This window comes from Bacillus sp. MYb56 (genome assembly GCF_002976445.1).
Taxonomy (GTDB): domain Bacteria; phylum Bacillota; class Bacilli; order Bacillales; family Bacillaceae_G; genus Bacillus_A; species Bacillus_A mycoides.
The window spans coordinates 346,029-429,643 of record NZ_PCOH01000002.1; the positions used below are offsets into that span (position 1 = coordinate 346,029).

Genomic DNA, 83,615 nt, shown 5'->3' on the forward strand with positions numbered 1-83,615 from the left:
AAATGGATATTCGCCATGATGCTTCAAACGTTCTAGTACTAGCCCTTCTCCAACTGGTTCACAAAACTGCACATGAACATCACCAAACGATACACTTTGACACTCAGCATTCCATTCTTCATTTTGTATGATTGAATTTGCAGTTAGCTCCATTACTTCTTTCCATTTCCGCACTGTTTCTCGAACATTTTTCACTGTATAATGAATCGTTTCAATTTCTTGTACTTTATTTTTATGTTCAGTGATCGTCCCTATTTTACGTAAATCGTTTCTTCTTTCTTCATCCGTTTCATTCCACTGTATAAAGAATGGTAATTTCGGTCCATTCTCTTCTTGCTTTACAAATAACATTTTCCATTCTAAAAGCCGGCCATCTTTTCTCATCCGTTTCCCTTCAAATGGTCCTATCGTATGTAAGCCGTGCTTACTAAATTTAACTGCTAGTTCTTCAATTGCATCTGTTCGAATTGCGATTTGTAGCATCCCTTCTCCATTTTTTAATTTCACCACTGTTTCTTGTACTAATGGATTTTCTGCTTCTTTCGCTTTTTCTTCATGCTGAACTGCTAAAAATTCTATATATGATAAATCAAAATAACATAAACTATTCCAAGTACCCCAAGTCGTATGCTCACCGCCTAATGCAGTATGAAATCCATGCTCCTGCATTTGTTTTGCCGCTTCCTCCGGTGTACAATGCACTGCGTGAACGAGATGATCAAATGCTAACATAGTCTTTCTCCCCTTTCTCTCCATCCTTTTATTGTATATTTTATTTTTCTTTCGTTCAATTCAAAAAACTTTAAAACCCAGTTGATTTATACGATTAATGTGTATTATAATAAAACAAATTTAATTATTGCTGATTGGAAAAACCAAAGGCACTTTTCTCATACGGGAAAAGTGTCTTTTTCATTTATTATTACAGGGGGATTATTTATGCAGAAATTAATTGTCTTTGCTATTATTGGATTTTTCGCTCAATTGATTGATGGCGCACTTGGTATGGCGTACGGGGTAACGTCTACCTCACTATTATTAATGTTTGGTATCGCACCAGCTGTAGCTTCCGCATCAGTTCATTTAGCTGAAGTCGTTACAACCGCCGCTTCTGGTGCATCTCATATCAAATTTGGAAACGTTGATAAATATACAGTTTCCAGACTTACATTACCAGGAGCAATTGGCGCATTTATTGGGGCATGTTTTTTAAGCAATTTACCTGGTGATGTAATTAAACCGTACATTTCCATATTTTTATTTACTTTAGGGGTTTATATTTTATTACGATTCATCATTCAAAAACAAATTGTTTCTTCAAATAAGCGTATGTCTGCTAAACAACTTGTACCACTTGGCTTATTCGCTGGATTCGTCGATTCAACTGGCGGCGGTGGTTGGGGGCCGATTACGACACCTGTTCTTCTTGCAAGAGGAAATGAAGCTAGAAAAGTTATTGGATCTGTAGATACGAGTGAATTTCCTGTTTCACTCGCTGCAACGATTGGCTTTTTCATTTCACTTGGCTGGGAACAAGTAAGCTGGGTTTGGGTATTTGCCCTCATGCTTGGTGGTATTGTTGCCGCACCAATCGCCGCATGGTTAGTACGCATCGTTCCTTCTCATTTACTTGGCGTACTCGTTGGCGGACTTATTATCTTTACGAATATACGTACACTGCTTACTACATTTAAAGTAGATCCAACTATTATTTCACTTTCTTACGTTGCAGTTGGTCTTGTCGTTATTATATCTATTTTTATTGCTGTTCGTAATCATTCCAATCGTTCTAACGTATCGACAGCCGGCTATCCGAAAGATCAAAAACAAATGCTACCATAATTAATAATAATACCGCCCGATTTACTTCGAGCGGTATTTTTTATTTTTCTATTTTCCAATTGACCATCGTTTCAGTACTATTTACTCTTTTCATATGTAATTTCTCTAAGACACGAATAGAGCTATAATTATCAAGGAGTGTCTCCGCTATAATCGTTTCCACTTCCCCTGTTTGAAAAGCCCATTTCATTAATTCACTAACTGCTTCTGTTGCATACCCTTTATTCCAATATTTCTCAATAAATCCGTAACCAATTTCTACCGTATGTTGCTCATTCGGTTTCCCTTTAAATCCTATATCACCTAGAACCACATCATCCTCTTTCCGAATAACATACCACGGTCCCCACGGTAATGAAGCCACATCTCGTTTCACATTTTCTATATGCCCTACAATATGTGGGCCACTATTGTATCCTTGATTATTCGCAATTTGAATCCATTCTTCTGTACACGGTACTATATATAATCTTTCCGTTTCTAATTTCATAATGATATCCCCTTTTCAATTAAACAATACCTCAATTTTATCAGAAATAAAAAGAATATTCATTCTATTTATCGGATTTATACTTATTTCTTTGAAACGAATTTAAGGAATAATCCCCTTTTAATAGTTATGTCGAATTATATTTTCTGAATTTTCTTTTAATTTTAAAGGGTTTTTCAATATTTTTTGCGAAACATTTGTATAACAATTTTTTCTTTGCTTATTGTTACATAAAAGTAGGTTCGGGTGGAGTTTTGCAAGCGTTTCCTATACAATAACCGATATTTTTTGACTTTTCCTAACAAAATCCCTTGCAATATATTCAGAAAATCATTACAATTGCCATATATTAAAAATCATAGCAATTTATAAATCCTCATCAATCCGATGAGGTAGAGGTTGCGACTTTTAAAAGTAAAATGGACGAGACACAGCGAATGTCACTGACTCCGTTTGAAAGGAAAAGTTGCCGAAGTTTATATTTCTTCTCTGGAAATATGAGCTGGGGCTGTCTCCGAAAGGAACAGAACTGTCACGTTTACAAAATTACCGTGTAAACGTGGTGTGCTATCTTAACGGAAGGGTATGATGGGGTGGTTATTTGTGAAACGTTCCGCCTAATTCCTTTGGCGGTTTTTTGTATTTTTCTCCCCCGCTCCTTCCTAACCTACAAGAAAAGGAGTGTTGAACATGAATAGCGCAACAAATCAATCTACCTCTAAAACGCAAACTACACAAGGACAAGGTGAATTAAAACGCGGATTAAAATCTCGTCACCTTACGATGATTTCTCTCGGTGGTACAATCGGTACCGGATTATTTCTTGCCAGTGGTGGTGTTATCCATTCAGCTGGTCCTGGCGGTGCATTAGTCGCATATGCCGCAATTGGAATTATGGTTTATTTTTTAATGACAAGCTTAGCAGAACTCGCGGCTTACATGCCTGTTACTGGATCTTTTAGCACTTATGCAACAAAATTTGTTGATCCATCACTTGGTTTTGCACTTGGATGGAACTATTGGTATAACTGGGCGATTACGATTGCAGCTGAACTAGCGGCCGTAACATTAATTATGAAATTTTGGTTCCCAGATACCCCTTCTCTTATTTGGAGTGGACTTTGTTTAGCTATTATTTTTCTCTTAAACTATTTATCTGTTAAAGGTTTTGGTGAATCTGAATATTGGTTCGCACTTATTAAAGTAGTTACTATTATTATCTTTTTAATTGTCGGTTTTATGATGATTTTTGGAATTATGGGCGGCGAATCTGTCGGCTTTAAAAACTTCACTGTTGCAGATGCACCATTTAATGGCGGCATCATGGCAATTATCGGTGTATTTATGGCTGCTGGTTTCTCATTCCAAGGAACTGAATTATTAGGAGTAGCTGCTGGTGAAACTGCTGATCCAGAACGCAATATTCCGAAAGCAATTCGTTCTATCTTTTGGCGCATTTTATTATTCTATATTTTAGCAATTCTCGTTATCGGTTTATTAATTCCTTATACGACTGAAAGCCTTGCAGCAAGTGATGTTACAGTAAGTCCATTTACACTTGTATTTGAAAAAGCGGGCGTTGCCTTCGCTGCTTCTGTTATGAACGCTGTTATTTTAACTGCAGTACTTTCTGCTGGTAACTCTGGAATGTATGCATCAACTCGTATGCTTTGGGATTTAGCTCGCCAAGGAAAAGCACCAAAGTTCTTAGGGAAATTAGATAGCCGCGGTGTACCTGTTAACGCATTAATCGCAACATCAGTAGTTGGTAGCGTCGCTTTCATCGCTTCTTTATTCGGTGACGGTGTTGTATACATTTGGTTATTAAATGCTTCTGGGATGTCAGGATTTATTGCTTGGGTAGGGATTGCTATTAGTCATTACCGTTTCCGTAAAGCTTATATTGCACAAGGGAAAGATTTGAAAGATTTACCATATCAAGCGAAATGGTTCCCGTTCGGTCCAATCTTTGCATTTACACTTTGTGTTATCGTTATTTTAGGTCAAAACTACGGAGCATTTACAGGAGCATCTATCGACTGGAACGGTGTACTCGTTTCTTACATCGGTTTACCACTCTTCTTAGTACTATGGTTAGGTTATAAATTTACTAAGAAAACGAAAGTCATTCCACTTGATAAATGTGAACTGAAATAGAGTATAGCAAAACGAGCAAACAAAATTGTTTGCTCGTTTTTTTATTACAATTCCATTTACTTCCCTATTTCTTATCTTTTTGCAATAATAAAGTAAATACACTTAAAGGTTGGGATCACATGAACATTCGTATTACTGATGAAGCAAAAGCTGCTATACATAGACTAGAACGTGAAGACAAAAAGATTATTCGCATTAGAGGGACAATGACAAACTCTTGCAGCATTTTTGTTGATGTTGATTTAATTTGGGATACATATAATGCGGATGATGTTGTATATGAAGATGAACAGCTTATTATACAAATGGACTCATTCACGAAAGACTACACTGGTGATACGTTAAAAGTTGATTATAAAACAACTGGTTTTAGTATTACGACTCCAAGTGAGACGTTGGTGTATGGGTTGTCGATTAAAAAATAACAATTGTTTTTAACTGACCACTGAGGTGAAAAAATGGGTAAATATGTTCCGTTAAAATTTTTATTTAACGAAGAATTAGCAGAAAAAATGGCTGATTCTATTTCTAAACACGTTCCTAATTTCTCTAAAAAAAATTTTGTAGATTCCGTAACATATAAAGTTGAAAATTTAGAGTTAAAGCAACGTATAGAAGTAATAGCAGATGAATTACACAATGCATTACAAAAAGACTTTAATGAAGCAATACATATATTACTGAAAACATTAGGACCAGAAAATACAACAGAAGTCGGCACATTTACAAAGGGTTATATGTATATGCCTATCGCAAAATACGTTGAAAAATATGGACTTAACGATTTTGAATCCTCATTCAATGCAATGTATGAAATAACAAAAAGAAATACTGCTGAATATGCCATTCGTCCTTATCTTGAAAAATACCATGAAGAAACCTTAGACATATTGCAGCAATGGTTACGTGATGAAAACAGCCACATCAGGAGATTAGTTTCAGAAGGTACTAGACCAAGACTTCCTTGGGCAAAAAAAATAGGAGCTTTGAAAGGTGACTTCAGAAATAATTTAAAGCTTCTTGAGCCATTAATGAATGACCCTTCTAAGTATGTTCAAAAATCTGTAGCCAATCACATTAATGATATTACGAAAGAAGATAACGAACTCGTTTTTCAATGGTTGCGAGAATTACTCGATAAAAACCATCCTGTTAATCCTTGGATTATGAAACATGGATTAAGAACGGTAATAAAAAGTGGGACTTTGCCAAAAGATTTTTGTTTTTAAGTATTTGTAAAGAAAGCAACAATCTATATGAAAACAGCTAATAATAAAAACGTTTATACTTCATTTGGAAGTATAAACGTTTTTTCTTTTTTAAACATTAACCCTGCCTTAAAATCTTATGAAACATTTCCGGTTTATGTTGATCAAAAGCATCTATTAATTCTTTTCCAAATATCGTTATACTCTTCTCCCAAGGATGGCCTAAATACCCCCACTTAAAGTCCTTCTGAATAAAGAAATAATAATCTCCATTTGGAAAAATCGGGATTGTCCACTCATCAAATTCATTTCTATCAAACTTTAAATGTGGATTTACCCAGTAACATTCATGTTGCCAATCAAGTGCCATTATATATTCATTCGATACCGTATTCTCTTTAAAAACTAGTAATGCTTTTTCTTCCAGGTCGTCATATACATCTAAATCTACCGACTCTCTGAAGTAATGAGAAATATCATATGTTATAAAGGGACTTGGCACCTTAAATGATGGGAATGTAGAATCACTTGGCGAAAACTCAAAATCACTATATACCCTATCCCATATTTGGTCGTACTCTTTGTCTGTAAACTCCATCCAATTTTTCATTAAACAACTGCCTTCCCCTATAATTTCAAAGGATTTTCACTCAATACTCCCGAATATATAAATAACCATTCTCGCAAGGAGCTAATTTATATGAATCTATTCGAATACGAAACATAAAACCGTTCCACTTTAATAAGAGGTCCTCCCTTTTTCTTTTCTTACTATATCATTTATTAACGAAATAGGAGGACAACAATATGAAACGTGATCCATTATTTTCAGCACTATTAGAAAGTGCAAAGACTAACTTTAGCGGCTGGGATTTCTCTTTCATTTCAGAAACTGGCCGTATGAATAGCGAGCCCCTATCATGGTCATACGGTAGCACTGCTTTCCAGCTTATGCAACGTGCAAAATCAATGCTAGATATGGGGACTGGTGGCGGAGAGTTTTTATCTATGTTACAACCGTTCCCGTCAACTATTTATGCGACTGAGGGCTATGCTCCGAATGTCCCAATTGCACGAAAGAAATTAGAACCTTTAGGAGTTATAGTCGTAGAAGTGACTGATGATACTGCTTTACCATTTCAAGATGGTCAGTTTGATTTAATTGTGAATCAACATGAATCCTATTCTACTTCTGAAGTGAAAAGAAGTCTTTCCATCAATGGAACATTTCTTACACAACAAGTCGGTGGTCTTGATTGTGCGGAACTGAATGAGCAGTTTGGCACACCGCTGAATAGCGAATTTTCAAGTTGGTCACTCGAAACGGCATGTAGTGAATTGAGGAAAAGCGGATTTACTATTTTAGAAGCGAAAGAAGAATTCCCTCTTCAGCGTTTTTATGATGTCGGTGCTGTTGTCTATTACTTGCAAGCAATTCCGTGGCAAATCCCTGATTTTATAGTAGATAGCTATACCGAGGAATTGTATCGCATACATGAAATTATCTTACAAAAGGGATATTTCAATGTGAAGCAACACCGCTTTATTATTAAAGCAAATTATGAAGAGTAAACTTAGAATTAGCATTCCTTGTAAAAAGCCAAATTCCCATAAAGAATTTGGCTTTCTCTTCGTATTTTAACGTTTCTTCTCTTATTGAGAAACGAGATATTTTTCATATCGTTTTTTCGTATTATCTTCTATCAAAAGTGTAGTTTTGTAATCAATAATATTCCGATTATCATATATGAATATATGCTCTAAATTGTTGTCCTCACTTAATAATGTCGGTAAATATCTTTGCAAATTGCTAACTACACCTCTATTATCACCATCTAATATCCAATCAATTGACTTCCATTCTAATATACCTTCATGAGTGCTTACTGGCGTATCAATATGTACTCCATCTGGTAAATCAGCTAGGAATACATACATTCCCTCACTACCCAAAGGTTCGTCTTTAACTTTAAAAATAACATTCCCTTTATACGTTACACTTGGAAGCTCTATTCCTGTTTCCTCAAAGGTTTCTCTAATGACTCCTTCATATGGCGTTTCATACTCTTCTATTTTCCCTCCGACACCATTCCACATTCCCATTGTCGGCTTCTTGTTTCTATTTAGTAAAAGTATTCTATCTCCTTTTCTAATGAAGCAAATTGTGTACTTATACATACGATCATTTCCTTTCATTTACATCTTCTTTTGCAAGCAATTCATTTTCCACATGTGTTATTTGGCTTATTTTCACGTGAAAACACTCGCCTTATAATCCCTTACCACATAATATATAGTACAACTTTCATACGTAAACTCTTTACGTATGAAAGAATCCTTTTTAGAAAGGAGAATTCAAAATCGATAACATTAGTAGCGAATTTCTAAAACAATATTACGACAGCAACGTTTGGTTACATGGTACACACTGGTTCGGGGTTCCAATCTGCAAACTTCCTTCTGATCTCTTTTTGTATCAAGAAATATTATACGAATTAAAGCCTGATTTAATTATTGAATGCGGAACTTTTTACGGTGGTAGAGCACTGTTTTTAGCTTCTATGTTAGATTTAATTGGAAAAGGTCACGTACTTACTATCGATATAACTCCGCAACCAAATCGGCCATCCCATAATCGAATTACGTATTTAACAGCTTCATCTGTTTCTGTACAGGCCGTCCAATCAATATTAAGTATGCGCAAACCTGATGATGTGATTTTAGTTATTTTAGATTCTGATCATAGTAAAGAACATGTATCGAAAGAACTCTTACTTTATAAATCTATTGTAACCACTGGCAGTTACATTATTGTAGAAGATACAAGTATTAACGGAAATCCTCTCCTTCCTGATTGGGGACCTGGCCCAATGGAAGCTGTGGAAGAGTTTTTAACTAAAAATAGCAATTTCATAATCGATGAATCTAAACATAAGTTTTTCATATCATTTAATCCAAAAGGTTTTTTAAAGAAGATAAAGTGAAACTTTAATAAGTGGGGTTTTGTGAATCCCCACTTATTTTATGATTTTCATTTTCGAAAAAGGATAGTACACAAATTCCACTTTTCCTATTATATTATCTTCTTCAATATATCCTAAACCATTTCGACTATCCTTACTTTGTTCACGATTGTCTCCCATTACAAATAACTTATTTGGCGGAATCTTTGTCTTTTGAAAATTATAAAACACTTGTGTATTGTTATATAAATCTTTATTTATATAAGGTTCATCTTGCTTTTTGTCATTTACGTATACAGTTCCATTCGTTATGTTAATTACGTCACCAGGAAGCCCTATTACACGTTTCACATAATATTTCGACTCATCCTCTTCCTTAATAATGACGATTTCTCCGTGCTGTAAGCTAGAAAAATGTACCGCAGCTTTATTTACAAATACGTAGTCTTCTTCATGTAAAGTTGGCTGCATTGATTTTCCTTCCACTTTACATAAAGTGAAAGACTGGTACGTTACTACTAGGACAAATATAAATAGTATGTACTTTCCCCAACCTCTCTTATTCTCCTCTTTCATATCCATTCCCACCTTATCAAAACACTTTTTAACTCAAAAATATATCACTGCACCTGTTCATTTGCGCAGTGATATACTACAATTTGAATTTTTTACTGTGCCTTACTCGGCTATTGTGTTACTGGGACTGGACTTACACCCGATCTCTGCGTTTTTAAATCAAAATATGCATCCAAAACCTCTTTACCAATTGCAGAATTAATACCTGATTTATCATTATTTACCCATGGCACAACAACAGAAAAAGCAACTTCCGGATCAGCATCATATGGAGCATACCCGGCGAGAGTTAAATTATAACATTTTTTTCGATAGTTGTTTTCATCTCTTCCAATATCACTTTCTCCACCGTACACTGTTTCTGCTGTTCCTGTTTTCCCAGCCGGTTTATACGGTAAACCTTTAAAAGTTCCAGCACCGGTCCCATCTACCTCTTGGAAAACTCTTCTAAACCCTTCTTTCACATGATTTATATATGAAAGATCCATATCCACTCGATTTAACACGACTGGTTCCATCGATTGCATAACTTTCCCGACTTCCTCTGGTCTATTCGGTTGCTCTCTAATTTCTTGTACAATTTGTGGTTTCATTCGGTAACCACCATTTGCAATCGTTGACATATATTGCGCAAGCTGAAGCGGCGTATATGTATCATATTGTCCAATGGCATAGTCAAGTAAAAAACCAGGTATATTATCTGTTCTACCCATTTGACCAATCGATTCATTTGGAAGGTCAATACCGGTTGGTACACCTAAACCAAATTGTCTAAAGTAATAGCGCATTTTATTGAATGTTTCTTGCCTAATATCTAACGGATTGTTTGGTACATAATCAATCCCCGCAATCTTTAACGCCGTATTAAACATGTAGACATTGGATGAAACTTGCAATGCTCTTAAATCATCAATATCTCCAAAGTCTTTCCACGATTTCTTCGGCTTCGAACTTCCTTTAAAGTACATTGGTGCATCAAAGAAATGCGTATATGGCTTAATCGCTTCTGTTTGATATCCCGCTAATACCGTAGCTCCTTTCACCGTTGATCCTAACTCGTAAGAACTTATCATCGTTCCTAAAGCGTAGTCTTCTATTTGCATCCCGCCATCTTTATTTACAATTTTCTTTCCTGCTAATGATAGAATTTGACCATTTTTCGGATTCATCATAACGACGAATGCACGATCCATCATCGGTTCAGAAGAATGAAATGCCCTTAAATTCCTTTCAAGACTTTCCTCCACCTTTTTCTGTAAATCCATATCAACTGTTAACATTAAATTATTTCCACTTTTTCCTTTTGTCACTTTTTCAGTCCGAATAATATTTCCAGCTTTATCCGTAATATTTTTAGACTGTTCTTTCGTTCCATGTAACACATCTTCGTATTGTTTTTCGATGTAACTCTTACCAATACGATCATTTCGGTTATAATCTCGCACTAAATAATAGTCTAATTGCTCCCTTGGTAATCCCTCATTCTCAGTAGAAACACTACCAAGTACAGAACGTAGTATTATGTCATTTGGATATTCGCGCTCCCAATCCACAGTCGTATCTACGCCTGGCAAGCTCGATAATCCTTCACTCACTACTGCATATTCATTTTGACTTACATCTTTTTTGACGATTTGTGGCGTCATTTTATATCCCGCATTCATTTTGCTTTTAATTGCTAGTACTTCTATATCCTCTTTCGAAAGCTCGTTTAATTCTTCTTGTGTAATTCTTTCTCGTCTCAACTCTTCTACTTTCTTATCTAAGTCTTTCCCTTCTATTTCCTGTTTCCTAAATTTACTCTCATCTTCTTTCGTTACTTTTGTTGCTGCACGTTTTTCATTTAACTGCATCCAAAAGTCTTTTTTATCTGTCTCTGTTAACTTGTCCATATCTTCTTGCGGCATTTCAATTAGCTTTGCTAAATTTCTTGCCACTATTAAAACCTCTTTTGAGTCCACTCCTTTCATCTTCGTATATGTAACAGTTCGTAACGGTTTATTATTTACAATAACTTTCCCTTCCCGGTCAAACATCTTCCCTCTCGGAACTGGAGTACTCACCGTTACATCTTCCTTTTTATTCACTTCATTTCGATACGTTTCTCCGTCGATGATTTGTACTTTACCTAATTGAATAATAATAGCTGAAAATAAAAGAAAAACGATAAAAAATAGTACATTTAACCGAAATGGAATATGAGTCTTTTTCTTTTTCGACTGTTTCTGTTTCTCCTTTTTCTGTCTCATTTTGCTCCCTCGCTTCATTCTATTAACATTTCTCTACATAAAACATACGTTCACTACAGTGCAATCAAATACATCATTATGTATCAAATTTAATTTTATGATATATATAGAATTTTATATTAATTACAAAAGAAATAAAAGATTTAATTTTCAGTTTTTGTATTTTATATCCTATTTATTACCATTCCCCTTAATACGCAATAACATGAATATAATTCATACAAAAAAACTGAGGTGGACATCATCCACCTCAGTTTCTTTACGAAAACAAAAACTTATTTAATCGAAGATAACCCTTTGGCAAATTCACCAATCTTATTTTGAAAAATAAAATCAAAATTGTATTCTTGTCCCGTTAATTCTTCATTTACTAAAATTGTTGTTGCGCCTACTTCCCTCTTTGCGATTTCTGGGAATGACGCGACAGGCTGTACTTTGAGTGACGTCCCCATTACAAGAAGTACATCTGTTTCATATAAACGTTTGATCGCATTTTGATACTGAGGTAACGTATCTCCGTATAAAACAACATCTGGATTTAGTATGAAATTACACTTCTCACAACGCGGCACTTCATGATCAATCATATATTGTAAATCATACCCCGTTTTACACTTTGGACAATGCGCTGTTTGCAGTGTTCCATGTAAATCAATTACATGTTTACTACCACCTACTTGATGTAAACCATCAATATTTTGCGTTAAAATCGTTATGTCTTTTCCTTGTTCTTCTATCTCTGCTAAAAAGCGATGCCCAAGATTTGGTTTATATTGATGAAACGTATTAATTTGAAAGATTTCTTTATAATGCTTCCAAAACTCTTTCGGATTTCTATTATAATAGCCTCTCGACAAATACATCTCTATATTCGCATCAGCATATAATCCATTTGCTGAACGAAAATCAGGGATTCCACTTTCCGTACTTGCACCAGCCCCTGTTAACACTGTAATTTTCTTTGCTTTTTCTAATATCGAACGTACTTCCTCATATTGCTGCACAAAAATCACCTCTATGTATTTTCCTATACTTATTATACCAGTTGTTTACAGTAGGTGTTGTACAATTCGGTTTACTTACTACGTTGCATTATCTAAACCCAAACCAATTTAATGGTGTAAGAAAGTTATCTTGGGATCAACCATCCTACACTATCACTTCTCATATTGCAAAGGATGGTAGAGAGTTTATTCATCCACAAGAAAATAGAAGGTTAACCGTTCGAGAATGCTTAAGATTAATGAGTGTTCCAGATACATACGTTATTCCGCCTCATATACCATTAAATCAACAATATACACTTATTTTAGTAATGGCGTAGCATTCTTAATAGCTAAAGCACTCTCACAATCAATTCTGGATTGTTTAGAGGTAGATTCAGTGAAAGGTGTGTCTAATGAGTAAATGACGATTTTTCAATTCATTTAGAAAGCAGCCAGAAGGCTGCTTTTCTTCATCGACGGGCTTAGATAGTTATGGACTACTGGGAGCCTCTTAAGTTATACTTGTATAATATAAAAAATTAATAAGGGGTAATATTAACATTATGAAAGAAAAAAACGAACTTGTTCAAAGTATTCCTCAAACAGGATTTTTTGGGCATCCAAAAGGATTATTCTCTTTATTCTTCACTGAGTTTTGGGAAAGGTTTTCTCATTACGGGATGAGAGCTATTTTACTGTATTATATGTACTATTCGGTCTCAAAAGGTGGATTAGGAATTGATCAATCTACCGCAACCTCGATAATGGCAATTTACGGTTCCTTACTGTTCATGTCTAGTATTATCGGTGGATGGATATCGGATCGTTTATTTGGTCCAAGTAAAACCGTATTCTTTGGTGGCGTTTTAATTATGATTGGCCATCTTATTTTAGCTTTACCGGGTAGTAAAAGTGCGTTATTTATCTCTATGGTCTTCTTAGTTCTAGGAACAGGGTTGTTAAAGCCTAACATATCGAACATCGTAGGAAGTTTATACAGTGAAACAGATGCGCGTCGTGACTCAGGGTTCAGTATATTCTACATGGGTATTAACTTAGGTGCCTTACTTGCACCTTTAGTTGTCGGAACATTAGGTCAGCAATATAATTTCCACCTTGGTTTTGGAGTTGCGGCAATTGGTATGGCAATTGGGTTAGGGGTATTTGTTGGAACAAAAAAGAAAAACCTTGGTCTAATCGGTACACAAGTACCTAATCCATTATCAGATTCGGAAAGAAAAAAGACTATTAAGTATTTCAGTGTTGGTCTGGTTGTATTAATATTGCTAGGTGTGGTTACAATTCCAACTGGGTTGTTAACTATAAATCGTTTTACATTCCTGATTAGTATCTTAGGGATTGTTATTCCAGCCTATTATTTCATTTATATGTATCGTAGTCCTAAAACAACAAAAATAGAGCAATCTCGTCTTCTTGCGTATATACCACTCTTTATTGCAGCTACAATATTTTGGTCTATACAAGAACAAGGTGCTATTATCTTAGCGACATACGCGGATCAACGAACTCAATTACAGTTCAATGGAATTACATTGCATTCCGCTTGGTTCCAATCATTAAGTCCAATCTTTATCGTAACGCTTGCACCGATTTTTGCATGGATTTGGATAAAGTTAGGCAAGAAGCAGCCTTCAACGGCAAAAAAATTCGCTATTGGATTGCTATTTGCAGGTTTATCATTCTTAGTTATGATTATTCCGGCTTTAATCAACGGTACTCACTCTTTAGTGAACCCTATGTGGTTAGTCCTTAGCTTCTTTTTAATTGTAATTGGAGAAGTTTGTTTATCTCCTTCAGGGTTATCAATAACGACGAAGCTGGCTCCAGCTGCTTTCTCTTCGCAAACCATGAGCTTATGGTTCTTATCAACTGCGTCTGCGCAAGCAATAAATGCCCAAGTTGTTAAACTGTATAATCCTGCAACAGAATCAATTTACTTTGGTGTTATTGGTGCTATCTCCATTTTAGTTAGCATCCTGCTGTTTGCATTATCATCAAAAATCCAAAGTTTCATGAAGGGACTTCAATAACGGTCTCTTATTGAAATAAACAAATACAAGTTTCTATGTGAAGAGTAGCCAAACGGGTTACTCTTTTTTGTATAATCATAGCAATCTCCACACAAACGCAATATAATGTGATATTTCTAGGAAAACAAAACATAATGCAACTTGGTAAGAGAGCTGACAAATAGGTAAATTGCTCTCCAATTCTTACATAAGTAATATCCATTACGTATTTTTGATTTTGTTTTTCTGCTTGAAACTCTCGGTTCAAATGGTTTTTAAATACCACAGATGTTTTTCTTCCATAAAACGGACGTTTTTTTCTGATGATAGATTGAACGCCCAGCTCTCTCATCAGACGGCAAACACGTTTATGATTCATTATCATTCCTTCCCGCGTAGATTTGGATTGCGCTTTTTTAAATACTCAACCTGCGCCTTCAAATAAGTATTTTCTTCTTCAAGACTATTAAAATTCTTTCAATTCCAAACACCACGTTGATCCTCAAATGACTCCCCTTGTTGAGCTCGTTTTACCCACTCTACAATTTGAGCATCACTCTTCACACCAAGTTGTTCACGAATTTCTCGTAATGATTTTCCTTCTTCTAATCGAAGACGAACTACTTCTCGCTTTAGTTCTTCTGTATATTTTTGAAATGATTGTCCTTTTTTTGCCATAAAAAATCCCCTCCAGATAAACCAGTATTGAGTCCATCATGCCAGATGGACTCTTTTTTTACTGTCTACCTATAGGGGATAATACCAATGCCTCTCTTTTATATTTGGAATTCTGCTTGTTGTTCTTCCGTAATAGTCTCATATCCGTCAGGGTTAACTGTATGACTAAAGATTAACTTAGCTGATGTAATCTCCTCAGGCTTCCCTTTAATAATAAGACCTACACTTCCCTCTTTTTTTACTTTACCATAAAATTTACTATCATTATCTTCTCTTTCCCAAATGAAATCATTTCCAATTGCATCCAGCTGTTCACCATTGTTCAGAACAACTTTTTGAAGACCATAGAAATCTACATTTTGATCACTAGTGTTTTCTACACTGTACTGAATTTGTATGTAATTTAGATCCTCAGGCAACTTGTTCCCGCCTGTATATTGAAGTAAAAATTCTGTCATAGACTTATTAACTTTATTAAGCTTAATAATCTTCATATCTTTTACAGTATATTTAATAGGTGCAATATCTACAGTTTGGTTAACTTCTTTAATTTTCATTAATTCGGCTTCATTACCATCTGATTTGGCTTTCTGTCCTACTTTAGATAAGTTTACAGTACCTTTCTCCTCTTTTTCGGACTTGTTAGAAACATCTTTTTGCTCAGCAGAAGTTGCTTTTTCCTTATCCTCTGTGGATGCTTTTTCATTTCCACAACCTGTAAGAATGCTTCCAGTCAGCATGATGCTGCCTAATAAAATTGAAATTTGTTTTTTCATAATGTACCCTCCATGGTGTTTCTCATACTTAATTTTCCCTTGAAAACTTTACCATGGAATATTATATTATGTAAATAGTTACATCAAATTAAAAAGAAATCCAATTTTCGGATTTCTTTTCCTTTATTACCAGTTATTCTATTATTTTTGCAAACATTTTTTAAACTTGCTATTTAGCTACTTTATCATCTTAAAGTTGCTTTTTTATTTCATTTTATATTTCTAATAAATCCTTATCGAATAACAAAATATTAAAATTAGATTTAACCTTCTATACGCGTGACACATAATATTACTCCGAAGAATAGAATTTTACCCATTGCCCTCACCTTAACTATCTCTCCAAAACTTTGTGAAATCATCTATGGAATATGATTGTATCCCAATTTATTCTTCTATTTAATGCGTCGCACCGCCGCACGCTACAATATCTACTTCCACTTCCGTCGTTACCTCAATTGCTAATTCTATCCCTTTACTAATAGTAGAAAGTGACATACTCGGTTGACCTGGATAGTTAGTAGCTTGTTCTGGTAAGAACGGAATATGAACAAATCCACCTTTTATTTTCTTATCATGTTTCTCTAGTTCGTGCATAAGACCATAAAATAAATGATTACAAACGAATGTACCTGCCGTTTGTGAAACAGATGACGGTATACCTTCTTCGCGAAGTTTTTTCACGATTGCTTTCATCGGAAGTGTGGACCAATATGCAGCAGGTCCTTCTTCTACAACCGGTACATCTACTGGCTTGTTCCCTTCATTATCAGCAATTCTTGCATCATCAACATTAATTGCTATTCGCTCTATCGTAACATCTGGTCTGCCCCCAGCTTGTCCAATACATATAATCATTTCAGGAGTCAGTTCTTCTATATACGCTTTTAATAATTGTATCGATTTATGAAATACGGTTGGAACTTGTTTACTAATAATCTTGTACTCTCCGATTGTTTTTTCATGCAAACTTTTTGCGACTTCCCAAGCTGGATTGATACTTTCTCCCCCGAACGGATCAAATCCTGTTAATAATACTGTTTTCATAGTTTCACTCTCCTAATTAGAAACGATATACAAGGCCGTACATTATAAACATATTTATGATAAAAATTGAAAGAGCAATTGGTACTTGTGCTTTAATGACTGCATTTTTATCTTTCAATTCTAAAAGCATCGCAGGTATGATATTAAAGTTTGCCGCCATTGGAGTAATCAGTGTTCCGCAATATCCAGCAAACATACCGAGTGCTGCCATAATTGCTGGGTTCCCGCCGTGCATTTGAACAATTAAAGGCAAGCCAATTCCGCCAGTAATAACCGCAAACGCAGCGAAAGCATTTCCCATTACAACTGTGAATAGCATCATTCCTAAACAGTACGCCATAACAGCAACGAATGGATACTCTGTTGGTAACACTTGTCCGACTAAATCAGAAACAACTTGCCCAACGCCAGATTTTGCGAAAATACCGCCAAGCGCTGCTAACATTTGTGGTAAAATAACAGCCCAGCCGACAGCCTGTAGTAATCTGCTTCCTTCTTGAACAGGCGTTGTTATTTTCGCTTTTGTAATACGCATCGCTGCAACGAATGCGAGTAATGCACCTAACGCTAATGCAACTAACGTTACTTTATCAGGATCAACAAGAGAGACATTTCCCCATTTGATTTTCCCTAATGTCAGTGTACCGATAATTGTAAAAATAGGTATTAACAGTGCAGGCATAAAAATTTTATTCTTTAATTTCTCAGCATGTTTCACACGTTCTTGCACTGGTACTTCTTTCTCCTCGGATTTTGTTACTTTATTTAATGAAGCTAACACGACCATAGCGAGTACGATACAGCCAACGTAAAACGAAGGTATTACATTTCCAAATAAAAATGTAACTGCAAACAATGCCCAAAATAAGCTAGAACCGAATCGGTTTGGATGTTCACGATCAAATGCAATACGAACAGCGATAAATGCAACGATTATTCCTAATACATAATAAATTGTATCCATTGTTATGATGTTCATCTTATATAGCCTCCTTCTCTTGTTTTTCTTCTGCCTTCATTGTTTTCTCTATATACTTATCAAACCTTCTAAACCTAATCCAGCTCACAATAAGGGCAGATATCGCAGTTGGAATACCCCAAAGCGCCATATCCCATACACCGACATGCATACCTACTGAATCGAAGAACCCTTTCATTAATAAAATGGCACCAGTTGCGATGAAAATATCCTCTCCGAAAAACCAAGCTGTATTTTCCGCAGCTGCTGCGTTTGCTTTAATCTTTTCTCTCAATTTTTCAGGGAGTTTACCATATTTACCTTGTGCAGCTCCTTCTGCCATTGGCGCAACTAGCGGTCTCACTGTTTGCGCATGACCACCGATATTAAGTCCAAGTGCTGCTGATGATTCTCTTATCGTAAAATATGACATTAATACTCTTCCAGTTGTTGCTCCTTTTGATTTCGTTATAAGTGCTTCTGCTCTTTCTTTTAAACCGTAACGCTCTAAAATTCCGATTACCGGTAAAGTTAATATGATTGGCATAGACATATATCTGTTTTCTATGAAAAATTTACCGAACATGCTAATCACATCATAAAAGCTTAAGCCTGAAACCATACCAGTAACAATACCCGCAACCATTACTACTAACAGTGTATTTAATCTAAATAAAAACCCAACTGCAACAAGTAGTATCCCAATTAATTTAATCATTTCCAGCACTTCCCCCCATTTATTATTTCGGTGCACTTATAGAAACACCGTTAAGTTCGAATGTTCTGTATATTTTTTCCGCAAATTGTACTGCTTTCTCTCCGTCCCCGTGTAAACATATCGTTTGCGCCTGAACTGCTACTTTCTCCCCATTAACCGATTCTACATACCCTTCCTTCACCATTTGAAGTACTTGTTTTATTGCTTCATCTTCATTTTTTATAAGAGCATTTTCTTCTGTACGGCTCGTTAAAGTTCCATCCTGCTTATACGTACGATCAGCAAAAGCTTCTTGTACGAGAGTTATATTATATTTTTCTGTTGCCTTTATAAATGCCTCACTATTCGCTAATCCGTAAAGTAATAATCCAGGGTTAATATGATAAATTGCTTTTGCGATTGCATCCGCAATTTCCGAATCAGTTGCCGCCATATTATATAAGGCACCGTGCGGTTTTACATGTTGCATTTTCCCTCCGGCAGCTCTAACAAATCCTTCTAATGCGCCAATTTGATATAAAACATAATCGTACACTTCACTTGCTGAAACGTGCATATTCCTTCTTCCAAATCCAATTAAATCAGGAAATCCAGGATGCGCTCCTATTGCTACGTTATGCTGCAGAGCTTTTTCAACCGTTTGCCTCATAACGGCCGGATCACCCGCATGAAAACCACAAGCAACGTTTATAGAGGAAACGAACGGAAGAATTTCATCATCATTCCCCATTTTATAAGCTCCAAAACTTTCTCCTAAATCACAGTTCAAATCGATTTTAGTCACGATGTTTTCCTCCTAATCTCAGCTTCGTAAAGCGATGAATTTCTTTAATAGACTCATACTTGTTTCCTGTTCTATATATAAGTGTGCAGCTTCTTCCATAGTTATTTTTTCAAAAGTTACATAGTCTCCTGGTTTCAGCTGCGCTAGAAGAGGTAAATCTACTGAAACTACATTTCCAATTCTCGGATAACCACCTGTCGTTTGTCTATCCGCCATTAATATAATAGGCTGTCCACCATTCGGTACTTGAATTGTTCCGAATGTAACTGGGCTCGATAAAATTTCTATCTCTTCAACTCTATTTAAAACATCTCCGTCAAGCCTATATCCCATGCGATCAGCATAATTGGATACTTTATACTCTTTCGAAAAAAACGACTTTATACTTTCTTCTGTAAATTGATCATATTCAAAGTCTGTTATGACGCGAAGAATAGGCTGCTTCTTATATTTTGGTAAAGTATTGTTACAAATTGCCCACTTCGTTTTTATACGCTCTTCTTCTTGTAAATTCCGAATGAAACGACTCCCAACTTCTGCCCCTGTACCAATTTGAAAATAATCTCCTTTTTTCAGCATTCTCCCTTCAATACCGCCAAGAGCAGCACGTATGTAAGTACTTTTACTTCCCATCGTACGATCAATATTTATACCACCCGCAAAAGTCACATACGCCCTGCAACCGCTTTTCGCTTTTCCGAGACAAAGCATGCTTCCTTCTTCAGCTAATATGGGACGCCATAATGGAATGCGTTCTCCATTTAACAACGGTTCCATATCTGCTCCACCAATCGCGAGCAAAGTCGTTTTCTTGATTAACAATTTAGGTCCCATTATTGTAATTTCGAGTCCAGCCTCATTCTCCTCATTACCTACTAACATATTAATCATCCTGAGCGCATTTTTATCCATAGCCCCGCCAACAGGTACACCGTATTGTTGATAATGAGATCGTCCTAAATCTTGGACTGTTGTAAACATTCCTGCATGCAAAACCTCTACATCCATTCTTTAGCCCCCTCAAGCGATACGTACTCTTCCTTTGTTATTGGTATAAATCGTAAATACATACCACTTTGAATATATGTTGGTGTTTCTTCTTTTGGATTAAATAGAGAAATAGGTGTTCGGCCGATAATATTCCAGCCTCCTGGTGTTTCAAGCGGATAAATACCTGTTTGATTTCCGCCAATACCTACTGAACCAGGAGCAATTTGTAACCGCGGCGTTTCTTTTCTAGGTGTTTCTAGTTCTTTCGGTAATCCGCCTAAATATGGGAACCCAGGTGTAAAACCTAACATATACACGAAATATGTTGTTTCACTATGTATTCGAATAACATCCTCTACTTGTAATCCTTGATAATATGCAACCTCTTCTAAATCAGGTCCATATTCTCCCCCGTAACACACCGGTATAGAAATATGTTTCACATCTCGGTTCACTTCTTCTTTATAAGAATCACACAGCTCCTGTATATACTGGCAAACGTGATCATATGGCCTTTCACTTCTCTCGTTTTGCTTCCATACTTCGTACAAATTGTAGTACACCGCTAATGAAGTAAACGACGGAACGCATTCAACCATTCCTGCAAATGGATGCCGCCTTAGCGCTTGAAATAACCGCTGCACTTTTTCGTATATATCCATCCCAATTTCTTCACCAAATGTAACAATAATTGCTTGATCCCCTAACGCAGAAAATTTCATCCCACTCCCTCTTTCTATGCCAAAAAGCCGAGTTCTTTCGAAATGCGGTATGCTGTTTCTTTCACTTTCGCAGTAAAATATAAAATGTTACTTTCGCTATACTCAATTGCTAAACCTGAAATACTAATACCTGCTACAACCGTTCCATCATTCGTAAAAATCGGAGCTGCTATAGCCGCTGTATGATTTTCTAATTCAGAATAGCTAATTGTGTATCCAGCTTGTTTTGCCATATGTAACACTTCTAGTAAATGCTCCTTATTCACAATCGTTCCATCTGCAAACTGCTTTAAATCAGTTTCCTCTACGTACTTTCTTTTCTCTTCCTCAGAAAAATACGATAGTAAAATTCTCGGACATGCACCCGCATAAAGCGGTGCTCTTCTTCCAACCGCCGTATAAACACGTACTGGCTGAACTCCTTCCATCTTTTCAACGTAAATTGCATCATTACCATCTTGAATAATTAAATTAACTGCCTGCCCTAAACTATCTCTAAGCTCTTTCATATATGGAATCGCAATATTTCTTACGGATAACCTTTGTGAAACAAGTTGACCAAATCGTAAAAAAACGACTCCGAGACGATACTTGCCCTTTTCTGTTTTTTGTAAAAAGTCCATTTCTTCTAACGAGCCAATTAAACGATAAACAGATGTTTTCGGCATGCTCGTAAGCTGAACCATCTCTGTTAAACTTAGCTCCTCATGCTCATAAAACAACTCTAAAATATCCATTGTCTTAACTGCCGTTTTATTTATACTCATCCTATCTCCTTCTTGTTCCGAATTTCGGAACTTCAATTCCGTTTTTCGAAACAAACATATAATTTAAAATTATAAAATATTCTTTCAATTCTATCAATATATTTTTCGCAAACAAAAAAAGTATGGAAGAATATTTCTCCCATACTTTTGCTTTACTTTATAACGCTCTCACTTGTTTCAATGGCCAGAAAACAGCTTGTCCTTTTCCGACAATTTCATCTTCTGAAATAAATCCAAACATACGACCGTCTTTAGAAACTTCACGATTATCTCCTAAAACAAACACTTGGCCTTCTGGCACTTTCGTTTTCCCTGTGATTTGTTCTAACGTAAAATCAGGAGTTAATACACGACCAGACGCCTTTTCTTTAAATTCTTTTAAATACGGTTCTTCCATCGCTTTTCCGTTTACATATAAAACATCATCTTTATACTCAACTGTATCACCCGGTAAACCAATTACTCGTTTTACTAAATCGTACCCTTCTTTTCCGTGGAAGACGATAACGTCAAAACGGTCTAATCCACTTATACTATAACCAATCTTATTCACGAGAACTCGTTCGTTATTTTCTAAAGTGGGCATCATCGATTCCCCTTGTACTAATGAAGGTGTAAATAAAACACCGCGAATAATAGCGATTAATACAAGGGTAAATCCTATCGTTTTAGCCCATGAGAATAATTCTTTCTTCGTATTTTCCTTCATCGTTTCTCCTCTTTCTTAAGTGTTTATTTTATTATTTGAACTAATTCTTGTACTAAATTAGGATCAATTTCAGAAAAACATGATTTCCCTTCTCTTACCGCTGTACCGACATGAGCTTGAGAAATTCCAGTTTCATCTAGCAATTGCTTTACATTCTCTTTCGTTACTCCACTTCCGACAACAAGCTGTATATTCCCTTCACTTTCCTTCTGCATCTCTCGAAGCACCGGAATATTATCTACTACATTTCCTTGTCCGCCTGAAGTTAACACGTGAGTAACTTTATTGAATTTTTTCAAAGCTTTCATCGCTTCTACTGGATTTTCTGTATCATCTATCGCACGGTGATACGTTACATTTATTCCATCTACAACAGATAATAAATCTACTAATTTCTCTTCATCAACTTCATTTTGTACGTTTAATACACCTAATACAACACCAGCAGCTCCAAGATTTTGAGCAACTACAATATCTTCTTTCATCATTTCAATTTCTTCTTCCGTATATGTAAAAGACTTCGCATGCGGACGAATCATAACATGAACTGGTATTTGCACTGCATCTACTACTTTTTTTATAAAAGCATAGCTCGGTGTTAAACCACCTTCCGTATATGATGAAATGAGTTCAATTCGATTTCCACCAGCCTTTTCAATTCGCTTCACATCTTCTAAACAAGTTGCAATAACCTCTAGCATGAGATAACCTCTTTTCGTACTTTTTTCTTATTATACAGTAGGTGAAATAAGAAACATAGCATTCCACTATAAAACTATAAAAAGAAGAATGAAAAGAAAGATTTATTGAATTGATAATAAATATCATATATGTTATGTTTTTCTTAAAATTATACATTCTTATATCCTTATGAAAGGAGATAAATATATGCTTCTTACAAAAAAAACGGTTCGTTATCTCTAGTTCATTTATTGTAATTGCATCACTTTTCGCAATTACTTTATTAACAAAACCAAATACAAAACTAGATTTCTCAACTTCAAGTATAGAAACAGAAACGATTACCCTTTCATCAATCAATAAAGAAGAAACTCAAACCTTTCGTTCATCTTCATTTAATAACTCAACTGTATTCAGAGGCGATACTGGTACAGGCTTTGACTTTAGCGGCCAAAGTGACTTACATATTACGATTAAAAATACTGGTACAAACAGTTTTACCTATTCAATTAAATTCAAAGAAGATCGTTTAGTAAAACACACGTTACAGCCAAATGAAAGTAAATCCTTTCCTTTACGTTCACTCATCGCCAATCCTTTACCAGGTGAGTATTCATTATTTGCACATAATCAAGACGGTTCTGAAAGTAGTATGAATCTTGAAGTGCAGCCACAATAGAACAAAATAAAAAAGCTATCCTCTTATCAAAAGGATAGCCTTTTTATTTTGTAAAACGAGAATTCCCTCTTCTTTGAACAATGACATAATACATGGAATTATATCAACGATTCACCGACAACGAAAAGCCTGTTCCTGAACGGAACAGACTTTATATTTCTTCATTACGACCGAAACGCCGCATCCGCCAGCATAGACAGTGTTACATCATCCATCGGCGGATTGTGTAGTCCTGCTCTGACGTTTAAATAATAGTGATGAAGCGGATTTTTTTCTGATAAACTTTTCGCTCCTACGATGCGCATTGCTTTATCTACAATAGATATCGCCGCATTTGTTACCGCGTATTTCACTGCCGCAAGTTCTGCTTGCAATGATAATTTATCTTCTGCCTCATCGTATTTTTTCGCAATTTGATATAAAAAGACACGAGCTTGCATAAGCTCAAGTTCTAATTCTCCAACTAACCTTCTAACATTCGGTAATAAACTTATAGAATGATTTAAACTGTTTGGCTTGTATGATACCGCAAACTGAACTGCATAATTTCTTGCTGATTGTGCAATTCCTAAATAACATGCTGGTATATGTAGCAACCAGCCAATACCCTTAGCTTTAACTTTTGAACCCTTTATATCAGTGAAAAAGCGATCTGGTATCTCTACATTTTGTAAAACGAGATCATGGCTCGCAGTTCCTCGCATTGCGATGCTATCCCACGTTTCTTCAATTGTCACGCCTTGCGTATTCTTTGGAATGACAAACTCTCCGATATCTTCCTGGCCTTCAATACTTGCTGAAATGATAAAATAATCAAGTACTGGTGCCATTGTCGTAAACGTTTTTCTTCCATTTATAATCCACTTCTCACCTTTTTTGACAGCTAACGTCTCTGGTTTCCCGCCGCGCGTAGGACTACCTGTATTCGGCTCTGTCGCTGCTCGATTAAAAAGCGCACCATTACGTACTTCTTCACAAAACCAAGTGAACATTTCCTCATTCCAAGAACGATTTTCAGCTAATTCCTTTACAATGCCAAGGTGCCATCCAATCGATAATGCGGTAGCACCGCAGCCTTCTGCTATTTTCTCTTGAAATAAAACGAAGTCATATAAAGAAATCGCATTGCCTCCCAATTCTTTTGGCAACGTTAATTTCGTATATCCGATATCTTTCAAATTATTAATATTTTCATACGGAAATGATCCTAATTCACTTAGTTGATGCTCCCTTTCCATGAACTTCGGAATCAATTTATTTATTTTCTCAATAACTAAAGATTGTTCTTCTGTTTCAACAAATGAGAGTGCCATACATAATCTCCTTTATGTTCGATTCATAAACCGTTCATTTTGTCATTATGATTATATGAAGTTACTTCTCTATTGTTTCACTATTCCGATAAAAATACAATGCTTTTGAACAATAAGAAAAGTTCCTATAAAAAGGATAGGTTCTTTTCTTATATTAATCCCCTTTCAATGCCTTTAATGGCAAAGAGGTTACATATCCAATATACGAGCATAATTCTTTAAAAAAGAAAGGGATTTCTGTATCTAACGTTTTATACGCTGACGTTGGAGTTGGTGATGCATACGCTTCAATTTTAATATGTTTTGCAATTTTCATTGCACGTTTCATATGAAGTGGATCACTCACAATCGTATATGTGCGTATTCCGTTCTCTATTCCAACTTGCTTTGCATTCTTTAAATTGTCCTCTGTGAAAAGGGATTTTGTTTCAATTAGAATATCCTCTTCTTTCACACCATGTTTCAGTGCATACACTCTAGCAGTACGCGCTTCCTCAAGCTCTGCCTCAAACTTTGTACCACCTGTGAAAATAATCTTTTTAATATTACCGTTCTTATATAAGGAAATTGCATGATTAATTCTTTCTTTAAATACAGGAGATGGTTTTCCGTTCCATGAAGCTGCTCCCAGCACGATACCAGCATCTGTCTTCACACCATCATCTGTTTTAAAGCGATAACTCCAAATATCGTAAGCTGCATAACTTACATATAAAATAATAGAACAAATCATAAGCAAGAATACTTGCAAGATTTTTCTTTTCTTACTTTTCTTATTTTCTTTCATTTATAACTGCCTCCGTACATCATCCATACTTCTATATAAAAACGTATATATCAAATCATTTTGTTTGAATTTGTTTAAAAGAAGGAATTTTTCTTATCATATATATGCATTAAAGGGTTTTCATTTAAAATTGAGGATTATCAATTCATTTTTCGTTTGCGGTTTTCATTACATTTGTGTAATTTATAAGTTTATTACCATACAACTACATTGTAACGAATTTTTTATCATAATGGAATGATGAAACAAAAGAAGTAACTGTTTTGTAAGAAAAAAGGTATATTTTTCATCTTGACGATCAATACACCTTTAATAATATGAATTATCGTTTTTCTTTATATGACTCTAATTTTTCTAATAACCTTTCCTTTACAGCTGGCCATTCATTTGCAATAACACTATATACAACTGCATCTCTAACATGCCCACTCGGTAATTTTCTTTCGTTTCTAAGTACACCCTCTTTTACTGCGCCGAGTCTTTCAATTGCTCTTTGTGCTTTTTCATTTCGTGCATCCGTCTTAATTTGTACCCTCCGCATATGCAACTTTTCAAAAGCATATTGTAATAACATATACTTACATTCTGTATTCATACTCGTACGTTGCACACTTGGGTCATACCACGTTTTCCCTAATTCCACCGTCTTATCTTCAACTGAAATGTTATATAAGCGTGTACTTCCTACTATTTCATTTGTCTTTTGATCAACAACAACAAATGGCAAATCCTTCCCTGCCCCATAAGCTTTTATCGCCTTTTGAACATATTGCTGCATATCTTGAACAGTATCCATTTTAGAGATTAAATACGCCCAAATATCTCGATTTCCTTCCACGATTGAAAACATTTTTTCGACATCATTGCTATCCATTAACCGTAACTTTGCTCTTTCGTGAATAATTTCCATTTGTAAGCCCCCTTTGTTGTAACTATATCACACTCCATTACCGTTATATCGTTATATAAGAACATAAAATTATTTTTATATCAAGGAATAAAATATATCTTTAAAATAAAAAGTGCGATGCCTTTTATTCAAGCATCGCACTCATAAATTGAATTGAAATTTACTTCTTTTCCATTACTGCAAAATAATTATTTTCGCTATCTGCAAAATTAAATATTCTACCTGAAGGCATATTTACAATTTCTCCGACTGTAACGTTTTTGTTTACTAAATCACTATATAAACGATCGAATTCTTTTGAGAAGAACATTAAAGAAGGTGTGCCAAGATTTAACTCCGGCTGCATTTTAGCAATTAGCTCCTTATTATGGAGAATAATACTTGTTTCAGCTTCTTTAGTTGGAGCAATTTCAATCCATCGCATTCCTTGACCGTTATCTTCCTCTGAAATGACACTAAACCCTACTTTCTCTGTCCAAAACTCCTTCACTTCATCTTGGTTATTCACATACAACATGATTTGACCAACATTATTAATCATTTATTTTAACGCTCCTTTATAAACAATTTTTATTAAACTCCATACACTTATACCTAATTATCACCGAAAATAAAGTTGCGGTGCAAAAATCTATTTCAGCGACTCCAATCGCTCATTCAAACGATCCCAAGTTTCGGTGATACCTTGTAGCATGCCCATGTCCATAACGGTCTTAAGGGCTTCTTCGGAAACATATTCAGCACGGTTTATTAGCTTTGTCTTTCCACCTAAATCGATGAATTCCAATGTCATCTCGGTTGACGGCATAGAATCATTTACATTGCCTTCAGCATCTGAAAAGTAATCAGTGTAGACGATTTTTTCTGGCTCAATAATCTCTTTATAGACTGCTTTTCCCCATGATTCCATACCAAAAAATTGCTCCAAGTTCTGATTGACACACTTCATACAGTAGTGCCAAACGCCTCCCGGACGGAAGTCGACAGTGCATGCTGGAATTTCCCAACCTCTTGGTCCCCACCAATGTTTCAAATGCTCTGGTTCTTTAAACATACTGAATACAAGATCACGCGGCGCATCGAAAACGCGCTCCAGTACTAATACCCGATCGTTCTCTACTCTTGATACCATTGTATTGTTTGACATGTTAATTCCTCCTTAAATATGAACTGATTTTATGACTTTTCCTTGTTTTGCAATTCCTTCAAATACTCATCTAAATTATCGAATCTCTCTTCCATCACACGCTTAAATGACTGCACCCAACAATCAAGTGCTTGGAAAGGCTCAGGTCGGAGTTTGTAAATCCGGCGATTAGCTTCAGCCTGCACTTCCACAATCCCTGTATCGCTTAACACTTTTAGGTGTTTCGAAGTTTGTGGTTGCCTTAATCCCAAATGTTCGGCGATTTCCCCAACGGTTAAGGGACCGTCACGCAAGAGTTCAACGATATTCATACGATTCGGTTCAGATAAAGCGCTCAACGTCGTCATATTCACGCCCGGAATTTTCCCCGGCATATCACTCACCTCGTTAAGTGATGGTCTCCGGTTATAACACATCAATATCATCACTAATATTATTTTCCTGTTGAATCGATTATAACCAAAGAGGAATATTCTCGTCAAGGAATATTCGGAAACTAAAGTAATAACAAATCGTTACTTAATAATAAAAATGGATTAAAAACATTTCACAAGCCTATGTTTTACGATAAAGTGATGCTTTAGTCAGTGGGTTTTGGAACGATTTCCGCGAAGGCTTTGTTTTTATCTGGTCCAAGAAAGCTTTAACACTTTTAATACTATTTAACGCTACAGTATTTTTTTTCATATTTTTATTTGATAGTTTAGTTGTTTTATTGGCAAAAGAAATGGACATACGTGATAGTTTGTTTGGAATCTTTATAAGTATCGTTGGGTTAGACGCTTTAGTCGGAGCTATAACCATTGGAAAATAGGGAAATACAGTAAACAAAATGAATATCTTAAACGGTTCAGCTATATTACTTGGAGGAATGTTGATCCTTACTGGATTTGGAGGGTTCGGCTTTTTATCGAGTAATTTATTTTTATCGTTAATCATTTGGTTTTTTATTGGTGTATTTATCGCTTCTATCTCTGTATGCTATAGTTACTTACTTCAAACCCCTGCAAGATTAATGGAAAAAGTAATTAGTACCGCAAATGCAATGGTGCACGGCGCTATGGTTATTTCACCTACATTAGGTTTACTTTTAGCCCTATGGATAAAGTTTTTCTACTCGCAGGAGTTTTAATCACAAGTATTGGTATGATTATTTACTTAGCTCATACGTTATTTATGAAAAAACAGCTGGAGTTACTATAGAACATAATTAACGTTATGCCATTTTCTGATTTGAATAATCAGAAAATGGCATAACTTCAGAAACTTAACGCTACATGTTTAAAGCAACAAATAAGCAATCGGCGTAATAATAAGCAACGTTAAAATCGTTCTTTGCACATATAGAATAATAAGCTCAGATACTTTTAACGGAATATCTGTTGATAATATACAAGGAATTGAAGCGGAGAAAAACAAAATAGATGATACCGAAACAACTGCAATAACAAACTTTGTCACGAGTGGTGCACTTACAACTAAAAGAGAAGGTAAAAACATTTCTGCAATACCAACTGATGCTGCTTTAGCAGCTAGGTCTGCTTCTGGTAATTGTAATAGCCACGTAAATGGATAGAAAATGTAACTTACCCAATCAAATATTGGCGTAAACTTTGCTAAGACGATACCAATTAATCCTACTGACATAATTGATGGTAAAATCCCCATCGTCATTATAAATCCGTCTTTTAAATTCACTGCGATATTTTTCATAATACTTGGCGCAGACTTCGATACTTCTAATGCATCTTCCCAAGCTCGCTCTAACATTTTCTCTTTATAAACGGGCTCTGGGAACCCTTCTTTCGTAATATATGTATCTGGTTTTCTACTAAGAGGCGGGATTCTTACGGTGATAGCGGTCACGATGAATGTTACAACAAGAGTAGTCCAAAAGTAAACATTCCATAAATGCATAATATCTAATGTTTTTGCGATGATGATCATAAATGTTGCGGATACTGTTGAAAAACCTGTTGCGATAATTGCTGCTTCTTTCGTCGTATACTTTCCTTCTTTGTAAACACGGTTCGTAATTAATAAGGCTAACGAATAGCTTCCTACAAAGGAAGCAACCGCATCAATTGCTGATCGCCCAGGTGTTTTCCATAACGGTCTCATAATTGGACGACAAAACGTGCCGATAAACTCAAGCAATCCGTACCCGACTAATAACGCTAAAAATGCTGAGCCAATTGGAACGAGTAAACTTACTGATATAACTAACTTCTCATACAAAAACGGTCCAACATCTGGCGCAAAGAACCATGCTGGTCCTACTTTCAAACAATATAATACGCCGAAAACAACACCTACTACTTTTAAAATAGAAAAACAAATGTCTACAATAGATGCATTCCATTTCTTCGTATAAAACGGATAAATCGCACCCATTGCCATAACAAGTAGTGCGTAATAAGGTACTACGCTCGGAACCGAAGTCCTAATCCATGATACGATATGATCAATCATAATAGACGAAGCACCGTTTATCGTAACAGGAACAAAAAACATAAACACACCAACTAGACTAGCAAGTATAAAGCGAAGTATAATCCCCTTCTCTCGCCCTGTCTTAATTACATTACTTTTTAATTCAATTTCATTCAAAATTAGACACCTCCTATTATCTAAATATTCTGTATAATAACGTCGGATTCCTTCTTTTAATTCTGAATATTTAATCATGCAAAAATGCCTATTTTGAAATATACAATCAAAATAAGCTTTTTCTATTACCTCTTATAATCATCCACAATTACTTGAATTACACGATAAGATTCTTCTGCCAATTTTTTATTACTATCCCTATTCGCATCATATGTAATTAACGCCTTCCAAAGCGCCCATCCTCTCGCCCTATTCCACGTTTCTTCATCCATCTGTAATACTTCTTTAAATACGTTTCTACTATTCTTATCAAAAAACGTCCATGCCATCGCTGCATCACAAGCAGGATCTCCTACTCCTAATATACCAAAATCAATTACGGCACAAAGCTTTCCATCCTTAACGAGTAAATTCCCTGGCACTACATCTCCATGAACCCAAACTGGTTTGCGATCCCATGTTGACCTAAGTGCTAAATCCCAAAGATGCTTTAACAATGTCTCATCAAAAACATCCTTATTATTTTCAATAGCCACTCTCGCTTCTTCATCGTATACAGATATAAGCCCGCCTCGGTAAAAATTATGTTCTCCAGCTATTGGCCCGTTACTCGCATCAATTGATTGTAACTCTATTAAAAACGAGCCTAAGTCCGCCGCAAATCCATTTAAGTCACGAACATTTTGTTTCGTAACGGTCTCCCCCTCGATCCACTTATTAATAGACCAAGGCCATAGATATTCTTCAGATGGACTCCCTTTCACAATTGGTGCAGAAATTGGTAAAGAAAGTTCCTTACTTAATATTGGAAGCCACTTATTTTCTTTCTCTACTTGCGGTGCATATGCTGCATCACTTGGCAATCTTACACTCATCTCATCCCCTAAGTGAAACGTCCTATTATCATGCCCACTAAACTTTACAGGTTTCACTTCTAAATGGGCCCATTCGGGAAACTGTTGTTGTATTAACTGTTCAACTAAACTTACGTTAATTTGATTCATTCACTCTCCTCTTTTCTTTTGAAACTTACTAAGTCCATCCGTACTGCCAACATAGTCAAAACCACTTCTCTTATAAAAATCATTCAATATACGATTATGCCGGACGCAATCTAACTTCAAATACTCTTTGTCATGTTGCACATTCTCTTCTACCCACCGTATAATCCATTCTCCTATTCCATCCCCCTTATACTTCCGTTTCACCGCAAATCTATGAATATATAATGAATTAGAAACTTCCTCTTTTCCAAAAATATGTTCATCCCATTCATTTTGTTTAGGAGAAGCTGTAACCGTACCAACTATTTCATCTTCTTTCATAACAACATATGTATATTTCTCTCTTATACATTCTAGTATTTCAGCCGTAGCTTCCTCTCCTAAAAGATACTGCCACTGATCCACTTCTTTATATTGTAGCCATTGTGCTACTTCTTTTAATAAAATGATAATACTATCACTTTGATCTTCAGTAGCAATTCGAATTGTATATTCTTTACTTATATTTCTCTCCATATTGCCGTTCCCCTTTCAAATTGCTACCATACTGACATACGAGTCCTTCCATCATTTTCATCTGTAATATATTCTACATAAAATCCTTGATTCAGTGCGTTTTCATATATCATTTCAATCTCTTCTTGGTTTTTTGCATAAATTTGTATGTAATCACCATCCGCTACTAATACGACTACTTCACACTTACTCTTCTTAAATTCTTCATATGTTTCAATTTCTCCTAGTACTTTCCCTTTTGGATATGCTTTTAAGTCTACAAATAAAAGATAATATATGTTATCTTTTATTAGCTTTTTTAATTCTGATCCTTCCATGATCTCGTTATCTTCTGAAAATAATTCTGGACCTAATTCATTCCCTATTATTGTATAAGCTTCCTCCCTTCCCATGACTTGCCAATCAAATGCAGTAATATCAATTGGCTTTAACACTTTCCAAAGTAAATTATCATATCCATCTAGAATATCTACTGTAATCCCTCTTTTCATATGTCTGCTCCTAGCTTATTTATTTTTGTTTCATACATTATATATCAAATTTAATTACTATATTTTGTCGATACCTATGCACATCATAAAAAACCGCTCCACTACTAGTGAAACGGTTTCCTTCTGCTTACATTTACATATCTTATTCAATTGTTGCACCGCGTTTTAAAATAATTTCTAATATGTTCAGCACATCAGCCATTCATTTTGAACACTCACTTCGACTTCACAAAATAATATAAAAACCACACCGCATGATTTTGTTCATCTGCAGCTATTCTGCGCAATAACTCTTTCATAGATGCATCTGCTGCTTCATCTGAAATTTCCAAGTAAAAATCTACGGTCTTTTGCTCATCTTGTATAGCGAACTCTAATCCCTGTAAGTACGTATTAGGGCAATTTTCCGTAATCTGTGGTTTCGGCTGTCTGCCAGTTAAATTCGTATAGATTTGTACAAAATGATGAAAATGCCTTATTTCATCATTACGAATTTCAAGAATTTGTTTTTGTTCTACTTGATTTGGAGCCATGTTAGCTAATTTTGCATAGCAGCTTATAGCGCTATACTCTCCGTTTATAGCTTTTTCAATATCACTAATTAGCTTATCATTCTGTCTATACCAATTATCATAATTCGAATTATACATCGTATCCCCTCCATTATTTCACATAACATTTTATGCATTTTGAAATAGTAGGAGCATGTATATATAAAGGGACAGCAAATACTAGTTCTTCACTCACCTTTAAAACATCAAAAAAGCCTATCTATCATTGAATTATTTCCCTATCGATTTCATCACAAAAAACCGTTTCACTACGAGTGAAACGGTTTTTATTTTTAAGCATTTAATTCCGTTTTATGCTCCTTTACTGCACTACGTTTGAAAGCTGTTCCAAGTATAATAACCACGCTTACTACACCAATCCAAACGAGTACAGTAAGAGGAGTATTCCAAGCTAATCCTTTTCCAAAGAAGAATATTTCTCTAAGCCCTTCAATCATAAATCGCATTGGCAACCATGCGTACACCCAATCTTGATAAAATGGTGACATCATTTCTGGCGCTAATGCTAATAGCGGTGCCCCAAAGAAAAGTAATAGAGCGAATATACCTATACCCTTTAGTCCAACTAATGAAAGCACCGCAGAAATCATTAAGAAGAAACAAAAAGAAGTAATGGATAAGAACAAAGCCGTATCCGTGAAATTCGGGATATTTAATCCTACCATTCCATCCGTAATCCATGTAAGACCAAATCCAATTACAAGTGTAGCAATTGCTCCTGTTACTATTTGTTTTAGTTTCAATACGAAGTTCTCTTTTCTTGTACCCACTTGCGTTTTACTTATCGCAATAAAGATAATTGCTGCGCTCGCTAAACTTGCAATCCATAACGGCTGGAATAAAGACATTGGCGAGTTACCGTTCGCACTATTTTTGCCGATTTCATTCACATTTGTCACTTTCTTCGTAATAGGTGTTACTACATTTGAAACTTGGTCTGCTGTTAATGTAGCTCCTTTTGCTTTCAATCCTTCTAATAGTTGTGTACGAACAGTATTGTTCATATTATCAACGATCGCATTTAACATTTGCCCCGCCATAGTTGATGCTGCTGTATTCATTCCTTGATTGATGAATATTTCTACCTCTGGCGAAGATGGCTGTGGTGTTCGTAATGATGCTTGTTTTGTGCTAAAGTCTTTCGGAATAACCAATGCTGCGTAATATTCTTGATTATTTAAGCCTTTTTGAACTGCTTCTTTATTTTTCACTTCTACCCACTTCACCGCAGGTTCTTCATCTGATTTTGATGTCTTTTTCATATTATCAACAATCGTTTGCCCCATATTCATCTTCGGTTGATTCGGAATTTCCACTCCTTGATCCTCATTCACAATTGCGATTGGTAAGTTTTTCGGCTTAGGTTGAACGGTTGGAAATAATGTTAATGAAAAAATAAAAACAACAAGTAGTGCAATAACTGGAGATAACAATAAAAGTTTGTTTTTAAACATTTTCTTTTCTCCTCCTTTAATTTGATTTATAATAACCAACAACGTGTTGTTTATTTATATTTGAATTATATGTTCGAGTTGAACCTTATACAATAATCAAAAATCGTGAATGTGTCGGTTATAAGACACATCCTTGAAATGTGTTGGCTAAAATTAAGGAGGGACATACTTTGCGCGATAGTAATTTAGATTTACGTGTTATTCGTACGAAAACTGCCATACGAAATGCATTAGTGGAATTAATTGAGGAAAAAGGTTTTGACGCCATTACAGTGAAAGATATTACTACGAAAGCAAACATAAATCGTGGTACATTTTATACACATTACCAAGATAAATTTGATTTAATAACAAAATGCCAAGAAGAAATTATGTATGAATTTTCTAGCATTGCTAAACAGAGATTACCGGAAGTTATTGCTGATCTTGGATCAAGCCCTTCCCCAACAATGCCATTTATACTTATCGCTTCTATTCTTGAATTTCTAAATGAAAATAGTGATTTTATGAAAGCTGTACTAAGCCCAAAAGGAGATTTATCTTTCCAAACGAAACTGAAAGACTTTATGTGGAAAACACTATTTGAAGATACGAATGGTCCTCTCATTAATAAGGAGAATTTACTTGTCCCAAGCCAATACTTAGCTTCTTATATGGCATCTGCTCATATAGGTGTCATTCAACAATGGTTAAATAATGGACAAAAAGAAACACCTGAGGAGATTGCTCGTATTTTATCAACAATCGCAGTTCATGGACCTTTTTATGCGGCTGGTTTAAAGAAATAAGTCCGCTATATAATAAAAGATCATCCACTATAATAGCGGATGATCTTTTATTTCATTACAACACTTCAATATACCCTTCTGTTCCATGTACCCGAATTCGCTGTCCGTCTTTTATTCGTTTCGTAGCATTCTCTACCCCGACGACTGCTGGTAATCCATATTCACGTGCAATAACTGCTCCGTGTGTCATCAGTCCGCCAACTTCAGTGACTAACCCTTTTATAGACACAAACAATGGTGTCCAGCCAGGATCAGTAAAGGCAGTAACTAATATATCTCCATCTTCTAAATTCGCATCTTCCATATTTAAAATAACGCGTGCTCTCCCCTCAATCACTCCTGAAGAAACAGGCAGACCTACGATTGCTTCAGCCGGGAGATTTTCTCGTTTGTACTTCCCAGTAATGATTTCTCCATCAGACGTCATTACACGTGGAGGCGTTAGTTTTTCATATAATTTGTAATCATTTTTTTGTTTATGAATAAGCTCGTAATCTAGTTTATTCGTAAGGACAACTTCGTGAAGTTCTTCAAAAGTTAGATAGTATATATCTTCTACTTCATCAATAACTTTATTTTGCACGAGTTGCTCGGCTTCTTTCAATATTGCCTGCTTATATATGAAATAGCGATTAATCATACCGTATTTTGGATATTCACGATAACCGATAAAATTCCGGATGTTACGAATCATTCGCTTCGTCTCTTCTACTTTTTGTTTACCATCCGGCAAATGCTGCAATCGATCTACTAACTCTTCTTCTTTTTTCAAAGCTTCCTGCAGTCCTTCTTCAAATTTCCGTTTACTAGCACCATCTTCAAAATCTCTTATATTATTTAAAATCATCGGGATAATGGTTGTTGGCTTTTCACTCCAGCGCGTTTTCGTAATGTCGATTTCTCCGCTGCATCTCATTCCGTATTTATTTAGAAAAGTTAGAATGGCATCTCTAGCTTTTTCTCCGCCTTTAAATTGAACGAATTCATCTAAAAAGTTATCATTTTCTACATGTTGTAAATACGCAATAACTTCTGGATATGGCCGAATCACATCAGCAACATCGAGTAATGCTAGCCCCATTTCAGACGTAATATTGTTTTGTACTGATTGAGAAAGTGTGTCTGCTGCATTCTTTTCGCCTAGCCATTGCTCCATTTTTTCATTGATCCATGTTGAAGCATCCATACCTGCCATAATGACAGCCATACTTTGCGGATGAAATAATATTTTCTTTAATTGCTGCATATCTTCCAAAATAAAATCAAGTACATCCACCCCTGATTTCGTTTGCATGTTTCGTTTTAACTCTTCGATTGATGCTTGATTCATCTTTATTAAATCCGTAACGATTGCTCGATTGTTTTCGATTTTTGGTTGTGAACTTGCAGGTGGTCCACTTTTACCAACACTCTTTTCTTTTTCATCATCTGGTAACAATGTAATAAAATCATCTCGCTCGACTACAGTTGTTAATGCATCTTTAATAAGCGGTTCCGAATTCCCTATCATATTTAATAAAAGTTCTCTACTAGTAGGCGAAGCCAATCTTTGTGCAACATCAACAAACAACCTTCCTCCAGCTTGAAACCTCTGTCCAAAAGATGTTAACTGGAATAAAGACATTCCTAATGGCTTCAAGGGGTCGGTCATCATTTGCTGGTGACCAACCGATACATACACATGATTTTCCCCATCATTTACTTCTGGTATTGGATATAAAGTCGTGATTGGGCGACTTTGGACAATATAAAATGTATCATCCACTAAACACCATTCAATATCTTGCGGACAACCAAAATAAGCTTCAATCTGTCTTCCAATCTGTGCTAGTTGTAATATTTGTGGTTCAGACAATGTTTGAAGCTTTTGCTGAGCCGGATCAATCTGTTTCGTCTCCGTTCCGCCATCTTTTAAAGCATAAATAGCTAATTTTTTAGTTGCTATCATCTTTCCGGTAATTTTGCCTTCTTTTACTTTATAATTATCGGCAGAGACCAGTCCTGATACTAATGCCTCACCAAGTCCAAAACTGGCATCAATTGATACTACCTTTCGGTTAGAAGTAACCGGATCAGCAGTAAATAAAATGCCCGAAGCCTCAGGGAAAACCATTTTTTGAACGACAACACATATAGAAACTTGATTATGTTCAAAATCATTTTGCATGCGGTACATAACTGCTCGCTCTGTAAATAAAGAAGCCCAGCACTTTCTTACATGCTGCAAAATCGCTTCTTCTCCGATAATATTTAAATACGTATCTTGTTGACCAGCAAATGAGGCATACGGTAAATCTTCAGCCGTAGCACTAGAACGCACGGCATACGCATGTTCATTTCCAAAACGTGAGAGATAATGAGCTACCGCTTCCACTACTTCAGAAGGGATTTCTACTGCCATAATGACTTCTCTAATCTTCTTACTAATTCCACCAATTTGGGCTCGCTCTTCCATTTTCAACTTTGTTAGCTGCTGCAACAAAGTTTGAAGCTCGTCATTTTGCTCGATGGCCTTTTCATACCCTACCGTTGTAACACAAAAACCTTCTGGCACTTGTATACCTTGAATGTTTGATAATGCCCCTAAATTCAATCCTTTTCCGCCAACGAGCGAAAGCTGCGTTTTTTCTATTTCCTGAAAATCGAGAACGAAAGAACTCATGTAACATCTCTCCTTACTATGTGTGTGTTCTTGATTGTAGCAGTAGTAAATGAGAATAAACAGTCTATTTCGAACTTGATTTACATGATATAATTAAGTTAGGAAGAGATGATTTTTTATTTCTCCCCCTCTAATTCACTTCAATTACATCAACAAACTTAAACATCCTTTGATTATGAAAAGCATCGGTACAAGTAATCGTCTTATTTAATGGATTTATATCAGCTACTGTTATGTAATTTTTATATAGATAGCCCTCTTTATAATATGTAAGTAAAACCTCTTCTTCACCTAAATATGAAATTAACAGCTTATTTTCAATCCTTTCTTTTGCATCTTGCGTTAAAATTGGACGCGGGACTTTTGTTTGCTCCTGTATCATTTCTTTAATACAGACGAACTGTTCTGGCATACTAGCAAACGGTTGCCACTTTACCATCCCTCTTCCTTTTGGCATATTAGCATTCTTCACGATTTGTGCCCTCCTAGTAATGTGTTTCTATATCTTGCTGTTGCGACGCTTGTGTAAGAAACCCCACGTAAAATACTGTTCTTACCAAATCGTGTTCGAATTTCGTCCATAACCTTCGTTAATCTCATTTCTTTTTCTCTTTGTATAATGTTATCGAAAAGCGAAATTTGCTCTTCTCCTTCATGTATTAAATTTGTTAAGGAAAGACTTATCGAGCGAATCGGCTCTCCTGTATGCCGTTCGTATAAAAAATATGTACAAACGTTGTAAATATCCATCGTTAAATTTGTTGCTCTGTTTAACGTATATGCTTTTTTTATTCCTCCTCCGTATTCCTTGCTATACCCGACTGAAAAATGTATCGTTTGCGCGTATTTCTTTTCCCTTCTCAACCTATAACAAACTTCTTCTATATGCTCTAATAAAATAACTATGAACTCTTCTATCGAATAATCCCGTAATAATATTTGGCTTTTCGCTATAGATGTTGTCGCTGGAACGTATTTCTCTGCTATTCTGCTAAAATCAATCCCGTTACTATGTAGATGTAATTCTTCCCCTATTACACCGAAAGATTGCTTTAAATATTTCAAAGGATACTGAGCTAATTCTCCAATTGTATGTATACCTTTTCGATTCAATTTCATTTCAGTTTTATACGATATACCCCAAAATTTACTGAGTGGTCTAATACTCCATAACTTCTCGGGTATATCGTCATACGTCCACTGTTCTATTCCATCTTTATTCTTTTTCGCCTCAACATCCATCGCTACTTTACTCAATAATAAATTCGGACCAATACCAATCGTACTTTCGATCCGTGTACGTTCATATATTTCTCTCTTGAACTTTAATGCGAATTCGCACGGATTACTCGCAAATAAATGAATACTTGCAGTCATATCCATGAAAAACTCATCTATTCAGTTGTCAATGTCTTTTTTATTTTAATACACTATTTATCTTCTAATAGTATCTTTATAATAGAAAAATTAAAGAAAGAGAAAAAGATGCCAGAAGGCATCCAAATTAGGCAAGTGAAGTACCTCAATAATATAGTCGAACAAGATCATCGATTACTTAAAAAGCAAGTTCGTTCTATGTTAGGATTTAAATCTTTTTACACAGCGAAATCCACTACTTCTGGAATTGAAGCGATACATATGATAAAAAAAGTAACTTATTTTATGGAACCAGTCTATTCAAAATCAGAACATCTTTATCAATCAATTATTTGGATTAGCTGGATAAAGGATGATTCCGTTAGGAATTTGCGACCCTTTTCATTTTTCGTTATATATTTGCACCAAAACCATTTTCGACAAAAAACATCCTAATAATAGTAGAGTCTTAACTTTATAATTCCTTATTTAATATAGGTATTGCAGTAATTTTTTTATTAAATATTCGGCATCCTCTGGACTTAAAGTAATTATTCCATCTTTTATTGATAATTTTTTTGAAACTTCCCCCGTCAACATACAAGTATTGTTTAGAGCATATATTTAAACAACACTCAAAATAAGTTGGTATATAAAAAGGGGTAATGTAAAGACATGTAACGTTCCGTCACAACCATACAGAATATAAAACTAATCACAGGAGGAATTGAATATGGTTAACCGTATTGATGAACGAAATAAATTACTTGCCGTTTTTCCCGAAGATCCCAAAGGATTTCGTGATCAACATGGCTACATCATCGATATAATTGATGGACATCCAGGTACGCTCGGAGAAGGAACTTTGCATACAGCAATTGCCACCATAGCAATTGCCGCTGGAAATTACTATCAAGATTCCTGGGATGTGAATTTTGCAAACAAATCTTTAAAAGAATTGTTGACCACACTACTTAAAAATAGTTGGGGCAATCGAGATAATCTAGGTCGTGTTCACCCAATCCGTCACCCTGATGTGAAGGAGTATGATGTAAATGGTAAATTTATGCGCCATAGCCCACTGACGAAAGATAGTGTAGGAGCAATTGTAGCTGCGACTTATTATGCTTATAATTGCCCTAATAGTAATCAAGAAGTACGTATGTTAGCCCGCGAATTAATGACTAAATGGACTGAATATTTGATTCTATTTCAGTGGCGAACACACTCCAATTACTTCGCAGGGGAATTCGAATCTAAGAAAATTCCAGGTGAAAAGAATCTATTCTATAAAAATATTTTCAGTGATGAATCCCAAGGGAAGGTAACTTACAAAGGTATAGAGTCATTTATGTTATTGCCTCACGAAATTTATACAATACAGAATGTTGCTGCTAAGTTGGGAATACCGACTAGCCATTGGAACATTTGGGAAAACGAGATGCCTGCTGAACTCAAACAGACAATAGCAGATTATGTGGCTCCATATATTGCAGAAGAATATGCGAAGGGTTTGGAATATGTGTTACAAAAATTAAATTTTTCCCTTCCATATAGTGTTCAATTGGGAGCGGAAGATTGGAAATTAGGTAAAGTGGAGGGTACCTTCGAAGTTCAAATCCCTTCCCATATAAAAGAACAAATTATTAAAAATTCACAAATTGCTGTCAAAGATTTTATTCGTGAAACTGTACGCCTTGATAATTACAAGACTCATCAAGCAGCTGACCTATTAGGGATCGCCATAAATCGCATCCTGAATTTGCTCCCAGATAACCTTGGGCACGATAGTTGGCGCTCCATTCTAACTAGTTCTTTACAGCAGGTAATTCCATGGGTTACTGGTTCCGCTTGGGTTGAAGCTGCAACCTTCTTAGGGACACAACTGTTACTCAAACTTATGGGTCCAGACGTAATTAGTTACACCGTCTGGTCGTTTACTTCCGAATGCGAAACAAGACCAGAGATGAGGGATATACTAAAACCAGGAATACAAAATTTTTTTAGTGTCATACGAGATGAGGGGAATCCTAATGGTCTTTGGGCCTGGTTAGCTGAAGATTCTGATATGGTTCAACAACAACTTCAGTTATTTGAATCAAAAGATTCGGATTACTCATGGAAATTCGCCTATGGGTCAACTCCTTTCAATCAATGGGTTGCCGAAGCTGAAGATCCTTCTGAAAAACAGAAAAATTCAAACAAGCATACTTCTAGACTTGATTATTTAATACTAGATAGTCTTGCTGAAAAAAAAGCACCTCTGGGGATAACCAATATTAACATGGATTGGTTTGAAGAATTTAAAGATATGGTTAAACAGTTAGCAAATCAATTTATTGCCCAAATTAAGAACCAATTTGTTCAAGTAGGCAACTATACCAGAGAAATCATAACCGGAACAGGCGAATTAATCCGAGAAACCTGGACTAGTTCTATGGAATTTACACAGGAAAAATTATTACAAGGAAAGGTCGTCGCTAAAAATACTTGGAATCGAGCTAGTGATTTAATACACCGGTGGATTGAAGTAGATGGGAAAATATCCGAGGAATACTGGAACCGTTTAACAGAGAAGTACTGGAAAGGTGTCTGGTCTCAATCTGGTGATATGATAGAACGAGTTACTCATACTCTTGATGGTAAGCAAATTGAAGAATATTGGAACCGTACGACAGAGAAGTATTGGAAGGGTGTCTGGTCAAAAATCGGTGGTACAGCTAACGATTTTATACAACGAGTTACTCATACTCTTGATGGCAAACAAATTGAAGAATATTGGAACCGTACGACAGAGAAATATTGGAAGGGTGTCTGGTCAAAAATTGGTGGTACAGGTAATGATCTTATAGAACGAGTTACTCATACTCTTGATGGCAAGCAAATTGAAGAATATTGGAACCGTACGACAGAGAAGTATTGGAAGGGTGTCTGGTCAAAAATTGGTGGTACAGCTAATGATCTTATAGAACAAGTTACTCACACTCTCGATGGTAAACAGATTCAAGAATATTGGAATCGTACGACAGAGAAGTATTGGAAAGGTGCTTGGGCCTCAATCGGTGGTACAGCTAATGACCTTATAGAACGAGTTACCCATACTCTCGATGGTAAACACATTGAAGAATATTGGAACCGCAAGACAGAAAAGTATTGGAAGGGTATCTGGTCAAAAATTGGTGGTACAGCTAATGATCTTATAGAACGAGTTATTCATACTCTCGATGGTAAACACATTGAAGAATATTGGAACCGCAAGACAGAGAAGTATTGGAAGGGTATCTGGTCAAAAATTGGTGGTACAGCTAATGATATGATAGAAAGGATTATTCATGCTTCTGATGGTAAGCACATCGAGGAGTACTGGAATCGAACATCAGAGAGATATTGGAAGGGTGTTTGGTCTCAATCTGGTGATATGATAGAACGAGTTATAGAAAAACGGAATGGTCTTATGGAAATAGAAGTTTGGAATGAAGCCGGAAAATGGGGGAAATCTGTTTTTAATGAAGCTGGAGAATTAATTGAACAACTAGGAGAAACTACATCAAAATCGTTATCTGATATATTAAAATCCATTTCCCCTATACCAACAATACACTGGGGATGGTAAAGAATTTTTAGTAAGAGCGTGCTCTTATCTTAAAAATAAATAATAGGGATAGCACCCCACATACACATAAAAAAAGTGGCTTATGCCTGATTGCTTAGCAATCTAGTCATAAGCCACAATAAACTATTCTATATAATTATTTTAAAGTGAATAATTATGAAACTTGTTATTGATTATTGCCGTCTTTTAATAAAGAACTGGTGTCCCTAGAGTAATTTTATTTTTTATAAGATTTTCTATGAGTTGTGCCGTTATATAACTACAGTAATCTTGAAAATCATCATGTTTATATTCATCTGCAAAATCCGAAACAGATTTTATAGCAATATACTTTGGTTTGGGCTTGAAGGCCTTATAAGCACTCAAATAAAATCCGTATATTTCCATATCTATACCTAGTAACTTTCGTTCCTGTTCTATAATCCCACTTACAATTGCATCGTCAGCTATAACTGCACTCCCACTACCAACAGGGCCAATACGAACTACTGGAACTGTTGAAGGTTTAGTAGAATCAAACTTAGTATAAATAGAAGATAAAAACGCTTTATCGTATCCTATCTCCTCTACTAAACTCAAAAGATTTCCAGATGCTCTTACATGAGAAGTTGTTGGTTGAAATGTCCGTTCTCCACCCACATTCGAATATTTTCCTACCTCATAATGCCAACTAGGTTCTGCAACTATTATATCCCCTATATTAGTTTTACCTTTTATTCCAGCCATAATACCCGTCATAAATAAATATTGAGGTTTAAAATAATCAATTAATTTTAAAGTCGTAATAGATGAAGCTGCAATTCCCATTTCATTTGGTGACACACAAACAATCTTATATTCATTTTCAGCTACAGAAAAAGACCCTACATTATAGAATAATTCTTCATCTTTAAAAATCCTTACTTGCTTCCAATTAAAATCTAATTTTAAAATACTTTCTAGTTCTTTTCGTAATGCACATACAATTCCAAAATCAAATCTATAATCTAATTCCGAAGAGCGTTTACTTTCTTTTACTAAATCTATATGTTCTAGAGTTTGAATGAGTATCTTTTGCCAACTATCTGAATGAATATCATATTTTTCAATCGCAAAAATTGAATCTTTAATTTGAACTTTATAATCTTCTAAACTATCATCAAATTCGCTTAGACACAAAATTGTATTAGGTCGATTAAATCTTTTAGTAGACGTAATCTCCTGTATAAAAGAAATACCAGCGTCCTTTCGTACAGTAGCCCCATTACATTCAGGTAACTGAATATCCAATACCATTAAATCAAACAATTGCTTTTGAAGTAACGATCTCGCGTCGTTTAAATTATCAGCAGTATCTATTTCAATCTTAGTAAATAGAGAATTTTGTGAAATGATTTTTTTTATAGAGTTTATCTTATCTTGATTGTCATCAACTATAAGTATATTTAACATTCGGCTACCTATCTTTTATTAAACTAATTATATTCATTTCCCAGTCTGATTTATCTGGTTCAAAGTAAATCATTGATAATAAAAATTCATTATATTCTTCAAACAGTTCTTTTTTCATTTCATCAAAACTCTTTAAACTATGTTCTTCACCAAATGTAGCATATTGAGTAATTACAATGGTTGGCGTAAATATTTTTTTTCGCTTCATTTGACCTAATATTTCTTTCCCTGCATATCTTATAAGTTTTCCACCATGTGAAGAAGGTGTTTTATCAAAGGTTGGCATAGTCATATCTAGTAATATTAGATTATACTTGTCTAATAAAATTTTTCTTAACCCACTATTATATGAAATAGCAGTATCTATTGAAATATTGTCTACCTCTTGTTTCAAAAAGCTTTCTATTTTACTACTTTTATTCATATCATCCTCAATGATCAAAATTTTCAAGTATAATCCCCCCTGACCCCATAGAAATATTTATATAAAATTCTTTCGTCTCATCATTAATACCAAATTCTAATTTAGAATTTACTGGTTTAATATCATATTTAACTATTTTCACTATTTTATACAGGCCTGAACCGCCCTCTTGAGAAGCTCTTTTTAATATTTCTGTACTCTCTGATTCTATGATATGATTAATTTCTTTTAATTTTTCATGAAGAGCTGCCTTTCTTGAAGTAATCTCTTCTATTGATAAATCTACTTTGTTTATACATGATATACGAATGGCCTTATTTTCATCCTCAGATATATTAATACTAATTTGTTGTAATTCTTTCATTCCACTTCTTTTAAAAACATTATCAAATATCGTTATAAACAAATCTACAAACCACTTTAAGTATTTCCCGTCTATTTGCAAGTCTGGCTGTATATTTCTATCTACAGTACACTTCTTATTATTACCATTAATACTTTTAGCATATTCCAAACCAATATCAACTGGTAACTCTACCGTAAAGTTATCTATTTCTATAACATTTTCTTTGGTAAACCACGTTGATACTTTTTCAATTTGGTAATCTAAATCTGTTCGTAAATTAATTATTTTTTGATTAAACTCATCCAGATTTACGCTATCTTGATACTCATTTAAAGATTCTTTCATACTTCCAATTTGTTTAATTAATATCTGTTTAAAATCATTATTTAAGTAGTCCCGTACATTTTTTAAATTTACTTCTGTTTTTTTCCATAAAAAATCAAATATATCATCAATAAAACTTTCAAATGTTAAATCAGTTTCGTTTGCATGTTTTGTGAAAAGAACAAACAATTCAATACTATTTATATAATAGTTAAACAGGGATACGTTATCATTAAATTTAGTTGATACTTGTATTTTAGAATCTTTTAGATCAAATAGATTCCTATCTATTTCTTCACTAAATGTGCTTAATATGCTATCAATATACTCTTTAATTTCACTATCTTGAATTTCCATTTTTTCCAACCAGTAAATATTGGATTTATATTTTTTTAGGTTAGAGTCAAATAAGGTTAAAAAATTATCCTTTTCAAACAATTTTCTAAGTTGTCCTAATAAAGTACCGTGCCTTATACCTACACTTAAATATACATTTAATCCATACTCTCCACTATCTAAAAAGGAATCTGTTATTTCATATACTATATCATTATATATATCAGAATACTTATTTCCTTTCAATTTATAAATTTCATTTTCACCACTATTTTCAGATGTAAATACAATAGGTTCAGGTTTATCCTTTAAGCTTTTAAAGTATTCCTGCAACCTTAAGAAATTATCTTTAATCTTTTTATAGACTTGTTTTTTTATACCATCTAAATCTACATATATTTTACTTTTATCCAGGGCGTTGCTGTATTTTTTTATTTGAATACTTTGTGTAATACTTTTTATTTCATCATTATATTTTTCAAGGTTTTCACAATCAATCACACCTAAAGTTTTACATATCTTAATTCTCTCTTCCTCTACTTCTTCATAGTTTTCAAATAGATAATATTTTGACATAGTATCCACATCACAATAATTTTTTAACAAATAAATTATCTTATTCATTTCATATTTACTGCTTGTACAGTCTAGTTCTGAAATAAAATCTATATAATTTCCCTTTACAAAATCCTCAAAATAATAATGTTTATTTTCAAATATTTTATCATCTAAGTATTTTGAAATTAACTCAATATAGATAAGGTAATCAATGTTATCTGACTTGAAATTGAAATCAACTATTGTCTCTTTAATTTTAAAGTTATCAATCTCAAATAATAAATTTCTATTTAAAAAATAACAATCAACTATTAAATTAACAGCCATATCTATATTATTCAATTCAATATAAGACTTAATTTTCCCCAATGATACTTCAAAAAGATTAATACCAATATCTTTTGTATCTATTAAGTTGTAATATTCTAATGCAGATTCAAAATTATTATTATTTGAATGTAAATTTGCTAATAATCTATATTTTCGATTCTTATCAATTTCAAGTTTTTCAACTAAAGAAATATTAGAAGCATTATACGCTTCATGAACTTTATAAGTAATCGATTGATTATTAAATATTTTCCCGATATATTCATTACGTTGAGAGGTATTAGTGTAAATAAAAGATAACAGTTGCGGTTTTATATATTTAGAAATTATAAAACCCTGCTTGATAGTATCTAATTCCTTAATAGATTTGGTTCCAAAATATATTACATAAATATAACTCCGCAGTTTCCAAGACCACCAATTGTTTGCATTCTCAGAACAAATTTTCAAGATAGTATCTAAATCATTTTCATCGTTTCCATTTTTCAAATCGTAAAATTTCAAGGTCGTATTGATAATATTTCCATGCAGTTGCTTATCATTCAAATCACTATTCAATTCGAGTTTTAAAAGAGATTTAATATATATCTCATAAATCTCAATCGTATATGGTTGCTCATCCAATATCCTATCGCAAATTTCCAGTGTATTTTTATAGTCACCACTTGTATAAAAATCTAAAGCTTGATTAATTAAATCTTCATTTTTTAGCATTGAGGATTTCATAAATTTCACTTTTAAATAATTGCTCACAGGATCATCTACAATGCTACTTAACACTGAGAAAACTTTATTAACTACAGTTAAATTGACAGAAACTTTTTCTAATTCTGTACAATCTATTAATACTTTTATTGCTGTATGATAACGATCAATTAATGAAAGATTTTCTTCCATACTCATAATTTTGCCTAAATCTAGTTTTTGATTCACTAAATTCATAGAGAATTTATAATATATATAATCTTTCAATTTTAAATCTTTAATAATTACCCAATTTTTTATATACCTATCCAGTTCTATTTCATACCTTGTAGGCGATACTATATCTTCACTTTTTAAAAGTAATAATAAACTAGATATTTTATATATTACATTCACATTACTCTTAATTATTGAATCAACAAATTTCTCACTCTTTTTATAACTATTATCCAGTTTTTTATAGAGGTTGATATAACTTTCTATCAACCATATTGAAATACCATAATCATTATGAATAGTATCTAAAATCTCCTCACATTGTTCATATTCAGCATTAAAGTATGCAGATAAATATTCTTTTTGCATGATAACAAAAGAATTTAATGGCTCTTTATATATTTTGATGAAAGTAGCTAACCATAAAAGTTCAAATTCGAGTGAAGATTTTGTTTTCACTTGTATAAAATTAGAACCTTCATTCTTTTTAGGAAACATATGTTTATTTAGCCGTTTCCTAAAATTCGGATTTTTTAATAGAGGAAATATTTTAGAATCGATGTTTTTTGTTTTTGCTTCGCTTTTAATTTGACTAATATCAAAATATTTTTGAGACCTTAAAAATACTGTCTTACTCATTTAATCACTCCTTCTTTCACTACTACAATGACCTGTCTCTTTTTTCACATATAAATTTTCTATCATTAAATCTACCACTCGTTTTTAATTGTAAATTTCGGGGAAATAAACAATTTACTAAATTAGAAAAGACATATAAGAATACATTTATATTTTACCATTTATGCAGAATTCTGCTAGGTATTTATCCCTATATTTTTTATGAAATAACTCCTATTGATTTTTCTTCAAACAATTTCATTCTTACATATAGTATAATAGATATTAATAAATACTATAGGAGGTCTTCAATGATAGACTTTTTTTTAGCTTTACCTAATAAAGATAAATTTACCTTTATAGGTATATTAATTACTGCAACTACAAGTTTTGTTACACTATTAATTTCATTAAAATTGAATAAGCGATCATCTTATGTAAGCTCAATAACTAATGAACGTATAAATTCAATGACACACCTTAAACAAAACACAGCAAATTATATATCTATGTTGAAATCATTTATCGCCAATGAGGAAAGCTCTATTTCAATTTCAAAACTGTATAATTTAAAATTACATATTGAGTTTCAATTAAACCTTATAAAAGAGCGCGAAAAAATTATTATCCAAAGAATGGATAATTTGTATATCTTAATAAACTATCTAAATAGTATAAATCAAGATAATACGGTCAAAACAATAATAACAGAATTGACAAATAAAGGGATAGAGACAGCGAGGTTACCAATACCTTACACCGAAAGTACTCGTTTAAGTATAAAGAATTCAAGAAAATATTTAAAAAGAGTAATAGGAATGGAATTAGATTTACTAGAATACGACTTAAAAAATCACATAAAATTAGAGTGGGAAAAGATTAAAACGGAAATATAATTAACTTTATTATCGTCTTCTAAGTTTACTATGCAAAAACATCTAAGGAAAATAAGAGAGATTAATTTAAGCGCAAATTAGTCTCTCTTATTAAATTTAGATACACTACCTCTTACATTCCAGTTAATTCTTTCATGATTCATCAATCTCTATCCCTCGAACATGAAGTACCCTTAATAATTTCAAATATTTGTACAAAAGTTTTTCATTTTCTTTCTTTTGCTCCTCATACTCATTTATAAACACTCGACTTCTAGATGTTTCCAGTTCTAATTTCTTCTGAAGATTACTCATCTTTGTTTCTACTTTTTCTAAATGTTTATTGACGCGTTGCACCTCTTTTTCTAACTCTGCAACTTTTCTATTGTGTTGTATTTTACTTATCATGTTATCTGAATGAGAAGATGGTCCTATCCAATGCTGATCCCATATCGTTCTTAAATGCGTTTTATAAATAGCTGTTTTGCTTAACCCTGTCATTTCTATAATTTTCTCGGGTCGAATAATTACAGACTCACCCTCTAAATCCTTTAAGGTCTGAATAGCCCACCTTACTTTTTCAATGGATTCGTGTCGTTTCTTCTCCTGATATTGCATAAGTCCTGTATTCATTTTATTCCTCCCCTATCTTCTAGCAAATTTTACATTTTATTTATCTACGCCCTCTGTTTGATACTGTTCTATACCTTTTTCACATATCTCAATTATCCTTTCTAGATAACTAATATTTCTTATAGCATTCTCTAATTGAGAGGCTCTTCTTGTATCCGTACCAATTCTTTCTATTACAGCTTGCCAATATTCATATTCTTTTTTGTAATCATCATAATAATCGGCTCTTGGAATAAACCATTCACATGCATAGCATTCAAAAAGTATAGAAGTTCCTTTAGGGTTACACCCAGATATATCGCCGCATATTCCAACACCTTTTTTCCCATTTGCTTCCCATGTTAAATATTTGTTTAAATCCTTTGATAAAAAGTTTATTGTTTGGGTATCAAGATTCATAATTCTTCCTTTAAATGATACTGCATTATTTTCTAGACCTTTTAGTTCCCCTATATTTAAATGGACTTCTTTTTGTCTTTCTTTTAATTGATGTAAGTAATGAGAGGGCATGTTAATATTTTTATGTCCCGTTAACTTAACTATTTGCTCCATGGTGTAACCAACTTGATACATTCTATCTGTAACTGCATTATGTCTAAACTGGTGAGAAGTTACAGTATAAGGATTTCCATTTTCATCAACAATTCCAATAATTGTAGCAAAACTTTTTAAGTATCTATTCATTGTAATATTGTCTAAATTTCTTACAAATTTATATCTCTTATCATATCTAATATCCACATTACCATTACCATCATTATGTAGTGTCAAATATCTTCCAATGAACAAATAATCTTTTTGGTCTCCATCATTTAAATGATAATTTTTCAACAGTTTTTCAGTTTGTAATTTTAATTGTTTGATTAGATCCACCACAAATTTACCATGCCCAGAATAGATAACAGGAATTGCTTTCATTTCAGGATTATAATACCCACCATTTTGCTTAAAGGTAGGAATACTAATTGTATATTCACTATAAAAAGCTTTTAAACACTCCCTTTTCATACTTAATATTTCAGTTCCTCTGTTTGGAAATGATCTTATTAACCAGTAAAAGGTACGGAATTCTAAAGGAATATTAACATTCATATTCTTCATTGCTCTATCCATCTTTTGAATAGCGTTAAGAGGAACCATCCTATTTTTAGGATTATGAACTTGTTTAAAAGGATTTATAGATTTCGTCGGAACAGTATGAGGTAGTTCTGGAAACCCTTTAAGGCTTTTAAAAAAATCATTAATTGCTCTATAGAGTGCACTTTTATGATTTGGCTTGTAATTATTATCAATACTAATTGCATATTCATATGCATTAATAATATCTCTACGTATATTTCTCAAGGAAACTCCTGGATAGTTTTCATGTAAAAAATCTATAAAAACTGCAATATAATATACTTTTTGCTGAATACCAAAAACAGAATGAGTTTTAATCAATGCATAATACTTTAATAAACTTTTATAAGGCTCATTGAACTTATGAAATCTTACTACATAGTATGATTTTGCTCTTGAATCTCTATGCTTATGACGGTAATACCAAACATCATCTGCAAAATCAAAATCTCCTAATTGTGAGATTTTATCTATAAGTCTTCGTCTTAGAGTGCCATCATATAATGGATCTGTACTAGTTATGGAGATACTGTTTTTGTTCATCTTCTGATAACCTCTCTTTTATAAACTTTTCTAGTTTCTGAACTGTATCATCATATGTTTTTAATAAACTTATCTCCGCTTGATATTCTCTATAATCTTTCCACTCACCAATATTATTTTCAATCATAACTTTTTCCCATTCATCTAAATAGCTTTGTTGTTCGCTATATAGCTTTTTCCACATTTCCAACTTTTGCGGACCTGTTATCAACATCTTGCATCCTACACATTTTTTCTTATGACATGGACCAAATGATACATGTTTTATACAAGTTCCGTGTCCTTCAGGTGTACTTCTAGATCCCATCATAATTTCATCCTTTAAATGTTTTAGTTCTGATGGACTATATATATTCTTAATATCTGAATCTAAATTATCGAACGCAACATTGAAATATTCGGCATCTAATTTCGCAATTTTCATAAGTTCAATGTCATGATAATGTTTCATAGTAGCTTTTGAATCTAAATGAGTTAACCAATCACTGACCTCTTCTACTGTTGCACCATTTGTGAATAAATTAACTGCTACAGTTTTTCTACATTGATGATGGGTATATTTCCATAATAAACCATCCCGATCGCGTATACTGTATTTATGAATTAATTTATTAATCGCTCGCGCTATTTCTGTACCAGAATACAGTTTGATTCCCTTTTTTGTATTCTTTAAAAATATTCTGTTTTCTCCACTAATTTTTCTTAACTCTCTTGTATCTTCAATTTGCTGATTAATAATTTTTATCAAACTCGCATCACTAATAGGAAGATAATGATAATCTTCAAGGCCATGCTTTCTTCTATACTTTAAAGTCTTATGTGGAATGAATTTAAGATAATAAATTCTATCTTTAGTGTCATAAATAAGGCACTCTTCTTTTAAATTAATAGCTTCACTAATTCTAATTCCCGTGTTCATCATAATAGTCCATGCACATTGTACAAATGGATCTAGCTCACTTAATTTTTCTTTTAATACATTTATAACTTCTTCAGGAATATAGGTAGCGCTTTCAGAAAATGCATCCACGTTATGTAAAATCATCATCCTAAAAGGATTCTCTATAGAACTTTTTTCTTTCTTTTTAACTATCCAATCAAATAATAGTCTACATTCAGAAATACAGCTTTGTATTGTTTTAATATTATAGTTCATGCCTGTTTTGCCATGGATTTTTTGTAAAATATCAATAATTTGTTGCACTTGAATTACATCTATATCTAATAAGGATGAGTATTTATTGTATTGCATTTTATGCAATGCAGCTCCTAACTTTTGAATATGCCTAAATCTTCTAGCAACTCCCCTTACATTCTCTCCCATTTGTGTATAACTATGTATATATTCTTTCAACTCTACTTTTACTATACCGTGTAAAAATGTCCAATCCAATTTTCTAATCATTGGAATTTGTATATTTATATCAACAATTAGCCAAATATCATCAGAGAAAGAATATCTGTGTGTTTTCAATTTTTCTATTAAATAAGATTCTAGTTGTTGAAATATTGGTTGCATAAAATATCGAAAATCTATATTGTTCATAACAAGTGAATTAATATCACTAATTCCTAATGCAAAAGCTCCAAACTTTTTTCTATTAAAACATAAGTGTTCATCTATATATACCTTTCCAATTCGAATTAGATAATTAGAAGAAACTTCTTTCAAGTCAGTGTATAAAGGTTGTCTTCTTATATAATCTGGAAATGAATTTAAAATCCTTTTAACACCTTTTATTCGTAGATCAACTAAGGCATTTTTCAAATCATTTTTTAGTTGAGTATAAAATACTTCTACACTCTCTTTTATAATATGATGCTGGTTTCCAGTATGGACATATTCTTCAATTAAAAACTCAATAATTCCTTGCTTACTAATCACCTTTTCCTTGGAATAAAACTCCTTACAAATCTCCTTCAAGAGAGCTGAAAATTCATTATAAAAAACCTTTTCTGCAATCTTCAATACATTATTTGCTAGTAACGGACTCCTTATGACACATTTAAATAATTTTATATCGGTGCTTTTCAATGCATACTCTACATCATCCACTAGAACCTCCAGATACTCCATAGGGATAAAACCTGGATCATCTACATATAATTTTTTTGACCAATACAGTTTAATTTCATAACCGTTAATTTCGTAAACACCCTGTACTGGTGATATGTCTCTTAGTACTTTTACATTAGCCATTGTTCGCTCCTATTCATCACTCTGATTGACTACTATAGTTTTAATCTTATCCATTACTTTTTTTCTCTGCTTCTTCGTGTATCCTTTCTCATATACTTTTAAACTTCTCACACTAGACCAACCTAATTCTTCTAATATTAACCCCTCTGTCACACCTAATTCGGGATGTTCTCTCATAATCTCAACTAATTCTTGGGCTCTGGTGCTTCTTCCACTATGTGTTCTAATTTCAGAACGTTCCATACCAGCTTTTTCAGCAGCATTTTTTAAAATGTGTAAGAAGTTACGTGCTTTTAATGGTTCTCCTTTATACTTTCCTTTGTGATTTAGAAATAAATATTCACTATAATAAATATCTGATTTTCTTCGTTCATTTTCTTTGTATACTTGTATTTGTTCAGAAAGAGTTTCATATATCGGTACCTCTCTTTCTTTTGTTTTCGCTTTAGCATAATTTTTAATATTGTCTCTTTTTATTATTGAAAGCCAATTATTATGAGGATCAAAATCCTCTAACCTTAAACCCAATATTTCACCGATTCTCATACCAGTTTCGATACTAATTTGGAAAATAAGTTTATCTCGTACAGTTGGTAAAAAATCAAAAATACTTTCTTTCTCTTCTTCGCTGTACCATTTTAGATGATTTCTTTTTTGCTTGTAAGTTAATCTACTCAAAATTGTCTTTTCTACATCAAACTCCCATATCTGTCCGTATAAAAAAATTTTTTCTTTAAATTTAGTATTTTTTATATCGCTATTTCCGTAGATAATAGGATTATGAATAATTTTCATATTGTCCTCTAGCCAGTAATAAAAGCCTTTTAGAACACTAATATTCATCTTCACGGCTGTGTAAGTCATATTCGTATCAACATTTAAAACTTTCTCGTTTAATCCTAAAAGATGCTTCACATATTCTTCTATGACTCCCTTTCTAGTCACATTTTTATAATGGATATTCCTCTCTTTTAAATATCTAAGATATTGTAATAAAGCATAAGCATATCTCTCTCCTGTTAAATAGCTATTTATTGAAACAAAATCAAGCCATAAACATACTTCTGGTACAGGAATACCATCCTCCACAATTAAATATCTTAGAATTTCTCCATTACTAGCTTTTTTTACTTTTAATCCATACGTATTTTCATGCTTCACCCTACAATTCTCACCTCATTTGCTGTATTTATTAATAGTGTACTGAAATTCTTTTAGTACACTATTAATAAATACATTCTTTCTAAGCCATAAACGAAAAAAGTAAACCATTTTCTTTGGTTTACTTTAATATAACAGAACATCGATACTATATTGATGAAAATCTTCCGGCGCAACATACTGTAAAGCTAAGCCCGTTATGTAATTTGAACATTTCACATACGTATGCATAATTGGATTCACAATAATAATATCTTGCCGCTTCGGTATTTCGTACAAACGAGCCATCTTCTTTATTCCTAACGCTTTTAATGGCGGTGTTGCTGCCAATACAATTGATCCACTGCGGTTTACATCTCCTACGACAGCCAATTTTGTATAACGTGGATCAAGTCCTTTTTTAATACATGATACGCTCGCATAAAAGCTACGAAGATCTACACAAAGAATAATGCGATTTGGTAAAAGAGAATAATCATACAAGGTTATCACTCCTAACAAAAGAACGTCTGTTCTTATTATATACGAACTAACGTTCTTTTTAAAGGTATTTTCATGAAAATTTTGGTTAAAATAACCTTACTTTAAAAATTTTTTTAAGAAAAACTTAAGAAATTCCCCGCTATATTCATAAGAAGTTTTTTCTATACTGAAAAACGTAAATACGTAAAAGGAGAAACAATCATGAAGAAATTTGTACTTTACATAATAGGCATAGGCCTCCCTATATACTTACTACCTTTCATATTACGCGGAGATTTAGACAGATTTAATCCGATTGCTGAAGAAAAAAATGTATACGCTATTACGGAGGAATATGGCGTTCCAGATTACCATCATAAAGGAAGAGCTATGTACTCGCTAAAAGGTGTTGATGAATTAAGGAATGAAAAGGAATATAAAGTAGGAACGAACACTCCTAATGATTTTATAAGAAAAACTTACTTAAAAATTCATGTGAAAGGTAAGTATGTCTATTCCTACGACATTATTTCTGAAAAGGACATTCCGGAGAAAATAAGGGGCCAATTGGAGATAGCAAATAAATAAAAGAGCCAATTCGTACGAGTTGGCTCTTTATTATCTCTCCCACCTACCGTTAGGCTATCTTCCTACACATGCTTGAGATGGGAGAATCCTTTCGGTAAATTTATTACATTCGCTATCATTGTTTTAATAACCATTCTTCAATTACTTTCACTGTTTCATCTCGTTGTGCTTTTGACGTAATTAAGCTCGCATTATCACCTTTTTGCTCACCATACATGCCAAAATGAGCATGGTTTCCGCCTTTTATCATGTGCATAGCTGTATTCTTTGACATTAACTTTTTATTGCTCTCTATTTTTTCTACAGTTGCTAAAGCATCTACTTCCCCATAAATTGATAACATTGGAATCGATTTAGTAGAGAAATCATCTGCAGGATACGAACCTAAGAAAATGATCCCGTCTACCTTGTCTTCATGTTGAAAGGCATACTTAGAAATCATAGCTCCTCCCATTGAATGCCCCGCAACATACCATTTTTGAACTTCAGGATACTGTTCAATTACACTGTCTACTGCATTGATTCCAAGTATCGCTAAATTTAATGGTAACTTAGGCATTACTACAACATGCCCCTCTTTTGCAAGAGCTTTTCCTAAGTAACTATAAGCCTCAGCTTCTACTTTAGCTCCTTGATAAAAAATAACCCCTATTTTAGCATCTTTCTCTCCAAATACTATATTACCTTCATCTTTTTTATCATCTACTAACGACAAAGCCTCTTTCGTTGGTTTATAAGTAAACTGAGACCAAGTCAAAAACGTAATACTTCCTATAAGTAAAATACCTAGTAAAGAGTAAAGAACAATTTTCATCCACTTCTTCACATATATGCCCTCCCTAAGATGTGTATATTTTATACTTTAAATGATTATTTATATAATTGTCGAATAATCTTAACTAATAAATTTAGAAAAAATAATACGAGCCCTCAAATGCCGTTTTAAAATGAGTTCAATATATTCATCCTAAAACACAGGCTTCATACACAAAGTAAAATTCCATAAAGAAAAAGCCGATTTCTTTATCGTATAGGAAATCGACTTTTGGCTTAATTATTGATTTAGTAATAAAAACACCTTTTAAAATAACTATGTTTATACTATAGACGTTGATCTTTTTGGAAGTTTAGACGAAAATGATCCTCATCATTATATACCCCAAATTCATACCCTTGCTCTTTATAAAATTTAATAATTTCAGGAAGAGCTTGTAATGTTTGTGCTTTTTCATGCATTAAAACAACTTCTACTTCTTCTGTTGTCTGTTTTTTTACATTTTCGATAATCTGAGTTGGATTATCTTTTAATTTCCAATCATTTGAGTCTACTGTCCAATCCCAAACTTTTATTGCTGCTTCTACAATTTGATTCCGAATTTCCTCTCCCTTTAATCCTGGTGCAGATCCATATGGCGGACGGACCAGTTTAGGAGTTGTACCCGTAATATTATGGATAAGATCTAACGTTTCTTTCATCTCTGGTACAAATTGTCCCTTTTTGTATAGCTTATCACTATTATGTGTCATACTATGTGCACCAATATAATGTCCTTCTTTTACTGCTCGTTTTACATTTTCCTGAAAACCTGTATTTTGTAAATTGCTACCTTGCATAAAAAATGTAGAGGCAACATTTTGCTCTTTTAGTACATCTAAAAATTTCCCAGTCAATTCGCTAGGACCGTCATCAAATGTTAAATAGACAACTTTTCCTACCGGTTTTCCATCAGGTCTTTTTTGTTTTGCTGGTGATGTTTCCTTTTTCTTTTCTTGTTGTTGCGTATTAACTTGTTTCATACTTTCATTAGCTACTCCCTTCGCTGGGATAGAGTGCCATTTTCCAATTAAAAAGAAAGTGAAAAAGGTCGTTGCTAAAACAACTCCTAGAGATATTATTACCTTAGTTAATCGACTTGTTTTTTTCTTACTTTGTGATTCTTTCATTATTTTTCGATCCTTTCCCTATTAATTTTCATATTCATTATTTATAAGGCTGAGCCTTTACTCGACTGAATCATTAGTTTCACCCGGTGTTTACAATAAATAGATTAATAGAGATGGATAAAGATAAAATGCAGATAATGTCGAAATCAGTTAAAGAATAGCGTATTGCATCCACTCTTTAGAAAAATATTTGTTTTTAATTTGAAAACTGGATATACACCCAAAATAAAAAATACTACTCTTCCTAATTAAGATTTAGAAAGAATAGTATTTTTCTATTTGCCTATTTTATTACATCGTAAAATAATTAATAATGCCATCCACAATTCCTTTTTGCGATTTTGCTTGGAATTCTTCTGAATTCATTCTTTTTTCATCACTCGCATTAGATGTAAACCCTAATTCTATTAGGATAGCCGGAGAAGAATTTTCTCGTAAGACAAGAAAATCACTGCCATGAACACCTCGATCTCGGCTGTCTATATTTTGATCAAAAATAGCTTCTTGTACGATCTTAGCTAATTTTTTATCTTTCCTTTTATTAGATCCATAATGAGTTGTTATTCCTTTTACATTTGTATCCTCAAAAGCATCATGATGAATGCTAATATAAAGATCCGCCGCATGTTCTTTCACTACTTTGACACGCGCTTGCAATTCTTCCTTTTGTTTTGTTTCTGAAAGTAAACTCGCATCTTTTTCACGCGTCAATATAACTTTTGCATCCGTTCTTTCTTCTAATTCTTTCTTTATATTTTGTGCTACTTTTAAATTAAGCTCTTTTTCAATCGTTCCAAATTTCTTTCCTTTCGTCCCTCTATCTCCTCCACCATGCCCTGGATCAATTACAATTGTTTTTCCTCTTAATCGTAAATCCTCTTGTGATATATTTTTATGCCCCTTAGCATGTATGAAACTAACTCCTGTGCCCATTATTAATATTATAAATAAAAGCAATGTCACTCTTTTTTTCATTTTAACAATCTCCTTATCAGCTTTTCATTCCCTTTCTAATGAAGATATTAATGAATGCTGATAAAGATAAAATGCAGATAATGTCGATTTTGTTTAAAAATGATAAAAACGTGTAGAATGAAAATTCTACACGTTTTTATTTAAGTAGAAGAAAAATAACACTCCATCTTCTGTATTCGAAACACCATATTCCGCACCATGCAGCTCTAATATATTTTTTGAAATAGCAAGGCCCAATCCTGTTCCACCTTTGGAGCGTTGACGAGACGTATCTCCTCGATAAAAACGATCCCATATTTTCTCTAAATGTTCTAGTTCAATATGTGCTCCTTTATTTTCTACACATACTTTTACACGTTCATTCTCTTCTATTGTAGAAATAATAATATTCTCCTGTTCTGGTGTGTAACGAATCGCATTCGTAATAAAGTTAGTAACCACCTGTTCTATTCGATGTGGATTTGCAACTACCTCAATTTTAGAAAGTTGTTTATGCACATGTAATTGCTTAGCTATTATATCCGAGGTTAATTGCTCACATATATAATCAATCATCTCATCAATATGGAAAACATCCATTTCCATTTTATACGTACCAGACTCGAATTTTGCTAACTCCAGCATATCAATAATGAGCATATCCATTTTATCTACTTCTTTTGACATTGCTTTAAAGTAATAATCCTTTTTATTACTAGCAACACCATCCTCCAAAATTGAAATACAGCTCTTCATAATACTTAAAGGTGTTTTTAACTCATGTGAAACACCCGCGATAAATTCTTTACGTGTATTTTCTAATTGCTTTTCTTTCTCTATATCTTGCTGCAATTGATTAATATACGAATGCAAAGCCTTAGAAAGTGTATTAATATTTTGTGATAAAGCACCTATTTCATCCTTTGTAGTAATAGGTATCGTCTCTGAGAAATCTAAACCAGCGATTTTTTTTGTAGTATCATTTATTTGTAATAGTGGTTTGGCGATTTTATTTGAATAATAGAACGATATCAAAACGATTAAAATCAAAACAAAGATAATTAAATATACATAATAATCCTTTATCATTTGCACAGCTTCATCAACTGGTTGCAATGATGTCATAGCAAATATATAATTTACCTTACCATCTGCATCTATTGTTGGTTTGATTAATAGTTTATATTTAATATCATTTTCTTCATAATCCACTATTTCTGTAGAAGTAATATTATTTGGTTTTTGATTTAATATTAAATCAACCTGAAATTGTTTTATTCTATCTATTAACACACGATTTCCATAAATAGAGTTAGTTCCTATAGTACCCTCCGGTAACTGCACGTTCTTAATACTTCCTGCTAAATATAACTGTGAATTTTCTTTTGAAGATGCGACTTTTGGGCCATATAACTTCTCTGACAACTGCTTGTTCTCCAAACCAATATTCTTCTCTTTTATTGTTAACATCGCAGGGACTACTGCATCACCTTCCTGCACTCCATCGATAATAATATGACTCCCCTGTTCTAAACTATCTTTTATCCTTTGTATATCTTCTAAATTAACAAAACTATACAACGGTATCTGAATTAAACGTTCAGAAAAGGTGTTATTTCCGTTAGGATCTAACTGAATTTCTAAAGAAAAATCACTTGCATATTTTATATTCCCTACCCTATCTAGCGTTGTAATCCATGTCGCATTATCTTGGTAGAAATTTTGTTCCAACTCTTGAATCCTTTTCGCGTCATCTCCAGCTTTTATATATGCCTTTTCAAAGGATTGAATATTCGTTTTAATATCATTAACTTTTCGATTCGAATAATATTGCTTAAAAAATATGGTTTGTCCAATAAAAATAGTCACTAAAATAAGTGTGCATAATGCCGTAGTTAATATAAATAACTTTAATACAATTCCTTTTTTCATACCTGTCCCTCAAATTTATAACCAGTTCGCACAACGGTTACAATACAAGTCGCTTTTTGTCCTAATTTATGACGCAAATTACGGATATGACTATTAACAGTACGATCATCCCCAGCGAATTCATAACCCCAAATTTTAGTGATTAGTTGTTCTCTCGAAATCACAATCCCTTGATTTTGCATTAAATACGTTAATATTTCAAATTCTGTATGTGTCATACTTATGTCTTCCCCATCTACAGTTACTGTACGAGAAGGGAAATGTACATGGATACCACTACTAGTTAATGTGTCTTCAGTAGATACATTAATAGTGGAAGAATATCGGCTTTCAATTAATCGTTTTGCCCTTGCCAATAAAATAGGAGGACTATATGGTTTTGTAACATAATCATCCGCTCCCATTTCAAATCCGAGTAAGGTATCATCTTCATCCACCCGAGCCGTTAGCATAATAATAGGTACATTAGATTTCTTCCGAATTCGCCGGCAAACCGCCCAACCATCTAATTCCGGTAACATAATGTCTAGAATAATTAAATGTACCTCATGTTCTTCAAATATAGATAACGCTTCTTTCCCATCAATCGCCTCTAAGACGTTATACCCTTCGTTTAGTAGGTAATCCTTCATGATTTCACGTAAAATATCTTCATCTTCTACAATTAAAATTGTTCTTTGCATAATTCATCTTCCCCACGATTAATTTTATTTTTATAAAGAAATAGTTCATTTTATATTTTAACCAATTAGAAATCTTTCACTATTTCTGTCACTACTAAATGTAACATAGTTATATCAAGATAATAGCATACTGATATAAAGATAAAATGCAGAGATAACTGTAATTCTTCAACAAATAATGAAACTCATCTTGAATCAAAAAATCCATACAAAAACGCCATCCTTTCTGTATATTTCTACAAACAGGATAGCGCTTTTTCATTTTAAAGGTCGCATTCTATGATAAATTATATTAATAAAGTAATATCAACTATACGTAATAATCGATATTTAATCGATATTAGAACTTATTACTTTATATTTATCTTCTTTTGCAACATCTATAATTGCATCAATTTTTTGTTGTTCATTATTCAGCTCATGTCCTTCGATCCAAACTTTATATCCTATTTCTCCCACTACTCCAACTTTAGTTATAACAACATCTAACTGTTTTTCTTTTTGAAAATATTCAATAGCAGTTGCCTTTGCTTTTTCTTGAGTTTTTGGAAATTCTTTGTCACTTAATGGATCTTTCGTTGTTAATGTAATGTAAGAGACAAAACCAATAATAATTAAAGTTATGGTAGAAAGTCCAACTAAAACTATTTTTTTCATTCTTCTTCATCCTTGTCTATCTTTTTTTAAAGATTAACATAACATTTATCGTTTTTCAATAAAAAAATATTGTATTTTACTATTTTTTTATTGAAAATCTCTATAACTTAGACAAATATAAAAAGCATTCCTCTCACTATCCTGATCTTTATCTCAACTAATCTATTAAATAATGTAGATTTATAAAAGAGTTTGATCATTATTAAAGAAATACAAAAATAAAAACCCCAATTTCTCTATATTAAAATCGAGAAATCGGGGTTTAGTCACTTAAAAATATTTTTTATTTAAAACCAGTAACTAATTAATAGTCCTGCTGATAATAAGAAGCCAAAAATCGTATTTGTCATCGCTGTTGATTTCATTGCGATGCGCATATACCCGGGATCCTTTGCTCCTTTTTGGAAGCTTTGAATAGCAGAGATTGGCTTTTTCAAACCTAGGAACATAACTAATGCCCAAGGGCTTATATAACCCATCAACACAATTACGGCAATCCATAAATAAGCAATTAAAAAGGCTACAGCTAGTGTTACCACTGCTTTTTCTCTCCCAAGGAGGATTACCAACGTCTTTCTTCCACCTTTAATATCTCCTTCGATATCTCGGATGTTATTCGACATGTTAATTGCACCTACTAAAATTCCAATTGGAATGGAAATCAATATACTTTCAATCGTTATAGTATTCGTTTGAATAAAGAAAGCAATGAGTACAAAACATGTCCCCATTAACAATCCAGAAACTAATTCTCCAAATGGAGTGTACGCAATTGGTAATGGACCACCTGTATATAAATAGCCAACCGCCATCCCAATTAAACCAATGACAACTAACCACCAGCTGCTATTCATACAAATATAAATGCCAATAAATGCTGCTACCACATACAATAAAAGCGCAACTGTTAAAACATTTTTTGGTTTCAATCCATGACGGACAATTCCACCACCGATGCCAACAGAATCAGCGGTATCTAATCCACGTTTGAAATCATAGTACTCGTTAAATAAATTCGTTGCTATTTGCAACGCTAAACATGCAACCATCATCGCAATAAATAAAAGCCAATGAATTTCGGCAACATAAAGTGATGCCACTGTCCCTAAAATTACAGGAGAAAACGTCGCCGTTAATGTATGTGGGCGCGTCATCTTCCATATTAATTTAGCGGAACTAATTTCTTTTTCATTCCCCATAACTCTGTTCAATCTCCCTACATTTTAAGTATAAAATCACTAGAAGTATCTTTCTTTCTATTTCTTGATTCACATCCATTAATTATATCAAATAAATGATACCCCTTCTAACAAATCTAATAATAGTAAAGTGAAAAATTTAAAATTGAATTACTATTAAGCTAACAAAACTAAATTTCTTTAAATGTGGTACCGTCACCTGCCCATCAACTTAAGAAAACAGATCCACCTTAAACGAAAAAATGAGCTTTTTTATTGCAAGTTAGGGCAAAACCTCATTCTGGAGGTAGCTCTATTTTCTTAGCTTGATAGCGATGTAATGTAAAATTAAGATTGTTCAAGTCGGAGCAAGGCACTCTATGATTGATTTCATTTTATAAGAAATCCACTGCAGAAAAAGAAAAATTTTATTTAGGAACTAATACCTCACATCCAAAAACAAGTGATACATGTACTAATTCTTATTTAATTTCATTTTTAGAACACCTCATATGCTTTCTTTTGTAAATCGTAGACATTAACACAATTCGGTTATTATGCAAGGAAATCACTCCATCGGTTATTTACGAACTGTAGGTGGAGAATATGACTTTATATGATATTTTAGATAAAAAAATGCTATTCTCCCTATGATTCTATAGAAAGAATAGCATTTTTTTCATTTTATGTTAGCTTGATACCAATATAATAGATTATTTATAACTCAACCAAGCATCCCCCCAGTCCGCATGATCATTTCCATTACCGTTACCTGCATCGTCAACTACTAGTTTTAATTCTTTCTTACCAGTAAGATCAACATCAACAAATTTGGCTGGGGTATTATAATACATTGTGCCGCTATTAAATACTTCCACTCCATCAAGTAATACTTTAAACACGACTGAACCACCTTTACCGCCAGATTCTTGATCAATTCCTACATATGAATTAAATCGTTTGTATGTTGCCTTTGATATATCATAGGTAACTTCTGATTTTGCATGAGTTCCGATCCCTTTTTTATACGTAATCGGCCCTGCCGTTCCGAGTAATGAGATTGGGTTTCCGTCGGTACTTTTATCCTTTTGAACTGTTGCCCATCCGGCAGTTGCTTTTATCCACGGAATATCACTAAGATAGATGCCGCCAGAAGCCACTTGCACTTTCGTTGAAGTCACCACCGCATTCCCCAATTTTACAGAAACTCCAACTTCTTTCATTCCTTTAAACTGAGTTGGCGGAGTAATAACAAACGAATATGTTTCCTCTCCTCCTGCCGGTAATTGAAAGTCCGTTGTTGATGGCTGTGCATTCCAGCCGTCTGGTAATTGCAATTCAATTTTTCCAGGTGTCACTTTTTCCTTTATTTCATTTTGAACCTTTACTTTTAATGTAGTAGAACCACCTTCAACAATAATTGGATTTGGTTCTACCTTTGCCGAAATTAGCTTTACTGCTGGAGTAACTTCTATTTGATTGGATTTACTAACCGTCCCACTATCTGTGTTTACTTCCGCTTCAATGGCGTAATTGTTAGCAACTATATCAATTGGAACAGGTATATCCGCCTCAATTGTTTTAGATTCTCCTGGTTCAACACCTTCAAAAGCTACTTTAATTGGTTTCACATTCCAGCTCTCAGGAGCCTTTACAACCACTTCCCCAGAAGAAGATTTCAATGTACCAAAGTTTGATAAATGAGCTTTTACCTTCACTGTATTTCCTGCAGTTACACTGTTCGTAGATTCTAAATCGAAACTGAGCATAGACTCAATTTTATAAGCTTTACCTTGTTCCGTTTTAAATGAAATTGTATCGCCATTCTTCGTAAATTGCACCGGTGTATTATTTCCGACTCTTGTCAGAGTAAATGGTGTATTGAACATTGGACTTTTTAACTTTACATCGTTTCCATGATCAGAAGTCACCTGAATGACTGTAGGAACTCCATTTTTCCAGTCCGCATTAATCGTAAATGCACCGCGTGCTCTTAGTCCTTTATAGGAACCGTTCTTCCAAGCTTTCGGAAGTGCAGGCAATAATTGAATGGAGTCGGTATGGCTTTGAATTAACATTTCAGCAATTCCCGATGTTGCGCCAAAGTTTCCGTCAATTTGAAACGGTGGATGCGTATCAAATAGGTTGCTGAGTGTACTTCCTGTAAGTTGCCCTTGCAAAATTTTATAAGCATGGTCACCATCTAATAAACGTGCCCATAAGTTAATTTTATTCGCTTTACTCCAGCCTGTTCCCTCGTCACCACGATGGTTTAAAGTAACTTTAGCTGCCTGAAGCCATTCTGGTGTTTTGTAATTAATCATACTTCCTGGATATAGTGCCACTAGCTGGGATATATGCCGGTGCGTTTCACCAGGATCATCTATATCATCCTTCCACTCTTGCACCTGACCATATCTACCAATTTGAATTGGCGGGAATAATCGGTCCCTTTTCGCCTTTAACTCATCTCGAAATACATTATCAATCTGTAAAACCTCACTCGCTTCAATTACATTCGAGAACAATTCATACACTAACTGTTGGTCAAAAGCACATCCATTAGAAATACCACCAAGCTCTGGAGACCAGCACGGAGAAACAACTAACTTCTTATTTTGATCTTCCACTAAAAACTTACTATGAAACTCAGCCGCTTCATTAATTATTGGATAAATCTTTTCTTTTAAGTATTGTTTATCATCCGTAAATTTGTAATGTTCCCAAACATTTTGACCAATGAAGGCATTCGCACTAGGTGCCCACCCCCAGCCTAATCCCCATCCAGGAGCAGTAAACCCAAATGGATTATTCATCGTGTTAACAGTCCATCCACCGCCCTTAACACCGAAATGTTTTTCTGCTGAAACTCTTCCTGGTTCTCTTAATGAATCAACATAGTCCATTAATGGCAACGCTGTTTCAGATAAATTCGTCACTTCTGCAGGCCAATAATTCATTTGCAAATTTATATTGAAATGATAGTCACTTTCCCACGGTGGTGTGTTCGAATTATTCCATACCCCTTGTAAATTGGCAGGGAGCGTTCCTGGTCTTGAAGAAGAAATAAGCAAATACCTTCCATATTGGAAGAATAGTTCTTCTAAATACTTACTGTTTTCTTTACTGTAAGATGCTAGTAGTTCATTTGTTGGAACAGATGGTTTTTCCCCTCCTAAATTTAAAGAAACACGATTAAATAAAGAGTGATAGTCTTTAATATGTGTATATTTTAAAACCTCATAACTCTTTTTAGAAATAGCGGCCATGGTTTTTTCAACCTTTTCATGTGGATCTTCCCCTTTATAAGCAGGGTATTTATTTTCATAATCAGTAGCCGCCGTCATAATAATTGTTAAGCTATCTGCATTTGCTACTTTAATTTTTCCATTCTCTGCTGTTAATGTGCCGCCCTCATTCAACACTTTGAATGCTGCTTCATATTTCATTCCATTATTCGTTATTTGTCCTTTCATCGTGATTTTATTATCTACGGACGTTACTTGCCCTCCTTGTGCGCTCGTTGGTCTAACATCTAATGAAATCTTTTTAGCTTCACTAGCCGTTAAACGCATGACCATAACGCGATCAGGATAACTTGTGAAATATTCTCTATTGTATTGAACATCTTTATAGTTATAGGAAACAGTAGCAATTCCCTCATTTATATTTAATTCCCTACGATAATTAGAAAATGAAGACGCGTCTGGCATATTAAAATCTAAGTATATATCTCCAAAATTTTGATAGGAACCAAACCCTTTTTCAAGACCTGTGAGAAATTGTGAAGATTCCTTTTCTGCCCCTGATTTATCACCTTTTGCTAACTTTTCCCTAATGCTACCTAAGTGACTCGCTGCTCCATCACGATTCCCGTAAGTATACTCGCTCGTACTGCTTGGTCCGCCAGTCCAAAGCGTTTTTTCATTAAACTGAATACGTTCTTGCTGGACTCCGCCAAAGACCATGCCGCCCATATAACCATTACCAATTGGCAATGCTTGTTTTTCCCAATCTTTTGCCGGTTGATTGTACCAAAGTGTTAATTTCTTTCCCTCTGGTTTTGGAGTTTCAATCGTAATAGGTGATGTTGCCTCTACTTTACTAAACTCTCCAGTGCTTCCTAAAGAGAACAATAAAGTACCAAAAAGCACTCCCCCTGTTAATAGGTTTTTAAGTTTCAAATTTCCATCCCCTTTTGAAAAGCGAATGTAAAATATCCCCTTCTGCACATTGACTTATTCTATTCTCCCCATGAAATTCGCTATTCTTTTATATGGAAGTATAATAGGCGAAAATATTCGCCTATTACACCTTTTCACAAGCAAAATAATTATCTAGTAAATGCCGCTGTTACGCCACCATCAACTGTAATCATACATCCCGTTGTTTTATCTGCCTTTGAAGAGGCAAAGAATGCAATCGATTCAGCGATGTCTTTCGAATAAATATTAACCAATAATGTTGTGCGTTTACGGTAATGCTCTTCTAACTGATCAGGTTCGATACCATATGCTGCGGCACGTTCTTCACGCCATTTTGAACCCCAAATGGCTGACCCTTGCAGAACTGCATCTGGAAGAACTGAATTTACACGAATACCATACTCACCGCCTTCAGCTGCAATACATCTCGCTAAGTGCGTTTCGAGTGCTTTTACAGAGCTGTATGCTGTGGCGTTTTTCCCTGCGTACACAGAATTTTTCGAACCGACAAATACCATGTTTCCACCAATTCCTTGCTGTTTCATTTGCTTAAATGCTTCACGTGCCACTAAAAAGTATCCCGTTCCAAGCACATTCATATTTAAATTCCATTCCTGAAGCGTTGTTTCATCAAATGGACTAGACGTCGCAAGCCCTGCATTGTTCACGATACTATCAACGCCTCCGTAAGCAAGAGCTGCCTGCTCAAATGCCGCCTGTACTTCTTCTTCTTTTGTTACATCCATTTTTACCGCGAGCGCACAACCTTCGCCATACTTCTCGTTAATTTCAGCCGCGACTTTTTCTGCTCCTTCAAAGTTCAAATCAGCAAGCACTACATGCGCACCTTCTGAAACGAGGCAGCGTCCTGTTTCACTTCCGATTCCGCCAGCGCCACCTGTAATAAAAGCAACTTTACGAGAAAATTCCGCTTCAGCTGGTGCTAACGATAATTTATATAGTTCTAGTGGCCAGTACTCAACATTATAGGAGTCATTTTCATTCAAAGAAACAAAACTTCCAAGTGTTGTGGAACCTTTCATTACCGAAATCGCCCTATGATACAGCGCACCACTTACTTTTGACATCACTAGATTTTTACCAGTATTCACCATACCGATACCAGGAATTAAAATAACGCGAGGTGCAGATTCAAACATTTTGTCTCCTTCGTATTTGTTACGTTCAAAGTAAGCTTTATACTCGTTTTTAAAGCTTTCCACATCAGCTTTCATTTTCTCTATTAATCCGTCTACGTCTTTCGTTTGCGGATCCCAATCAATATACAGAGGACTGCGCTTTGTGTGAACTAAATGGTCAGGACAAGCCGCTCCAACTTGAGAAAGCTCTCGTGCATTATGGCTGTTTACAAATTGAAGTACTTCATCTGCATCATCATAAGATAATAGCATTTTCTTTTCATCGCTAACTGCCCCGCGAATAATCGGCATTACTTTTGCAAGAATACTTCTACGCTCTTCTACTGAAAGTGCTTCGTATTTTTGACCTCCAAATACAGTACTTTCAGTCACTCGCTCATGAATATATTGTTCTGCCTCATTAATGACAGCAATCGTTTTTTCATAACTCTCCTTCGCCGTATCTCCCCAAACGACTAAGCCGTGTTTTTCCATTAACACTAGTTCAGCATTTGGATTATTTTTCACGCCTTCCGCAATCATTTTAGATAACGTAAATCCAGGACGCACATATGGAACCCAAACGAAACGATTACCGTAAATCTCCTCGGCAATTTGTCTTCCATTATGTGCGCAGCAAAGACTAATAATGGCATCTGGATGTGTATGATCGACATGTTTAAAAGGTAAGAAAGCATGCAATAACGTTTCGATAGATGCACGTGGATGTTTGTTGTCAATCATACAATGCGATAAGTACTCTACCATTTCTTCGTCTGGCATTTCTTCACGATCAATTAATAAACGAATGTCTTCCATTCTTAAACCAGTAAAGTTTTGTGCTTTCATAGTCGCTAAATCAGATCCACTTCCTTTAACCCACATGACCTCTACATCATGACCACGAAAATCCTTTTCAAATGTCTTTACCGATGTATTTCCACCGCCCCAATTACATACTGCACGGTCTGTTCCAATTAAATTCGAACGATAAACTAATTCGTCTACTCCTTGCGATAATTGTGATGCCTTTGTTTCGTTCCATAAGCTATTAACCATATTCTTACCCCCGTTATTTTTTATTGTTCTATTATTTCGGATACGAAAATAGTGTGTATCCGTATGTTCAAGAGTTTCATATTATTTGCGACTCTTTTAAGTACTACAATTCATTTACATGTAAAGTACTTTCATTCCAATGCGGAAAAATATGCTTTATAGTCCCCCCCCCCGATATACAATCAGGGGATCTTTTCATCAATGGTATAATGGACCAAAATTTTGGCAGGCGCGGTAATCTGCTGCTTCTGAATCTTTTGTTCCGAACATTCCCCACGCACTCGGTCTAAAGATTTGCTCCTCTTTGACGTTATGCATATTTACAGGAATTCGGAGCATGGAAGCAAGAGTAATTAAATCATTGCCAATATGTCCGTAGCTAATTACGCAGTGGTTGGCACCCCAATTATTCATCACGGTGTAAACATCTTTAAAGGCACCTTCTCCTGTTAAATTTGGTACAAACCAAGTTGTTGGCCAAGTTGGATCGGTTCTATCATCCAATACATCATGAACCTCTTCCGGTATTTCAACTGTGTAACCTTCTGCAATTTGTAAAACAGGACCTAATCCTTTAACAAGGTTGAGACGAGCTGCTGTTACAGGCATATTTCCCTTCGTTAAGAAATCACTCGAGAATCCACCTCCGCGGAAATATCCTGTTGAAGCTGGTCTCCATGAAGTAGCTGCTAGACACTTTTGAGCTTCTTCCTCCGTAATTTCCCAAAACGGTTTTATAACAGGATTTCCATCTTTCGTTTGTTGTCCTGTACCATCAAGCGCAGCGGAACCGGAGTTAATCATATGAATAAATCCATTTGCCGCCAATCCTTCCGGTTTATGCCCTGTCACACGTTCTACTGCCTCCGGGCTCCAATACGTTCTTACATCCGCAAAAACTTGAGCCGTATTTGTTAATAAATGACCAAATAGCATCGTGACTCCATTTAAACTGTCATTTTCAGTAGCCATAATGTATGGAGGACGGATTCCGTTCCAATCAAAGGACGAATTTAAAATTGTTTCCATAAAATCACCATTCGGGAAATGGTCCGTCCATTGGCGCTGACCTTGGAAACCTGCAGAAATGGCGTTATGTCCTAATGCTTCTTCACCATAGCCAAGTTCCTCTAGTTTCGGATTTCCAACCATAAGATCTCTTGCAATTAACGTCATTTTAACGCTAGTATCCCAATCTTTATTCTTTTGCTCCCTTGATCGTTGCATCTCTTCTGCATTATTATCTGGGCCTTCTGGACAATACTCCTTTACCCAGTTTAAAGCCATTTCATATTCTTCCTTATCATAAATCTCTTCATCTATCCTTCTTACAAATTCAGACATGTCGATATATTCATTTCTCATTCCTAAATAATCTTGGAAAAATTCAGGTTGGACTGAACTGCCTGCAATCCCCATAGAGACAGATCCCATCGAAAGATACGATTTTCCTTTTAAAGTAGCAACAACAAGACCAGACTTTGCAAATTGAAGTAGTTTTGCCTGCACATCTTCTGGAATAGATGTATCACTTAAATCTTGCACATCTTTCCCGTATATGCCGAAAGCAGGAATACCCTTTTGATTGTGGGCAGCTAGGACAGCCGCAAGATACACTGCCCCTGGACGTTCTGTTCCATTAAATCCCCATACCGCTTTTGGAATATCGGGATTCATATCCATTGTTTCAGAACCATAGCACCAGCATGGTGTAACAGTGATCGAAACACCGACTCCCTCTCTTGCAAATTTTTCAGCTGCTTTAGCCGACTCAGCCACACCACCAATACATGTATCAGCAATGACACATTCTATTGCTTCCCCATTATAGTGACGCAAATTTTCAGTTAATAAGTTCGCTACCGATTTTGCTAGATTCATCGTCATATCTTCAAGAGATTCACGTACACCATTTCTTCTCCCATCAACAGTCGGTCTTATACCGATTTTTGGTAATTTATTGTAAAATCTATTATGAATAGTTTTCATTTTAAAACCCCTTTTTCATTACATTTTGGTCAATTATTTCGATAAAACGGCCGTATGCTTCCTGCCATTCTGATTGATTTTGAGGTTGATAATGTTTAACAGGAAACGAACTTTCAACAATTTCTCTACCTTCCTTTAAATCTTTTATTTTCCCAAGTGCAATCCATTGAGATAATGCATTTCCAATCGCACTCGCTTCAACCGGTCCTGCTATAACAGGGCGGTTTGTCGCATTTGCGGTAAATTGACAAAACAAATCATTTTGAATGCCACCGCCGCCCATATGGATAACCTCTATTGATTTTCCAGTTAAAGCTTCTAGTTTTTCTAAAACCCACCTGTACTTGAGTGAAAGACTCTCCAAAATACAACGGAGGAAACTTCCTTCCGTTTCAGGCGGCTGTTGCCCACTCTTTATACAGAAATCCCGGATTTGTTTCGGCATATTTTCTGGATTGAAGAAAGAAGGATCATCGGGATCTATGAAATGCGTAAACGGTTTTGTATGTCGAATCAATTCTGCCTCTTCTTCGTAAGTAAAAATCGTTCCTTCTTTTGCCCAAACCGCTCTACATTCTTGCATGAGCCATAATCCCATAATATTTTTGAGCAACCGAAACTCGCCATCTGCCGTACCTTCATTGGTAAAGCCCCATTCCAATGCCTGTTCAGTAATAACTGGATCCTTAACTTGAACGCCCATTAAAATCCACGTACCGCAACTCATGAATGCTGAATTTTCTGACTTTATAGGCAATGCAGCAAGAGCACAGGCAGTATCATGTCCCGTTCCAGCAATAACCTTAACAGGCTGTATACCAAATTCGTTGTGAATCGAAGAAAGGGTCGGACCAAGAGTCGTTCCTGGCATCACAATATTTGCCATCATTTCTGTAGGAAGGCTAAGCTCGGTCATAAGGACCTTATCCCAATTCCGCTCATGAATATTAAATAACGATGTCGTTGTACTGATCGTATATTCATTCGCCTTTTCACCGGAAAATAAATAACTCAATAAGTTTGGTGTTAATAAAAGAGTTTTTGCCTTTTCCATTAAATCTGGGTTATTCTTTTTTATCGTATAAAGCTGGCAAATCGTATTAATTGCTGCTGGTGTAACTCCCGATCGAGAGAACAAAACATCCCGTGGAATGACTTCCATGATTTCTTTTAGGCTATCATTTGTATGTGGATCTCTATAAGAGTAAGGATTGCTAAGTAGTTCACCTGTTTTAGAGAGTAGTCCGAAATCAACTCCCCACGTATCGATAGACAAACTTTCAATCGACTTATGTCCGTTTCTAATACTTTTACCAATTCCATTCTTCATCTCCTGGAATATCCTTAAAATATCCCAATAATAATGACCAGTTACGTAAACAGGACGATTGGAGAACCGATGAACCTCTTCAAGATAAAGGCGTTTCCCATCAAATCCACTTACCATTAAACGCCCATTGGATGCACCTAAATCAAAAGCCCAAACTTTTTCCATTCATTCACACCCTTCGGAAACATTTCAACTACTCCGCATCTTTTAGTAGTTGTAATCTATATTTCTCGGAAGAAAGATTTCTTAACTCGTGACATTCTTCCTCTGTAAGGACTCTTGGTACTCCTACTGTCGATGCAATCGTATATACTTTTGCCGCTTCCTCTAGAATTTGCAGAAGAAAATATGCTTCTTTCATTGTTTTACCAACCGTCAGTACGCCATGATTTCTCATTACCACTACATCATTTTCCTCAATTACGCCGGATACCGCGTTAGCCAATACTTCTGTAGTCGGAATCATATAGTCAAGGTAAGCAACGCTTTGAATCATTGCCGGAAAATCTGGGAATAGACTCGGAATCGTATGGCCAGTACATGATACACCTACCGAATAGCTTGGATGCGCATGCAAAACAGCTGTTATATCAGGACGCTTACGAAAACATTCCAGATGCATTAATATTTCAGATGATGGTTTTAAATCATCCAATATCTCACCAGTTTCAATATCGACACGTACCCACTCGTCGTCTTCTATCTCTTGCAAATCAAAACCGCTAGGAGAGACATACATGATATTCCCATCTCTCATACTTAAATTTCCACCTGCTCCTACAACAAGACCAGTTTGAACAATTTTATGTGCATATAATTTTAAATCATTTATTACATTGGACAATGTTATACACCTCAGTTTCTATCTTATTTGTATTGCTAGTTTCGTTTTATATTTTATTGATATAGAACTTCCTTAATTTTTGGATCATCGATGTTCTTTTTATCGTACCAATAGAAACCAGTGTCGATTGTTTTTGATACTTGTTTCCCATCTAAGTTTTCAACAGCAGCTTTCACAGTTTCATAACCAATTCCAATTGGGTTTTGTGTAATCGCACCTGCCATTACTCCGCTCTTAATCGCATCAATCTGTAGTTTTCCAGAATCAAAGCCAACTACTACGACACTCTTTTTGTTCAATTCTTTAACAGCATTTACTACCCCAATCGCAGAACCTTCATTTGTACCGAAAATACCTTTTACAGTTGGATGTGCTTGCATAATTGCCTTAGCAGCATCAGTCGATTTTAATTGATCACCGCTACCATATTGAATATCGACAATCTTGATGTTCGGATACTTTGATTTGATTGTATTTACAAAACCATCTCGGCGCTCAACACCTGTTTTACTTGTCTGGTCATGAGCAACGACCGCTACTTCCCCTTTTTCACCAATTAATCCAGCCATTTTTTCAGCTGCAAGAGCTGCTGCCGCTTTGTTATCTGTTGCAGCTGTTGCTACAGGTATATCTCCTTCAACACCTGAGTCAAATGCAACAACCGGAATTTTTTTGTTTTTTGCTTGTTCTAATAAAGGAAGAGCAGCTTTAGAGTCTAATGCTGCGAAACCAATCGCATCTGGTTTTTTATCAAGTGTGCTACGTAACATTTCCACTTGTTTATCAACCTGTGCTTCCGTCTCAGGACCTACAAATGTAATATTGACCTTATATTCATCTGCTGCTTGCTCAGCCCCTTTTTTAACTGCCTGCCAAAACTGATGCTGGAAACCTTTTGAAATGATCGCAACATAGCGCTTACCGTCATCTTTTGCAGGAGCACTACTATCCTTACTTCCTGTGCTTGCATTGTTTGAAGAACACGCCCCCATAAACATTGAGATTGCGAGAATTGACGATAAAACGATGCCTTTTTTTGCTTTTTTCATCTAAAATTCCCCCTATATATTGTTTTATTTAAAAACAGTATCACCGTTAATTCTTTGCTTTTTTATTTCGCAACACATCTGCGTAAACTGCTAATAAGATAACAGCCCCTACAACTACTGTTTGCCATTCTTGAGGCACTGAAAGGATTTGCAGACCATTTGTTAACACACTCATAATCAATGCACCAATCACAGTACCAAGAATTGTTCCTTTACCACCACTTAAAGAAGTTCCTCCGATAACTACTGCTGCGATTGCTTCCAATTCATATCCTGCTCCTAAAGCAGGCTGAGCAGAATTTAAACGAGATGCCATTATAATCCCTGCAACACCAGTAAAAACACCTGCAAGCATGTATATAATTATTTTCCACTTATCTACATTCACTCCAGAAAGACGAGTTGCTTCTTCATTGCTTCCTAGTGCAAATGTATACCTTCCGATTATCGTTTTATTTAAAATTAAGCTTGCGAAAATGGCCATTCCAAAAAAGATGAAAACAGCATTCGGAATAGCAAAACCAGGAATAATAGAACCCATCGCAATTTTGTTAAAACTCGGTATAGAAGTGAAATAGATTGGAGTCGCTTTCGAAATAACAAGTGCCAACCCTTTCGCAATCATCATCATCGCTAACGTTGCAATAAATGGTGGAATCTTCAATTTTGCAATTGCAGCTCCAGAAATCAAACCTACTACGGCACCTATTAAAATACCTCCAATAACAGCTACCCAAACTGGTAAACCTAAGTTAACAGCAAAAACGCCTGTCATAACCGAAGACAAAGTCAGTACGGTTCCACATGATAAATCAATTCCACTTGTAACGATAATCATCGTTGCCCCTAAAGCAAGGATGCCTGTAACAGCTGTCGATAGAAAGATTCCTATAATGTTATCAAATTGCAGAAAATTAGCTGAAGCAATTGAAAAAATGAAAACAAGTACAATTAAACTTGCAAATGCTAGAAGCTGCTGAAGAGCATTTGAATTCATCCCTTTCCTCATCTTCCCTTCAACTGGAAGTTCGACTACCTTTTGTATTTCCATTCCTGTTCACTCCTTTATCATCCGTTAATATCCATTACATAATGCGTTTTGTGGCAAGAGTCATAATCGCTTCTTGCGATGCTTTTTCATCATTTTTCAATTCTCCTGTTATCTTTCCTTCACACATGACAATTACACGGTGACTTATTCTTAAAATTTCAGGAAGTTCTGAAGAAATCATAATGATAGATTTACCTTGCTCAGCTAAATCATGTAGTAGCTTATAAATTTCGTCTTTCGCCCCGATATCAATTCCGCGTGTAGGTTCATCAAAGATTAAGATATCTGAATCTCTAGTCAACCATTTGCCAATAACTACTTTTTGTTGATTCCCTCCTGAAAGGTTTTTCACTAATTGATTACCTGATGGTGTTTTTATTTTTAACCTTTTAATTAATTCCTCAGACTGTTCATCAATTTTAGAACCATGCATCAAGCCAAGAGGTTTTATATAATCTTTCATCGATGCCATTGCAATATTTGTTTTGACATCCATCCCAACTAGAAGCCCAAACTGTTTTCGGTCTTCAGACAAATAGCCAATTCCATGTTGTACTGCATCAGTCGGACTTTTTATACTCATCCTTTTTCCATTTATAAAAATCTCCCCTGAGTCTAATGGATCTGCCCCAAATATGGCACGGGCTACTTCCGTTCTTCCAGCCCCCATCAATCCAGCAAAGCCAATGATTTCTCCTTTGTAAAGTTCAAAACTTACATCCTTTATTGTGTTCCCTCTATTTAAATTCTTTACTTCAAGCACTTTTTCTCGCATTCTCTCTTTCATTTCTAGCTTTTGATTGTTATCAATTTTCCTTCCAACCATCATAGAAATAATTTGTTCAATGGTTGCATCTTTCGTGTTCATCGTCCCTACGTATGTACCGTCTCGCATAATCGATACACGGTCCGTAATTTTCTTTAGCTCTTCCATACGGTGAGAAATATAAACAATTCCTACACCGTCCTGCCGTAATTTCCGAATCATAACAAATAGTGCATCGATTTCAGTATCCGTTAAGGCTGCGGTTGGCTCATCCATAATCAATACTTTTGAATCAAAGGAAAGAGCCTTAGCGATTTCCACCATTTGTTGTTTCGCAACCGTTAAATCACCTACCAATTCTCTTGGATCTAAATTTATGTTTAACCTTTCAAATAGTTTTTTCGCCCTGTTATTTAATTCTTTTTCATCTAAAAAAAGATTAAATAATCCTTTAGGTTCTCTTCCAATAAAAATGTTTTGGGCAACAGTTAAATGCGGAGCTAAATTAAGTTCCTGGTGAATAATACTGATCCCAAGTCTTTGTGCTGCTTTTGTATCTGGTACCTCTATTTCTTTTCCTTCGTACATAATCGTTCCGGCATCTCTTTGATAAATCCCTGTTAAAATCTTCATTAATGTGGATTTTCCAGCTCCATTCTCACCCAAAAGTGCGTGAACTTCGCCTTTTTCCAATTCAAACCTCACATTAGAAAGCGCTTGCGCACCAGGGAACGCTTTACTAATTCCATCCATTTTCAGTAGCAATTCACTCATCCCATCACCTACTACCCTATGATTTTTTAAATGAAACAATATATAAGTTTAATCATGCGCTAATCCGTAACCACGCCCTTTTTTAAAATCATATTGGCATAGAGAGCACTCTCACTCGTTGCAACAATTGCATAGGCCTTCTTTGCTCTCTCATAAAATGCAAAGCGATCAATCATCTCAAAACTATCAAAATGAGTATCATATTTTTTAATCACCGCATCATACGTTTCCCAAATGGAGGGCGTGGTAGGATCCCCTTTTACAACCTTCATTAATGAAACAGAATGATTGCTATACGTATCGAGTGGAAAGAATTGCAAAATTGCCTGTAATACTTCAAGAACCCCATGCCCCTCACACCGAATAAGCTTCGCCCCGCAAGAGGCAGCGGGGAAATTTCCATCCGCTAAAACAATCTCATCCCCATGCCCCATTTCTAAAAGAATTTTCATTAAATCTGGACTAATTATTTTCGGTATTCCTTTTAGCATTTCTATCTCCCTTCCGATTTTTATCTGAAAGAAAATCAGTATTTCTAATCGTTTTAACTACTTATACTTTGTGCATCTATTAGTAATTTCGGTGTAAATATTTCATTAAAAGGACCTTCTTCATTGTTTAAACGCTTTAGTAAAATATCACCTACTCTTTCTCCCATTTCATATGGTTTGTGAGCTACTGTTATAATCCCAGGTGCTCGTAATAATTGCGCTGCTTCCACATCACCAAATGAAGCGATCACTACGTCCTCTGGTATTGAGTATCCTCTCCTCGTTAATTCAAGAAGAACACCGAATGCCATTTCATTGTTCAAGGTTAGAATAGCTGACGGTTTCTCAGTAAAATTAAGAAAATAATCAACTGCTTTCATTCCACCCTCTCTAGTGAAAGTGCTATTAAACGTATAGTTTTCATCTTCCTGAATCCCAAACTCTTCCAAAGCTTTTTGAAATCCTTCATAGCGCTCTTTACCTGTACTTACGTTCAACAATCCATTCACAAGACCAATCGATCTATGACCCTGTTTTAAAAGATAGCTCGTTAATGTATAAGCACTTTCAAAATTACTCTCTATAACCGAATCTAATTTTGAATCTCCAATCTCAACAGTCCGGTCAACTAAAACAATTGGTACACCGGCTTTATGAATACTTCTCACTCTTTCTTCACAACCTCCAGCAGTCGCCAATACAATAGCATCTACCCGTTGTTCCACTAGTAGTTGCAACAATTTATCCTCTTTTTTAGGATTTTCATGACTGCTACAAAAAATAAGGTTATATCCCTTTTGCTGCACAATATCTTCAATCGCCTTTGAAATTGTCATGTAATACTGGTTTGTAATATCTGGAATCACAACACCAATCGTGTATGTTTTATCTTGCTTTAAACTTCTAGCAATCGCATTTGGTTGATAATTAAGTTTTTTCACAGCTAAATAAACACGATCTTTAATGTCGTCACTTACAAATCCACTTGCGTTTAACACCCGAGATACTGTAGCTGTAGACACATTCGCTTCCATTGCAACATCTTTAATTGTAGACTTAGCCATTTCATCACTCTTTCTAAGTTTTCAAGAAATCGTTTACTTCAGTTTCGCTTAAACCCTTAATTTATCCATGTAAACGATTACTTAGTAGTTTACATGGATAATAATAATTTAATTTTCAAAATATTTCAACACTTTTTGAAAACATTTTTTTCATAAAAAATACGACTATACATCAGATAACCTGTAAAGTGTGAATGAGAGCATTTTTTTGTGATTAAATGGGCGTTTTTTAGACGTTCTGTTACCCTATATTCTATAGAAGGAATGTCGTAACATCGTTCTATTACGAAGATTCGTAGTACATAAAAAAAGAACCTACTCGTATGAGTTGGCTCTTTCCTTTATTTACTCCCCTGTTTCAGAAAATCGTTTTATACGTTCCCCAATTTCATCGCGAACACGTTGAAATTCAGACCATTCTTTTCCTGCCGGGTCATCAAATCCCCAGTGAACACGATTTACGTGCGGAGGTGTCGAAGGACAAACAGAATCTGCATGACTACAAAGCGTAACGACTAAATCAGCGTTATTTAAAATATTTGAATCAATCATATCCGATGTTTGATTCGTTATGTCGATATTTACTTCTTTCATCGCTTTAATAGCATTTGGATTTACTCCATGTGCTTCAATGCCTGCAGAATAGACATTCCACTTATCCCCTAAGTATTGTTTCCCAAAGGCTTCTGCCATTTGGCTTCGGCATGAATTTCCTGTGCATAAGAAATAGATTATCTTTTTGTTTTTCATGTTGTTTTCCGCCTTTATTTTTAAATTATACTGGTTGATCATTAAAATATTTACGCTTAAACCAAAAAGCAACGTTTACAAGGGCAATCATTACAGGTACTTCAACTAACGGCCCGATAACAGCTGCAAATGCCGCGCCTGAATGAATACCAAACACACCAACTGCTACAGCAATTGCTAACTCGAAGTTATTGCTACCTGCTGTAAATGCTAACGTTGTAGTCACCGGATAGTTTGCACCAATTTTTCTTCCCATAAAGAAAGAAACAAAAAACATTACAATAAAATAGATTAATAACGGAATTGCTATTCTTACTACATCTAATGGTACGCTAACAATCATTTCCCCTTTTAAAGAGAACATAACGATGATTGTAAATAGTAATGCAAGTAATGTAAGTGGACTAATCTTCGGTATAAACACCTTTTCATACCACTGTCTTCCTTTTAACTTAACGAGTACAAAACGTGTCAACATACCTGCTATAAAAGGAATTCCCAAATAGATAAATACTGATTTCGCTACTTCTCCCATTGTAATATCGACAATAGCCCCTTCAATCCCTAACCATTCTGGAATGACTGTTACAAACACGTATGCATAAACAGAGAAGAATAACATTTGGAATACGGAGTTAAAAGCCACTAAACCTGCTGCATACTCTTTATCCCCATCTGCAAGGTCGTTCCAAACAATTACCATTGCAATGCAGCGTGCTAAACCAATCATAATGAGTCCGACCATGTATTCTGGCTTATCTGGAAGAAAAATAATTGCTAAAACAAACATAAGTACAGGACCAATAATCCAGTTTTGCACTAAAGATAAAACCAATACTTTTACATCTTTAAATACCCGGCCCATTTCCTCGTAACGAACTTTCGCCAACGGCGGATACATCATGACAATTAAACCAACAGCGAGCGGGATGGACGTCGTTCCAACTTGTAATGTATTTAGTCCGTCTACTACACTAGGAAACACAAACCCTAAACCAATCCCAACAGCCATAGCTAGAAAAATCCATAGTGTTAAATATCGATCTAGAAAAGATAAACGTTTCATTTTATTTTCCATCTCCTATTAACAACAAGAATTTTTATCTACTACGTTAGAAGTCGTGCAACAAGATGGATCTTCAATTTTATGAACATCACTATGTGCTTTTGTATAAAAGAATTCCCACTCGTTCCCATCAGGATCCGTTACCCAAAACTTATCTTGAACCGCATAGCAACAAGTTGTATCCATCTCATCACGCGCAAAGAAACCTTCTTTTTCTAATCTTTCTTTATGTAATATAATTTCTTCAGCTGTATCCACTTGAAAACCGAAATGATTTACCTGATTTCCCTTCACTTCATCTCGTACGTTCAGCGTGAAATTAAGCCCTGGTGTCTCTAATAAAAATTTTGCATAATCCATTTTCACCTTAACTGGTGACACACCAAATACCTTTTCGTAAAATTCAATAGACTTCTCTAAATTCGTAACATTTATACCAACGTGAACATATCTCATAGCTTCTTCCTCCTCTTTACATGTTATTAATCAATTTTTTTTGATTAATAGTGCAAAATTTTAACAGCAACTACCTTTGCCTGTTTTTCTAAAGATACAGCATAATTCTTCTGATAATAAATTATTTACTTCCGAATCATTTAAATCATAATAACTCCACGTACCTTTTGTTTCTTTTACAATTAAACCTGCATCTAATAAAATCTTTAAATGATATGACAACTTAGATTGCGTCATTTCAAAAATCTCTGTTAAATCACATACACAAGTCTGGCCTCGCTGGCAAAGTTCATACATGATTTCTAGACGCTTCTGATCCGCCAACGCTTTAAACTTTTTCTCATAGAGCTGAAAATCTTGTGCCACTGTAGTTCACTCTCCCTTCATCAATTTTTTTTGATATTTATAGTATATACGCTGTTTAGTTCTTTATGCAACTAATTAATCAATTTTTTTTGATTAATCCAACTTCCACTCATCATATCCATGCCACCATTAAAAAAGACCATAGCCTTTTCAAAAATAAAAAACTATGTTTCTTTTTACAACTTAATAGTTACAATGTTTCCGAGGAATGGAGTCTCTATAACTGTTTTAAATTTTAATTTGACCATTATAGCGTAGTGCCCCATCACCATCAAGCTAAGAAAAACAAATACCCCCAAATGAAAAAAATCGATATAACTCTTCGGCAAATAAAGATAACTCTTGTTTTTGGTACATATTCATAAAAAGCACGTCACCCTTTCTCATTAACATAAGAGAATAGTAATGTGCTTTTAATTTCAAAAATAGTCTAAATCCTTAAGTTGATGGTTGTGGGGCGGGACCCCAATAAGAACGGTATCTAAGGTTGGATGAGAGGTGTTAGTTCCATTCCAAAGGCCTCAGCCGAAGATTAACTCAAGTACCGATTTCGGATGACCCCCATGTGATGAAGTTCGTGTCCTGCGATGCCGTACGCGAGGGCGCGCACCGTAATGCTTAGGTTGTTGGCTGTGCCCTTGCGGGTCCACGCCTCCGCCGGTAGCCCGCGCAGCAATGTGATCGTTGATTGCCGTACGGCCCGGTAGTCTTCGGCCAATTGCTCGGTTGTCCAACTTCCGAAAGGAGGCATGAACAATTCCTGATCAAAACCAGTCAGAGACGTCTGGTCCCCTCTTGCGAACCGGAGCAGGCGGTAGGTCATGACGCGTTCCGAGTCTGCAATGTGGCCCACGACTTCTTTCAGCGTCCATTTTCCTTCAGCATACCGATACGCGTACTGGCTTTCGGTCAACGATGCCAGGAGCTCGGTCATTTGTTTTTCCTGGGCGAGCAGAATATCGATGATGTTACCGTCCGGTACCAAACGGATATATTCGCCGGAGTTCCCGGCGTATTCTTCTTCTGACGGTCTTTGATTCATGCGTAGTCACCTCTTATATGTAGATATAGAAAATTATAGCACTCGTCTATGTCTAATAAATTCTCGAAATGATAGAACTTTCCTTCTAATAATTGAGGATAAGCAACTATTTAGTTTGTCGGTCGCCACACTATCCTGATTCGTTAGCACAATAAGCAATGTTAATCAATAATGCATAAAAATTATCTGTTATACAATATTTCGAAGTTATTAATATATAAAGGTAACACCTTCTTTTTTAATTTAAAGATGGATTTTCAATTATATTTTGAAATGAATCGGAGTAAAACACACTAGTCTAACTACTTTTTTATAAACATCGTAACATTATTCCCCCCCATATTGCCATCAATTTGAGAAATGTATTCTTCTCAAAAATGAAAATCGACCTAAGATCCTATGGACAACTATGAAAGGATGAAATTTTCGTTTTGGGGATATTTCAGAAGTATAGCTTGATAGGTATGGGGTGGGACCCCACATCCATCAACTTAAGGATTTAGACTATTCTTAAACTTAAAAGCACGTTACTATTCTCTTATGTTAATGAGAAAGGGTGACGTGCTTTTTATGAATATGCATCAAAAACAAGAGCTGTCTTTATTTGCCGAAGAGTTATATCGATATATGTCTCCCGCTACACTTAATCAATTAGCTATAGAAGCAGGTGGAATGAAACGAAAACGTAAGTGCCATGGGCACCATTTTTTATCTTTGTGTGTAT

Annotated in this window: 74 protein-coding genes, 5 pseudogenes and 1 riboswitch (1 of these 80 only partly in view); of the genes and pseudogenes, 15 read left to right on the forward strand and 64 right to left on the reverse strand. The window is 34.7% G+C overall.

Annotated features, from left to right (window positions below; all coding sequences use genetic code 11):
* A protein-coding gene (locus CQ058_RS04325) for a VOC family protein (protein WP_002032964.1) crosses the window boundary here: on the reverse strand, positions 1-732 show its 5' portion. 66 nt of this gene lie to the left of the window's left edge; the window shows 732 of its 798 coding nt (coding positions 1-732); its start codon is at positions 730-732; its stop codon lies beyond the left edge, outside the window.
* 207 nt (positions 733-939) lie between these two features.
* Here CQ058_RS04325 and CQ058_RS04330 point away from each other — a divergent pair, with 207 nt between their 5' ends.
* Positions 940-1,842 carry a sulfite exporter TauE/SafE family protein gene (locus tag CQ058_RS04330; RefSeq protein ID WP_002127976.1) on the forward strand — a complete coding sequence of 301 codons (903 nt, stop codon included), beginning with the start codon at positions 940-942 and terminating at the stop codon, positions 1,840-1,842.
* Positions 1,843-1,882: 40 nt separating this feature from the next.
* Here CQ058_RS04330 and CQ058_RS04335 read toward each other — a convergent pair whose 3' ends face one another.
* On the reverse strand, positions 1,883-2,332 hold the full coding sequence (locus tag CQ058_RS04335; protein ID WP_002013596.1) for a GNAT family N-acetyltransferase: 450 nt from the start codon (positions 2,330-2,332) through the stop codon (positions 1,883-1,885).
* A 385-nt stretch (positions 2,333-2,717) separates the two neighbouring features.
* Positions 2,718-2,910, forward strand: a riboswitch (Lysine riboswitch).
* A gap of 112 nt (positions 2,911-3,022) precedes the next feature.
* Between CQ058_RS04335 and CQ058_RS04340 the strand changes: the two genes are divergently transcribed.
* The 3 genes from CQ058_RS04340 (at position 3,023) to CQ058_RS04350 (ending at position 5,718) form a co-directional block, all read left to right on the forward strand.
* On the forward strand, positions 3,023-4,489 hold the full coding sequence (locus CQ058_RS04340; RefSeq protein WP_002013597.1) for an amino acid permease: 1,467 nt from the start codon (positions 3,023-3,025) through the stop codon (positions 4,487-4,489).
* A 119-nt stretch (positions 4,490-4,608) separates the two neighbouring features.
* Entirely contained in the window at positions 4,609-4,914 is a 306-nt protein-coding gene (locus CQ058_RS04345; protein ID WP_002142338.1) for an iron-sulfur cluster biosynthesis family protein, read from the forward strand.
* 33 nt (positions 4,915-4,947) lie between these two features.
* Positions 4,948-5,718: a DNA alkylation repair protein gene (locus CQ058_RS04350; protein WP_002142339.1), complete on the forward strand. Its 771-nt coding sequence runs from the start codon at positions 4,948-4,950 to the stop codon at positions 5,716-5,718.
* Positions 5,719-5,815: 97 nt separating this feature from the next.
* On the opposite strand, the gene CQ058_RS04355 is transcribed toward CQ058_RS04350, so the two are convergent.
* A complete protein-coding gene (locus tag CQ058_RS04355) occupies positions 5,816-6,307 on the reverse strand; it encodes a DUF2716 domain-containing protein (RefSeq protein WP_002142340.1) in 492 nt (163 codons plus the stop codon).
* 197 nt (positions 6,308-6,504) lie between these two features.
* Between CQ058_RS04355 and CQ058_RS04360 the strand changes: the two genes are divergently transcribed.
* Complete coding sequence (locus CQ058_RS04360) at positions 6,505-7,269, forward strand: class I SAM-dependent methyltransferase (RefSeq protein ID WP_002190053.1); 765 nt, start codon at positions 6,505-6,507, stop codon at positions 7,267-7,269.
* Positions 7,270-7,350: 81 nt separating this feature from the next.
* Here the strand turns inward: CQ058_RS04360 and CQ058_RS04365 are convergent, their stop codons facing one another.
* Positions 7,351-7,875, reverse strand: coding sequence for an NUDIX hydrolase (locus CQ058_RS04365; protein ID WP_002190054.1), 525 nt, complete (start codon positions 7,873-7,875; stop codon positions 7,351-7,353).
* 182 nt (positions 7,876-8,057) lie between these two features.
* On the opposite strand from CQ058_RS04365, the gene CQ058_RS04375 reads away from it, so the two are divergent.
* On the forward strand, positions 8,058-8,681 hold the full coding sequence (locus CQ058_RS04375) for a cephalosporin hydroxylase family protein (protein ID WP_080019319.1): 624 nt from the start codon (positions 8,058-8,060) through the stop codon (positions 8,679-8,681).
* A 33-nt stretch (positions 8,682-8,714) separates the two neighbouring features.
* On the opposite strand, the gene lepB (CQ058_RS04380) is transcribed toward CQ058_RS04375, so the two are convergent.
* The 3 genes from lepB (CQ058_RS04380) to CQ058_RS04390 all read right to left on the reverse strand — a co-directional run bounded on the left by lepB (CQ058_RS04380) (position 8,715) and on the right by CQ058_RS04390 (position 12,489).
* Positions 8,715-9,236 carry a signal peptidase I gene (gene lepB, locus CQ058_RS04380; protein WP_002142345.1) on the reverse strand — a complete coding sequence of 174 codons (522 nt, stop codon included), beginning with the start codon at positions 9,234-9,236 and terminating at the stop codon, positions 8,715-8,717.
* A 110-nt stretch (positions 9,237-9,346) separates the two neighbouring features.
* Positions 9,347-11,503, reverse strand: a complete 2,157-nt coding sequence (locus CQ058_RS04385) for a peptidoglycan D,D-transpeptidase FtsI family protein (RefSeq protein WP_181150754.1) — start codon at positions 11,501-11,503, stop codon at positions 9,347-9,349.
* 257 nt (positions 11,504-11,760) lie between these two features.
* Complete coding sequence (locus CQ058_RS04390; RefSeq protein ID WP_002127990.1) at positions 11,761-12,489, reverse strand: NAD-dependent protein deacylase; 729 nt, start codon at positions 12,487-12,489, stop codon at positions 11,761-11,763.
* Positions 12,490-12,572: 83 nt separating this feature from the next.
* Here CQ058_RS04390 and CQ058_RS04395 point away from each other — a divergent pair, with 83 nt between their 5' ends.
* A complete protein-coding gene (locus tag CQ058_RS04395) occupies positions 12,573-12,809 on the forward strand; it encodes a DNA cytosine methyltransferase (protein WP_078203533.1) in 237 nt (78 codons plus the stop codon).
* A gap of 225 nt (positions 12,810-13,034) precedes the next feature.
* Positions 13,035-14,522: a peptide MFS transporter gene (locus CQ058_RS04400; protein ID WP_002127991.1), complete on the forward strand. Its 1,488-nt coding sequence runs from the start codon at positions 13,035-13,037 to the stop codon at positions 14,520-14,522.
* Between the two features lie 145 nt (positions 14,523-14,667).
* Here the strand turns inward: CQ058_RS04400 and CQ058_RS04405 are convergent.
* The 17 genes and pseudogenes from CQ058_RS04405 to CQ058_RS04490 form a co-directional block, all read right to left on the reverse strand.
* Positions 14,668-15,179, reverse strand: a pseudogene (locus CQ058_RS04405) (transposase); the annotation flags it as partial.
* Between the two features lie 98 nt (positions 15,180-15,277).
* Complete coding sequence (locus CQ058_RS04410) at positions 15,278-15,955, reverse strand: hypothetical protein (protein WP_002168092.1); 678 nt, start codon at positions 15,953-15,955, stop codon at positions 15,278-15,280.
* A gap of 399 nt (positions 15,956-16,354) precedes the next feature.
* Positions 16,355-17,002 carry a pyroglutamyl-peptidase I gene (pcp, locus tag CQ058_RS04415; RefSeq protein WP_002190061.1) on the reverse strand — a complete coding sequence of 216 codons (648 nt, stop codon included), beginning with the start codon at positions 17,000-17,002 and terminating at the stop codon, positions 16,355-16,357.
* A 16-nt stretch (positions 17,003-17,018) separates the two neighbouring features.
* Positions 17,019-17,981 (reverse strand): DUF979 domain-containing protein, encoded by a 963-nt coding sequence (locus CQ058_RS04420; RefSeq protein WP_105589487.1) that lies wholly within the window; start codon positions 17,979-17,981, stop codon positions 17,019-17,021.
* A gap of 1 nt (position 17,982) precedes the next feature.
* Positions 17,983-18,678 (reverse strand): DUF969 domain-containing protein, encoded by a 696-nt coding sequence (locus CQ058_RS04425; RefSeq protein WP_000593391.1) that lies wholly within the window; start codon positions 18,676-18,678, stop codon positions 17,983-17,985.
* Positions 18,679-18,700: 22 nt separating this feature from the next.
* Positions 18,701-19,462 (reverse strand): 5-oxoprolinase subunit PxpA, encoded by a 762-nt coding sequence (gene pxpA / locus CQ058_RS04430; protein WP_002190062.1) that lies wholly within the window; start codon positions 19,460-19,462, stop codon positions 18,701-18,703.
* An 18-nt stretch (positions 19,463-19,480) separates the two neighbouring features.
* Entirely contained in the window at positions 19,481-20,470 is a 990-nt protein-coding gene (locus CQ058_RS04435; RefSeq protein ID WP_002127996.1) for a 5-oxoprolinase subunit C family protein, read from the reverse strand.
* Complete coding sequence (gene pxpB / locus CQ058_RS04440; RefSeq protein ID WP_002127997.1) at positions 20,461-21,174, reverse strand: 5-oxoprolinase subunit PxpB; 714 nt, start codon at positions 21,172-21,174, stop codon at positions 20,461-20,463. The genes CQ058_RS04435 and pxpB overlap by 10 nt, the downstream gene beginning before the upstream one ends.
* Before the next feature lie 14 nt (positions 21,175-21,188).
* Positions 21,189-21,941 (reverse strand): IclR family transcriptional regulator, encoded by a 753-nt coding sequence (locus tag CQ058_RS04445; protein WP_002128000.1) that lies wholly within the window; start codon positions 21,939-21,941, stop codon positions 21,189-21,191.
* 157 nt (positions 21,942-22,098) lie between these two features.
* The gene (gene lepB / locus CQ058_RS04450; protein ID WP_002013664.1) at positions 22,099-22,650 is read right to left on the reverse strand and encodes a signal peptidase I; all 552 of its coding nucleotides are present in this window, start codon (positions 22,648-22,650) and stop codon (positions 22,099-22,101) included.
* Positions 22,651-22,673: 23 nt separating this feature from the next.
* Positions 22,674-23,351 carry a copper homeostasis protein CutC gene (locus CQ058_RS04455; RefSeq protein WP_002190064.1) on the reverse strand — a complete coding sequence of 226 codons (678 nt, stop codon included), beginning with the start codon at positions 23,349-23,351 and terminating at the stop codon, positions 22,674-22,676.
* 823 nt (positions 23,352-24,174) lie between these two features.
* On the reverse strand, positions 24,175-25,323 hold the full coding sequence (locus tag CQ058_RS04465; RefSeq protein WP_002128005.1) for an acyl-CoA dehydrogenase family protein: 1,149 nt from the start codon (positions 25,321-25,323) through the stop codon (positions 24,175-24,177).
* Between the two features lie 154 nt (positions 25,324-25,477).
* Positions 25,478-26,110: a YdcF family protein gene (locus tag CQ058_RS04470; RefSeq protein ID WP_002128006.1), complete on the reverse strand. Its 633-nt coding sequence runs from the start codon at positions 26,108-26,110 to the stop codon at positions 25,478-25,480.
* 322 nt (positions 26,111-26,432) lie between these two features.
* Positions 26,433-27,020, reverse strand: a complete 588-nt coding sequence (locus CQ058_RS04475; protein WP_002185500.1) for a GNAT family N-acetyltransferase — start codon at positions 27,018-27,020, stop codon at positions 26,433-26,435.
* A 160-nt stretch (positions 27,021-27,180) separates the two neighbouring features.
* Entirely contained in the window at positions 27,181-27,561 is a 381-nt protein-coding gene (locus tag CQ058_RS04480; RefSeq protein ID WP_002013657.1) for a VOC family protein, read from the reverse strand.
* Positions 27,562-27,651: 90 nt separating this feature from the next.
* Positions 27,652-28,167, reverse strand: coding sequence for an SRPBCC domain-containing protein (locus CQ058_RS04485; protein ID WP_002013656.1), 516 nt, complete (start codon positions 28,165-28,167; stop codon positions 27,652-27,654).
* A 29-nt stretch (positions 28,168-28,196) separates the two neighbouring features.
* Positions 28,197-28,541 (reverse strand): ArsR/SmtB family transcription factor, encoded by a 345-nt coding sequence (locus CQ058_RS04490; RefSeq protein WP_002192803.1) that lies wholly within the window; start codon positions 28,539-28,541, stop codon positions 28,197-28,199.
* Between the two features lie 458 nt (positions 28,542-28,999).
* Here CQ058_RS04490 and CQ058_RS04500 point away from each other — a divergent pair, with 458 nt between their 5' ends.
* A complete protein-coding gene (locus CQ058_RS04500; protein WP_258169447.1) occupies positions 29,000-29,299 on the forward strand; it encodes a hypothetical protein in 300 nt (99 codons plus the stop codon).
* A 149-nt stretch (positions 29,300-29,448) separates the two neighbouring features.
* On the opposite strand, the gene CQ058_RS04505 is transcribed toward CQ058_RS04500, so the two are convergent.
* The 6 genes from CQ058_RS04505 to CQ058_RS04530 all read right to left on the reverse strand — a co-directional run bounded on the left by CQ058_RS04505 (position 29,449) and on the right by CQ058_RS04530 (position 34,814).
* Positions 29,449-30,777, reverse strand: a complete 1,329-nt coding sequence (locus CQ058_RS04505; protein ID WP_033728117.1) for a YjiH family protein — start codon at positions 30,775-30,777, stop codon at positions 29,449-29,451.
* Positions 30,778-30,902: 125 nt separating this feature from the next.
* Positions 30,903-31,781, reverse strand: coding sequence for an aminoglycoside phosphotransferase family protein (locus CQ058_RS04510; RefSeq protein ID WP_105589488.1), 879 nt, complete (start codon positions 31,779-31,781; stop codon positions 30,903-30,905).
* The gene (locus tag CQ058_RS04515) at positions 31,782-32,297 is read right to left on the reverse strand and encodes a GNAT family N-acetyltransferase (RefSeq protein WP_002084694.1); all 516 of its coding nucleotides are present in this window, start codon (positions 32,295-32,297) and stop codon (positions 31,782-31,784) included.
* Positions 32,298-32,320: 23 nt separating this feature from the next.
* On the reverse strand, positions 32,321-32,788 hold the full coding sequence (locus CQ058_RS04520; protein WP_002013648.1) for a DUF2691 family protein: 468 nt from the start codon (positions 32,786-32,788) through the stop codon (positions 32,321-32,323).
* A 215-nt stretch (positions 32,789-33,003) separates the two neighbouring features.
* On the reverse strand, positions 33,004-33,438 hold the full coding sequence (locus tag CQ058_RS04525; protein ID WP_002013647.1) for a ferritin-like domain-containing protein: 435 nt from the start codon (positions 33,436-33,438) through the stop codon (positions 33,004-33,006).
* Between the two features lie 194 nt (positions 33,439-33,632).
* The gene (locus CQ058_RS04530; RefSeq protein ID WP_002190072.1) at positions 33,633-34,814 is read right to left on the reverse strand and encodes a YhgE/Pip domain-containing protein; all 1,182 of its coding nucleotides are present in this window, start codon (positions 34,812-34,814) and stop codon (positions 33,633-33,635) included.
* 170 nt (positions 34,815-34,984) lie between these two features.
* Here CQ058_RS04530 and CQ058_RS04535 point away from each other — a divergent pair, with 170 nt between their 5' ends.
* Entirely contained in the window at positions 34,985-35,602 is a 618-nt protein-coding gene (locus tag CQ058_RS04535) for a TetR/AcrR family transcriptional regulator (protein ID WP_002192802.1), read from the forward strand.
* 55 nt (positions 35,603-35,657) lie between these two features.
* Here CQ058_RS04535 and ppsA read toward each other — a convergent pair whose 3' ends face one another.
* From ppsA to CQ058_RS04550, 3 genes and pseudogenes are all read right to left on the reverse strand, one after another.
* On the reverse strand, positions 35,658-38,264 hold the full coding sequence (ppsA, locus tag CQ058_RS04540; RefSeq protein WP_105589489.1) for a phosphoenolpyruvate synthase: 2,607 nt from the start codon (positions 38,262-38,264) through the stop codon (positions 35,658-35,660).
* A gap of 130 nt (positions 38,265-38,394) precedes the next feature.
* Positions 38,395-38,736, reverse strand: a complete 342-nt coding sequence (locus CQ058_RS04545; protein WP_002165494.1) for a YolD-like family protein — start codon at positions 38,734-38,736, stop codon at positions 38,395-38,397.
* Positions 38,733-39,662 (reverse strand): annotated as a pseudogene (locus CQ058_RS04550) (DinB/UmuC family translesion DNA polymerase); the annotation flags it as partial. The gene CQ058_RS04545 and the pseudogene CQ058_RS04550, both read right to left, overlap by 4 nt.
* 60 nt (positions 39,663-39,722) lie before the next feature.
* On the opposite strand from CQ058_RS04550, the pseudogene CQ058_RS04555 reads away from it, so the two are divergent.
* Positions 39,723-39,990: pseudogene (locus CQ058_RS04555) on the forward strand (DDE-type integrase/transposase/recombinase); the annotation flags it as partial.
* 119 nt (positions 39,991-40,109) lie between these two features.
* Here the strand turns inward: CQ058_RS04555 and CQ058_RS32855 are convergent.
* Entirely contained in the window at positions 40,110-40,220 is a 111-nt protein-coding gene (locus CQ058_RS32855; RefSeq protein ID WP_181150755.1) for a hypothetical protein, read from the reverse strand.
* A 133-nt stretch (positions 40,221-40,353) separates the two neighbouring features.
* Here CQ058_RS32855 and CQ058_RS04560 point away from each other — a divergent pair, with 133 nt between their 5' ends.
* Positions 40,354-43,233 (forward strand): hypothetical protein, encoded by a 2,880-nt coding sequence (locus tag CQ058_RS04560; protein ID WP_105589490.1) that lies wholly within the window; start codon positions 40,354-40,356, stop codon positions 43,231-43,233.
* Positions 43,234-43,419: 186 nt separating this feature from the next.
* Here CQ058_RS04560 and CQ058_RS04565 read toward each other — a convergent pair whose 3' ends face one another.
* Genes CQ058_RS04565 through CQ058_RS04575 form a run of 3 tightly spaced genes read right to left on the reverse strand, consistent with a single transcriptional unit; the run spans position 43,420 to position 48,542 of the window.
* Positions 43,420-44,664, reverse strand: coding sequence for a phosphorylase family protein (locus CQ058_RS04565; protein WP_105589491.1), 1,245 nt, complete (start codon positions 44,662-44,664; stop codon positions 43,420-43,422).
* A 4-nt stretch (positions 44,665-44,668) separates the two neighbouring features.
* Positions 44,669-45,115 (reverse strand): response regulator transcription factor, encoded by a 447-nt coding sequence (locus CQ058_RS04570; protein WP_105589492.1) that lies wholly within the window; start codon positions 45,113-45,115, stop codon positions 44,669-44,671.
* Positions 45,096-48,542 carry a hypothetical protein gene (locus tag CQ058_RS04575; RefSeq protein ID WP_105589493.1) on the reverse strand — a complete coding sequence of 1,149 codons (3,447 nt, stop codon included), beginning with the start codon at positions 48,540-48,542 and terminating at the stop codon, positions 45,096-45,098. The genes CQ058_RS04570 and CQ058_RS04575 overlap by 20 nt, the downstream gene beginning before the upstream one ends.
* A gap of 290 nt (positions 48,543-48,832) precedes the next feature.
* Between CQ058_RS04575 and CQ058_RS04580 the strand changes: the two genes are divergently transcribed.
* Complete coding sequence (locus tag CQ058_RS04580; protein WP_105589494.1) at positions 48,833-49,417, forward strand: hypothetical protein; 585 nt, start codon at positions 48,833-48,835, stop codon at positions 49,415-49,417.
* 132 nt (positions 49,418-49,549) lie between these two features.
* Here the strand turns inward: CQ058_RS04580 and CQ058_RS04585 are convergent, their stop codons facing one another.
* From CQ058_RS04585 to CQ058_RS04605, 5 genes and pseudogenes are all read right to left on the reverse strand, one after another.
* On the reverse strand, positions 49,550-50,029 hold the full coding sequence (locus CQ058_RS04585) for a DUF6262 family protein (RefSeq protein ID WP_105589495.1): 480 nt from the start codon (positions 50,027-50,029) through the stop codon (positions 49,550-49,552).
* Positions 50,030-50,065: 36 nt separating this feature from the next.
* The gene (locus CQ058_RS04590; RefSeq protein ID WP_105589496.1) at positions 50,066-51,691 is read right to left on the reverse strand and encodes a tyrosine-type recombinase/integrase; all 1,626 of its coding nucleotides are present in this window, start codon (positions 51,689-51,691) and stop codon (positions 50,066-50,068) included.
* Complete coding sequence (locus CQ058_RS04595; protein WP_105589497.1) at positions 51,663-53,891, reverse strand: tyrosine-type recombinase/integrase; 2,229 nt, start codon at positions 53,889-53,891, stop codon at positions 51,663-51,665. Before CQ058_RS04595 ends, CQ058_RS04590 begins: the two co-directional genes overlap by 29 nt.
* Positions 53,892-53,900: 9 nt before the next feature.
* Positions 53,901-55,052, reverse strand: a complete 1,152-nt coding sequence (locus CQ058_RS04600) for a tyrosine-type recombinase/integrase (protein ID WP_105589498.1) — start codon at positions 55,050-55,052, stop codon at positions 53,901-53,903.
* Positions 55,053-55,184: 132 nt separating this feature from the next.
* Positions 55,185-55,535, reverse strand: a pseudogene (locus CQ058_RS04605) (Y-family DNA polymerase); the annotation flags it as partial.
* A gap of 201 nt (positions 55,536-55,736) precedes the next feature.
* Here CQ058_RS04605 and CQ058_RS04610 point away from each other — a divergent pair.
* Entirely contained in the window at positions 55,737-56,102 is a 366-nt protein-coding gene (locus CQ058_RS04610) for a YxeA family protein (protein ID WP_002168073.1), read from the forward strand.
* A gap of 115 nt (positions 56,103-56,217) precedes the next feature.
* Here CQ058_RS04610 and CQ058_RS04615 read toward each other — a convergent pair whose 3' ends face one another.
* The 22 genes from CQ058_RS04615 to CQ058_RS04725 all read right to left on the reverse strand — a co-directional run bounded on the left by CQ058_RS04615 (position 56,218) and on the right by CQ058_RS04725 (position 82,891).
* Positions 56,218-56,928, reverse strand: coding sequence for an alpha/beta hydrolase (locus CQ058_RS04615; protein ID WP_002185483.1), 711 nt, complete (start codon positions 56,926-56,928; stop codon positions 56,218-56,220).
* Between the two features lie 275 nt (positions 56,929-57,203).
* A complete protein-coding gene (locus CQ058_RS04620; RefSeq protein WP_002033202.1) occupies positions 57,204-58,046 on the reverse strand; it encodes a polysaccharide deacetylase family protein in 843 nt (280 codons plus the stop codon).
* A gap of 291 nt (positions 58,047-58,337) precedes the next feature.
* Positions 58,338-59,021 (reverse strand): N-acetylmuramoyl-L-alanine amidase family protein, encoded by a 684-nt coding sequence (locus CQ058_RS04625; RefSeq protein ID WP_002142388.1) that lies wholly within the window; start codon positions 59,019-59,021, stop codon positions 58,338-58,340.
* Positions 59,022-59,147: 126 nt separating this feature from the next.
* Positions 59,148-60,932, reverse strand: coding sequence for a sensor histidine kinase (locus CQ058_RS04630; RefSeq protein WP_105589499.1), 1,785 nt, complete (start codon positions 60,930-60,932; stop codon positions 59,148-59,150).
* A complete protein-coding gene (locus CQ058_RS04635; RefSeq protein ID WP_002190078.1) occupies positions 60,929-61,615 on the reverse strand; it encodes a response regulator transcription factor in 687 nt (228 codons plus the stop codon). Before CQ058_RS04635 ends, CQ058_RS04630 begins: the two co-directional genes overlap by 4 nt.
* Positions 61,616-61,945: 330 nt before the next feature.
* Positions 61,946-62,272: a hypothetical protein gene (locus tag CQ058_RS04640; protein ID WP_002128033.1), complete on the reverse strand. Its 327-nt coding sequence runs from the start codon at positions 62,270-62,272 to the stop codon at positions 61,946-61,948.
* Between the two features lie 287 nt (positions 62,273-62,559).
* The gene (menA, locus tag CQ058_RS04645; protein ID WP_002190079.1) at positions 62,560-63,471 is read right to left on the reverse strand and encodes a 1,4-dihydroxy-2-naphthoate polyprenyltransferase; all 912 of its coding nucleotides are present in this window, start codon (positions 63,469-63,471) and stop codon (positions 62,560-62,562) included.
* A 692-nt stretch (positions 63,472-64,163) separates the two neighbouring features.
* A complete protein-coding gene (locus tag CQ058_RS04650) occupies positions 64,164-67,634 on the reverse strand; it encodes a glycosyl hydrolase family 95 catalytic domain-containing protein (RefSeq protein WP_002190080.1) in 3,471 nt (1,156 codons plus the stop codon).
* 149 nt (positions 67,635-67,783) lie between these two features.
* Positions 67,784-69,853 carry a bifunctional rhamnulose-1-phosphate aldolase/short-chain dehydrogenase gene (locus CQ058_RS04655; protein WP_002190082.1) on the reverse strand — a complete coding sequence of 690 codons (2,070 nt, stop codon included), beginning with the start codon at positions 69,851-69,853 and terminating at the stop codon, positions 67,784-67,786.
* 198 nt (positions 69,854-70,051) lie between these two features.
* On the reverse strand, positions 70,052-71,842 hold the full coding sequence (locus CQ058_RS04660) for an L-fucose isomerase (RefSeq protein WP_002190083.1): 1,791 nt from the start codon (positions 71,840-71,842) through the stop codon (positions 70,052-70,054).
* Position 71,843: 1 nt separating this feature from the next.
* Positions 71,844-73,337, reverse strand: coding sequence for a rhamnulokinase (locus tag CQ058_RS04665; RefSeq protein WP_002190084.1), 1,494 nt, complete (start codon positions 73,335-73,337; stop codon positions 71,844-71,846).
* Between the two features lie 28 nt (positions 73,338-73,365).
* Positions 73,366-74,016: a class II aldolase/adducin family protein gene (locus CQ058_RS04670; protein WP_002190085.1), complete on the reverse strand. Its 651-nt coding sequence runs from the start codon at positions 74,014-74,016 to the stop codon at positions 73,366-73,368.
* A gap of 53 nt (positions 74,017-74,069) precedes the next feature.
* Positions 74,070-75,065, reverse strand: a complete 996-nt coding sequence (locus CQ058_RS04675) for an ABC transporter substrate-binding protein (RefSeq protein WP_002190086.1) — start codon at positions 75,063-75,065, stop codon at positions 74,070-74,072.
* A 46-nt stretch (positions 75,066-75,111) separates the two neighbouring features.
* Positions 75,112-76,116 carry an ABC transporter permease gene (locus tag CQ058_RS04680; RefSeq protein ID WP_002190088.1) on the reverse strand — a complete coding sequence of 335 codons (1,005 nt, stop codon included), beginning with the start codon at positions 76,114-76,116 and terminating at the stop codon, positions 75,112-75,114.
* A 34-nt stretch (positions 76,117-76,150) separates the two neighbouring features.
* Positions 76,151-77,656: a sugar ABC transporter ATP-binding protein gene (locus CQ058_RS04685; protein ID WP_002190089.1), complete on the reverse strand. Its 1,506-nt coding sequence runs from the start codon at positions 77,654-77,656 to the stop codon at positions 76,151-76,153.
* A 59-nt stretch (positions 77,657-77,715) separates the two neighbouring features.
* Positions 77,716-78,147, reverse strand: a complete 432-nt coding sequence (locus CQ058_RS04690; protein WP_002190090.1) for an RbsD/FucU family protein — start codon at positions 78,145-78,147, stop codon at positions 77,716-77,718.
* Between the two features lie 53 nt (positions 78,148-78,200).
* Positions 78,201-79,211: a LacI family DNA-binding transcriptional regulator gene (locus tag CQ058_RS04695; protein ID WP_105589500.1), complete on the reverse strand. Its 1,011-nt coding sequence runs from the start codon at positions 79,209-79,211 to the stop codon at positions 78,201-78,203.
* 345 nt (positions 79,212-79,556) lie between these two features.
* Positions 79,557-79,961 carry an arsenate reductase (thioredoxin) gene (gene arsC / locus CQ058_RS04700; RefSeq protein WP_002190093.1) on the reverse strand — a complete coding sequence of 135 codons (405 nt, stop codon included), beginning with the start codon at positions 79,959-79,961 and terminating at the stop codon, positions 79,557-79,559.
* 25 nt (positions 79,962-79,986) lie between these two features.
* Positions 79,987-81,027 (reverse strand): ACR3 family arsenite efflux transporter, encoded by a 1,041-nt coding sequence (gene arsB, locus CQ058_RS04705; protein ID WP_002128038.1) that lies wholly within the window; start codon positions 81,025-81,027, stop codon positions 79,987-79,989.
* 18 nt (positions 81,028-81,045) lie between these two features.
* Positions 81,046-81,483, reverse strand: a complete 438-nt coding sequence (locus CQ058_RS04710; RefSeq protein WP_002190094.1) for an ArsI/CadI family heavy metal resistance metalloenzyme — start codon at positions 81,481-81,483, stop codon at positions 81,046-81,048.
* A 60-nt stretch (positions 81,484-81,543) separates the two neighbouring features.
* On the reverse strand, positions 81,544-81,849 hold the full coding sequence (arsR, locus tag CQ058_RS04715) for an arsenical resistance operon transcriptional regulator ArsR (protein ID WP_002190095.1): 306 nt from the start codon (positions 81,847-81,849) through the stop codon (positions 81,544-81,546).
* Between the two features lie 532 nt (positions 81,850-82,381).
* Entirely contained in the window at positions 82,382-82,891 is a 510-nt protein-coding gene (locus tag CQ058_RS04725) for a DinB family protein (RefSeq protein WP_002142397.1), read from the reverse strand.
* 570 nt (positions 82,892-83,461) lie between these two features.
* On the opposite strand from CQ058_RS04725, the pseudogene CQ058_RS04730 reads away from it, so the two are divergent.
* Positions 83,462-83,615 (forward strand): annotated as a pseudogene (locus tag CQ058_RS04730) (IS4 family transposase); the annotation flags it as partial.

Bases quoted from the DNA above. Each gene is read 5' to 3' on its own strand.
- CQ058_RS04590 (WP_105589496.1), bottom strand. From the start codon at position 51,691: ATGAACAAAAACAGTATCTCCATAACTAGTACAGATCCATTATATGAT.
- CQ058_RS04420 (WP_105589487.1), bottom strand. From the start codon at position 17,981: ATGAACATCATAACAATGGATACAATTTATTATGTATTAGGAATAATC.
- CQ058_RS04710 (WP_002190094.1), bottom strand. From the start codon at position 81,483: ATGAGATATGTTCACGTTGGTATAAATGTTACGAATTTAGAGAAGTCT.
- CQ058_RS04660 (WP_002190083.1), bottom strand. From the start codon at position 71,842: ATGAAAACTATTCATAATAGATTTTACAATAAATTACCAAAAATCGGT.
- CQ058_RS04360 (WP_002190053.1), top strand. From the start codon at position 6,505: ATGAAACGTGATCCATTATTTTCAGCACTATTAGAAAGTGCAAAGACT.
- CQ058_RS04675 (WP_002190086.1), bottom strand. From the start codon at position 75,065: ATGAAAAAAGCAAAAAAAGGCATCGTTTTATCGTCAATTCTCGCAATC.
- CQ058_RS04330 (WP_002127976.1), top strand. From the start codon at position 940: ATGCAGAAATTAATTGTCTTTGCTATTATTGGATTTTTCGCTCAATTG.
- CQ058_RS04410 (WP_002168092.1), bottom strand. From the start codon at position 15,955: ATGAAAAAACAAATTTCAATTTTATTAGGCAGCATCATGCTGACTGGA.
- CQ058_RS04470 (WP_002128006.1), bottom strand. From the start codon at position 26,110: ATGAAAGAAAATAAGAAAAGTAAGAAAAGAAAAATCTTGCAAGTATTC.
- CQ058_RS04510 (WP_105589488.1), bottom strand. From the start codon at position 31,781: ATGAATCAAATTAACGTAAGTTTAGTTGAACAGTTAATACAACAACAG.
- CQ058_RS04335 (WP_002013596.1), bottom strand. From the start codon at position 2,332: ATGAAATTAGAAACGGAAAGATTATATATAGTACCGTGTACAGAAGAA.
- CQ058_RS04560 (WP_105589490.1), top strand. From the start codon at position 40,354: ATGGTTAACCGTATTGATGAACGAAATAAATTACTTGCCGTTTTTCCC.
- CQ058_RS04355 (WP_002142340.1), bottom strand. From the start codon at position 6,307: ATGAAAAATTGGATGGAGTTTACAGACAAAGAGTACGACCAAATATGG.
- CQ058_RS04365 (WP_002190054.1), bottom strand. From the start codon at position 7,875: ATGTATAAGTACACAATTTGCTTCATTAGAAAAGGAGATAGAATACTT.
- CQ058_RS04520 (WP_002013648.1), bottom strand. From the start codon at position 32,788: ATGAAAAGAGGGATTACAGTAGATATTCTAGATGGATATGATAATTTA.
- CQ058_RS04345 (WP_002142338.1), top strand. From the start codon at position 4,609: ATGAACATTCGTATTACTGATGAAGCAAAAGCTGCTATACATAGACTA.
- CQ058_RS04640 (WP_002128033.1), bottom strand. From the start codon at position 62,272: ATGAAAAAAATAGTTTTAGTTGGACTTTCTACCATAACTTTAATTATT.
- arsB (WP_002128038.1), bottom strand. From the start codon at position 81,027: ATGAAACGTTTATCTTTTCTAGATCGATATTTAACACTATGGATTTTT.
- CQ058_RS04435 (WP_002127996.1), bottom strand. From the start codon at position 20,470: ATGGATGTAGAGGTTTTGCATGCAGGAATGTTTACAACAGTCCAAGAT.
- CQ058_RS04400 (WP_002127991.1), top strand. From the start codon at position 13,035: ATGAAAGAAAAAAACGAACTTGTTCAAAGTATTCCTCAAACAGGATTT.
- CQ058_RS04575 (WP_105589493.1), bottom strand. From the start codon at position 48,542: ATGAGTAAGACAGTATTTTTAAGGTCTCAAAAATATTTTGATATTAGT.
- CQ058_RS04655 (WP_002190082.1), bottom strand. From the start codon at position 69,853: ATGGTTAATAGCTTATGGAACGAAACAAAGGCATCACAATTATCGCAA.
- CQ058_RS04445 (WP_002128000.1), bottom strand. From the start codon at position 21,941: ATGAGTATAAATAAAACGGCAGTTAAGACAATGGATATTTTAGAGTTG.
- CQ058_RS04690 (WP_002190090.1), bottom strand. From the start codon at position 78,147: ATGCTAAAAGGAATACCGAAAATAATTAGTCCAGATTTAATGAAAATT.
- CQ058_RS04620 (WP_002033202.1), bottom strand. From the start codon at position 58,046: ATGAAAGAATCACAAAGTAAGAAAAAAACAAGTCGATTAACTAAGGTA.
- CQ058_RS04595 (WP_105589497.1), bottom strand. From the start codon at position 53,891: ATGGCTAATGTAAAAGTACTAAGAGACATATCACCAGTACAGGGTGTT.
- CQ058_RS04485 (WP_002013656.1), bottom strand. From the start codon at position 28,167: ATGTCAAACAATACAATGGTATCAAGAGTAGAGAACGATCGGGTATTA.
- CQ058_RS04500 (WP_258169447.1), top strand. From the start codon at position 29,000: ATGAATATCTTAAACGGTTCAGCTATATTACTTGGAGGAATGTTGATC.
- CQ058_RS04680 (WP_002190088.1), bottom strand. From the start codon at position 76,116: ATGGAAATACAAAAGGTAGTCGAACTTCCAGTTGAAGGGAAGATGAGG.
- menA (WP_002190079.1), bottom strand. From the start codon at position 63,471: ATGGGGAATGAAAAAGAAATTAGTTCCGCTAAATTAATATGGAAGATG.
- pxpB (WP_002127997.1), bottom strand. From the start codon at position 21,174: ATGAAATTTTCTGCGTTAGGGGATCAAGCAATTATTGTTACATTTGGT.
- CQ058_RS04475 (WP_002185500.1), bottom strand. From the start codon at position 27,020: ATGGAAATTATTCACGAAAGAGCAAAGTTACGGTTAATGGATAGCAAT.
- arsC (WP_002190093.1), bottom strand. From the start codon at position 79,961: ATGAAAAACAAAAAGATAATCTATTTCTTATGCACAGGAAATTCATGC.
- CQ058_RS04425 (WP_000593391.1), bottom strand. From the start codon at position 18,678: ATGATTAAATTAATTGGGATACTACTTGTTGCAGTTGGGTTTTTATTT.
- lepB (WP_002142345.1), bottom strand. From the start codon at position 9,236: ATGAAAGAGGAGAATAAGAGAGGTTGGGGAAAGTACATACTATTTATA.
- pcp (WP_002190061.1), bottom strand. From the start codon at position 17,002: ATGAAAACAGTATTATTAACAGGATTTGATCCGTTCGGGGGAGAAAGT.
- CQ058_RS04465 (WP_002128005.1), bottom strand. From the start codon at position 25,323: ATGGCACTCTCATTTGTTGAAACAGAAGAACAATCTTTAGTTATTGAG.
- CQ058_RS04530 (WP_002190072.1), bottom strand. From the start codon at position 34,814: ATGTTTAAAAACAAACTTTTATTGTTATCTCCAGTTATTGCACTACTT.
- CQ058_RS04525 (WP_002013647.1), bottom strand. From the start codon at position 33,438: ATGTATAATTCGAATTATGATAATTGGTATAGACAGAATGATAAGCTA.
- CQ058_RS04350 (WP_002142339.1), top strand. From the start codon at position 4,948: ATGGGTAAATATGTTCCGTTAAAATTTTTATTTAACGAAGAATTAGCA.
- lepB (WP_002013664.1), bottom strand. From the start codon at position 22,650: ATGAAGGAAAATACGAAGAAAGAATTATTCTCATGGGCTAAAACGATA.
- CQ058_RS04565 (WP_105589491.1), bottom strand. From the start codon at position 44,664: ATGTTAAATATACTTATAGTTGATGACAATCAAGATAAGATAAACTCT.
- CQ058_RS04665 (WP_002190084.1), bottom strand. From the start codon at position 73,337: ATGGAAAAAGTTTGGGCTTTTGATTTAGGTGCATCCAATGGGCGTTTA.
- CQ058_RS04585 (WP_105589495.1), bottom strand. From the start codon at position 50,029: ATGAATACAGGACTTATGCAATATCAGGAGAAGAAACGACACGAATCC.
- CQ058_RS04725 (WP_002142397.1), bottom strand. From the start codon at position 82,891: ATGAATCAAAGACCGTCAGAAGAAGAATACGCCGGGAACTCCGGCGAA.
- CQ058_RS04340 (WP_002013597.1), top strand. From the start codon at position 3,023: ATGAATAGCGCAACAAATCAATCTACCTCTAAAACGCAAACTACACAA.
- CQ058_RS04490 (WP_002192803.1), bottom strand. From the start codon at position 28,541: ATGCCGGGGAAAATTCCGGGCGTGAATATGACGACGTTGAGCGCTTTA.
- CQ058_RS04515 (WP_002084694.1), bottom strand. From the start codon at position 32,297: ATGGAGAGAAATATAAGTAAAGAATATACAATTCGAATTGCTACTGAA.
- CQ058_RS04695 (WP_105589500.1), bottom strand. From the start codon at position 79,211: ATGGCTAAGTCTACAATTAAAGATGTTGCAATGGAAGCGAATGTGTCT.
- CQ058_RS04385 (WP_181150754.1), bottom strand. From the start codon at position 11,503: ATGAAGCGAGGGAGCAAAATGAGACAGAAAAAGGAGAAACAGAAACAG.
- CQ058_RS04625 (WP_002142388.1), bottom strand. From the start codon at position 59,021: ATGAAAAAAAGAGTGACATTGCTTTTATTTATAATATTAATAATGGGC.
- CQ058_RS04480 (WP_002013657.1), bottom strand. From the start codon at position 27,561: ATGATTAATAATGTTGGTCAAATCATGTTGTATGTGAATAACCAAGAT.
- CQ058_RS04610 (WP_002168073.1), top strand. From the start codon at position 55,737: ATGAAGAAATTTGTACTTTACATAATAGGCATAGGCCTCCCTATATAC.
- ppsA (WP_105589489.1), bottom strand. From the start codon at position 38,264: ATGAGTTCTTTCGTTCTCGATTTTCAGGAAATAGAAAAAACGCAGCTT.
- CQ058_RS04630 (WP_105589499.1), bottom strand. From the start codon at position 60,932: ATGAAAAAAGGAATTGTATTAAAGTTATTTATATTAACTACGGCATTA.
- CQ058_RS04580 (WP_105589494.1), top strand. From the start codon at position 48,833: ATGATAGACTTTTTTTTAGCTTTACCTAATAAAGATAAATTTACCTTT.
- CQ058_RS04455 (WP_002190064.1), bottom strand. From the start codon at position 23,351: ATGCTAGAGGTTATTGCAACTTGTTTAGAAGATGTGAAGCGAATTGAA.
- CQ058_RS32855 (WP_181150755.1), bottom strand. From the start codon at position 40,220: ATGTTGACGGGGGAAGTTTCAAAAAAATTATCAATAAAAGATGGAATA.
- CQ058_RS04635 (WP_002190078.1), bottom strand. From the start codon at position 61,615: ATGCAAAGAACAATTTTAATTGTAGAAGATGAAGATATTTTACGTGAA.
- CQ058_RS04685 (WP_002190089.1), bottom strand. From the start codon at position 77,656: ATGAGTGAATTGCTACTGAAAATGGATGGAATTAGTAAAGCGTTCCCT.